The sequence below is a fragment of the Rhodococcus sp. RCBS9 genome (genome assembly GCF_029457415.1).
GTDB classification, from domain to species: Bacteria; Actinomycetota; Actinomycetes; order Mycobacteriales; family Mycobacteriaceae; genus Rhodococcus_F; species Rhodococcus_F qingshengii.
In genome coordinates this window covers 635344-749209 of sequence record NZ_CP120422.1, presented here as the reverse complement: position 1 = coordinate 749209, position 113866 = coordinate 635344, and the positions used below count along the sequence as shown (strand labels likewise).

General features: G+C 63.0%; 111 protein-coding genes and 2 tRNA genes (2 of these 113 running past the window's edge). 71 read left to right on the top strand and 42 right to left on the bottom strand.

What is annotated here, in order from left to right:
• The 6 genes from P0M12_RS03490 to P0M12_RS03465 all read left to right on the top strand — a co-directional run.
• A protein-coding gene (locus tag P0M12_RS03490; protein ID WP_030536268.1) for a lytic murein transglycosylase crosses the window boundary here: on the top strand, positions 1-146 show its 3' end. Its footprint begins 667 nt before the window's first position; 146 of the gene's 813 nt are visible here — the last part of the coding sequence; its start codon lies off the left edge, out of view; the stop codon is at positions 144-146.
• Positions 147-360: 214 nt separating this feature from the next.
• Positions 361-1647: a phosphopyruvate hydratase gene (eno, locus tag P0M12_RS03485; RefSeq protein WP_003946309.1), complete on the top strand. Its 1287-nt coding sequence runs from the start codon at positions 361-363 to the stop codon at positions 1645-1647.
• A gap of 134 nt (positions 1648-1781) precedes the next feature.
• Positions 1782-2393, top strand: a complete 612-nt coding sequence (locus P0M12_RS03480) for a septum formation initiator family protein (RefSeq protein ID WP_003946294.1) — start codon at positions 1782-1784, stop codon at positions 2391-2393.
• A complete protein-coding gene (locus P0M12_RS03475; protein ID WP_277377445.1) occupies positions 2390-2935 on the top strand; it encodes a DUF501 domain-containing protein in 546 nt (181 codons plus the stop codon). The genes P0M12_RS03480 and P0M12_RS03475 overlap by 4 nt, the downstream gene beginning before the upstream one ends.
• Positions 2932-3897, top strand: coding sequence for a Ppx/GppA phosphatase family protein (locus P0M12_RS03470; RefSeq protein ID WP_050654539.1), 966 nt, complete (start codon positions 2932-2934; stop codon positions 3895-3897). Before P0M12_RS03475 ends, P0M12_RS03470 begins: the two co-directional genes overlap by 4 nt.
• Before the next feature lie 34 nt (positions 3898-3931).
• Positions 3932-4008: transfer RNA gene (locus P0M12_RS03465), tRNA-Leu, on the top strand.
• 93 nt (positions 4009-4101) lie between these two features.
• Here the strand turns inward: P0M12_RS03465 and P0M12_RS03460 are convergent.
• The 3 genes from P0M12_RS03460 to P0M12_RS03450 all read right to left on the bottom strand — a co-directional run bounded on the left by P0M12_RS03460 (position 4102) and on the right by P0M12_RS03450 (position 6894).
• A complete protein-coding gene (locus tag P0M12_RS03460) occupies positions 4102-4788 on the bottom strand; it encodes a hypothetical protein (protein ID WP_007728826.1) in 687 nt (228 codons plus the stop codon).
• 944 nt (positions 4789-5732) lie between these two features.
• Entirely contained in the window at positions 5733-5927 is a 195-nt protein-coding gene (locus tag P0M12_RS03455) for a hypothetical protein (protein WP_064444008.1), read from the bottom strand.
• A 289-nt stretch (positions 5928-6216) separates the two neighbouring features.
• The gene (locus P0M12_RS03450; protein WP_007728823.1) at positions 6217-6894 is read right to left on the bottom strand and encodes a tellurium resistance protein TerA; all 678 of its coding nucleotides are present in this window, start codon (positions 6892-6894) and stop codon (positions 6217-6219) included.
• A gap of 296 nt (positions 6895-7190) precedes the next feature.
• On the opposite strand from P0M12_RS03450, the gene P0M12_RS03445 reads away from it, so the two are divergent.
• From P0M12_RS03445 to P0M12_RS03410, 8 genes are all read left to right on the top strand, one after another.
• Positions 7191-9494: an EAL domain-containing protein gene (locus P0M12_RS03445; RefSeq protein ID WP_225320105.1), complete on the top strand. Its 2304-nt coding sequence runs from the start codon at positions 7191-7193 to the stop codon at positions 9492-9494.
• Positions 9487-11877 (top strand): EAL domain-containing protein, encoded by a 2391-nt coding sequence (locus P0M12_RS03440; protein WP_165639610.1) that lies wholly within the window; start codon positions 9487-9489, stop codon positions 11875-11877. The genes P0M12_RS03445 and P0M12_RS03440 overlap by 8 nt, the downstream gene beginning before the upstream one ends.
• A 46-nt stretch (positions 11878-11923) precedes the next feature.
• Positions 11924-12775, top strand: coding sequence for an SDR family oxidoreductase (locus P0M12_RS03435; RefSeq protein WP_277377444.1), 852 nt, complete (start codon positions 11924-11926; stop codon positions 12773-12775).
• Between the two features lie 3 nt (positions 12776-12778).
• On the top strand, positions 12779-13684 hold the full coding sequence (locus P0M12_RS03430; RefSeq protein WP_003943284.1) for a TIGR03619 family F420-dependent LLM class oxidoreductase: 906 nt from the start codon (positions 12779-12781) through the stop codon (positions 13682-13684).
• Between the two features lie 68 nt (positions 13685-13752).
• Complete coding sequence (locus P0M12_RS03425; protein ID WP_042920892.1) at positions 13753-14439, top strand: nitroreductase; 687 nt, start codon at positions 13753-13755, stop codon at positions 14437-14439.
• Positions 14440-14512: 73 nt separating this feature from the next.
• Entirely contained in the window at positions 14513-15649 is a 1137-nt protein-coding gene (locus P0M12_RS03420) for a methyltransferase (RefSeq protein ID WP_007728811.1), read from the top strand.
• Positions 15650-15843: 194 nt separating this feature from the next.
• The gene (locus P0M12_RS03415; RefSeq protein ID WP_020970268.1) at positions 15844-16692 is read left to right on the top strand and encodes a Bax inhibitor-1/YccA family protein; all 849 of its coding nucleotides are present in this window, start codon (positions 15844-15846) and stop codon (positions 16690-16692) included.
• Positions 16693-16812: 120 nt separating this feature from the next.
• Complete coding sequence (locus P0M12_RS03410; RefSeq protein WP_118603606.1) at positions 16813-17568, top strand: enoyl-CoA hydratase-related protein; 756 nt, start codon at positions 16813-16815, stop codon at positions 17566-17568.
• Positions 17569-17649: 81 nt separating this feature from the next.
• On the opposite strand, the gene P0M12_RS03405 is transcribed toward P0M12_RS03410, so the two are convergent.
• Together P0M12_RS03405 and P0M12_RS03400 are read right to left on the bottom strand one after the other, a co-directional pair.
• A complete protein-coding gene (locus tag P0M12_RS03405; RefSeq protein ID WP_277377443.1) occupies positions 17650-18867 on the bottom strand; it encodes an acetyl-CoA C-acetyltransferase in 1218 nt (405 codons plus the stop codon).
• A gap of 122 nt (positions 18868-18989) precedes the next feature.
• Positions 18990-19961: an SGNH/GDSL hydrolase family protein gene (locus tag P0M12_RS03400; protein ID WP_042448870.1), complete on the bottom strand. Its 972-nt coding sequence runs from the start codon at positions 19959-19961 to the stop codon at positions 18990-18992.
• A 71-nt stretch (positions 19962-20032) separates the two neighbouring features.
• Here P0M12_RS03400 and P0M12_RS03395 point away from each other — a divergent pair, with 71 nt between their 5' ends.
• The 3 genes from P0M12_RS03395 to ilvA all read left to right on the top strand — a co-directional run bounded on the left by P0M12_RS03395 (position 20033) and on the right by ilvA (position 23934).
• Positions 20033-21418, top strand: coding sequence for a cystathionine beta-synthase (locus tag P0M12_RS03395; protein ID WP_003943292.1), 1386 nt, complete (start codon positions 20033-20035; stop codon positions 21416-21418).
• A 44-nt stretch (positions 21419-21462) separates the two neighbouring features.
• On the top strand, positions 21463-22635 hold the full coding sequence (locus tag P0M12_RS03390) for a cystathionine gamma-synthase (protein ID WP_007728802.1): 1173 nt from the start codon (positions 21463-21465) through the stop codon (positions 22633-22635).
• 135 nt (positions 22636-22770) lie between these two features.
• Complete coding sequence (gene ilvA / locus P0M12_RS03385) at positions 22771-23934, top strand: threonine ammonia-lyase (RefSeq protein ID WP_223304414.1); 1164 nt, start codon at positions 22771-22773, stop codon at positions 23932-23934.
• A gap of 6 nt (positions 23935-23940) precedes the next feature.
• Here ilvA and P0M12_RS03380 read toward each other — a convergent pair whose 3' ends face one another.
• Complete coding sequence (locus tag P0M12_RS03380; protein WP_003943281.1) at positions 23941-24735, bottom strand: FAD:protein FMN transferase; 795 nt, start codon at positions 24733-24735, stop codon at positions 23941-23943.
• Positions 24732-24977, bottom strand: a complete 246-nt coding sequence (locus tag P0M12_RS03375) for a hypothetical protein (RefSeq protein ID WP_153211881.1) — start codon at positions 24975-24977, stop codon at positions 24732-24734. The genes P0M12_RS03380 and P0M12_RS03375 overlap by 4 nt, the downstream gene beginning before the upstream one ends.
• 205 nt (positions 24978-25182) lie before the next feature.
• Here P0M12_RS03375 and P0M12_RS03370 point away from each other — a divergent pair, with 205 nt between their 5' ends.
• Positions 25183-26283 carry a C40 family peptidase gene (locus P0M12_RS03370; protein ID WP_003943296.1) on the top strand — a complete coding sequence of 367 codons (1101 nt, stop codon included), beginning with the start codon at positions 25183-25185 and terminating at the stop codon, positions 26281-26283.
• A gap of 88 nt (positions 26284-26371) precedes the next feature.
• On the opposite strand, the gene greA is transcribed toward P0M12_RS03370, so the two are convergent.
• Entirely contained in the window at positions 26372-26866 is a 495-nt protein-coding gene (greA, locus tag P0M12_RS03365; protein WP_007726385.1) for a transcription elongation factor GreA, read from the bottom strand.
• A gap of 227 nt (positions 26867-27093) precedes the next feature.
• A complete protein-coding gene (locus tag P0M12_RS03360; RefSeq protein ID WP_007726384.1) occupies positions 27094-27519 on the bottom strand; it encodes a DUF4307 domain-containing protein in 426 nt (141 codons plus the stop codon).
• Between the two features lie 303 nt (positions 27520-27822).
• Between P0M12_RS03360 and mca the strand changes: the two genes are divergently transcribed.
• From mca to P0M12_RS03345, 3 genes are read left to right on the top strand one after another with little or no spacing between them, the layout of a single operon-like run.
• On the top strand, positions 27823-28701 hold the full coding sequence (gene mca / locus P0M12_RS03355; RefSeq protein ID WP_007726383.1) for a mycothiol conjugate amidase Mca: 879 nt from the start codon (positions 27823-27825) through the stop codon (positions 28699-28701).
• Positions 28698-29012, top strand: a complete 315-nt coding sequence (locus P0M12_RS03350; protein WP_003943283.1) for a hypothetical protein — start codon at positions 28698-28700, stop codon at positions 29010-29012. Before mca ends, P0M12_RS03350 begins: the two co-directional genes overlap by 4 nt.
• 19 nt (positions 29013-29031) lie before the next feature.
• Positions 29032-31059: a thioredoxin domain-containing protein gene (locus P0M12_RS03345; protein WP_065351211.1), complete on the top strand. Its 2028-nt coding sequence runs from the start codon at positions 29032-29034 to the stop codon at positions 31057-31059.
• On the opposite strand, the gene P0M12_RS03340 is transcribed toward P0M12_RS03345, so the two are convergent.
• Complete coding sequence (locus P0M12_RS03340) at positions 31026-31694, bottom strand: hemolysin III family protein (protein WP_003945269.1); 669 nt, start codon at positions 31692-31694, stop codon at positions 31026-31028. The two genes, P0M12_RS03345 and P0M12_RS03340, sit on opposite strands and share 34 nt — an antisense overlap.
• A 172-nt stretch (positions 31695-31866) precedes the next feature.
• Between P0M12_RS03340 and P0M12_RS03335 the strand changes: the two genes are divergently transcribed.
• A complete protein-coding gene (locus tag P0M12_RS03335; RefSeq protein WP_003945211.1) occupies positions 31867-32634 on the top strand; it encodes an isoprenyl transferase in 768 nt (255 codons plus the stop codon).
• Positions 32635-32640: 6 nt separating this feature from the next.
• Here P0M12_RS03335 and coaA read toward each other — a convergent pair whose 3' ends face one another.
• Positions 32641-33573 carry a type I pantothenate kinase gene (gene coaA, locus P0M12_RS03330; protein WP_003945270.1) on the bottom strand — a complete coding sequence of 311 codons (933 nt, stop codon included), beginning with the start codon at positions 33571-33573 and terminating at the stop codon, positions 32641-32643.
• 172 nt (positions 33574-33745) lie between these two features.
• On the opposite strand from coaA, the gene P0M12_RS03325 reads away from it, so the two are divergent.
• From P0M12_RS03325 to P0M12_RS03305, 5 genes are all read left to right on the top strand, one after another.
• The gene (locus P0M12_RS03325) at positions 33746-34942 is read left to right on the top strand and encodes a DUF885 domain-containing protein (protein ID WP_116058058.1); all 1197 of its coding nucleotides are present in this window, start codon (positions 33746-33748) and stop codon (positions 34940-34942) included.
• A gap of 76 nt (positions 34943-35018) precedes the next feature.
• The gene (gene glyA / locus P0M12_RS03320; RefSeq protein WP_003945195.1) at positions 35019-36326 is read left to right on the top strand and encodes a serine hydroxymethyltransferase; all 1308 of its coding nucleotides are present in this window, start codon (positions 35019-35021) and stop codon (positions 36324-36326) included.
• Positions 36327-36478: 152 nt separating this feature from the next.
• A complete protein-coding gene (locus P0M12_RS03315) occupies positions 36479-37912 on the top strand; it encodes an amidase family protein (RefSeq protein ID WP_054832061.1) in 1434 nt (477 codons plus the stop codon).
• 26 nt (positions 37913-37938) lie between these two features.
• The gene (locus P0M12_RS03310; RefSeq protein ID WP_030536254.1) at positions 37939-38655 is read left to right on the top strand and encodes a LuxR family transcriptional regulator; all 717 of its coding nucleotides are present in this window, start codon (positions 37939-37941) and stop codon (positions 38653-38655) included.
• A 275-nt stretch (positions 38656-38930) separates the two neighbouring features.
• Positions 38931-40298 carry a PhoH family protein gene (locus tag P0M12_RS03305; protein ID WP_007726365.1) on the top strand — a complete coding sequence of 456 codons (1368 nt, stop codon included), beginning with the start codon at positions 38931-38933 and terminating at the stop codon, positions 40296-40298.
• A gap of 60 nt (positions 40299-40358) precedes the next feature.
• Here P0M12_RS03305 and P0M12_RS03300 read toward each other — a convergent pair whose 3' ends face one another.
• From P0M12_RS03300 to P0M12_RS03280, 5 genes are all read right to left on the bottom strand, one after another.
• Positions 40359-40763, bottom strand: a complete 405-nt coding sequence (locus P0M12_RS03300; protein ID WP_003945227.1) for a carboxymuconolactone decarboxylase family protein — start codon at positions 40761-40763, stop codon at positions 40359-40361.
• Between the two features lie 30 nt (positions 40764-40793).
• Positions 40794-41219 (bottom strand): limonene-1,2-epoxide hydrolase family protein, encoded by a 426-nt coding sequence (locus P0M12_RS03295; protein ID WP_007726363.1) that lies wholly within the window; start codon positions 41217-41219, stop codon positions 40794-40796.
• 17 nt (positions 41220-41236) lie between these two features.
• Positions 41237-42850 (bottom strand): serine hydrolase, encoded by a 1614-nt coding sequence (locus tag P0M12_RS03290; protein WP_050656894.1) that lies wholly within the window; start codon positions 42848-42850, stop codon positions 41237-41239.
• Positions 42851-42947: 97 nt separating this feature from the next.
• Positions 42948-44519, bottom strand: a complete 1572-nt coding sequence (locus P0M12_RS03285; RefSeq protein WP_050656893.1) for an MFS transporter — start codon at positions 44517-44519, stop codon at positions 42948-42950.
• A gap of 97 nt (positions 44520-44616) precedes the next feature.
• On the bottom strand, positions 44617-45183 hold the full coding sequence (locus P0M12_RS03280; protein ID WP_003945239.1) for a TetR/AcrR family transcriptional regulator: 567 nt from the start codon (positions 45181-45183) through the stop codon (positions 44617-44619).
• 340 nt (positions 45184-45523) lie between these two features.
• Between P0M12_RS03280 and P0M12_RS03275 the strand changes: the two genes are divergently transcribed.
• Together P0M12_RS03275 and P0M12_RS03270 are read left to right on the top strand one after the other, a co-directional pair.
• Complete coding sequence (locus P0M12_RS03275) at positions 45524-45979, top strand: nitroreductase family deazaflavin-dependent oxidoreductase (RefSeq protein ID WP_042920867.1); 456 nt, start codon at positions 45524-45526, stop codon at positions 45977-45979.
• Positions 45980-46038: 59 nt separating this feature from the next.
• Positions 46039-46758, top strand: coding sequence for an NAD(P)-binding domain-containing protein (locus P0M12_RS03270; protein ID WP_076948324.1), 720 nt, complete (start codon positions 46039-46041; stop codon positions 46756-46758).
• 49 nt (positions 46759-46807) lie between these two features.
• On the opposite strand, the gene P0M12_RS03265 is transcribed toward P0M12_RS03270, so the two are convergent.
• Both P0M12_RS03265 and glpX read right to left on the bottom strand, forming a co-directional pair.
• A complete protein-coding gene (locus P0M12_RS03265; RefSeq protein WP_003945220.1) occupies positions 46808-48211 on the bottom strand; it encodes a class II fumarate hydratase in 1404 nt (467 codons plus the stop codon).
• Positions 48212-48313: 102 nt separating this feature from the next.
• A complete protein-coding gene (gene glpX, locus P0M12_RS03260; RefSeq protein ID WP_003945202.1) occupies positions 48314-49348 on the bottom strand; it encodes a class II fructose-bisphosphatase in 1035 nt (344 codons plus the stop codon).
• Positions 49349-49528: 180 nt separating this feature from the next.
• Here glpX and P0M12_RS03255 point away from each other — a divergent pair, with 180 nt between their 5' ends.
• A complete protein-coding gene (locus P0M12_RS03255; protein WP_003945206.1) occupies positions 49529-50098 on the top strand; it encodes a DUF4245 domain-containing protein in 570 nt (189 codons plus the stop codon).
• A gap of 21 nt (positions 50099-50119) precedes the next feature.
• Here the strand turns inward: P0M12_RS03255 and P0M12_RS03250 are convergent, their stop codons facing one another.
• The 3 genes from P0M12_RS03250 to P0M12_RS03240 are packed head-to-tail and all read right to left on the bottom strand — an operon-like array spanning position 50120 to position 52196.
• On the bottom strand, positions 50120-50338 hold the full coding sequence (locus P0M12_RS03250; RefSeq protein WP_003945276.1) for an exodeoxyribonuclease VII small subunit: 219 nt from the start codon (positions 50336-50338) through the stop codon (positions 50120-50122).
• The gene (gene xseA, locus P0M12_RS03245) at positions 50335-51600 is read right to left on the bottom strand and encodes an exodeoxyribonuclease VII large subunit (protein WP_007726351.1); all 1266 of its coding nucleotides are present in this window, start codon (positions 51598-51600) and stop codon (positions 50335-50337) included. The genes P0M12_RS03250 and xseA overlap by 4 nt, the downstream gene beginning before the upstream one ends.
• Entirely contained in the window at positions 51597-52196 is a 600-nt protein-coding gene (locus tag P0M12_RS03240) for a lipid droplet-associated protein (RefSeq protein WP_030536251.1), read from the bottom strand. Before P0M12_RS03240 ends, xseA begins: the two co-directional genes overlap by 4 nt.
• A gap of 153 nt (positions 52197-52349) precedes the next feature.
• Here P0M12_RS03240 and P0M12_RS03235 point away from each other — a divergent pair, with 153 nt between their 5' ends.
• Positions 52350-53363 carry a 4-hydroxy-3-methylbut-2-enyl diphosphate reductase gene (locus P0M12_RS03235; protein WP_003945273.1) on the top strand — a complete coding sequence of 338 codons (1014 nt, stop codon included), beginning with the start codon at positions 52350-52352 and terminating at the stop codon, positions 53361-53363.
• 70 nt (positions 53364-53433) lie between these two features.
• On the opposite strand, the gene P0M12_RS03230 is transcribed toward P0M12_RS03235, so the two are convergent.
• Entirely contained in the window at positions 53434-54390 is a 957-nt protein-coding gene (locus P0M12_RS03230; RefSeq protein WP_042448843.1) for a DUF6542 domain-containing protein, read from the bottom strand.
• A 217-nt stretch (positions 54391-54607) separates the two neighbouring features.
• On the opposite strand from P0M12_RS03230, the gene P0M12_RS03225 reads away from it, so the two are divergent.
• A complete protein-coding gene (locus P0M12_RS03225) occupies positions 54608-55783 on the top strand; it encodes an exonuclease SbcCD subunit D (RefSeq protein ID WP_054826655.1) in 1176 nt (391 codons plus the stop codon).
• On the top strand, positions 55780-58758 hold the full coding sequence (locus P0M12_RS03220; protein ID WP_277377442.1) for an SMC family ATPase: 2979 nt from the start codon (positions 55780-55782) through the stop codon (positions 58756-58758). The genes P0M12_RS03225 and P0M12_RS03220 overlap by 4 nt, the downstream gene beginning before the upstream one ends.
• Here P0M12_RS03220 and P0M12_RS03215 read toward each other — a convergent pair whose 3' ends face one another.
• Positions 58759-59952 (bottom strand): AI-2E family transporter, encoded by a 1194-nt coding sequence (locus P0M12_RS03215; RefSeq protein ID WP_003945249.1) that lies wholly within the window; start codon positions 59950-59952, stop codon positions 58759-58761. It lies immediately after the preceding gene.
• Positions 59953-60104: 152 nt separating this feature from the next.
• Here P0M12_RS03215 and P0M12_RS03210 point away from each other — a divergent pair, with 152 nt between their 5' ends.
• The gene (locus P0M12_RS03210) at positions 60105-60509 is read left to right on the top strand and encodes a hypothetical protein (protein WP_003945253.1); all 405 of its coding nucleotides are present in this window, start codon (positions 60105-60107) and stop codon (positions 60507-60509) included.
• A gap of 6 nt (positions 60510-60515) precedes the next feature.
• Here the strand turns inward: P0M12_RS03210 and P0M12_RS03205 are convergent, their stop codons facing one another.
• The 3 genes from P0M12_RS03205 to P0M12_RS03195 all read right to left on the bottom strand — a co-directional run bounded on the left by P0M12_RS03205 (position 60516) and on the right by P0M12_RS03195 (position 64700).
• The gene (locus P0M12_RS03205) at positions 60516-60710 is read right to left on the bottom strand and encodes a YbdD/YjiX family protein (protein ID WP_030536248.1); all 195 of its coding nucleotides are present in this window, start codon (positions 60708-60710) and stop codon (positions 60516-60518) included.
• Positions 60711-60727: 17 nt separating this feature from the next.
• Positions 60728-63010 (bottom strand): carbon starvation CstA family protein, encoded by a 2283-nt coding sequence (locus P0M12_RS03200; RefSeq protein WP_007726338.1) that lies wholly within the window; start codon positions 63008-63010, stop codon positions 60728-60730.
• A gap of 112 nt (positions 63011-63122) precedes the next feature.
• Positions 63123-64700, bottom strand: a complete 1578-nt coding sequence (locus P0M12_RS03195) for an FMN-binding glutamate synthase family protein (RefSeq protein ID WP_277377908.1) — start codon at positions 64698-64700, stop codon at positions 63123-63125.
• Between the two features lie 89 nt (positions 64701-64789).
• Here P0M12_RS03195 and P0M12_RS03190 point away from each other — a divergent pair, with 89 nt between their 5' ends.
• Both P0M12_RS03190 and ychF read left to right on the top strand, forming a co-directional pair.
• Positions 64790-65311, top strand: coding sequence for a CD225/dispanin family protein (locus tag P0M12_RS03190; RefSeq protein ID WP_030244403.1), 522 nt, complete (start codon positions 64790-64792; stop codon positions 65309-65311).
• 70 nt (positions 65312-65381) lie between these two features.
• Positions 65382-66461: a redox-regulated ATPase YchF gene (ychF, locus tag P0M12_RS03185; protein ID WP_003945278.1), complete on the top strand. Its 1080-nt coding sequence runs from the start codon at positions 65382-65384 to the stop codon at positions 66459-66461.
• A gap of 18 nt (positions 66462-66479) precedes the next feature.
• Here ychF and P0M12_RS03180 read toward each other — a convergent pair whose 3' ends face one another.
• On the bottom strand, positions 66480-67442 hold the full coding sequence (locus P0M12_RS03180) for a pseudouridine synthase (RefSeq protein ID WP_047270325.1): 963 nt from the start codon (positions 67440-67442) through the stop codon (positions 66480-66482).
• 188 nt (positions 67443-67630) lie between these two features.
• Between P0M12_RS03180 and P0M12_RS03175 the strand changes: the two genes are divergently transcribed.
• Positions 67631-67706, top strand: a tRNA-His gene (locus tag P0M12_RS03175).
• 296 nt (positions 67707-68002) lie between these two features.
• Here P0M12_RS03175 and P0M12_RS03170 read toward each other — a convergent pair.
• The gene (locus P0M12_RS03170; protein WP_179090764.1) at positions 68003-69100 is read right to left on the bottom strand and encodes a glycerophosphodiester phosphodiesterase family protein; all 1098 of its coding nucleotides are present in this window, start codon (positions 69098-69100) and stop codon (positions 68003-68005) included.
• A 62-nt stretch (positions 69101-69162) separates the two neighbouring features.
• Positions 69163-70005 carry a PE-PPE domain-containing protein gene (locus tag P0M12_RS03165; protein ID WP_047270355.1) on the bottom strand — a complete coding sequence of 281 codons (843 nt, stop codon included), beginning with the start codon at positions 70003-70005 and terminating at the stop codon, positions 69163-69165.
• Between the two features lie 107 nt (positions 70006-70112).
• On the opposite strand from P0M12_RS03165, the gene P0M12_RS03160 reads away from it, so the two are divergent.
• The 7 genes from P0M12_RS03160 to P0M12_RS03130 all read left to right on the top strand — a co-directional run bounded on the left by P0M12_RS03160 (position 70113) and on the right by P0M12_RS03130 (position 74767).
• A complete protein-coding gene (locus P0M12_RS03160) occupies positions 70113-71078 on the top strand; it encodes an L-lactate dehydrogenase (protein ID WP_047270326.1) in 966 nt (321 codons plus the stop codon).
• A gap of 40 nt (positions 71079-71118) precedes the next feature.
• Positions 71119-71505 (top strand): phage holin family protein, encoded by a 387-nt coding sequence (locus P0M12_RS03155; RefSeq protein ID WP_003945275.1) that lies wholly within the window; start codon positions 71119-71121, stop codon positions 71503-71505.
• Positions 71502-71867, top strand: coding sequence for a VOC family protein (locus P0M12_RS03150; protein ID WP_047270327.1), 366 nt, complete (start codon positions 71502-71504; stop codon positions 71865-71867). Before P0M12_RS03155 ends, P0M12_RS03150 begins: the two co-directional genes overlap by 4 nt.
• 75 nt (positions 71868-71942) lie before the next feature.
• A complete protein-coding gene (locus P0M12_RS03145) occupies positions 71943-72419 on the top strand; it encodes an SRPBCC family protein (RefSeq protein WP_007726321.1) in 477 nt (158 codons plus the stop codon).
• 32 nt (positions 72420-72451) lie between these two features.
• Complete coding sequence (locus P0M12_RS03140; protein WP_277377441.1) at positions 72452-73780, top strand: WS/DGAT domain-containing protein; 1329 nt, start codon at positions 72452-72454, stop codon at positions 73778-73780.
• Positions 73781-73800: 20 nt separating this feature from the next.
• Positions 73801-74364, top strand: coding sequence for a mismatch-specific DNA-glycosylase (locus P0M12_RS03135; RefSeq protein WP_064075346.1), 564 nt, complete (start codon positions 73801-73803; stop codon positions 74362-74364).
• A 52-nt stretch (positions 74365-74416) separates the two neighbouring features.
• Positions 74417-74767, top strand: coding sequence for a hypothetical protein (locus tag P0M12_RS03130; protein ID WP_277377440.1), 351 nt, complete (start codon positions 74417-74419; stop codon positions 74765-74767).
• A 60-nt stretch (positions 74768-74827) separates the two neighbouring features.
• Here the strand turns inward: P0M12_RS03130 and P0M12_RS03125 are convergent, their stop codons facing one another.
• Complete coding sequence (locus P0M12_RS03125; protein ID WP_007726313.1) at positions 74828-76525, bottom strand: fumarate hydratase; 1698 nt, start codon at positions 76523-76525, stop codon at positions 74828-74830.
• 114 nt (positions 76526-76639) lie between these two features.
• Entirely contained in the window at positions 76640-77761 is a 1122-nt protein-coding gene (locus P0M12_RS03120) for a winged helix DNA-binding domain-containing protein (protein ID WP_277377439.1), read from the bottom strand.
• Between the two features lie 271 nt (positions 77762-78032).
• On the opposite strand from P0M12_RS03120, the gene P0M12_RS03115 reads away from it, so the two are divergent.
• From P0M12_RS03115 to P0M12_RS03080, 8 genes are all read left to right on the top strand, one after another.
• Positions 78033-78158 (top strand): hypothetical protein, encoded by a 126-nt coding sequence (locus tag P0M12_RS03115; protein WP_019744544.1) that lies wholly within the window; start codon positions 78033-78035, stop codon positions 78156-78158.
• Between the two features lie 315 nt (positions 78159-78473).
• The gene (locus tag P0M12_RS03110; protein ID WP_277377438.1) at positions 78474-79478 is read left to right on the top strand and encodes an alpha/beta hydrolase family protein; all 1005 of its coding nucleotides are present in this window, start codon (positions 78474-78476) and stop codon (positions 79476-79478) included.
• Entirely contained in the window at positions 79475-80461 is a 987-nt protein-coding gene (locus P0M12_RS03105; RefSeq protein ID WP_277377437.1) for an alpha/beta hydrolase family protein, read from the top strand. Before P0M12_RS03110 ends, P0M12_RS03105 begins: the two co-directional genes overlap by 4 nt.
• Positions 80462-80546: 85 nt before the next feature.
• Positions 80547-81026 carry a VOC family protein gene (locus tag P0M12_RS03100; RefSeq protein ID WP_003945229.1) on the top strand — a complete coding sequence of 160 codons (480 nt, stop codon included), beginning with the start codon at positions 80547-80549 and terminating at the stop codon, positions 81024-81026.
• An 88-nt stretch (positions 81027-81114) separates the two neighbouring features.
• Positions 81115-82098 (top strand): iron-siderophore ABC transporter substrate-binding protein, encoded by a 984-nt coding sequence (locus P0M12_RS03095; protein ID WP_346772263.1) that lies wholly within the window; start codon positions 81115-81117, stop codon positions 82096-82098.
• Positions 82099-82266: 168 nt separating this feature from the next.
• On the top strand, positions 82267-82965 hold the full coding sequence (locus P0M12_RS03090; RefSeq protein ID WP_020908494.1) for a CPBP family intramembrane glutamic endopeptidase: 699 nt from the start codon (positions 82267-82269) through the stop codon (positions 82963-82965).
• Positions 82966-83034: 69 nt separating this feature from the next.
• On the top strand, positions 83035-84435 hold the full coding sequence (locus tag P0M12_RS03085) for an amidohydrolase family protein (protein WP_166502500.1): 1401 nt from the start codon (positions 83035-83037) through the stop codon (positions 84433-84435).
• A gap of 1 nt (position 84436) precedes the next feature.
• Positions 84437-85378, top strand: a complete 942-nt coding sequence (locus P0M12_RS03080) for an antibiotic biosynthesis monooxygenase (RefSeq protein ID WP_083059870.1) — start codon at positions 84437-84439, stop codon at positions 85376-85378.
• On the opposite strand, the gene P0M12_RS03075 is transcribed toward P0M12_RS03080, so the two are convergent.
• A complete protein-coding gene (locus P0M12_RS03075; protein WP_054801329.1) occupies positions 85366-85596 on the bottom strand; it encodes a hypothetical protein in 231 nt (76 codons plus the stop codon). The two genes, P0M12_RS03080 and P0M12_RS03075, sit on opposite strands and share 13 nt — an antisense overlap.
• Positions 85597-86472: 876 nt before the next feature.
• Between P0M12_RS03075 and P0M12_RS03070 the strand changes: the two genes are divergently transcribed.
• The gene (locus tag P0M12_RS03070) at positions 86473-87255 is read left to right on the top strand and encodes a DUF1906 domain-containing protein (protein ID WP_030536231.1); all 783 of its coding nucleotides are present in this window, start codon (positions 86473-86475) and stop codon (positions 87253-87255) included.
• Here the strand turns inward: P0M12_RS03070 and P0M12_RS03065 are convergent.
• Both P0M12_RS03065 and P0M12_RS03060 read right to left on the bottom strand, forming a co-directional pair.
• Complete coding sequence (locus tag P0M12_RS03065; RefSeq protein ID WP_007726289.1) at positions 87242-87742, bottom strand: nuclear transport factor 2 family protein; 501 nt, start codon at positions 87740-87742, stop codon at positions 87242-87244. The two genes, P0M12_RS03070 and P0M12_RS03065, sit on opposite strands and share 14 nt — an antisense overlap.
• A 235-nt stretch (positions 87743-87977) precedes the next feature.
• Complete coding sequence (locus P0M12_RS03060; protein ID WP_054188751.1) at positions 87978-89408, bottom strand: MFS transporter; 1431 nt, start codon at positions 89406-89408, stop codon at positions 87978-87980.
• Positions 89409-89493: 85 nt separating this feature from the next.
• On the opposite strand from P0M12_RS03060, the gene P0M12_RS03055 reads away from it, so the two are divergent.
• Entirely contained in the window at positions 89494-89952 is a 459-nt protein-coding gene (locus P0M12_RS03055; RefSeq protein WP_277377435.1) for a MarR family winged helix-turn-helix transcriptional regulator, read from the top strand.
• Here the strand turns inward: P0M12_RS03055 and P0M12_RS03050 are convergent.
• The 3 genes from P0M12_RS03050 to P0M12_RS03040 all read right to left on the bottom strand — a co-directional run bounded on the left by P0M12_RS03050 (position 89943) and on the right by P0M12_RS03040 (position 91737).
• Complete coding sequence (locus P0M12_RS03050; protein WP_042448789.1) at positions 89943-90341, bottom strand: hypothetical protein; 399 nt, start codon at positions 90339-90341, stop codon at positions 89943-89945. The genes P0M12_RS03055 and P0M12_RS03050 overlap by 10 nt on opposite strands.
• A 78-nt stretch (positions 90342-90419) precedes the next feature.
• Entirely contained in the window at positions 90420-91163 is a 744-nt protein-coding gene (locus tag P0M12_RS03045; RefSeq protein WP_003945233.1) for a hypothetical protein, read from the bottom strand.
• A 271-nt stretch (positions 91164-91434) separates the two neighbouring features.
• A complete protein-coding gene (locus P0M12_RS03040; RefSeq protein WP_099697847.1) occupies positions 91435-91737 on the bottom strand; it encodes a 4a-hydroxytetrahydrobiopterin dehydratase in 303 nt (100 codons plus the stop codon).
• Between the two features lie 16 nt (positions 91738-91753).
• On the opposite strand from P0M12_RS03040, the gene P0M12_RS03035 reads away from it, so the two are divergent.
• Positions 91754-92179 carry a (deoxy)nucleoside triphosphate pyrophosphohydrolase gene (locus tag P0M12_RS03035; RefSeq protein ID WP_007726279.1) on the top strand — a complete coding sequence of 142 codons (426 nt, stop codon included), beginning with the start codon at positions 91754-91756 and terminating at the stop codon, positions 92177-92179.
• On the opposite strand, the gene P0M12_RS03030 is transcribed toward P0M12_RS03035, so the two are convergent.
• The gene (locus P0M12_RS03030; protein WP_003945207.1) at positions 92157-92333 is read right to left on the bottom strand and encodes a hypothetical protein; all 177 of its coding nucleotides are present in this window, start codon (positions 92331-92333) and stop codon (positions 92157-92159) included. The two genes, P0M12_RS03035 and P0M12_RS03030, sit on opposite strands and share 23 nt — an antisense overlap.
• Positions 92334-92657: 324 nt before the next feature.
• Between P0M12_RS03030 and typA the strand changes: the two genes are divergently transcribed.
• From typA to P0M12_RS03000, 6 genes are all read left to right on the top strand, one after another.
• Positions 92658-94565, top strand: coding sequence for a translational GTPase TypA (typA, locus tag P0M12_RS03025; protein ID WP_007726276.1), 1908 nt, complete (start codon positions 92658-92660; stop codon positions 94563-94565).
• 152 nt (positions 94566-94717) lie between these two features.
• On the top strand, positions 94718-96502 hold the full coding sequence (locus P0M12_RS03020; RefSeq protein ID WP_007726274.1) for an ABC transporter family substrate-binding protein: 1785 nt from the start codon (positions 94718-94720) through the stop codon (positions 96500-96502).
• Complete coding sequence (mshB, locus tag P0M12_RS03015) at positions 96499-97383, top strand: N-acetyl-1-D-myo-inositol-2-amino-2-deoxy-alpha-D-glucopyranoside deacetylase (RefSeq protein WP_054826209.1); 885 nt, start codon at positions 96499-96501, stop codon at positions 97381-97383. Before P0M12_RS03020 ends, mshB begins: the two co-directional genes overlap by 4 nt.
• Before the next feature lie 107 nt (positions 97384-97490).
• Complete coding sequence (locus tag P0M12_RS03010) at positions 97491-97649, top strand: hypothetical protein (RefSeq protein ID WP_003945210.1); 159 nt, start codon at positions 97491-97493, stop codon at positions 97647-97649.
• A gap of 92 nt (positions 97650-97741) precedes the next feature.
• Positions 97742-98158, top strand: coding sequence for a hypothetical protein (locus P0M12_RS03005; protein ID WP_030536224.1), 417 nt, complete (start codon positions 97742-97744; stop codon positions 98156-98158).
• Between the two features lie 51 nt (positions 98159-98209).
• A complete protein-coding gene (locus P0M12_RS03000) occupies positions 98210-99055 on the top strand; it encodes a uroporphyrinogen-III synthase (RefSeq protein WP_003945251.1) in 846 nt (281 codons plus the stop codon).
• On the opposite strand, the gene P0M12_RS02995 is transcribed toward P0M12_RS03000, so the two are convergent.
• Positions 99015-100586, bottom strand: coding sequence for a PH domain-containing protein (locus tag P0M12_RS02995; protein ID WP_277377434.1), 1572 nt, complete (start codon positions 100584-100586; stop codon positions 99015-99017). The two genes, P0M12_RS03000 and P0M12_RS02995, sit on opposite strands and share 41 nt — an antisense overlap.
• Positions 100583-101086, bottom strand: a complete 504-nt coding sequence (locus P0M12_RS02990; RefSeq protein WP_007726268.1) for a PH domain-containing protein — start codon at positions 101084-101086, stop codon at positions 100583-100585. The genes P0M12_RS02995 and P0M12_RS02990 overlap by 4 nt, the downstream gene beginning before the upstream one ends.
• Before the next feature lie 82 nt (positions 101087-101168).
• Here P0M12_RS02990 and P0M12_RS02985 point away from each other — a divergent pair, with 82 nt between their 5' ends.
• The 8 genes from P0M12_RS02985 to P0M12_RS02950 all read left to right on the top strand — a co-directional run bounded on the left by P0M12_RS02985 (position 101169) and on the right by P0M12_RS02950 (position 110356).
• Positions 101169-101357, top strand: a complete 189-nt coding sequence (locus P0M12_RS02985; RefSeq protein ID WP_003945217.1) for a hypothetical protein — start codon at positions 101169-101171, stop codon at positions 101355-101357.
• A 118-nt stretch (positions 101358-101475) separates the two neighbouring features.
• The gene (locus P0M12_RS02980) at positions 101476-104034 is read left to right on the top strand and encodes a bifunctional FO biosynthesis protein CofGH (protein WP_063316832.1); all 2559 of its coding nucleotides are present in this window, start codon (positions 101476-101478) and stop codon (positions 104032-104034) included.
• Positions 104034-104792 carry a hypothetical protein gene (locus P0M12_RS02975; protein WP_003945247.1) on the top strand — a complete coding sequence of 253 codons (759 nt, stop codon included), beginning with the start codon at positions 104034-104036 and terminating at the stop codon, positions 104790-104792. The genes P0M12_RS02980 and P0M12_RS02975 overlap by 1 nt, the downstream gene beginning before the upstream one ends.
• 146 nt (positions 104793-104938) lie before the next feature.
• A complete protein-coding gene (gene fdxA / locus P0M12_RS02970; RefSeq protein WP_277377433.1) occupies positions 104939-105262 on the top strand; it encodes a ferredoxin in 324 nt (107 codons plus the stop codon).
• Between the two features lie 5 nt (positions 105263-105267).
• Complete coding sequence (gene dapC, locus P0M12_RS02965; RefSeq protein ID WP_277377432.1) at positions 105268-106371, top strand: succinyldiaminopimelate transaminase; 1104 nt, start codon at positions 105268-105270, stop codon at positions 106369-106371.
• Positions 106372-106435: 64 nt separating this feature from the next.
• The gene (locus P0M12_RS02960) at positions 106436-107116 is read left to right on the top strand and encodes a hypothetical protein (RefSeq protein ID WP_007726255.1); all 681 of its coding nucleotides are present in this window, start codon (positions 106436-106438) and stop codon (positions 107114-107116) included.
• Between the two features lie 12 nt (positions 107117-107128).
• Positions 107129-108541: an acyl-CoA synthetase gene (locus P0M12_RS02955; protein ID WP_007726254.1), complete on the top strand. Its 1413-nt coding sequence runs from the start codon at positions 107129-107131 to the stop codon at positions 108539-108541.
• A 213-nt stretch (positions 108542-108754) separates the two neighbouring features.
• The gene (locus P0M12_RS02950; RefSeq protein WP_042926345.1) at positions 108755-110356 is read left to right on the top strand and encodes a substrate-binding and VWA domain-containing protein; all 1602 of its coding nucleotides are present in this window, start codon (positions 108755-108757) and stop codon (positions 110354-110356) included.
• Here the strand turns inward: P0M12_RS02950 and P0M12_RS02945 are convergent.
• Positions 110353-111573, bottom strand: coding sequence for an HNH endonuclease signature motif containing protein (locus P0M12_RS02945; RefSeq protein WP_007726246.1), 1221 nt, complete (start codon positions 111571-111573; stop codon positions 110353-110355). The genes P0M12_RS02950 and P0M12_RS02945 overlap by 4 nt on opposite strands.
• 212 nt (positions 111574-111785) lie before the next feature.
• Between P0M12_RS02945 and P0M12_RS02940 the strand changes: the two genes are divergently transcribed.
• Positions 111786-112760, top strand: a complete 975-nt coding sequence (locus tag P0M12_RS02940) for an ATP-binding cassette domain-containing protein (protein ID WP_210377504.1) — start codon at positions 111786-111788, stop codon at positions 112758-112760.
• On the top strand, positions 112760-113518 hold the full coding sequence (locus P0M12_RS02935; RefSeq protein WP_063316837.1) for an ABC transporter permease: 759 nt from the start codon (positions 112760-112762) through the stop codon (positions 113516-113518). The genes P0M12_RS02940 and P0M12_RS02935 overlap by 1 nt, the downstream gene beginning before the upstream one ends.
• Positions 113519-113527: 9 nt before the next feature.
• On the opposite strand, the gene P0M12_RS02930 is transcribed toward P0M12_RS02935, so the two are convergent.
• Positions 113528-113866: the 3' portion of an amino acid permease gene (locus P0M12_RS02930; protein ID WP_003945184.1), read on the bottom strand. The gene runs 1044 nt beyond the window's last position; 339 of the gene's 1383 nt are visible here — the last part of the coding sequence; its start codon lies beyond the right edge, outside the window; it ends in the stop codon at positions 113528-113530.

The window sequence follows — 113866 nt, the reverse complement described above, 5'->3', positions numbered from 1 at the left end:
CCCGCTACCTGTGTGCACGCGGGGGAGACCTCACTTCCGCTGCCGGATGGCAGCAGGCACTGATGGCGTACAACCTCTCGGGCGACTATCTCGCACTCGTTCGTGATCGTGCGTCGGCGTATTCAGTCGGGGTACGGCCGGACTGACGGTGATCGATCCGCAGGTCGGACCCGTGACCGCGCGTCGATAAAGAAGCCTTCGGCCCGTGCGGTTAGGCTGTGTGCTGGCACTACAGAGGTGCTGGCACTGCAGAGGCCCAGCCGCGATCGTGGTCCTCTTTCGACCGGAGGGGTCGGAGCCCAAGTGTCAAGCACGCAGAGCGTGCCCCAATGCGAAGCCCATTCGAAGGAGAACCACACAGTGGCCAGTATTGAGCAGGTCGGAGCTCGCGAGATCCTTGATTCCCGTGGTAACCCCACGGTTGAGGTCGAGGTTCTGCTCGAAGACGGAAGTTTCGCCAGGGCTGCGGTGCCGTCCGGCGCTTCGACCGGTGAGCACGAAGCCGTCGAACTGCGCGACGGTGGCGCACGCTACGGCGGAAAGGGCGTCGAGAAGGCCGTGGAGGCTGTGCTCGGCGAGATCGCTCCTGCCATCATCGGCATCGACGCAACCGAGCAGCGCACGGTCGACCAGGCGCTGCTCGACGCGGACGGCACCCCGGACAAGTCGCGTCTCGGCGCAAACGCTCTGCTCGGTGCCTCGCTTGCCGTGGCTCGCGCCGCCGCCGAGTCCTCGGGCCTCGAGCTGTTCCGCTACGTCGGTGGCCCCAACGCTCACGTTCTCCCTGTCCCGATGATGAACATCCTCAACGGTGGCGCGCACGCAGACACCGGCGTCGACGTCCAGGAGTTCATGGTTGCTCCCATCGGCGCACCGAGCTTCAAGGAATCGCTGCGCTGGGGCGCCGAGGTCTACCACTCCCTGAAGTCGGTTCTCAAGGAGAAGGGCCTCTCCACCGGTCTCGGCGACGAAGGCGGATTCGCGCCCGACGTCGCAGGCACCAAGGAAGCACTCGACCTCATCACGATCGCCGTGAACAAGACCGGCCTCAAGCTGGGTACCGACGTCGCGCTCGCTCTCGACGTCGCTGCCACCGAGTTCTACACCGACGGCACCGGCTACAAGTTCGAGGGCAAGAACCGCACCGCGGCCGAGATGGCGGCGTTCTACGCCGAGCTCATCGACGCCTACCCGCTCGTTTCCATCGAGGATCCGCTCGACGAAGACGACTGGGACGGCTGGGTCGCACTCACCGATCAGATCGGCAACAAGATCCAGCTCGTCGGCGACGACCTCTTCGTCACCAACCCCGAGCGCCTCGAAGAAGGCATCGTCAAGGGTGCGGCCAACGCACTCCTGGTGAAGGTCAACCAGATCGGCACCCTGACCGAGACCCTCGATGCCGTCGATCTCGCTCACCGCAACGGCTACAAGACGATGATGAGCCACCGTTCCGGCGAGACCGAGGACACCACCATCGCCGACCTCGCGGTTGCCGTCGGCAGCGGCCAGATCAAGACCGGTGCTCCGGCACGCAGCGAGCGCGTTGCCAAGTACAACCAGCTGCTGCGCATCGAGGAGAACCTCGGCGACGCAGCACGTTACGCCGGCGAGGTTGCGTTCCCGCGCTTCGCTTTCGAGGCCTGACGGAAATCTAAGATTCAGTAGTGTCTGCACAGCGCGGTAAGCCACGATCCCCCGGCGGAAGTCCGGGGGGTCGTGGTTCCCGTCGTGGGGACACACCGTCGCGTGCGCGTCGGGACAGTGCCCGACGCGCACGCGTGTCGGAACCTTCGGTAGATCCGGAAGCAGTCGATTCCGCTGTGACAGACCCCGCGCAACCGGGGGTCTCCGCCGAGAAAGCGTCGGCGCGAGGGTCGAAGTCGGCCCGGGGGAAGAGCGGAACCAACAAGTTCTGGTCTCGGCTTCCGAAGTCGGACAACACCATTTTCGGCTTGTCCACCAGTCGGGCAGTTGTGCTCGCGATGGTTGTGCTCATGCTGGCGCTGACACTGGCAGTGCCGCTCCGTACTTACATCAGCCAGCGTTCGGATGCCGCGCAGGTGGCGGCCGAACGTCAGGTACTCGAGGAAGAACTGCGAAAGCTGCAAGGGCAGAACGCGCGCTTCGACGACCCTGCGTACATCGAAGCTCTTGCACGAGAACGCCTTCGGTACGTCAAACCGGGCGAGACCCCGTTCCAGGTTCAGCTTCCCGGTGACTACAAGGAACCCGAGAAGAAGCAGGAAAAGGAAACACCGCTCACAGGTCCGTGGTATCGCGATCTGTGGCAAACGATTTCGGAACCGCCAGTGGTTCCCGAGACGACGACACCGGCCCCGATGCCGTTGGCGCCGATAGAGCCAGAAGAGCAAGGAGTACCCACCGGGTGAGCAACACGTCCGAAAATTCCCCACAGGTTTCACAAGCGGATCTCGACGCCGTTGCCGCTCAATTGGGCCGTGAGCCACGCGGAGTGATCGAGATCGCGTACCGCAGCCCGGACGGTCAGCCGGGCGTGGTCAAGACCGCCCCCAAACTTCCGGACGGAACACCGTTCCCGACGTTGTTCTACCTCACGGACCCGCGACTGACTGCCGAAGCGAGCCGTCAGGAATCCGCCGGCGTCATGCGTGAAATGACCGAACGCCTGACCCAGGATCCGGAACTTGCCGCGGCCTATCGACGGGCATACGAGTCGTACCTTGCCGAGCGTGACGCGATCGAATCTCTGGGAACCGACTTTGCCGGCGGTGGGATGCCGGATCGTGTCAAGTGCCTGCACGTGCTGATGGCACATTCGCTTGCCAAGGGACCCGGCGTCAATCCGCTCGGTGACGAGTCCGTCGCGTTGGCCGGTCACGGAAAGCTGCGCGGCACTGCAATTCCCGCGGACTGGCCTGGCATCGACGATGCCGACAACACCGACCGGTGACTCGCCGTGTCGCCGCAGTCGATTGCGGTACCAACTCCATTCGACTGCTGATCGCCGACGTCGGCGCCGACGGCCGTCTGGTGGATGTCCGGCGCGAGATGCGCGTCGTGCGACTCGGTCAAGGTGTTGATGCGACAGGGACATTCGCGCCCGAGGCCATCGAACGCACCCGGATCGCGCTGGTCGAGTACGCGTCGATGATCGCCGATGCCGGAGCAACCGCCGTTCGCATGGTCGCCACCTCGGCTACTCGCGACGCTGCGAATCGGGAAGAATTCTTCACGATGACGCGGGACGTGCTCGGCGCGGTGATTCCCGGATCCGGAGCAGAGGTCATCACCGGCGACGAAGAGGCGCGCCTCTCGTTCAGCGGTGCTGTGGGAGAACTCGATCCGTCGGAGGGCCCCTTCGTGGTGGTCGATCTCGGCGGCGGATCCACCGAAGTTGTCCTCGGCGAGGCGTCCGGCGTCCAGGCTGCGTACTCCACCGACATCGGCTGTGTGCGCGTCACGGAGCGTTGCTTACCGTCGGATCCGCCTACAGCAGAGCAGGTTTCCGAGGCGACGGCTTTCGCGACCGCGAAACTTGCCGAGGCGTTCGAGGCCGTACCCGTCGAGAAGGCGCACACGTGGGTGGGTGTCGCTGGAACCATGACGACGCTGGCCGCGATCGCGCAGGATCTTCCGGAGTACGACGCCGAGAAGGTGCACCTGTCGAGGATTTCGTTCAATCAACTGTTCGACGTGTGCGAGCGTCTCATTGCTATGCCTCGGGTTGATCGTGCTGCCTTCGGCCCGATGCATCCGGGGCGGGTGGACGTCATCGGCGGCGGAGCGATCATCACCACGGTGCTGGCTCAAGCGTTCGAAGCCAAAGCCGGGATCACCGAACTGGTTGTCAGCGAACACGACATACTCGACGGCATCGCGATGTCGGTAGCTCAGACCGACCCGATAGTCTGATCCCTGCCGCACCCGACCCGTCGGGTGCGGCAAGGCCCCCATAGCCCAATTGGCAGAGGCAACGGACTTAAAATCCGTCAAGTGTCGGTTCGAGTCCGACTGGGGGCACCACGTAGATCCTCCTGCACATTGAATCGAAAAACCCCGCTCGTCCTCTTCGGGCGGGCGGGGCTTTCCGTGGAGCAGCGACTGACCACCAAGTGGCTACTGAGCCCAGACGGTCGTCCCGGCAGGAGCATTCAGCGTGTTGACGAGATCGATGCCGGCTACGACAGCCGCGCCGCCGCCGCCGAGGATCGTTCCGGCGACACCGCCGATTCCGGCGCCTGTTGCGAGGCCACCCAGGCACAGTGCCGCGGCGACGGGGAGTCCGACGATGGTCAAGCCCAGCGGAGCGCCGACAGCGCAACCGATTCCGGCGCCGACGATGGTGCCGAGCAGGCTGCCGACCTGAGTGCCGAGGCCGAGTTGGCTCTGGAAGTGCGCAATCGCCCGATCATTCTCCTCGGGCGAGGCGACGGGCGTCCATTCCTTTGCCGCAGGCGCACTCTCGGGTCGAGGTGTTGCCTTCGCCGAATCGGTGATCGGTGTCAGCGTGAGGGTCTTACCGTCTTCACTGATCGTGCGATCGAAGGGGAACTGTAGATCCCCGAGGTTGTATGCGAGAGGCAGGGAAACAAGGTCGGCTCCCTTGCTGTCCTGCAAGACGACGGACTTGCCGTCGCCGGACACCTTGAACAGCCCGGCGTCGATGGTGGTGACGATCGACTTGTCGACGACCTTCGCTTCGTAATTCACGTCGGTCGACGGATCAGCTGATGCGATCCCTGTTGATGCTCCGACTGCAGCGACCGCTAGAGCAGTCACAGCCGCCTTCTTGAAGAAACCCATAGTTCAACCCCGTGTTCGCCTGCGTGTGCTCGCAGAAACTCGACAACTTCGGACATTGGTAAACCCCCGACAAAGCCTTCGTATTAAAGCAGACCGAAGTGACGGAAGGGATAGTTGCGCTCGGGCCGACCGGAAGCGGCCGGTGTAATCGAATGTGCAGCGTGCAGTATCAAGTTGTCGAACATGTGTGCGAAAATGTGAAGATGCGGTTGACCGAGCAATCCCCGGACTGCTGCCCCAACGGACACCGGCTCACGGCGAACACATGCCTTGTCGGTTGGGAGGTCTGCGGGTGTGCCTCGACGGAGAATGGCGGACACAGGACCCATTACTGCAGGCGATGTGGTGAAACTGTCCGGACGCCGGAGTGTGTCGGCGTGGATCCGCAGAAAAGTCGGTGGAGTTGAAGTGCTGTTACGTTGTGTTTCAAAGAGATTCGCGAGAGCCTCACCCGGCGGATCGGTGCCGGGTGAGGCTTGTGGATCAGGTAGGCGGGGCGACGGGTGCGTCGCTGCTTCCTCCCGAGCTCCCGCTCGACGAGCCGGTGCCGAACAGTAGGCCGAAGAAGCCGGAGATTGCGCCGAAGAAATCGAACATGGGCGAGCCTTTCGCGAGGACGAATGCGGTCACGACAAGTGGCCGACTTGTGGTGGTGTTCAGAGAAGTTCCGTCGACATTGACGGCAAAGGCGTCGGACGAAGGCCGACTGCCGGATGAAATGTACGATTCGTCCCCGTTTGATACAAGTCTTTCCCGAGTAACAGTTACTTGAGGCTTAAATTATCGGGGGTGCCTGCCTGATCTGGGGTGCCCTGCCTGCTTGGGTGGGGCAACCAGGCAGGGCAGTGGTTGGCCGTCCCTCTCAATACCGACCTACGGCGAACCATCGGCGTTGAAACTACCCACAGTTCGTGACGTGCGCCACTTACGTACCGGTACCTTCGTTAGCCGAGGTCGGACGTTGCGGCGAAGGCGGTCGTCGACGTCCCCGCGGGGATGTGGTTCATCGAGAAATCGCGGTCCCGATCAGGGTTGACGACGCTTGCCAACAGGAGCATGGCGGCGACAAAGAGAACTCCTGCGGCGAGGTAGGCGATTCTCACGGGCAGGCGCGGGCGTCGATCTGAATTCGTGGACATTCACGTTCTCCATCGGTGCATGTTGGACGAACGCCTAGTTTAACGATCAACTAATGAAAGGGTGCGAACAGTGACGCAAGATACGAAAAGGCCCTCGATCTCGGGGGAAATCGAGGGCCTTTCCGGTCGAACGTCGGCGTCGCCAAGCACATAGCGTCACCGACCCACTATCGGTGTCGAGCGTGACCCCTCATGTCCGACCCCACTTCTCGACACTATCCAGTAACTTGCGACATTGTGGATGATTCGGACATTGTCATTCGGATGGGGGAGATCCCGTCCGCAGCCCCTACTTTCGTCCGGCAGCCCATTTCATTCCCCAGTTGTAGGCCCGATCGAGATCGGACTGACTGCCGTTGATGTACTGCACTTCGCGCGTCACCGTCACGCCTTGACCTGAACTCTGGATGAGAGCGATCGCGCACAGTCGCTCCTGGTTGCTGGCGGAGTCGAGTCGCACTTCCACCTCCGGCCCGTTGGTGGGATACAAGGTGACGACGCCGTCCACCGCCGCCCAGTTGGGAGCGCCGTCGTAGATCATCGCGAAGATCAGGATTCGCCGGAAAGCGCTTGGGTCACCAAGATTGACGTGCATGTTCTCGCCGCCGGTGTTCGCACCACTGCGGTCGTCGCCGTCGAGGGAGATGTAGGGCGGAGAAGTCAGTGAACCGAAACTGTTACCCAAGGCCTGAACTACTCCCTTGGACCCGTCGGCAAGTTCGTAGAGGCATCCGAGGTCCAGGTCGACCGCACCAGAGCCTGCGCCGGCGAGCTTGGCGAGAAAACCGGTCTTCTTCGGTGGTGCCCCCTGTGACCAGTTGAGGTTCACGCGCATATTGCCTTGTCGTTCACCCGCCTTCGCGAGGTTGACCGTCGGCGCCGATTTTGTGAGCGTGATCTTGCTCAGGCTGACCGGTGCTTGCGACGGAGTGGACTCGCCGGAACGTCGGGTGTAGTCGATTGCCATCGTGATAGTCCTTGTCTGAACTCGAATGAGTCCGATCGTGTTACCCGTCGAGGAATCTCCACCGACGTGATCGGCGATCTCCGGCCATTGTCCCTCATGTCTGATTTCAACCCATGGGCATCAAACTTGCGGCGCCAACTTGCGGCAGACCAGCAGTTTGCTGATTACTGTGTCTGTGGGCAGACGCGACTCCGAAATAGGGTGGACGCACTGGTTGACACGGCAACGTCCAATTACGGAAGAATTGCTGAGTCGGACGTCCGATTCAATTTCGTCGTGGGAGCGGGAGGTAAGTGATGCCAGTCCTGTCGCTTCTGCAACCCCGCCAGAGAGAAAGACTGACGCCCGCCCAACGTGATGACGTAACTCGTGAGCAGATAGCCGTTACCTTCGGCGTGCTGCCCTGGGCCGCTGCCGTCCACCTCGTCGTCACACTCGGGCTGACGTTGTATGTAATTCCCCCGGACGGCGGACCGCTGCCGCGTGTGTGGCCATTGCTGTCCGGCGTGATCGGGTTGGTGGGGATGTGCGTGGGTCTCGCCATTCATTTCAACCTGATCACACCCACGTACCGAATGTCCTACGCGTTTCTCATCGTCGAATTTGCTGTAGTCGGGATCCTGTATTCCTCGCTCGCCCTGGTCCTGTACCCGATCCTGGACGATTCCGGCGATCTGATCCTGATAGCGGTCACCACATCGATCACCGGTGCCGGAGCCGTGGCCACCGCGATGTTGCGAGTGGTGGGGGTCACCTGGGTCCTGTCCAATCTGATAATCCTCGGGGTGGCATTCTGGCTTCAGCCGGGACCCGAGTTCGAACGAATTCTCATTGGAATGATCGCCTATGGCGCGGCTCTGATCGGCGGCACGATAGTGGTCTCGGGCAACCTGGAATCTCGCTATCGAGCTGAATTGAGCGCCGCGTCGGAACGATCGGTCGTGCAGATGCTTCTCGAAGACTTCGAAGGCAACGCCGGGGACTTCGTGTGGGAGACGGACCAGAAAGGCAAGTTCAACCGAATCCCGACGCGGCTCGCGGTCGAAGCGGGGCTGGACTCCACCGAGTTGCAGGGAACGGCGTGGCAGGACCTGTTCATGGAGTTGGGCACCCTACGGATCCCCGGCGGGATCGATGCGCTGATGGAGTTGCAGCAGGCCCGCCACACGAAGACCGCATTCGTCGACGTGCTCGTTCCGGTCCGAGTTCACGGTGAAATTCGGTGGTGGCAGATCTCCGGACGCCCGCGCCCCGGCCGTACACCCGACGAGTTCGTCTGGCGAGGAGTCGGTTCCGACGTCACGGAAGTAAAACTGCAGAGTGACGAGATCGTGCGGATGGGTCGTGTGGACGCACTCACCGGTATGCCGAACCGGCACAGCTTCTGGACCGAGCTCGAGCGACTGCTGCGCGAGCCGTACACAAGCGAAAGTGGTCTCGCGTTGGCCATGCTCGACCTCGACAACTTCAAGTCGGTCAACGACACACTGGGACACACCGTTGGCGACGCGGTTCTGCGAGAGGTCGCGGATCGCCTGTCCGAAGCCGGCGGGGTGTCACAGTTGTTCGCACGTCTGGGGGGAGACGAGTTCGCGGTTCTTTTCACCGATGTGGGTGACAGCTCACAAGTTCGTACTCTGCTCGGCCGCTACATCGAAACTCTGCACGAGCCGATCACAGTGGCCGGTACGCGGTTGGAGATCGGATGCAGCATCGGGTACTACCTCCCCGACGAGCTGCCGTCCTCCGCCGACGAGATGATGGGCGCTGCGGACCTGGCCTTGTTCGCGGCAAAGGAATCCGGGCGCGGGGCCGTACGTGAATATCGAGACTCGATGAAGTCCGTGGCCGATCGGCGGGCCCGCCTGCTCGAAGATCTGGGAAACACTGTCGCGGAGAAGGACCTCGAACTCGAGCTGTTGCCCAGGATCGACGTGGTTTCCCGCGAGATCGTGGCCGTGGAAGTCCGCGTGATCTGGCACAACGCCCGCCTCGGTGCCGTTACGTCCGCCGAATTCATGAGCGTCGCAGACGACACCGGTTTGGCGTACTCACTGGGGACTACCGTCTTCGAGTTGGCCTGCGAGGCGGCGTCCCGCCTTCCTGATCACCTGCGGGTAGCCGTCGCGGTATCGACGCGTCAGCTCGAATCGGATTCCTTTGTCGTCGCGATAGGGGACTCGCTTCGACGATCAGGTGTCAGTGCACATCAGCTCGAGCTCCAACTCAACGAATCATCGGCGATCACCGACGAGTCCAAGTTTGCGTTGCACGCCATCGCGGACATGGGAATCGCGCTGACCGTGGACGAGTTCGGCGCCGGATTCTCCTCGCTCGCATCACTGTCCGGCCTTCCGTTCACCCGAGTCCGGATAGAACGCTCCATTTCGGGTGCAGTGCCTGGTGGACGGTCGATCCTCGAAGCTGTCGTGGATCTGGTCGACGCATTGGGAATGGAGGTCGTCGTCTCGGGAGTCGACGGTGAGGAAGACTTGAAGTCCGTGGCCGCTGCAAGGGTGAGGACTGTTCAGGGATACATCGCCGGCGGAGCCATGTCGGTCGACGCGGTCGCAGCGGCGGTAGCAGGCCGACGTGGATGACCCGGCAGTACTCCGTAGGCGTCGCGTCGGGACGTCGGTGCGCAAACTCGGTCGCAGCGGCACGGAACAACACCTCTCGGATTACGATCGCCGTCGCCTACTCGATCGACGACTGCGGTTCACCGCGCGCGTACTGCCGTGGTCGTTTCTGACCGCGGCGGTTGCCTTGTCAGCGATCGTGGTGCTTCTGCCGGTGGATGCCGGATGGTTCACCTTCGCCTGGTCGAGCGTCATGCTGTTGTCGAGCGCTGGATTCAGTGTGTATTGGCTCCGGCGCTCGCGTCTCGGCGTCTCCGAGTCCCAGACCACCGAACTGGTGGTACTCACAGTCGAAATCATTGTCTGGGGAGTGCTCCTGGCGTGCTTGGCTCTCGTTCTCTTCCCGATGCTCGATCCTCGTGACGAGTTGGTACTGAGCTCGACCTTGATCGGTGGGATCGCGGTCGGCGTGTTTCCCACCATGATGTTTCGCGGAATCACTGTGGTCTGGATCAGCCTGGTGGGAGTCGGGTTGGCCGGGGCGTTCTGGACGGAACCGGGCACATCGCGTTTCGTGCTGATCGGGGTGCTGGTCGTCTTTGTAGGTTCGCTCTACAGCGGAACTTTGCTGTTGGCCAAACTTTTCGAGAGACGGCTACGCGCCGAACTCATAGCCGAGGACGAACGAGATCTCGTCGAGTTGTTGCTCAACGATCTCGAAGACGGAGCACAGGATTGGCTCTGGGAGACCGATTCGCGCGGTATCGCCAGTACCGTGTCGTATCGCTTCGCCGAGCAGGTCGGTTTGCCGGCAGCACAGATTCGGGGCCGCACAATGCACGAGATCCTGATCGGGATCGGCGCGTCCCGAACAGATGTGGGCAGGAAGTCCCTTGATCTCCTCGCCGCGAATTTTCAAGCCGGGACGGCGTTTCGGGACCTCACCATGCAGGTCGTCGTTCGGGGCGATACTCGCTGGTGGTCGATGTCAGGTCACCCGGGCAGTGGCGATGGGGCGACCTACGGGTGGCGCGGTGTCGGATCCGATATCACGCACTCGTATCACCAGCGCCAGAACATCTTGCGATTGGCAGAGATCGATTCGTTGACCGGGCTCAGAAATCGGTACAGCTTCAACGCTCAACTGTCTTCGCGGATTCGGGACGGACACAGGGTGTGGCTGGCAATTCTGGATCTGGACAACTTCAAGTCGATCAACGACCGGTTGGGACACCACATCGGAGACGACGTGCTTCGCGATGTTGCCGGCAGACTGCACAGCGTTCTGCGATCGAACGAGATCTGTGGCCGACTGGGGGGTGACGAGTTCGCCATCGCCTTCGACGACCTAGCCTTCGACGACATCGGGAGTGCAGATGAGGTGGAGAAGAGATTCCAAACGATTCTCGACTCATTCGAACGACCATTTTCACTGGTCGGCAACCAGATTCGCATTCGTGCCAGTCTGGGGTACGGCTCGATGCCCGACGACGCCGACAGCCTCGAAGACCTGGTGATTGTCGCGGACCTCGCGCTTTACCACGCAAAGGAGAGCGGTCGGAACCAGATTCGCGCCTTCGATGCGACTTTGCGGGATCGTGCGACGGGTAGGGCCAGGGCATTGTTGGATCTTCGTCGTGCGTTGATCGACGAAGAGTTCGAGTTGGTTTATCAGCCACAGGTCTCGGCCGCGACGGGAGTTGTTGTCGGGTTCGAGGCTCTGCTGCGGTGGAACCATCCGACTTCAGGTCTCGTCTCGCCGGGAGACTTCATTTCGGTCGCCGAGGAAACCGGCTTGATCGTGCCGATCGGTGCAGGTGTTCTGAGGGCTGCCTGCACGGCGGCGACAACGTGGCCGGAGGACATTCGGGTTGCCGTCAATGTTTCTCAGGTGCAACTGCGTTCGAGTCGATACGTCGACTCGGTACGCCGGACACTGATCGAGGTGAACCTCCACCCCAGCCGACTCGAGATCGAGGTGACCGAATCGTTGGTCATCGACGACGCCGACCGAGATGTGTTGGTACAGCTCTCGGCGCTCGGCATCGCCATTGCGATGGACGACTTCGGCACCGGGTTCTCCTCGGTTGCCAGCTTGGCCCGGCTGCCGCTCGATCGGTTGAAGATCGATCGGGCGTTCGTCGCACCGCTGGACGCGGATCCCTCGAATTCGAGGTTCGCTGTCTTGCGAGCCGTCATCGCGATTGCCAAGTCTCTGGGGCTGGACACCGTCGCCGAGGGCGTGGAGACGGAGAGGCAGCGCGCGATAGTGACCGAGTGCGGATGTGACGTGATCCAGGGGTACCTCGAGGGAATGCCGATACGGGCAGCCGAGATTCCGCACTATTTGAATGGGCGACTCGGCGGTTCGAGCAGGTGGGGTGTCGCGGCTACCACTGAGTGAGAACTTTGCGCCCGTTTTGCCGTTCGATGTGTGACGGTACGCCGAAGTGCTTCACATCGAACTGCAGAAGGGTGTCTTCGTGGTGGTCGGATCGGCGTACTCCCCAGGGCCGATGTTGGTGGGTAAGAAGGCAGTGGTCACAGGCGGTTCCCAGGGAATCGGCGCAGCGATTGTTCGAGCATTTGCATCGCATGGCGCGTCAGTTCTGGATGTCGACGTGGCTCCTCTTGGCGACGTCGAATTCGACTCGGCTGCAGGTGGTTCGATCAACTATCTCGAGTACGACGTGCGGACGCGGGAAGTCCCCGTCGCGTTGACCGAGTTCGCCCCGGACGTCCTTGTGAACAATGTGGGTCATTTCCTGAACCCGCCGACAGAGTTCACCGGTACGGATCCAGGTTTCTGGTCCGAGGCCGGCAGCATCAATTTCGATCACGTCGTGCGTCTGACCCATGCCCTGCTTCCCGGCATGATCGACCGCGGTTTGGGTGGATCGATCGTGAACCTGACGACGGTGGAGGCGCATCGAGCGATCCCGGGCCACACGATGTACTCGGCATACAAGGCCGCGCTGACACAGTTCACCAGAAGCCTTGGTGTGGAGATCGGTCGAACCGGAGTGCGCGTCAACGCCATTGCCCCGGATCTGATCGAGTCGGTACAGGTGCCGTATCGCACGATCGTTCCTGCCGACGACTGGGACAAGTGGCCGGGGTGGGCACCGTTGGGCGGACCGGGCCAGCCGGTCGACATTGCCGGCCCCGCACTGTTCCTGGCTTCCGACCTGGCGAGATACATCACCGGAACCGTGATCCACGTCGACGGCGGCTCGCACGCTGCCGGAGGCTGGTTCCCCACAGAAGAGGGTGGCTGGACCAACCGGCCCCGAAAGGCTTGACACATGACAACTTTCAGTCTGAACGTTCCCAACTTCGGCACCACTCTCGCGGAGGACTCCTACGCGAAACTCGTGCAGGTCTGTCAGAACGCGGAAGCTGCCGGCTTCGACCGGGTCCTCGTCACCGATCACGTGGTGATGGGCTCGGACAACTCGGCGTACACGTGGTCGGCGTTCCCCACCGAGCCCGACGCCAACTGGCTCGAGCCGCTGACCGTCCTGGCTTTTGTTGCCGGACAGACGAAGACAATTCGCTTGGGGACCGGAATCGTCATCGCGGCGCTGCGCGGGGGAGCGGTACTGGCCAAGACGGCCGCGACACTCGATCTGCTCTCCGGGGGCCGACTCGACCTGGGCGTCGGAACCGGTTGGCAGGAACGTGAATACGAGGCGGCAGGTATGGACTTCGGTAAAAGGGGACCACTGCTCGACGACGCTCTCGCAGTGTGCCGGGCCCTGTGGAGTTCGGCGCCGGCGAGCATCGACACCCCTCGTCTGAAGTTCGACGACGTGTACTGCGCGCCCCGTCCGGCCGCTGGAATCCCGATCTGGGTGTCCGGTTCGCTCTCCAAGGCCGTTGTACGACGCGTCGCAACCTGGGGTGACGGGTGGATTCCGATCATGGGTGCCGCGGACGACGACCTACGTGAAGGGATCGACGTCATCGGCAAAGCGATGGCGGATCTCGGACGCGATCCAGCGGAATTGCAGGTCCGTGGGCGACTGACCGTCGTACGCGGGTCCGACGGTTCGATCGACCTCCCGGCGACGATGATCGGCGCCGAGCAGCTGCTCGAATCCGGTGCCACCGATGTGCTGGTTGCGCTGGCAGCAGTAGATCCGGATCCGGATGCGGCGATGGCAGAGTTCGGCGAGCTGGTGGCGGCCTTCGCAAAGGTGACCCGCTGACGATTGCGTCGAGACGGTAGTTCTATCGTGCGAAGTGTTGTAGTGCAGCCTGATCGAGGAGAGAACACATGACCGAGAGCATCGTCGTGGATACGAGCCTGGAAGCGTTGCTCGACGCCCGGATCAGCTGCCGCGCCTACGAGGACCGTCAGGTGCCACGTGAGGTGATCGAGGAGATCCTTCGGCTGGCGCAGAAGACGCCGTCGTGGTGCAACACGCAACCGTGGCAGGTCGCGATCACCGAAGGGGAGGGCACCGAGCGATTCCGCGCCGGCCTCGGTGAGTACGTGATGGCCAACGCCCAGGAGTCGGACTTCGAGTTCCCGCGCGCGTACCAGGGCATCTACAAGTCGCGTCGGTTCGACTGCGCGATGGCGCTGTATTCGAGCGTCGGAATCGAGCACGGTGACCGCGCCGGATCCGCGGCACAGACGATGAAGAATTTCGAGCTCTTCGGCGCTCCCCACGTCGCGATCATCACCACCGACGAGGCATTGGGCACCTACGGCGCAGTCGACTGCGGGTTGTACGTGAACAGCTTCCTGCTCGCGGCCCAGAGTCTGGGGGTCGCCACCATTCCGCAGGCGGCGCTCGCGGGCAGCTCCAAGTTCATTCACGAGCATTTCGGTATCGACGACACTCGCAAGGTTGTCTGCGCGATCTCGTTCGGATACCCCGACGCCGACCACCCGGTGAACGGATTCCGCACCGAACGCGAAATCGTCGACAACGTCGTGCAGTGGATGTCGAACTGACAGGGATGTCGAACTGATCACCTGCTGGTCGGGGGATTGAGTGTTGCGTAGTTCCACCTGAAAGACTGGTGGCATGTCCGACACACCCGAACTGTTCGATCGTCTGCGCCGATTCCCCGATGTCGAGGCACCCAATCTCTTTGCCGTCGATGCGGCTGATCGTCTGATCCTCGACGAGGCCGCCGACGCTCTCGCCGCGGCACCGGCGGGCACCGTCGTCGTGATCGGCGATCATTACGGTGCGCTGACTGCCGGTGTTGCGCTCGTGCACGGAATCGCCGCCGTGCGCGTTCACCAGGATCCGCTCACCGGAGAGCTCGCCCTCGCGAACAATGCGCGCGAACTCGGATTCAGTGACGCCTTCACCTCGCACGGACTGGACGAGGAGTTGCTCAGCGGCGCCCGCGTCGTGCTCATGCAATTGCCGCGTAGCCTCGCCGAACTTGCCGAGATCGCCCAGCTGATCGCGCTTCACGCCGACCCGGCGGTTCGTGTCTTCGCCGGTGGGCGTGACAAGCACATCACCCCAGCGATGAACAAGGTTCTCGGCGAATCGTTTTCCGACGTCAGCGCCTCGCGTGGGCGTCAGAAGTCCCGCGTACTCAAGGCTTCGGAACCGAAGCCCGATGTTGCTATCACGTTCCCGGTGACCGAACGCCTCGACGAATTCGACCTCGACGTCGTTGCTCACGGCGCAGTGTTTGCCGGTGCGAGCCTGGACATCGGCACCCGGTTGCTCCTGGAGAACCTCGGAAAGATTGCGGTCGATCCGCTGAGCGACGTGATCGATCTGGGTTGTGGCAGCGGCATTCTCGCGGCGGCGATCGCGCGGAAGTTCCCGGACGTGCACGTGATCGCAACGGATCAGTCCTCGGCAGCCGTCGCTTCGGCTCTGGCGACCGCGTCCGCAAATGGCGTCGGCGATCGAGTGAGCGGCCTGCGCGACGACGCCGTGAGTTCGTTGCCCAGTGCGAGCGCGGATCTGGTTCTGTTGAACCCGCCGTTCCACGTCGGCGCGGCGGTCCACACCGGCGGAGCACTCAAGATGTTCGAAGCTGCCGGCCGTGTCCTGCGTCCCGGTGGCGAGTTGTGGACTGTTCACAACGCGCATCTGGGGTATCGCGAACCGTTGAAAGCCGCGGTGGGTCCGAGCGAGGCGATGGCGAAGAACGCGAAGTTCATCGTGATGAAGTCGGTCAAACCGTCCTAGTATCGAAAAGGGACGAGTGTCGAAGAGTGTTGATCTTCCGGAAATGCGCCGGGAACTACAACCGAAGCTTCGACGTTGTAAATTACGAGTGCTTTACTTTTAGTCAGGTACACGGACCGTGTCGGAAACTCGGATCCGTCCGGCGAACCCGCGACGCACCCGTCGTAGGCCACCACGATGAAGGGATGATCACGGTGCGCACCACCAGCAACCCGGTGTTCCGCAATCTGCCCAAGCAAGAGGGCAACGGATACGCCTCCTTCGGATCTGCGACGGCGGGCGCCTCGCAGGCAACCCAGCAGTTCGGTCAGCCGCAGTACGCTCCGGCCGAGCCGTACCAGACCGGTCCCACCTCGCGGGCCATGACGATCGACGACGTCGTCACCAAGACGGGCATCACGCTCGGTGTGCTGACGATCTCGGCACTGGTGTCGTACTTCCTGGTCAACAACAACGCCGACCTCGCAGCCCCGCTGGTCATCGGCGGCGGTCTCGTCGGCCTCGTTCTGGTTCTGGTCGCGACGTTCGGTCGCAAAATGGACAACCCGGCAATCGTGTTGGCGTACGCCGCGGCCGAGGGTCTGTTCCTCGGTGCGCTGTCGTTCATGTTCACCTTCCAACTCCAAGGCGCTGACGCGTCGATGCTGATTGCGCAGGCGGTCCTCGGAACCTTCGGCGTGTTCTTCGGCATGTTGGTCGTCTACAAGACCGGTGCGATCCGGGTGACACCTCGTCTGACGCGAATGATCATCGGTGCGTTGATCGGTGTTGTCGTTCTGGCGCTCGGTAACCTCGTCGCGAGCTTCTTCACCGAGGGCGGACTGGGCCTGCGTGACGGTGGAACCGTCGCCATCATCTTCAGCCTCGTCTGCATCGGCATCGCAGCCTTCAGCTTCCTGCTCGACTTCGACGCCGCTGATCAGCTGATCCGCGCACAGGCGCCCGAGAAGGCAGCCTGGGGCGTCGCATTCGGCCTCACCGTCACCTTGGTCTGGCTGTACGTCGAGATCCTGCGTCTGCTGAGCTACTTCAACAACGACTAGTTCTCGAGTCGCTCCGGAACACGAAGAAGGGCCCCGCGAGGGGCCCTTCTTTTGTCGTCTGTGGACGGTTACGGTGCTTGGATAACTAGCAACTGCTTGGTTTGGAAGGAAGGGGAGCGAATGTCGACAAACACCTCTGAACCCATCCTGGTCGCGGATGCCGGAGCAGTGCGAACGCTGACGTTCAATAATCCGAGTCGCCTGAACGCATTTGATGCAGCCGGTTTTCGAGCGTTCACCAAAGCGCTCGACGACGCGGCGTCGGACGATGCCGTGGCCGTGGTGATCGTCGAGGGCGCAGGCAAGGCATTTTCCAGTGGTGTCGACCTACGCGCACTCGCCGAACCAGGCGCAGACAACGCCGACTTCGGCCACGCATTCGCGCCGCTGATCGTCGCGCTGGTGGAGTTCCCGAAGCCATTGATCGCCGCGGTACACGGCGCTGCCGTCGGCATCGGCCTGACCATGCTGCTTTACTGCGACGTCGTCTACGTTGCCGAGGACGCACGTCTGCGGGCACCGTTCACTTCGCTGGGTACCGCTCCCGAAGCTGCCAGTAGTTGGTTGCTGCCCAAGGTGATCGGAACGCAGCGAGCCGCCGAGCTGATCCTGTCGGCCCGGTGGCTCAGCGGCGTCGAAGCTGCCGCCTACGGACTGGCGACAGCCGCCGTGCCGGCCGACCAGGTACAGGCACGCGCCCGCGAGAGTGCCGAGCAGATTGCCGCCAACGTCGGACCGGCAGTCCTTGCCGCCAAACGACTGCTCCGTCACGGATGGGCGGACGAAGCTCGCGCTGCCGTGCAGCGTGAGGACGACGCTGCGCGAGAGTTGATTCGCGAGTTGGGGAGTTTTGCTCGGAAATTCACGACAACATGAAAACCGCGAACCTTGAACACGACCACACGAAAGCGGCCGCCCGGCAGAAGCCGGGCGGCCGCTTTCGACGTGCTCAGGGGATCAGCTGAGGCGCTCGATCACCATTGCCATGCCCTGTCCGCCGCCGACACACATGGTCTCGACGCCGAAGGTCTTGTCCTGCTCCTGCAGGTTGTTGATCAGGGTGTTGGTGATACGGGCACCGGTCATACCGAAGGGGTGACCCAGCGCGATCGCGCCACCGGAGATGTTGAGCTTGTCCTCTTCGATGCCCAGTTCGCGAGCGGATCCGAGGACCTGCACTGCGAATGCTTCGTTGATCTCGAACAGGTCGATGTCGGAGATCGACTTGCCGGCGATCTTCAGGGCGTTCTTGACGGCCTGGATCGGGCCGAGGCCCATGATCTCGGGGGACAGGCCCGAGACGCCGGTGGAGACGATGCGAGCGAGCGGGGTCAGGCCGAGTGCCTTTGCCTTGGTGTCGGACATGATCACCAGTGCGGCTGCGCCGTCGTTGAGCGGGCAGGCATTGCCGGCGGTGACGGTGCCGTCGGGGCGGAAGACGGGCTTGAGGCCGCTGATGCCCTCGTAGGTGGTGCCGGCGCGGGGGCCGTCGTCCTTGGAGACGACGGTGCCGTCGGCGAGCGTGACGGGCGTGATCTCACGCTCGAAGAAGCCGCGAGCGATGGCTTCCTCGGCGCGGTTCTGGCTGCGAACTGCCCAGCGGTCCTGGTCTTCGCGGGTGATTCCGGTGGCGGAAGCGACGTTCTCCGCGGTCTGGCCCATACCCAGGTACACGTCGGGGATCAGGCCCTCTTCGCGAGGATCGGTCCAGGCGACTCCACCTTCGGCGAGCTTGGCGCTACGGGCCTGCGCTGCGTCGAAGAGCGGGTTCTTGGTGTTGGGGAGGCCGTCGGCGTTGCCGGTGATGAAGCTGGAGACGGACTCGACGCCGGCGGAGATGAAGACGTCGCCCTCGCCTGCGCGGATGGCGTGCAGCGCCATGCGGGTGGTCTGCAGCGAGGAGGAACAATAACGGTTGACCGTGACACCGGGGAGGAAGTCGTAGCCGAGCTGGACGGCGACGACGCGGGCGATGTTGAAGCCCGACTGACCGGCGGGCTGGCCGCAACCGAGCATGAGGTCGTCGATCTCGGTGGGGTCGAGCTCGGGGACCTTTGCCAACGCGGCGGCAACCATCTGAGTTGCGAGGTCATCCGGGCGGATGTCCTTGAGCGAACCCTTCATTGCGCGGCCGATGGGCGACCGTACTGCTGAGACGATTACTGCCTCGGGCATGAAAACTCCTTTTGTGTACTGCTCGTGGGGCGGCTTGAAACGCCGTCGAGCAGGGCAAGTTGAATGCAGCTTCGACTTACAATTTACGTTGCTGCTCCCAGATGGTGGTCACGCAGTCTCACTCAGTTGACGTCGGGGCGCTGACCTGCAGGTTTTGTGCGTCTCGCGAAGGCTTTCCACTGGGTTGCCGCCGCCGTCAGTCGGGCCGCGACGGTGCGGGCTTGCGCCGCCTCCGAAACGTGGGGGAGCTCGGGTAGCGGGCCACCCTGCCACTCGCCCAGAGCCGACGCGAGAACCGGGACGATCTGCTTCGCCGCGAGTTCGTATCCGGCCGCGGACGGATGGAAACGGTCGGCCGAGAACATCGTGTCGGGCGAGGCCAGGAATTCCTTGGCCAGCAGGTCGGCCAGTGGAACGGGATGACCCCCGGCGTTTCTGGTCGCGGCCGCCTGGGCGAGTGCGAGGCGATGGCCCCATTCACGCACCACGGAGCGCAGAGGTTGCGGGATCGCCGTGACCACCCCCAGATCCGGGCAGGTGCCGACAACAACGACGGCGCCGCTCTCGCGTAAGCGTCGAACCGCGTCGCCGAGGCGTTTAGCCGACGCGTGAATCGCGTTCTTGGCGGTGACGTCGTTGGCGCCGATCAGGATCACCGCAGCGTCCGGGGGAGGACCGGCGACGAACATGGCGTCGACCTGCCCACTCAACCCGCGGGAGGTGGCGCCCCCGATGGCCTTGGTGCTCAAACGGATTCGCTTCCCGGTTTCACTCGCAAGCAGCTTCGCGACCTGAACACCCGGAACTTCCGAGGCCGTCAGCGCGCCCACGCCGGCCGCAGACGAATCGCCGAAGATCATCAAGTGGAGATCGAAGGGCACGGCCCGCCACCAGAGTTCCGGGTTGTCGGCGCCGGGCGCGTACACCCCGTCCGCCTCGGGTGGCTTGGCGATATTGCGACCGATCACCCCACGGGCTGCCCCCGCCTGCGACATCAGATAGTTGTAGCCCAACCAGGAGAGCGTGCCTGCACTCGATCCGGCCACCACCGTGGCCACCGACGCTTTCAGTCCGGTTCGACTCACACTTGCCAATCTAGCCGGATTGCACCACCTTCGCCCGACGTCCGCGCGCACCGTTTTCTTTCATCTGGGAACATGGACGAATGCGCATCGCGGAACACGTCGTCGACCTCATCGGCAACACCCCACTCGTCAAGCTCACGTCCGTCACGGGCGAAAACTTCGGCACGGTGGCAGCCAAGGTCGAATACCTCAACCCTGGCGGTAGCTCCAAGGACCGCATCGCCGTCAAGATGATCGACGCAGCCGAGGCTTCGGGTGAACTGAAGCCGGGCGGCACCATCGTCGAGCCGACTTCGGGCAACACCGGAATCGGCTTGGCGCTCGTGGCGCAAAAGCGTGGATACAAGTGCGTTTTCGTCTGCCCAGACAAGGTCAGCGAAGACAAGCGCAACGTCCTGCGCGCCTACGGCGCCGAGGTGGTCGTGTGCCCCACGGCCGTCGCGCCGGACAACCCGAACAGCTACTACAGCGTCTCCGACCGTCTCACCCGTGAGATCCCCGGCGCCTGGAAGCCCAACCAGTACTCCAACCCGGGCGGACCGGAGAGCCACTACGAGACCACCGGCCCCGAGATCTGGGCCGACACCGACGGCAAGATCACGCACTTCGTCGCGGGCGTCGGCACCGGCGGCACCATCACCGGCACCGGCCGCTACCTCAAGGAAGTTTCGGGCGGCAAGGTCAAGGTCATCGGCGCAGACCCCGAGGGCTCCGTCTACTCCGGCGGCACCGGTCGTCCGTATCTGGTCGAAGGCGTCGGCGAAGACTTCTGGCCGTCGGCATACGACCCGTCCATCCCGGACGAGATCATCGCCGTCTCGGATGCCGATTCCTTCGAGATGACGCGTCGCCTCGCCCGCGAGGAGGGACTGCTGGTCGGCGGTTCCTGCGGTATGGCCGTCGTCGCTGCCCTCGAAGTAGCCAAGCGTGAGGGTCCTGACGCCCTGATCGTCGTCCTCCTCCCGGACGGTGGCCGCGGCTACCTGTCCAAGATCTTCAACGATCAGTGGATGGCGTCGTACGGATTCCTGCGCACCCCACTCGACGGCAAGACCAACGTCCCCACCGTCGGCGACGTTCTGCGTGGCAAGTCGGGCGAGCTGCCGGACCTCGTTCACACCCACCCGTCGGAGACCCTGCGCGATGCGATCGAGATCCTGCGCGAGTACGGCGTGTCCCAGATGCCCGTCGTGGGTGCGGAACCGCCGGTCATGGCGGGCGAGGTCGCCGGAAGTGTGTCCGAGCGGGATCTGCTGAGCGCGGTCTTCGAAGGCCGTGCGCACCTTGCGGATTCCGTCGAGAAGCACATGAGCAAGCCGTTCCCGCTCATCGGTTCCGGCGAGCCGGTCTCGGCTGCCACGAAGGCGCTCGGGGACACCGACGCACTCATGGTCGTCGACGACGGCAAGCCGGTCGGTGTCATCACGCGCCACGATCTCCTGGGTTTCCTGAGTTCGGATTCCTGAGTTCGGATTCCTGCGCCGGCACCGGCGCCATTAGGCTGGGGACCATGAGTGAGCAACGCAGCAAGGCCGACAACATCAGCTGGCAGGGTTTCTCCACGAAAGCGGTGCATGCGGGTTACGAACCCGATCCGCTGACCGGTGCGGTCAATGTGCCGATCTACGCAAGTTCCACCTTCGCCCAGGACGGCGTCGGTGGAATGCGCAGTGGCTTCGAGTACGCGCGAACGGGCAACCCCACCCGTCGCCCGCTCGAGGCGAACCTTGCCGCGCTCGAATCCGGAACCTACGGCCGAGCGTTCAGTTCGGGAATGGCGGCCACCGACTGCCTGCTCCGTTCGGTACTTCGACCGGGCGATCACCTGGTCATCCCCGACGACGCGTACGGCGGAACCTTCCGTCTCATCGACAAGGTGTTCACGCAGTGGGGGATCGAGTACACCCCGGCTCCGGTGTCCGACGTCGATGCGGTGCGCGCGGCGATGAAGTCCAACACCAAGCTGGTCTGGGTCGAGACGCCCACGAACCCGCTGCTCAATATCGGTGACATCGAGCTTCTTGCCGAGGTCGCCCACGAGGGCAATGCAAAGATCGTGGTGGACAACACCTTCGCGTCGCCGTACCTGCAGCAGCCGCTGCAGCTCGGTGCCGACATCGCGCTGCACTCCACGACCAAGTACATCGGCGGACACTCCGACGTGGTCGGTGGCGCTCTCGTCTGCAACGACGAAGAACTGGACACCGCGTTCGCCTTCCTGCAGAACGGATCCGGCGGCGTTCCCGGCCCGTTCGACGCGTTCCTGACGTTGCGCGGAATCAAGACACTGGCGCTGCGCATGGAGCGTCACAGCGACAACGCGGAGAAAGTCGTCGAATTGCTCGACGGTCACCCCGCGGTTGCCAGCGTCATCTATCCGGGACTGGCTTCGCATCCGTCGCACAAGGTCGCGGCCAAGCAGATGCGACGCTTCGGCGGCATGATCTCCGTCCGCCTCAAGGGCGGCAAGGCGGCAGCTCTCGACCTGTGCTCGCGCACCGAGATCTTCACGCTGGCAGAATCTCTCGGCGGAGTCGAATCCCTCATCGAATTCCCCGGTGCGATGACCCACGCCTCGACGGCCGGTTCCGCTCTCGAGGTTCCCGACGATCTGGTTCGCCTGTCGGTCGGCATCGAAGACGCCTCCGATCTGGTCGGCGACATCGAGCAAGCGCTGTCCTGATCTTCGCTCTACAGTAATTCGACTTCGAATCTGCAGTGCGCCTTCACACCTCACGAGGGTGTGGAGGCGCACTTTCTGGAGGCATGCGTGAATCTCGAACAGATAAAGGCTGCACAGCAACTGCTCGCCCCGGTCATGCGACGCACCCCGGTCGTGGCCTCGCGAGTGTTGTCCGAAACCACCGGCTTCGCCGTGAGTTTGAAATGTGAAAATCTGCAGCGCACCGGCTCTTTCAAACCGCGCGGTGCGTACAACCGCATTGCCAATCTTTCCGCAGAGGAACGGGCAGCGGGCGTGGTGGCGGCCAGTGCCGGTAACCATGCGCAGGGAGTTGCCTGGTCTGCAACAGAATTGGGAATCAAGTCGACCGTCTTCATGCCGACGGGTGCGCCGCTGCCGAAGTTGGTGGCCACCAAGGCATATGGAGCTCAGGTCCACCTGCACGGTTCGACTGTCGACGAAGCGCTCGTGGCCGCTCGCGAATTCGCGGACCGAACCGGAGCAGTTCTGGTCCACCCGTTCGACCACGAGGACGTCGTGGCGGGGCAGGGGACTGTGGGGCTCGAAATCCTCGAGCAACTGCCTGAGGTCGGCACGATCCTCGTTCCCACCGGCGGCGGCGGTTTGATCGCGGGAGTGGCTGCAGCCGTCAAAGCTGTGCGCCCGCAGGTCCGCATCGTCGGAGTGCAAGCCGAGACCGCGGCTGCCTGGCCGGCGTCGTTGGCAGCCGGGAAGCCGACCGCCTTGGCGTCGATGTCCACGATGGCAGACGGTATCGCCGTTGGCTGCCCGGGCGAGGTTCCGTTCGCCGAAGTTGCCGCCCATGTCGACGCCGTGGTGACGGTCAGCGAGGAAGCGCTGTCCAAAGCGCTCCTGCTGTGCCTCGAACGCGCCAAGCTCATCGTCGAACCGGCCGGCGTCGCGGCCGTCGCGGCCTTGATGACCTGTACTCCGGAGGAGCTGGGACTGACAGGGCCGGTGTGCGCCGTGCTTTCCGGCGGCAACATCGATCCGCTACTTCTCACGCACGTCATCTCGCACGGTCTGCGAGCGGCCGGACGGTTCCTCGGAGTTCACATCACCATCGACGATCGGCCGGGCGCACTGGTCTCGTTGCTCGAAGTGGTTCGAGCGAACGGCGCCAGCGTGGTCGATGTCATCCATTCCCGTACCGGTGGCGAACTTGCACTCGACGAAGTGGAAGTCTTCCTCACCGTCGAGACGCGTGGTCCGGACAACAAGGCGGAACTTCTGACGGCCTTCGACCGCGCCGGTTACGCAGTACGACTGCAGAACTGAGGCGAGTTACTCGTCAGGCCAGCCGCCCAGAACCGTCACGCGGTACTCCTGGTCGACCAGCCTGGCGGGTACGTCGAGTTGATGTAGCCAGTCGATGGCCGAACCGCCCATGCCGACCGCAACCCGACTGAATGCGGCGGCCTGGGCGCAGGAGGATGCAATCACCGACACCGTGCGCCACATCGGCGTCGCCGTCGATTCGCGGTGCAGTGGCTTGACGGTGCTGGCCGTGGCGATCCCGCAGTCGGACGGAAGTGCTACCTGGCAGGTCGGGTCGCCGGGCAGGTCTTGCACCTGAATCTGCCAGCCGTCTTCCGGCGCCGGGCCGGCAACCGCGATGTCCCCGCCGAGGCCGACCAGCACGCCACACCCGAGAAGAGTCGCAGTGGACGCGGCACAGTGGTCCGCTGAACTGGCGCGGGCCGTCGCGGACAGATCGAGAACGACGTCGTCCGGGCTGTACACGCGGTTGTTCTCGACGCGAATCTTCCACCAGGAGTGAGGGTCTGCCGACCCGGCCGTCGGCGTGAGTTTGCCGTCGGTCAGTCGTGCGACAGCCAACGCGTCTTCGAGGAAGTGCGCGAACATCGGGGTCACGGCGACGCCGTCGACGTTGCTCGCGGCGCTGACATAGGTACGAATCTCGGAGTCGGCACGATCTCGATTGGTGGCGGCGTCGGCAGCGGTGAGGTACCCGCGAACCAGGCTGGCCGCGGAGGGAAGGACTTCAGGGTCGGTGACGACGACCCGGGCCTGAACCCCCCACGTGAGCCACTCGGAGGCCGAGCGCGGAGTACTCACGAACCGTTGGAGACGGCGTCCGGGGTTCCGAATCCGGCGACCACGACGGGCCGCTTCGCTACGGGATTCTTGGTGTGAGAAGCCGACGTGTCCGGCGCGAGTGCCGTGGCAGTGGGAGAAGAAACGAGTGAAAGTCCGCCGCTTGCGAGTGCTCCCGCCACAGCCGTGGCTGCGAGGGCGAGGCGAACGGGTCGATACACCGTAGTGCGTCCCCGGGCGGGTCGTGGCCGATCGTCGCTCATGGACTCAGCTTGCACGCCGAACCTGAGAAAAGCCTTGGCGTCTGTAGTCATTTGCGTAACGCCCGCCGAGATAAATGAGACATTGGTTACAGGAGTCGCGAGACTGAGCCGTGTCGAATGCATGTTCGAAAGAGTAGATGTTCGCACCGACAAGTTTCGGGTACGACCACGTACATGGATTTTCAGAGGTTTATCGGAGGTTCGGATGGCAGTCGGTGTCCTGGCGATCGCTGTGTCGATCGGCACCGCACTGGGCGTGATGAGTGGAACTCTCGGAGCGCCCGCACAAGTCGAGAAGAACGAGTCTTCGAATGCTGCAGTCTCACTTGCAGCCTGGAACGGACCGGCACGAACTCAGGACACACCTGAGGGAATCGTGCCTTCCGTACCCTCCAACTTTCCGGGAGCGACATTGGCGCCCGTGGGAGCGGTGGCAGTGTTCGCGCCGTGGATCAAAAAGGCCGGTGCTCTGTGCTCGGAGATCACGCCCGCGGTGATCGCCTCGCTGTACTCGGTCGAGAACGGATTCAAGTACGGACCCGATACCGACATCTCACCGGAAGGTGGGCGCGGGCCTGGCCGCTTCACCACCGCAGCGTGGACGGCATACGGCAAGGACGGTGACGGCGACGGAAAGATGGACATCCTGGGCGTTGCCGATCCGGTGATGACAACCGGATACCGGTTGTGCGATCTCGTGAAGCAAGCGCAGTCCTGGCAGAAGTCCGGTGAGGTCGAGGGCGATACCGTCGACCTCGCGCTCGCTGCCTACGACGTCGGGCCGGACGCAGTTCGCGAAGCGGGCGGCGTTCCGGCAGACAAGTCGGGCGAGGTTCCTGCGGAGCAGGCGGTCGCCGCTCCGTTCGTCGCCCAGATCAAATCGTTGCAGGACTCGTTCGCCCTGATGCTTGCGCCCTTCGACTACAACAACCTCGCCGCAGCGGTGGGCGGCGTCGTCGAGGCCGGTCTGAAGTTTCTCGGATTGCCGTACGTGTGGGGTGGCGGAAACATCAACGGGCCGTCGATGGGCGGGTTCGACTGCTCGGGGCTGACGTCGTACGCGATCCACGCGGCCACCGGGGTGACTCTGCCCCGGACCTCGGAGACGCAGTGGGGTGTCGGCGTCGAGATCCCGCTGGATCAGGCGCAGCCCGGTGACCTGTTGTTCGGCAACTGGCAGGCAGGCGGCCCCGGCCACGTGGCGATCTACGTCGGCAACGGTCAGATGCTTCACGCACCCACGTTCGGCGACGTGGTGAAGGTCGGCCCGATCTTCGCCGGCATGAAGGCTCGCCGCGTGGTGTGAGTGGGCAGGAAACAGCGAGCGCCGACAGAGCAAGAAACGCCACCCGACCGAGTCGGGTGGCGCTTCTTTTCAGAGCTGGTACAGCCGATCAGCTGTGGTAAGGCTCCGCGCTCAGCAGCGTGACCTTCATGGTGCTGCCGTTGGGCAGGTTGTACTCACGCGTGTCGCCGACCTTGGCTTCGAGCAGCGCGCCGCCCAGCGGTGAGTTCGGCGAGTAGACCTCGAGCTTGGCGTCACGTGCGCCTTCTTCGCGGGTAGCGATCAGGAACGTCTCGGTGTCACTCTCGTCGCCGTCGTAGTAGACCTTGACTACGGATCCGGGCAGTGCGACACCGGACTGAGTGGGGGCCTCGCCGACCTTTGCGCTGTTCAGCAGCTCCTGGAGCTGGCGAATGCGGGCTTCCTGCTGACCCTGCTCTTCGCGGGCAGCGTGGTAGCCGCCGTTCTCCTTCAGGTCGCCCTCTTCGCGACGCTCGTTGATCTCGGCGGCGATGACCGGGCGATTGGCGATGAGCTGGTCGAGTTCGTTCTTGAGCCTGTCATGTGATTCCTGGGTAAGCCAGGTCACCTGGGTCTCGGTCATCTCGATCACTCCCTAGTAGTCGGAGCCGGGGGCTCCCTCGACGATCGCTGCAACAGCAGCGAACAACGACACAGAAGCACCACCAGGGATGCAACCTTGCCGTCAAACCTTGCGTCAATGCAGCAATACACGGTTCCACCCGGAACCGTGTATCGGGCAATTCTATCACGCATGACTACCCGCCCTGTCCGGCGTCAAACGTCCGGCAGGGTGGGTGCGTCCCGAGGTCAGCTCTTGGTCAGGTACTCCGGAACGTCGAAGCTGCAGCCGTAGACGTCGGCCATGCCTGGCGGCTGGGACGTCTTGACCTCGGTGTTGAACTCGAGGGTCTGATGTTCCGACGACGGGACGTAGACCTCACGTCGACCGGTTTCGGAGCCGTCCTTCGAGCGTGCGCGCACGATGCACATCGCTTCACGCGACGAGTCGTCGCGTGTGACGGTGAAACGGATCTTCACCGTGGAGTCGTTGGCGATGTCGAACGAGATGGTCTCGGTCTCGATTTCCTTGACCGCAAATTTTCCGTACGCGTAGTACGCGATTCCGCCGCCTACGACGATGACGAGAGCGGTCAGAGCCCACACCATCCACTTGCGGGGACTGCCCGTGCGAGTTGTGCTCGGGTACCGATCTTGGGGAAGCGGTTTGCTCATCACTCTGCTCTCGAAGACTCGAGTTCGCGTGTCGTGCAGCAACTGACTGTGTCCCGCCGGATTACCGAAGGGGTCACGGCTGCGCCAGGAACTCTCGGGTGGAACTATAGAGGACGTATCCCGTCGCGCCGTCGGTAGGTTTGTCGGCAGTCGGTACGTTTGACGGCAACGGCCCGGAGTAATCCGAGCGGTGCACAGCGTGTGATTCGAAGACTGCCGGTGACGGCTACAGGTGAACTGCCGGTGACGGCTACAGGTGAACTGCCGGCAACGGCTACAGGTGAAGTTGAGGTGAACGAACACGTGAGCGGATTCCGGCTCATGGCCGTCCATGCCCATCCCGACGACGAGTCGAGCAAGGGTGCGGCCACCACCGCCCGTTATGCAGCCGAAGGCCACGAAGTGATGGTCCTGACGCTCACCGGGGGTGAGCGTGGCGACATTCTCAACCCGGCCATGGACGTTCCCGGTGTCCGCGATCGAATCAGCGAAGTTCGCCAGGAGGAGATGGCCGAGGCCGCTCGCATCCTGGGCGTGAAGCAGCGCTGGCTCGGTTTCGTCGATTCCGGGCTTCCCGAGGGCGACCCTCTTCCGCCGCTGCCCGAAGGGTGCTTCGCCCTCGTTCCGCTCGAAGAGTCGACGCGCGCTCTGGTCAAGGTGATTCGCGAGTTCCGTCCCCACGTCGTCACGACGTACGACGAGAACGGCGGATACCCGCACCCGGATCACATCCGGTGCCACGAGGTGACGATGGCAGCCTACGAAGCCGCCGCCGATCCCGAGTACTTCCCCGAGGACGGTCAGCCGTGGGAAATCAAGAAGGTCTACTACTCGCACGGATTCATCCGTAAGCGCCTCGAACTCTTCCAGGAGGAGTACGAGCGTCGCGGTGAGCCGTTCCCGATGGCGGACTGGCTCAAGAAGTGGAAGACCGAACGCGGCGACATGATGGTCCGGGTGACCACTCAGGTCACGTGCGGCGACTACTTTCCCCAGCGTGACGATGCTCTGCGCGCACACGCGACGCAGATCGATCCCAACGGTTCGTTCTTCGCTGTGCCGCTCGACATTCAGCAGAAGATCTGGCCCACCGAGGAATTCGAGCTCGCCAAGACGCGGGTCACCACGTCCATTCCGGAAACCGACCTGTTCGCAGGTCTCGAAGAGGACGCTCAGAAGTGAATGCTCTGTCCGCCGAGGTAGTTCTCGGCACCACACAATTTCTTGCTCAGACCCCGAGTAATCCATCCGGCCCGGAGTTCGGAAAGTCGTCTCCGGTCGGCCTGCTGGTGATTCTTGCGCTGCTCATCGGTGTGATCCTCCTGGTTCGGTCGATGAACCGCCAGCTCAAGAAGCTGCCGGAGACGTTCGAACCGGATCATCCCGAACTCGATCAGCAGGCAGACGAAGGCACCGACCGGGGAGCTATCACTGCTCCGAGCCCGGCGGACCCCAACGTCTCTACCGAGAAGAAGCCCAAGCAAGAATCCTGAGACGAACGAGGTAGCGGCGATGGACCCACGGATGCGGAACAACCTGGGTGGGTCCTCGAGCCCTTACCTGCGTCAGCACGCCGACAATCCGGTCCACTGGCAACAGTGGGGCGAAGAAGCGATGGAGTGGGCGCGCGAGCGCAACGTGCCGATTCTCCTCTCGATCGGATACTCGGCGTGCCACTGGTGCCACGTCATGGCGCACGAGTCGTTCGAGAACGACGAGATCGCGGCCGTCATGAACGCGAACTTCGTCTGTGTGAAGGTGGACCGAGAAGAACGTCCCGACATCGACGCCGTCTACATGAATGCGACGGTTGCGATGACCGGCCAGGGCGGCTGGCCCATGACCTGTTTCCTGACTCCCGACGGTTCACCGTTCTACTGCGGCACGTACTACCCGCCGACGCCTCGCGGCGGAATGCCTTCGTTCACACAGCTTCTCGAAGCGATAGTCGACACCTTCACGAATCGGCGCGACGAGGTCGACAACGCGGCGCAGTCGATCGTCACGGAACTTCAGCGCGCGTCGGGCGGGATTCCGTACGGCGGAGCACCCATCGACGCCGAGCTGCTGAACGCGGCGGGCCGGTCGATCCTCGGCGACGAGGACGTCCCGCGCGGGGGATTCGGTGGGGCACCGAAGTTTCCACCGTCGGCACTACTGGAGGGGCTGCTCCGACAGTACGAGCGAACAGGTTCGGGCGAGATCCTCGGCGGCATCGAGCGCACCGCCGAAGCAATGGCACGTGGCGGGATCTACGACCAGTTGGGTGGCGGTTTCTCGCGGTACTCGGTCGATGCCGAGTGGGTGGTTCCGCACTTCGAGAAGATGCTCTACGACAATGCGCTGCTCCTGCGGTTCTACGCGCACTGGGCGCGGCGCACCGGATCGGACCTCGCCACTCGCGTCACCGAGGAGACCGCAAGGTTCCTGCTCTCCGATCTGCTGACCGAGAACGGTTGCTTCGCTTCGGCTCTCGATGCCGACACCGACGGCGTCGAAGGCCTCACGTACGTATGGACGCCGACGCAGCTGGTCGAGATTCTCGGCGCGGAGGACGGGCAGTGGGCGTCGGAGTTGTTCCGGGTCACCGATACCGGAACCTTCGAAGAGGGTGCGTCGGTACTGCAGTTGCTCCGTGACCCCGACGACTGGTCGCGCTGGCAGACGGTCTCCGACGCTCTCCGTGCCGCCCGGGCTCAGCGTCCACAGCCCGGCCGCGACGACAAGGTGGTGACGGCCTGGAACGGGTTGACCGTCACGGCCTTGACGGAAGCCGGACTTGCCCTGGACCGACCCGACTGGATCACCGCGGCGGCCGAGTGCGCAGGCGCTCTTCTCGACCTTCACCTGGTGGACGGTCACTTGCGTCGCGCTTCCCTCGGCGGGGCTGTCGGCGCCCCGACGGGCGTGCTCGAGGATTACGCAATGTTGGCCACCGGCCTCCTGGCTCTATACCAGGCAACGGGATTGGCGCGGTGGCTCGATGCGGCGCAGCAGTTGCTCGACGTCACTGTCGACCACTTCGCTGATCCGGCCGAGCCGGGAAGCTGGTTCGACACGGCCGATTTCGCGGAGTCGCTCGTGACTCGGCCCCGAGACCCGTTGGACGGCGCGACGCCGTCCGGTGCGTCGAGCGTCGCGGAGGCTCTGTTGACCGCAGCGGCGTTGACCGATGCCGAGCGTTCTTCTCGTTACGCCCAGGCCGCGGCGGACGCGCTGGCGAGGGCCACGCTGCCGCTCGAGCGTGCGCCTCGGTCGGCGGGGCACTGGCTCGCGGTGGCGGAAGCGTCGTTGCGTGGTCCGATACAGGTGGCCGTCGTCGGGGAAGGTTCGCTGTTGGCCGATGCCCGGCGGCTTGCCCCGGGTGGTGCAGTGGTTGTCGGCGGAGCGCCGGATTCTTCACCGCTGCTTGCAGATCGACCCCTCGTCGACGGAGGTGAAGCCGCGTACATCTGTCGGGGATTCGTGTGTGATCGGCCGGTGACGACGGTGGTGGAACTGGCGAGTCAGTTGAACACGACGAGCCATACCGCGATGTAGTGGCAGATCGCTGCGACGACCGTCGCGGCGTGGAAGAACTCGTGATGCCCGAACGTCGTGGGCCACGGGTTTGGCCATTTCGTCGCGTACAGAATTGCGCCGACGCTGTAGAAGATTCCGCCGACGAGCAGCAGCACCATAGGCGCCACACCGACCTGGTGCGTCAGTTCACCGACCACGGGAACGATCGCCCAACCGAGGAGCAGGTAGAGCGGGACTCCCACCCATTTCGGGGCGGTGGGCCAGAGCATCTTGAGTGCGACGCCGGCGAGCGCGCCTGCCCACACGATCGCGAGGATGATCTTGCCGGTGTGAGTCGGGAGGCCGAGCATGGCGAACGGTGTGTAGCTGCCGGCGATGAAGAGAAAGATCATCGAATGGTCCGCACGCTTCATCCACGTACGGCCCTTGACCGTCTGCCACTGGATGCGGTGATACGTCGCACTGATGCCGAAGAGGCCGCAGATCGTGACGCTGTAGATCGCGGTTGCCCAAGCCGCTTTGGCGCCGACCTGAGCGCCGGCTACGGAGACGAGAACGATGCCCGCGACGACGGAGACACCGAGCGCCCACAGATGGATCCAACCGCGCATGCGTGGTTTGACCGGAAGCTCGTCGAGCCCGAATGCCGTCATGTGCAACCCCTCTCGTTCCGTACTGTTGCAAACCGCGTAACCTACGGTACCGTAGGTTACGCATCAGTAGCATAACCTACCTGCGGGTTTTCGACGCGTACAAAAAGCGTGACGGCGCTCGCATGTGGCTGTCACTGCCGGGCGTAGTCTTTGACACCATGGTGATGTCACGGTGAATCTGCGCGGACTGCTGTACAGCATCTACGAGCGACGACTCCTCAGTCATCTCGACGGTCTCGCGCACCCACGGCACGTAGCCGTGATGTGTGACGGAAATCGGCGATGGGCTCGCGAGAACGGCTTCACCGATGTCAGTCACGGGCACCGCATGGGCGCGCTCAAAATTGCCGAATTGCTCGAGTGGTGCGACGCCGCCGGAATCGAGATGGCAACCATCTACCTGCTCTCGACCGAGAACCTGCGCCGCGAGCCGGAAGAGCTCGACACCCTCCTCGAAATCATCACCGACGTCGTCGAAGAGATCTCCGGACCCGGCAAGAACTGGAGTGTGCAGATCGTCGGTGCTCTCGATCTTCTGCCTCCCGAGCAGTCCAGGCGCTTGCGGGAAGCGGCGGCGGGGACGAGCGGCCGAACCGGGACACATGTCAACGTCGCGATCGGATACGGCGGGCGTCAGGAGATCGCCGACGCCGTCCAATCGCTCCTGCGCGACAAGATCGGTGCGGGCCTGAGCGGAGACGAACTGATCCAGGCCGTCACGGTCGACGGCATCGACGGGCATCTGTACACGTCGGGACAGCCCGATCCGGATCTGGTGATCCGCACCTCCGGCGAGCAGCGGCTCTCCGGATTCCTGTTGTGGCAGAGCGCCTATTCGGAGATCTGGTTCACCGAGGCGTACTGGCCCGAGTTCCGTCGAGTCGACTTTCTTCGAGCCTTGCGTGATTACGCGGCGCGCCACCGCCGGTTCGGCGCCTGAGCCGTCTCAGAGCTTGCGCAGTCGCAGCCGGTTGATCGTGTGATCGGCGTCCTTGCGCAGCACCAGGGTTGCGCGGGGGCGGGTGGGGAGAATGTTCTCCACCAGGTTCGGGTGGTTGATCGAGTTCCAGATCTCCTTCGCCGCGATGGTCGCGTCACGGTCGGAGAGGCCGGAGTAGTGGTGAAAGTGAGCGTTCGGATCGGCGAACGACGTGTTGCGTAGCGCGAGGAACCGCTGGATGTACCAGGCTTCGATGTCCTCGATGCGGGCGTCGACGTAGATCGAGAAGTCGAACAGATCGGAGACCATCAGACGCGGGCCGGTCTGCAGGACGTTGAGGCCCTCGATGATGAGGATGTCGGGCTGGCGGATCAGGTGGTACTGGCCCGGGATGATGTCGTACGACGTGTGCGAATAGACCGGCGCCGCTACCTCTTCCGCCCCGGACTTGACTTCGGTGACGAAGCGCAACAGCTTGCGGCGATCGTAGCTTTCGGGAAAACCCTTGCGGTGCATGATGCCCCGACGCTGGAGTTCCCTGGTCGGATAGAGGAATCCGTCCGTGGTGACGAGGTCGACGCGCGGATGGTGATCCCAGCGGGCCAGGAGAGCTTGCAGCACACGAGCAGTCGTGGATTTTCCGACCGCGACCGAACCGGCGACACCGATGACGAAGGGCACCTGACGATCGGGATGCTTCTCGCCGAGGAAGGTCGCGGTGGCCGCGAACAGTCGTTGGCGTGCCGCCACCTGCAGGTGGATCAGACGTGCGAGGGGGAGATAAACCTCGGCAACTTCTTCGAGATCGATCTGCTCGCCGAGACCACGCAGGCCGTACAACTCGTCCTCGGTCAACACCAGTGGCGTCGACTTACGCAGTGTCCGCCACTGCTTGCGGTCGAACTCGACGTAGGGACTCGATTCGTTGGTGCGCGCCATCAGCCCAGCTCACCGGCACGTAGTGAACCCGGGGCCCGGCGGACGAAACAGCTATGCGAGCAAGCCAGGCGCGTGTGCGCACGATCCGAGTGCATAGTCGGATTGTGCTCGGTGCCACGTCCGGGACTTTCGCCGGGTGGCATTCCGGAGCGAGCGACTAGGCTCGGTGGTTATGGATCCAGACACACTTGTTCGCCAATACCTGCTGCTCGGACTGGGTTTCGACCGTCTCGAAGACGGGTTCGTCGACGCGTTCACCGGTGACCCGGTGCTGCGTAAGCAGATCGAGAGCGCCCCGAAGCCCGATCCGCGTGAACTTGCCCGCACGGCACGTGAATTGCGGGGCGAGTTGGCCGGAAGTGGTCTGAATGCCGAACGCTCCCACTTCGTCGACGTACACCTTCGCGCTCTGGAATGCTCCGGGCGCAAGTTCGCGGGTGAGGACATCGGCTTCGTGGACGAGGTCGAGGCGTACTTCGACGTCCGAATCGAGAAGGGAAACGAGGACGCCTACAGCGACGCTCACCGGTTGATGGGTGAAGTTCTGCCCGGTCCGGGACCGCTGGCGCAGCGGGTGCAGGCCCATCGCAAGGCCGACGAGATCCCCGCGGCGAAACTGAACGAATGCGTCGAGGCAATGTCGAGTGCGCTGCGCGATCTGGTCCGCGGCACGTTCGGGCTTCCCGCGTCGGAAACCGTCGAATACGAAGTGGTGGGGGACAAGCCGTGGTCCGGCTTCAACTACTACCTCGGTGACTACCGCTCCAAGGTTGCGATCAATTCGGATCTGCCGCAGTTCATGGCCAACCTGCCGCGGCTGATCGCGCACGAGTCCTACCCCGGCCATCACACCGAGCATTGCCGTAAGGAAGCCGGTCTGGTCGGTTCGGGCCAGCTCGAGCAGACACTGTTCCTGGTCAACACGCCGCAGTGCATCATGGCCGAAGGCCTCGCGGATTTGGCGCTGGAAGCGATTGTCGGCCCGGACTGGGGTTTGTGGGCGCAGGACATCTACGCCGACCTCGGCTTGTCTTTCGACGGGGAAAAGGCGCAACGGCTCTCCGCCGCGTCGGGGCAACTGCTGAGTGTCCGGCAGGATGCGGCGCTGATGTTGCACGACGAGGGGCGCAGCCTCGACGACGTGGCGCTGTTCCTCGAACGGTGGTCGCTGTCGACGCCGGAACGCGCTCGCCAATCGCTCAAGTTCCTGTCTTCGCCGCTGTGGCGGGCATACACCAGCACGTATGTCGAGGGATACCGGCTGCTCGGGGGCTGGCTGGACGAGGTGCCGGTGGGCGCGGAGCGCACCGAACGCTTCCGCAGGCTGCTCGACGAGCCGCTGGTCCCCAGCTCTCTGCGTGCTGCCTAGTGCCGGGTGGAGACGGCGGGAGCGAACTTCGTAGACTGGACGCATTCGTTTCCGCATCCAGCTTGGAGATTCCTCGATGACCGCTGTGCCCGGCTCCGACGTCAACTCTGCATCACTCGCCGAACTCGACCCCGAAGTCGCCGAGGCGATGGCTGGTGAATTGGCTCGTCAGCGCGACACGCTCGAGATGATCGCGTCGGAAAACTTCGTTCCCCGCTCGGTCCTGCAGGCTCAGGGCAGCGTCCTGACCAACAAGTACGCCGAGGGCTACCCGGGACGTCGTTACTACGGCGGTTGCGAGCACGTCGACGTCATCGAGGATCTGGCGCGCAACCGTGCGAAGGAACTCTTCGGTGCAGAGTTCGCGAACGTTCAGCCGCACTCGGGCGCACAGGCCAACGCTGCTGTTCTGATGGCACTGATGAACCCGGGTGAGAAGCTGCTCGGCCTCGACCTTGCACACGGCGGTCACCTCACGCACGGCATGAAGCTCAACTTCTCCGGCAAGTTGTACGACGTCGCGTCCTACGGCGTCAGCAAGGAAGATCACCGCATCGACATGGACGAGGTGCGCTCGATCGCCCTCGCCGAGAAGCCGAAGGTCATCGTTGCCGGCTGGTCCGCGTACCCGCGTCAGCAGGACTTCGCGGCGTTCCGCGCGATCGCCGACGAGGTCGGGGCGTACCTGTGGGTGGACATGGCTCACTTCGCCGGACTGGTTGCGGCAGGACTGCACCCGTCGCCCGTCCCGTACGCAGACGTCGTCTCCTCGACCGTCCACAAGACCCTCGGTGGTCCGCGTTCGGGCCTGATCCTGGCGAAGAAAGAGTGGGCCAAGAAGCTCAACTCCGCTGTCTTCCCCGGTCAGCAGGGTGGACCGCTCATGCACGCCATCGCGGCCAAGGCAGTCACCTTCAAGATCGCTGCCGGTGAAGAGTTCAAGGATCGTCAGGCACGCACCCTTTCCGGTGCGCGCATCCTTGCCGAGCGTCTGGGCAACAAGGACGTCGCAGACCAGGGCATCAGCGTCCTGACCGGCGGCACTGACGTCCACCTCGTGCTCGTGGACCTGCGTAACTCGCAGCTCGACGGCCAGCAGGGTGAGGACCTTCTGCACGAAATCGGCATCACGGTCAACCGCAACGCTGTTCCGTTCGATCCCCGCCCGCCGATGACCACCTCCGGTCTGCGTATCGGTACCGCAGCGTTGGCCACTCGCGGATTCGGCGATGCCGAGTTCACCGAGGTCGCCGACATCATCGGTACCGCTCTGGCCGGCAACGCGGATCTGCCGGCGCTGCGTGCGCGCGTCGCCAAGCTCGCCCTCGACCTTCCGCTGTACGACGGTCTCGAGAACTGGGGCCTGCTCAGCAAGAACGTCTAGGAACTCCTTCACCGACGGCCCGGTCCCTTTCGAGGGGCCGGGCCGCTGGTTTTTTGCCAGTCGCGGATTGTGGCATCGGTCACATGACCGATGGTGGCCGAGTTCGGCGCTTCCTAGCCTGAGAGCATCACCCCTCCGGCGAAGGAAACCCCATGACCGAACAGAATCTGCATTGGCTCTCCGCTACCGAGATGGCGGCGTCGGTCGCGTCGAACAGTCTCTCGCCCAACGAGATTGCCGAAGCGATGATCCAGCGCGTCGACGCCGTCAATCCGTCGATCAACGCGATAGTCCAGTTCGATCGCGAGCAGGTGACGCGCGATGCGGCCGAACTCTCACGGCAACAGGAAGCGGGCGAGAAACTCGGCCCGCTGCACGGCGTTCCGTTCACGATCAAAGATCTGACGGCAGTCGACGGGCTGCCGACCACGTTCGGGATGAAGCCGATGGCCGACAACATCGCGACGGGAAATGCCGTCGTCGTGGACAGGCTGCGTGGCGCCGGCGGACTGTTCCTGGGAAAGACGAACACTCCCGAAAGTGGTTACTACGGTGGCACGGACAACCACCTGTACGGGCCGACGCACAACCCGTGGAAGCTCGGCAACAGCGCGGGCGGGTCCAGTGGCGGTGCGTCGGCTGCCGTGGCTGCAGGCCTCGGGCCACTCGCCGAGGGCAGTGACGGCGCGGGATCGGTGCGTATCCCGTCGGCGCTCTGCGGGGTCGTCGGGTTGAAGCCGACCACCGGCGTCATCCCGCAGACCATCCTGGCCGGGCGCTTCTACAACTGGGCGTATCACGGTCCGATCACCCGGACTGTTGCCGACAACGCGCTGATGCTCGACATCATGGCCGGGCCGGACAATGCGGACCCGCTCTCGATCGAGCGTGCCGAGACCTCGTACGTCGAAGCCTCGAAGGGCGACGTGAAGGGCCTTCGCGTGGCGTGGTCGCCGAATCTCGGTCTCGGCCATGTTGATCCGGAGGTGCTGGCGGTGTGTCTCGACGCGTTGTCGGCATTCGAGGAATTGGGTGCCCGGATCACCGAGGCGACCCCGCAGTGGGGAAATCCGTCGGAGTCGATGTGGAACGGCATCTGGGTTCCCGGTTTCGCTTCCGAATACGACTTGCTCGACTGGGAGAACCAGCGCGGCGAGGTCGACGACAACCTGATCGAGATCATGCACGAGGCCGAGCGGCTCACCGGTGTCGACGTCGGGCGGGCCGACGCATTCCGCGGCGTCATGTGGGACACGTGGACGACGTTCATGAACGACTACGACGTGTTGGTCTCGCCGACCCTGGCTTCGGCCACGTTCCCGCTCAGTCAGTTCGCGCCGTCGTGGCTCGAGGGTGCGTCGCTGCGTGAGCAGTTGCTCGATTGGCTCTTCACCTACCCGTACAACATGCTCAACAATCCGGCGATCACCGTGCCCGCCGGATTCACCGCCGACGGTCGACCGGTGGGGCTGCAGATCGCCGCACGTCACCGCCGGGACGCACTGGTCTTGCGGACTGCCGCGAACTTCGAAGCGGTGCGTCCGTGGGCGGACAAGAAGCCGGCCGATTCACTGGTCGTGGCCTAGCTCACACGATTGGCTAGATTGGTGTGATGACGTCTGTACTGCCTGATCGCGGCGCTGGACCTGACATGTTCGCGCCGCGATCGCCGGCGGCCGGGGCGTACGGCATTCTCGGCCTGTGCGCCGAAGAACTCCGCGCACGTGGACTCGCGTACTCGGCTGCGGCGGTCACGTACCGGGACCCGTCGAGCGGAAGGCATCGGGCTCTGGCGAGTTCCGGATACGACGCCAGGGTGCTCGAGTTCCTGCTCGAGGACTTCGTCGCCGATCGCAATCTCTTCGGCATCATTCGCGAGGCTTCGGGCGTGCCCGTGTTCTGGCAGGACGTGCCACGATTCGAGCAGGTCGAGATGGTCACCGATGTTCTGCGGCCGTCCGGGTACGCCGAGGGTGCCTCGGTCGCATTGGGGTTCTCCGGCCGTGAGGTGACCGGATTGCTGCACATGAGCTTCGCGGATTCCGGCGTCGTCGATCGCGTACGGGAGGTGGTGGCGGCGTCCAGCGCAGCCTGCTCGCGCGTCGTGGGGGACCAGGTGGCGCTCGATCGTGTCCATCTGAGCCCACGGGAGATTCAAGTACTGCAATTGGTGGCCAGGGGCGCGGGCAATGTCGAGATCGCCGAGGAGTTGTTCGTCAGCCGTCGCACCGTCGCCACCCATCTCGAGAACATCTTCGTCAAGACCGGAACCAATTCGCGGGTTCAGGCAGCGGTGCGCGCCGCCAAGTGGGGTCTGATCGAGTCCTGAGTGACGCCGAATCACACGAGTGGCATTTTGTTACCTGGCGTTCACCAGATGTGCGGCTCGTTCCGTGGCGCGAGTGTCCGATCCGCAGTACCGTCGGCAGTAACGAGTAACCAGAAGTTACTTGTGCGGGAGGTTCTGATCGTGACTGAAACACTCAGTACGAGAGGGCCGGCGCCCGGCCCTTGTTTCAGCTGACACAGCGTCACCTGACACCAGAGCCGTCCGGCCCAGCGAGCTGAGTTTGCGCGGGTGCCGCGCAGACCTAGGAGCCCAACGTGACTGCATCACGCTCCGTCTCTGCCCACTCGGCCCGGGCTGATCAATCAGCCGGGAATCATTCGGGAGATGCACTTCGCACGTACGTCTTGGATACCTCGGTACTACTGTCCGATCCATGGGCTGTCACTCGATTCGCCGAACACCACGTGGTACTCCCACTGGTCGTGATCAGTGAACTCGAAGGCAAACGGCACCACCACGAACTGGGATGGTTCGCCCGAGAATCGCTCCGCATGCTCGACGATCTCCGGATCGAATACAGCCGCCTCGACCGTCCGGTGCCGATCGGCACCGAGAACGGGACACTGCAGGTCGAACTCAATCACACCGACCCTGCGGTCCTGCCCGTCGGATTCCGCACGGACAGTAACGATTCGAGGATTCTGGCGTGTGCGCTGAATCTTGCTGCGGAGGGCAAGGATGTAGTCCTCGTCAGCAAGGACATTCCGCTTCGTGTGAAGGCAGGCGCGGTGGGACTACCTGCCGACGAGTACCACGCTCACGACGTCGTGCCCTCCGGATGGACGGGCATGACCGAGCTGGACGTCGCCTCGACGGACATCGACGAGCTGTTCAACGAGGGTTTCCTGGACCTCGACGAAGCGCGAGATCTGCCGTGTCACACGGGTCTTCGCCTGCTCGGTGGTTCGTCGAGCGCCCTCGGTCGGGTGACTCCCGACAAGCGCATCCAGTTGGTGCGCGGTGAGCGCGAGGCGTTCGGGTTGCACGGCCGCTCCGCCGAGCAGCGCATTGCGCTCGATCTCCTCATGGACGAGAGCATCGGCATCATCTCTCTCGGTGGTAAGGCGGGCACCGGTAAGTCGGCCTTGGCTCTGACGGCAGGTCTTGAAGCGGTTCTCGAGCGCCGCACTCAGCGCAAGGTTGTCGTCTTCCGTCCGTTGTATGCCGTTGGCGGACAAGAACTCGGCTACCTTCCCGGTAGTGAGAGCGAGAAGATGGGCCCGTGGGCTCAGGCCGTTTTCGACACTCTCGACGGGTTGGCCTCGCCAGAGGTTCTCGAGGAGGTTCTCGCCCGCGGAATGCTGGAAGTGTTGCCGCTGACGCATATTCGCGGTCGGTCGCTGCACGATTCGTTCGTGATCGTCGACGAAGCGCAGTCGCTCGAACGAAATGTTCTGCTGACAGTGCTTTCTCGTCTGGGAACCGGCTCGCGAGTGGTCCTCACGCACGACGTCGCGCAGCGTGACAACCTGCGAGTGGGCAGGCACGACGGAGTTGCGGCCGTCATCGAGAAGCTCAAGGGGCACCCGCTTTTTGCGCACATCACACTCACGCGCAGTGAGCGTTCGCCGATCGCCGAGTTGGTGACCGACATGCTCGAGGAGTTCGGCCCCACTTCCTGAGAAGTGATCTCCCCGTGCGGACTTCGGTCTGCACGGGGAGATGCCTGGGTTTGAAGTTGTTCAGTTTTGCAGCGGTCCCAGTTCGTTGTCGAGAACTTCCTGCACCACACGCATCGCCGCCAGTCCGGCCGGAGCGCCGCAATACGCGCTCGCGTGGATCACGGTTTCGACGATCTCGGTGCGCGTCAAGCCGTTTCGCAATGCCCCACGTACGTGGCCTTTGAGTTCGTTCTCGGCGCGCAGCGCGATCAGCATCCCCAGATTGATCAGACTGCGACTGCGGCGATCGAGTCCGGGACGCGTCCATACCGAACCCCAGACGTTGGCCGTCACGAAGTTCTGCAGTTCTTCGCTGTCCGTTCCCCGGGTGCGCTCGAAGGCGGCGTCGACGAAATCGGCCCCCATGACTTCGGTGCGCACAGCCAATCCGGCGTCGAAGGAGTCAGGCGTGGTGTTTTCGGACATGGCAGGTTCGCTCGCTTTCGGCAGGTGATTTCAGGCCGGAGCAAGCCTACTTCGTGTCCCGGTCCCGACGACTGCGCGGCCGACCGCGGTCACCACGCCCCACGCGACGTCTCGCAGACTGAAGTAGTCCCGCCAGACGCAGACCTTGCCGTCGCGCAGTTCGAAAGTTCCGCATACCCAGAACTCGATGCGCAGCGGTCCGACGGTGAGGATGTCGGTGCGTTCGGTGAGCACCGTGGACTCGTCGCCGACGATGTGGTGCATCTCCGCCTCGAATTTCAGTGAAGGCTTGGTGACCAGACGTAGCGCTCGCACGACGGTCTTCTTGCCTCGCAGGGTGGGGAGCGAGACGTTCTGCCAGACGATGTCGTCTGTCATCAATTCGGCTGCGGCGTCCACGTCGAAATCGGTGAGGGCCGCGAACATTGCGTTCACCGTGGCTGTCGAACTACTCATGGGGTGTCCTTGGCTGATTATTCGGCCGGTGTTGCCCGGATGAAGGTACCGAGATGATCGTGATCGAAGTACTCCAAGGTTAGCGAGTTTCCGTCGAAGGTGGCCTTCGAGACCGTCCCGGCCGGTGCGTTCTCGCCGCTGAGCGGGAACGTGAAGGTGTTTCCGTCCCAGTGGGTCAGAGGGTACGTCGCGGCCGCGGGACCCATGGTCAAGGTCAGCGCACCGTTCTGCTGCGTCACGAGCGCGGGACCCCAGTACGGATTGCCGTAGTCGCCGGTCAATTGGTCTGTCGGTGGCGCGGGAGCGGGGGAGGCCGGCGGCGTCTTCCCGGCAAGTTCGCCCTCAGGGTCGGCCTGTGAGGCAAAGGACGCTTCGTACAGCGGGCGCCACTCGCGGGTGATCTTCCCGAACTGCACCAGATCGGCGAATTCGGCGGTCAAGGTCTCTGCGACGCCGGTGGGCGTGCCGTTGGTCAGAACGACTATGCCGACGTCAGCGGAGGGAATCGTCACGAAATTGGTCCCGGCACCGAGCAGGAAGGCGCCGGAGTGGCTGGCGGTCACACGGCCTGCCGCGCTGTCGGAAACGTTGAACCCGTAGCCGTAGAAGCCGGAGCGTTCCCCGATTTCCTGCGCATGGCGCGAGACGATTTCCGGGTTGACTGCGGGCACGAGCGCATCCGTCTGAACGACCTGCTGCCCCTGATACCGACCGCCAGACAGCACCATGTCCAACCACTTGGCCATGTCGTTCACCGAGGAGCTGACTCCACCGGCGGGGGATTGGGCGTCGGCGTCCCGAACCGGCCCTACCTTGTACTTTCCGTCTTCGAGGATATGGCCGACTGTTCGATTTTCTCGGGCTTGGTAATCGGCAAACCGCGAAGACGTCGAAGTCATACCGAGCGGACCGTAGATCGTGTTCTGCGACAGCGTTTCCCAATCGGTGCCCGCCGCGGCTGCAACGGCCTCCGCACCGGCTGTGACGCCGAAGTTCGTGTACTCGTATGTGATTCGGAATGGATTGAGCGGTAGTTGGCGAAGTTTTTCGAGTACCTGGGCCCGGTTGTAGCCCAGGTCCTCCAGCCCGTCGCCGGCGTGGTCCGGTAACCCCGACCGATGCGTGTAGAGATCGGAGATCGTGAGGTGGTCGGTCACCCACGGATCGGCAAGCGCAAACCCCGGCAGTTTCGATATCACCGGAGTGTCCCAGTCGACGGTCCCGATTCCGACTTCGTGGGCGACCACCGTGGCCCCGACCGATTTCGACACCGATGCCAGTTGGAACACGGTGTCGGCATCGACGGTGGCGCTCTTACCCAACTCGCGAACCCCGAATCCCTTTGCGTACACAGTCTTACCTCCGTGCACCACGGCCACCGCCATGCCGGGAACACCGGAACTTGCCATGAGATCGTTCGCGAGGTCGTCGAGCTTCCCGACCGCGTCGTCGATTTGCCCGTCCGGGATCGGCACCCCGGCGTCGAGACCCGGGCTGGCGTCGCTGACGACCGGCCCGGGCGCCGAGGTGGTGTCTGAATCGGACGAGCATCCGGCGAGCAGGGCGACCGTCAGTACTACCGGAACCGCCGCTGCCGACAGTCGCGAGCTGTTTCTACTGGTGATGGACACGAGATTCTCCCTAGCAGGGTTGTCGTCGGTACCACTCGGTCAATCCAGTATCGGGGAACGGCGGGCTGATATTGGGACAAATCGGGAAACCTTGTAGCTACTTCGGGGTCTTGGTTGTCAGACTGCCGAGAATGGAGCCTTCCGTGACCGGCTTCCAAGGGAGCAACAACGCGACCAGCAGAGCGGTGATCAATGCTGCTCCGACCGTGAAGTACGACGCGATGGCGAAGCCTTCCAGGCATGCGGTCTTCATCGTGTAGATCAGACTGTCCTTCTGCTGCTCGAAGAGCGGACTGATGTCGCGGGAGCGGATTTCGATGACGCTGAGCACGGACTCACGAGCGAAGCCTTTCTCCTGCGCCGACATCACGGCGTCGGGAATGGCGTCGACGATCGGAGCCACCTTGGACGTGTAGTACGAGGCGACGATCGAACCGATGACGGCGACGCCCAGGGTCCCGCCGAGCTCACGCGTCGTGTCGTTGACTGCCGAACCTGCCCCCGCTTCGTCGAGGGGCACCGAGGACATGATGGAGTCGGTCGCCGGTCCCTGGACAATTGCGAGGCCCAGACCCATGAGGACCATCGAGATCACGACGGGTCCGAGGTAGGGCGTCTCGACGGTCGTCCGACCCGCCAGGTACATCCCGCCGCTGAGTACCAGGAGGCCGAACACCATCACTGCAGTCGTGCCGAGTTTCTGTGCCGCCAAGGTGGCGACTGGGGCGCCCACGGCGACAGCTGCAGCGAAAGGCAAAGAGTGGATGCCGAATTCGAGCGGCGAGTACTCCCGAACGCCCTGGAAGTACTGCGTGATCAGGAACAAGAATCCGAACATGCTGAAGTAGCTGACAGCAATAGCCAAGGCGGGGAAAGAAAACCGCCGGATTCGGAAGAGATTCATGTTCAGGATCGGCGCGTCGGTGCGCAGTTCCCATGCGACGAATGCGGCCAACAACACTGTCGCAGAGAGGTATCCCGTGATGCTGAATGTCGACACCCATCCGCGATGTGGTGCGTCGATGATGGTCCACACCAGAATGACGATGCCCAGTAGCGACAAGATTGTTCCGACGAAATCGAATCGGCCGACGTGGAGCGCCTTCGATTCCGGAACAACCAGCAGCACACCCACGATGACCAACAATGCTGCCGGAACGTTCATCCAGAACACCGAGTGCCAGGAGAAGTGCTCGAGAAGCCAGCCGCCCGCAGTCGGGCCGATGGCAATCGCGAAGCCGGCCATTGCGGTCCAGGCCGCGATGGCGATGGCTCGTTCTCTGGCGTCGGTGAAGATGTTGGTGATCATGGCCAATGTAGCCGGAAAGACCGCTGCGGCAAAGACACCCATGGCGGCTCGCGCCATGATCACCTGTTCGAGGTTGGAAGCCAAGGCGCCGACGAGCGACATCGCACCGACGCCGATCAAGCCGATGATCATCACTCGGCGGCGTCCGAAGCGGTCACCCAGGTGGCCGAAAGTGAGTAGGAACCCGGCGAAGGTCAACGTGTACGCGTCGACGATCCACTGCAGGTCGCTGACGCTGGCGAACAAGTCGACGCTCATCGTCGGCAGTGCGACGTTGACCACTGTGTTGTCCAGCACGACAAGGAGTTCGGCGAGGCAGATGAAGATCAGCGCAGTGAATCGACGTGACTTGGTCATCATGGGCGCCGAGGGCGCCGGTGCAAGTGTGTGAGACATGTTTGTACGCCATCTCTGCTCCTGCGCGGACGGCAGCAGCGGTTGGAAGAAAGAGGGTTGGTCAGCTCGGGGCCGAGACCAGAGCCTTGAGGTGAGCGCCGATGCGATCGAGAGGCGCCGTGGTGTGCTGAGCTTTTGCCATCAGCGTCGCGCCTTCGATTGACGCGATCACGACGGTTGCCCACTGTGCTGCAGTCTCGGACGGCTGTCCCTGCTGCCAGAAGAACGATGTGAGAAGCGATTCCCACGAGGTGAAGGATTCGCCCGCAGCAGTTAATGCCGCCGGCGTCGACGCGCCCTCCACTGCCGCGGCTGCGACCGGACAGGAGGAGGTGAAATCGCTCTCTACCAAGCTGTTTCGAAATATCGTGACAACCGCGTCGATGATCTCCGGTGGGGAAGACTGAGCGATCATCGAACTGATGGCGGCACTGACGCCCCGGCCGAAGTAGGCAACTGCTTCGCCGGCCAGCTGTCCTTTGCCCTCGGGAAAGTAGTGGTACACCGACCCGCGGGGAGCTCCCGAGCGTTCGACGATCTCGGTGAGCGAGGTCGTCGCGATCCCGTGTTCACGGAAGGCATTGATGGCGCCGACCAGCATCAGAGTGCGGGAATCGGAGTCGGCCATCCCGCCATCGTATGCAATCGCAGTGCTGTTCGAATCATCTGGTGCCGCTGATTCTCTTGGTACTCCCCACTTGCGACGCGCTGCGGCGATCGGACAACGCGTCTGCGGGCCGGTCATGGCAACGAGGCGTCTCGAGGTGTGTTCATCACTGCCTCCCAGTATGTCGATCGGTATAGGAACGAATCTGAGACTAGATGTAACTGACAGACACAGTCAAGTGTTGTGTGCAGGTGGTGGGTATCGACGGAGATTCTTGGTGGCAAAACTCCCCGAACAGTGGTTATATCGTGCGGTATAGAGCTGTTGCTTCGAGCACCAGCTTCGGAGGAGAGGAAACGACATGCCGGTACCGACGTCAGTTGCACGAAAACGAAGAATCGAAGTCGCAGTCGGGAAGTATTTCGCCAATCCGCTGGTCACCGGATTGAATCGGATCGGTTTGATGCCGTCGTTGATGACCGAGATCGAGACGGTTGGACGCCGAACCGGTCTGACCCGCCGAGTGCCCGTTGCGATCACCTACGACGGTGACGAGGCGTGGGTCATTGCGCAGCATGGCACCGGCACGGGGTGGGGTGCCAATATCTCTGCGACGCCGAAGGTTCGGATCCGTCGCCGCGGCGAGTGGGTGGACGGACAGGCCCAGATCATGCCGGACGACGACGTGCCGGCGCGGGTGAAGACATTTGCGTCGGGGAAGATCAGATCGGCGCTGACGGCCTCTGCCTTTCGCGGATTGCAGACCGACCCGGTCAGTGTTCGCATCAAACTCGCACTCGATTCGTCAACCGATTGAATCAACGGGAGTTGAAATGGCCGGTGCGGAATGACCCGGTGCGTTCTCGTCGTTGACGAATGCAGCGGTGGCGCGATCGGCACTGCACACGACGAAGGAGCAGGGTCATGCGCATCGGAATCATCGGAGCCGGTCAGATCGGTGGCACGCTCACACGTAGGCTCGCTGCGCTCGGTCACGACGTGCGCGTCTCGAACTCGCGGACACCGGACACGCTTGCAGAACTGGAAGCCGAGACGGGTGCGAAGGCAGTCCGCAGCACCGAGGCCGCCGAGGGTGCCGAGCTGGTCATCGTGAGCATTCCGCAGAAGAACGTGGTTGATCTACCGGCGGGGATTCTCAGCGGTGCGGTCGCCGGTGCCCCGGTCATCGAGACCAACAACTACTACCCGCAACAGCGTGACGGTCTGATCGCCGCCATCGAGGACGGACAGACCGAAAGCGGATGGGTGCAGGAACACCTGGGTGTACCGGTGTTCAAGGCGTTCAACGGAATCTGGTGGAAGCATCTCCTAGAGAAGGGCCTTCCCGAAGGTGCAGAGGGGCGCATTGCGCTACCCGTCGCCGGCGACGACGACGCGAACAAGCAGGTCGTCTTCGATCTGATCAATCAGTTGGGCTTCGATCCCGTCGATGCGGGAACGATCGACGATTCCTGGCGTCAGCAGCCGGGAACTCCCGTGTACGGCAAGGATTTCGATCGCGAAGCGACGCTGAAAGCATTGGCCGAGGCGAGCCCCGATCGCACCGACGAGTGGCGGGCAACCACTACGGTGTAGGGAAAAGAGTGGCGGTTTCCGAAGTGGAAACCGCCACTCTGTTGTTTGTTCAGTCCTTGACCTTCGCCATCGCCAGAACGTCGAGACGCTTGTCGAGTTCTTCCTCGCTCAGCTTGTCCGGGACGAGTCCGCGCTCGATGACGACCTGACGGATCGTCTTCTTCTCCTTGAGTGCCTGCTTCGCGACGGCTGCGGCTTCCTCGTAACCGATTGCCGAGTTGAGGGGCGTCACGATCGACGGCGACGATTCGGCGAGTGTCTTGAGGTGCTCCTCGTGCGCGACCAGTCCGCTCACGCACTTGTCGGCGAACAGTCGAGAGACGTTGGCCAGTAAGGTGAACGACTCCAGCAGGTTGCGAGCCATGACCGGGATGTAGACGTTGAGTTCGAAAGCTCCGGCTGCGCCACCCCACGCGATGGCGGCGTCGTTTCCGATCACCTGAGCCGCAACCTGAGTAGTTGCCTCGGGCAGGACCGGGTTCACCTTTCCGGGCATGATCGAGCTACCCGGCTGCAGATCGGGGAGTGCGATCTCGCCGAGCCCGGTCAGCGGACCCGATCCCATCCACCGAATGTCGTTGGCAATCTTCGTCAGTGAGACGGCGATGGTCCGCAGCGCGCCCGATGCCTCGACCAGTCCGTCACGCGCGGCCTGCGCTTCGAAGCTGTTCTTCGCCGGAGTCAGCGCGTCGACACCGGTCGACTTGACCAGTTCGGCAACAACTTTGGGGCCGAATCCATCCGGAGCATTGAGACCGGTGCCGACTGCTGTTCCGCCGATCGGCAGCTCGCCGAGGCGGGGGAGTGTTGCGTTGACGCGCTCGATGCCGGCCTCGATCTGACGTGCGTAGCCGCCGAACTCCTGACCGAGCGTGACCGGCACAGCGTCCATCAGATGGGTGCGTCCGGATTTGACGACGGTCTTCCACTCGGTCGCCTTCGTGGCAAGCGCAGCATGCAGATGTTCCAGTGCCGGAACAAGATCGGTGACCGCTGCTTCGGTAGCTGCGACATGCGTGGCGGTGGGGAAGGTGTCGTTGGAGGACTGCGACATGTTGACGTGATCATTGGGATGTACGTCCACACCGGCGGCCTTCGCGATGGATGCGATGACCTCGTTGGCGTTCATGTTCGAACTGGTTCCCGAGCCGGTCTGGAAGACGTCGATGGGGAACTGATCGTCGTGCTTGCCTTCGGCGATCTCGTTCGCGGCGGCGATGATTGCGTCGGCCTTGTCCGCGTCGAGGAGTCCGAGGTCCTTGTTGACCTGCGCACACGCTGCTTTCAGCAAGCCCATCGCGCGGATCTGGGTGCGCTCGAGCGGGCGCCCGCTGATCGGGAAGTTCTCGACTGCACGCTGGGTCTGTGCTCGCCACAGTGCGTCGATGGGCACCCGAACTTCGCCCATGGTGTCGTGTTCGATTCGGAACTGTTGATCGTTGCTCTCCGTCATGGCTCCACATTGCCACTTTTCGAGAGCGGGTAGGGGACTACGTCCCCCCGTGAGCGGTTAAGGAGCGCAGGGACTCCCTAACCGCTCACGGGGCGGAGCCCATCAGAACGTCGGGGGAACCGCGCCCTCTTCGCCGTCGAAATCGACGGAGCTGTACTCGCGCAGCTTCTCGAGACGGTGGTACGCGTCGATCATGCGAACGGTGCCGGACTTGCTACGCATCACGATGGACTGCGTGCTGGCGCCGCCGCCGTAGTAGCGGACGCCGCGCAGGAGGTCACCGTCGGTGACGCCGGTGGCGCAGAAGAAGACGTTCTCGCCCGAGACGAGATCTTCGGTGGACAGGATCCGATCGAGATCGTGACCGGCGTCGATGGCCTTCTGACGCTCTTCGTCGTCGGTGGGGGCCAGCTTGCCCTGCAGCGATCCACCCATGCAGCGCATGGCTGCTGCGGCGATGATGCCCTCTGGCGTTCCGCCGATGCCCACGAGCATGTCGGTGCCGGACTCCGGACGCGCTGCGGCGATCGCGCCGGCAACGTCACCGTCGGAGATCAGACGGATACGAGCGCCGGTGTCGCGAACGTCCTGGATCAGCTGGTTGTGACGCGGGCGGTCCAGGATGCAGATCGTGATGTCGGAGACCGACGCCTTCTTGACCTTGGCCACGCGCTTGATGTTCTCGGCGATCGGTGCGCTGATGTCGATGACATCTGCGGCATCCGGCCCGACAGCGATCTTCTCCATGTAGAACACGGCCGACGGATCGAACATCGCGCCGCGCTCGGCAACAGCCAGAACAGAGATCGCGTTGGGCATGCCCTTGGACATCAAGGTGGTGCCGTCGACCGGGTCGACGGCGAAGTCACAGTCGGGGCCGTCGCCGTTTCCGACCTCTTCGCCGTTGAACAGCATCGGCGCTTCGTCCTTCTCGCCTTCACCGATGACGACGATGCCGCGCATCGAGACTGAGGAGACGAGCTGACGCATGGCGTCGACGGCTGCTCCGTCGCCGCCTTCCTTGTCGCCGCGGCCTACCCAGCGGCCGGCAGCCATAGCACCGGCTTCGGTGACTCGGACCAATTCGAGTGCGAGGTTACGGTCCGGGGTCTCACGATGAGTGCTGCTGGCCGTCATGTGCGGTGCCTCCTGGCGCGGTCGCGGTCGACGGGGTGTGTCGACGCAGTGGTTTCTTCAGGCGTCATTGTCCCAGATGGGAGCGGCTACGTGCGCTGTCGGGTCGCCGCAGAGACGTTTTGTCTCGCTCGAGGGGGACCGGGAATCGTATCTACTGCGGAGTACCTGGATACTGGGGGTGTGGCATCGAAGAAACCCCGCATTCTCGAAGACAACAAAGACATGGTCTGGTCTCTCGTACCGTTGGTGCTGTTCTGCATCATCATTGCGGGCATCGCCAGCCAGTGCACGTTCAGTCCTGGCGGCCCGACACAGGGGCCTATCCCGAGCGTCGACGTGGACGCAGCTCTGAACTACGACGCGAAGGAACTCGGATTTCCCATCCGTAATCCCGGTGTTCCGGACGGGTGGACTCCGAACTCCGGCAGTCGCAAGATCATCTCCGGCGACGGCGGCGGAGATTCGAGCACTGTGGGATTCATCACGACCAGTGGTCGCTACATCCAGCTGACACAGAGCAACGCCGAGGAATTCCCGTTGGTGTCACATGTTGCCGGTGGACAGCGATTCGCGACCGGAGTCGAGACCGTCGGTGCCGATACGTGGAACGTCTTCGGCGGCGAAGGTGTCGAGTCGATCTGGGTCACGGACGTCGGGGATGTTCGCCTGTTGCTCACGGGCGCGGCGACGCCGGAAGAGTTCCGGATTCTTGCCGAGAAGGTCGGCGCAGCGCAGCCGATCACGCCATAGGATTTGCGGTCGGAGCGGACGCTACTCGTCCGCTTCGGCCAGAGCCTTTTCGACGCGGGCCCTCGCGCCGGCCAAGTGCTCTTCACAGCGCTTGGCCAACGCTTCGCCTCGCTCCCACAGTGAGAGTGACGCGTCGAGGTCCAGACCGCCCTGTTCGAGAATCTTCACGACGCTCACCAGTTCGTCCCGGGCTGCTTCGTAGCCGAGTTCGTTGATGTCGGTGTCGGTGGCGTTGCTCATTTTTCTCTTCCCATCACTGCGGCGCGAACGGCGCCGTCTGCAAGTCGAACTCGAATCTGGGTACCGGGTGGCGCGTCCTCGACCGAGCGCAGAACCTCCGGATCGCCATCGGCGACAACACGTTGCACGACTGCGTACCCGCGGGCCAGCGTCGCGGCGGGGCCCAGCGTGGTGAGCCGGGCGCGCAGATGCTCGATCGTTCGGGACTCGGTGTCGATCAACCGAGTCACATCGCGTCGCCCGGCGGCTTGGAGCCTTTCGACCTCCTCGGCGCGACGGTCCACCGCGAGCAGCGGCGATGCCATGACCGGTCGAGTGCGCAACTGTTCGATCAGATGAGACTCACGCTTGACCCAGCTGCGCAGTGCCGCAGCGCTGCGGTCACGCAGATCCGCAACCAGGGCAGCTTCCGCAACCGCGTCGGGTACGACGCGCTTGGCCGCGTCCGTGGGTGTGGCTGCGCGCAGGTCGGCGACGTGGTCACTGAGCGGGCTGTCCGGCTCGTGTCCGATGGCACTGACGATGGGCGTCGTGCAGGCCACGATGGCGCGGCACAGCGCTTCGTCGGAGAACGGCAGGAGATCCTCGACGCTTCCGCCGCCGCGAGCGAGGATGATGACGTCGACTACCGGGTTGGCGTCGAGTTCCTTCAGCGCTTCGATGATCTGGGGAACAGCAGTCGGACCCTGAACCGCGGTGTTACGCACTGCGATGGCAACTGCTGGCCAACGACGATGGGCGACTGAGACGACATCCTTCTCGGCCGCACTGGCTCGGCCCGTGATCAGGCCGATCGTGCCGGGCAGAAACGGAAGCGGCCGTTTGAGCCGCGGATCGAACAAGCCCTCGGCGGCGAGCAAGGCGCGCAGTCTCTCGATGCGGGCAAGCAGCTCACCGATACCCACGGCGCGAATCTCGGTGACACGCAACGACACCGTTCCGCGTCCGGTGTAGAACGAGAGCTTGCCGAACATCACGACTCGCGAGCCCTCGGTCAACGGCACCGGGGAGTTGTGCAACAACTGCGGTGAGCACGTGATCGACAGCGACATGTCTGCCGACGGATCACGCAGGACGAGAAAGGCCGTTCGGGTGCCGGGTCGTGCATTGATCTGGGTGATCTGACCTTCGACCCAGATACTGCCGAGCCGATCGATCCAGCCGGCGACCTTGGCGGAAACCGTGCGGACCGGCCACGGCTGCTCAGCGCTACTGGCGCCGGACGATCGCTGCGATGAAGCGGGGGGCGTTGCGGAAGTCACTTTGCCTTGGCTGTGGTGATGCGGTTGGTGAGCATGGTCTGGAACGGTGCGCGAGCGAGCGTCGCATTCTCGTAGTCCAGGACTGCGGTCAGCTCGTCGATGCTGAGCGTCCGGATGCGCGCACGGAGCTGTGCGAGTGTGAGGTTGGGGTAGTCGAGTTCGGTGACGATCTCGGGCTCTTCGGCAGGTCCGTCCGTCGTAGCTGCCGTGGATTCGGACTCGGCGACGGGTGCGGGTTCCTCGATGGGGGCAGTCGGCTCGAGCGAGTAGAGCGCGAAGCGACCGGCGTTGGTCGGGGTGTCAGCGGTGGTCGATCCGGTGGAAGGCGTCGGGTCAGCAGGCGCATCGACGTCTTCGTCGAAGACCGCCCACTCGGGCTGTTCGTCCTCGGAAGACCAGTTGATCAGTGCAAATGCCTGATCGCCCTTGATGGCCAGCGAGGTGATCGACTGCTGCACGCGCATGCTTGTCTGCAGCATCTGGCTCACGGCGGTCATCGGCAGGGCGACGGCGGTGGTGGGCAACTTCTTTGCCTCTTCCATCGCGGTGACGGCGAGTCCCGCGGCAACGCGCGCCACGAACGGTGGTCGGATCATTCCCACAGCTTGCCGCAAAGCTCCGACAATCGGTAGCCGACTTGCCTGTGACGGCTGTACTCGTTTACTTCGGAACCTTCGATCGGAGCCCGAAACCGAGGTGTTCACGTTTGCCGGAGTGTCTCACGTTCGAGGTGCCAGTAGGCTGGTCACATGTCTTCGGCTGTTCCTCTCAATCTCGGTATCGCGCACTCGGCTGATTCGCCGTCCACCCGCAAGGGCAGCGCCAAGCGCGTGCTCCTCGCCGAGCCTCGCGGCTACTGCGCCGGCGTCGACCGCGCGGTCGAGACCGTCGAGAAGGCCCTCGAGAAGCACGGCGCACCCATCTACGTGCGTAAGGAGATCGTCCACAATCGCCACGTCGTCGAGACGCTCGAAGATCAGGGCGTGATCTTCGTCGACGAAACCGACGAGGTTCCCGAGGGATCGTTGCTCGTGTTCTCGGCGCACGGTGTGTCGCCGGCCGTCCACGACTCGGCTGCCGAGCGGAACCTGCGAACGATCGACGCGACGTGCCCCCTGGTCACGAAGGTGCACCAGGAAGCGAAGCGATTCGCCCGCGACGATTACGACATTCTGCTCATCGGCCACGAAGGCCACGAGGAGGTCGAGGGCACCGCAGGTGAGGCTCCCGATCACGTCACCATCGTCGACGGCCCGGATTCGGTCGACGCGGTCACGGTTCGTGACGAGTCGAAGGTCATCTGGCTTTCCCAGACCACACTGAGCGTCGACGAGACGATGCAGACCGTCGCGCGCCTGCGTGAGCGCTTCCCCAATCTGCAGGACCCGCCGTCCGACGACATCTGCTACGCCACGCAGAACCGTCAGGTCGCGGTCAAGGCGATGGCTCCCGAGTGCGATCTCGTGATCGTGGTGGGTTCGCGGAACTCGTCCAACTCGGTTCGCCTGGTCGAGGTCGCGCTCGGGGCGGGCGCTGCCGCGTCGTACCTGGTCGACTACGCCCGTGAGGTCGATCTCGCGTGGCTCGAGGGTGTCCAGACAGTCGGCATCACGTCAGGCGCATCGGTACCCGAGGTGCTCGTGCGCGGCGTGATCGAACTTCTTGCCGAGCACGGATACAACGACGTTCAACCCGTCACCACTGCCAACGAGACTCTGGTGTTCGCCCTTCCCCGTGAATTGCGAGCAGCGCGCACGTCCTGAATCAAGAAAATGCGGGGCACCTTCCATCTGGAAGGTGCCCCGCATTTTTTGTGCTACCGGGCGCGTCTGTTCAGGGCTCTTCGCGATCGCGGTACCGAACTCGCGGCGGCGGATACGCGGGAAGATCGACTCCGGGTGGGCGGCGGCGAGGGGGCAGCGGCGGCGATACGTCGTCACCCGAAGCGAAGAAGGGCTCCATCCGCTCCTCACGTCTGGGCGACGGAGTGGGCTCGGGCGCCCGGCGGCGACCGTACGACGGGTAGTCGTCGTCTGCCACGGGCCGACTGTCGGGCTGGGGGCGACGCGTAGGCGGTTGGTGCGTGCGATCGACCCTGGGTGGCTGAGGGCTTCTCCGAGGCGGCAGCGGACGCTCGTCCTGGATCGGCTCGCGCCTGGGGGTGCTTCGGTAGGCGGGCTGCTCGTCCACCTCGGGGGCGCGGCGACGCGGGGGCCCGGGGACGGGCGCGTCCGAGACTCTGCGTCGACGCCCGGTCTCGGGTGCGGGTTGTTCTCGCGTGGCAGCCGCAGAGGAGTCACGAGTGGTGGCCGCCGAGCGGCGGGAGCGGGTCGAGCGCGCGGGCCCGGTGGGGCGCTGATTGAGCAGGAAGTACCGGAAGCCACCGATGATCAGCACGACCACGGTTGCGGCCAACATGATCGGAAAGCGGTTGACCAACGGGTACGCGATGTTGATCGCGATATCGCGCAGCGCGGTGCTGTTGTCCTTGCCGATGAGCGTGTGCCCGATCGGCACCGCAGCGAAGAGCAGCAACGGCGGTTGGGCCATCGCGGTGAAGAGGGCCTTGTTCGAAGCGGCAACCACAGCGAAGAGACAGCCCAGGAAGTAGAACGTCGAGAACACCGCGGTGAGCTCTCCGCCGCCTCCGGTGGCATCGATCAGTACGCCGACGGCGGTCACACCGGCAGCAAGCAGGATCACTCCCCACCAGGGCAGGCCGGGGACGGTCACGATGAGCGATCGCTTGTCCAGCGGTACCCCGGAGCGAGCACGTTGGGTTGCAGACACATAACGACATTAGCGGTTCTTGCGTTGTCGGCCGTGTTTGTGCGGGTCGTGGCTGGCGCATTTATCGACGCGATGGCGCGATGGTTTCGGGTTCTTCGTCAAACGAACCGGACGGATTGTGTGCAGGGTCACCGGACGCTCGTGGGTTGGGGCACACCGACGAAGCCGTCAGCGTGGGAGATCGGCGGTGTCGGTGGGCTGCTCTACCGTCGGATTCATGAAGATTCTGCACACCTCCGATTGGCATATAGGTCGCACCTTTCACGGCGTCGATCTGTTGGCCGATCAGGCGAGTGTGCTCGGTTCCATCGCAGATTCCGTCCGTGAACACGGCGTCGACGTCGTGGTCGTGCCGGGCGACATCTACGACCGCTCGATTCCCAGTTCCGACGCGGTCACCGTGTGCAATCGAGGCTTCGAGGCAATCCGGGCGGCGGGGGCGGTCATCGTCGCGACGTCCGGCAATCACGATTCCGCGGTGCGGCTCGGAGCCGGGGCATCCTTTGCCGCTGCCGGCGGCCTGCACTTGATCACTCGCGTCGGCCAGATCGGTACTCCGGTGATGCTGAGCGATCAGTTCGGGCCCGTCGCCTTTTACGGGATTCCGTACCTCGAGCCGGAGATCACGCGCGTCGAGTTGGACGTGCCCCGGGCTCGTACTCATTCCGACATCCTCGGAGCGGCCATGTCGCGTGTTCGGCGAGATCTCGCCGAACGAACGGCTGCCGACCCCGCGACTCGATCGGTATTGCTCGCCCATGCCTTCGTCGTGGGCGGTGAGGCCTCTGAATCGGAACGCTCCATCTCGGTCGGCGGAGTGGAGACCGTCGCAGTGGGCGAGTTCGACGGCGTCGACTACGTCGCCCTCGGACACCTGCATTCTCCGCAGATGCTCTCGGAGAGTGTGCGGTACTCGGGTTCACCGTTGCCGTATTCGTTCGGTGAACGCAGCCACCGTAAGGCGGCGCTGCTGATAGAACTCGACGCAGCCGGCCTGTCGTCGGTGCAGCGCCTGGATCTCCCGGTCATTCGGGGGCTGAGCCAGGTGACGGGAACTCTCGAGGAACTACTCGGTGAGTCGAAGTACACCGATTCCGAGCAGTGCTACCTCTCCGCATTGCTCACTGATCCGGTTCGTCCCGTCGATGCCATGAGGCAACTTCAGGCGCGTTTTCCCTTTGCCGTTCATCTCGAATGGCAAAGGCCGGAAGGGCAATCGGATCTCAAGTACCGTGACGCGGTACGGGGTCGATCCGACATGGAGATCGCCCGCGGCTTTGTCTCGGCAGTGCGTAGTGACCCGTCCGAGCGTGAGGTCACGCTGATGGCCGAAGCGCTCAGCGCTGCCGCGCGCGCCGAGGAGTCCACGGTAGAACTGAGTGAAACCGCGTGAGGCTGCACAAACTCGAAGTCAGCTCTTTCGGGCCCTTCGCCGACACGGTCGAAGTCGACTTCGACCGTTTGGGTGCAGACGGGCTGTTCCTTCTGCACGGCGACACCGGTGCAGGCAAGACCACGATCCTCGACGCGGTTGCGTTTGCCCTGTACGGGCGGGTGCCGGGTGCGCGCAACGAGGGCAAGCGATTGTTGTCCGATCACGCGCCCGCCGGTTCGGTGCCGCGCGTGGAACTCGAAGCGACCATCAGTGGTCGCAGAATCAAACTTGTTCGTAGTCCAGAGTATTCGCGTCCGAAGAAGCGCGGGACCGGTTCGATCACAGAGAATGCAAAGGCCACACTGACGTGGTTGGACGGCCGCGGCGAGAATCTTTCGCGCATCCCTGACATCGGTGACGAGATCAACCGCCTCATGGGCATGAGCGCTGATCAGTTCTTCCAGGTGGTGCTCTTGCCGCAGGGTGAGTTCGCCAAATTCCTGCGTGCCGAGAGTGACGAGCGAGGCAAACTGCTCGAGCGTCTGTTCGACACCAAGCGTTTTGTCTCCGTCGAGGCATGGTTCGACGCCAAGCGAAAGGCAAGTGCGACCGCGCTCGCGGCAAGGGAGCAATCCGTGCGGCTGCTGCTCGCGAAGGTCGAGACAGCTGCGGGACTCGAGGTAGGCGCCGAGGCACACCCACTGGAATGGTCGCGCAAACTCCTCGCCGAGGCTCAGGACACCCGCGATACAAGTCTTGCGGAGCTGGTGACCGCGAAAGATGCAGCAGCCGAGGCTAATCGGGTGCTCACCGTTGCGCAGCGAACCGCAGATCTGGTCGCTCGCCGTAATCGTGCGACCGCTGAACTCGCAGTATTCAATACGGGCGCCGCCCAAAGAGCTGTGATCGGCGCTGAACTCGAGACAGCCAAGCGCGCACTGCCGGTGGCCGCTGTCGCCGGCGATGTGGACGCTGCCGGCTTGCACCTCGCTGCCGCAGTCGAATCGATGACCGCAGCGATGTCGACCTACTCCGCAACGGGCGGTCCGGAGATTTTCGTGCCGGAGGTGTGGCCACCCACCGACGACGAGCGTCAACGCGTCGTAGCTCGGATCCGGACCTGGCGTGACGAGATCGTTCGCCTGGACGCAATGGCGGAGGATGCCCGCAGAGCCGATGCGGCAGAAGCCGAGATCGAGAAACTCGGAGTTCGGCGAGACGCTCTGTCCGAGCGCATCGATGCCATCGCGGTTGAACGCACTCAACTGCCAGAAATGGTGCGCTCGGCCGGCCAACGACTGGAGGATGCGCAACGCGCGCACGCGGCTCTGCCCGGCCTCGAAGCTGCACTGGCCAAAGCATCGGATGCTGCGGCAGCGGCTCATGAATTCGTCTCTCTGCGTGCGCAAGCCGAGAAGATTCGTGTGCAGGTGTTGGATGCGCGCGACGCCCATCAGAGTGCTCGCGGGCGCTGGCTCGACCTCGTGCAGAAGCGTATCGAGGGCATGGCTGCGGAGTTGGCGAGTTCACTCGCGCCCGGTGACCCATGCCAGGTGTGTGGTTCGCGTGAACACCCTGCGCCGGCGCAGTCTGATGTCGTGACGGTCACCGAGCCCGATCTGGAAGTCGCGTCCGCAGCCGAGCGTGCGGCCGAGAAAGCCCTGAGCAAGGTAGTCGACCGCCAGGTAACCGTCGACCGTGACATCGACCGGGTGATCGCCCGCGGCGGGGACGGCGACGTCGCAGAACTCGACAGGCTCCGCGCCGCGGCACGGAACGCCGTTGACGAGGCGACCCACTCTGCCGGTCAGGTTGGAGGGTTGGCCGACAAGCTCGGGCATCTCAACGAGCGTGACGGCGAGCTGCAACAGGAATCCGCTTCTCTGACGGCCGAATTGGCGGCACTGACCGAGCGTACGACGACTCTGTCGGCCACGGTCGAGCAGATTCGAGCGGCGATCGTCGCTGCGGTGGGAGAAGATTCGACCATCGCTGCTCAGCGCTCGCGGTTCGAAAGGCTTGCCTCCGCTGCCTCGGCGGCGTCTGAGATGCGTGACGACGCCGTTCGTGCGCAGGCGCGATCGGCGGAACTGTCGACCAAACTGGCCGCTGCGGCGGCCGCTGCTGGATTCGATTCGGTCGAGGCTGCGATCGAAGGGGTGAGATCGCCGGCCCGAATCGCAGCGATCGAAACGGAACTCGCCAAAGCACGCGACCTCGAGGTGGCCGCTCGGACGGTCCTCGACGACCCCGAGGTCGTTGCGGTGAGCGAAGTCGAGACAGTCGACGTCGACGGTCCTCGCGAGCGTGCTCTTCAGTGCGCCGAGGTGGTGAACTCGGCTGTTGCAGCTGCTTCCCTGGCCGAGAACCGTGTGTCGGATCTCGAACGGTTCAGCGGACAACTCGAGAAGGCATACGAAGCGGTTGCACCTGAGCGTGAACTGCACGACGAACTCGCGGCGCTTGCCGACGTGATCGCCGGCAAAGGTCAGAACAGTCGCAAGATGTCGCTGCGAGCGTATGTGCTCGCGTCGCGGTTGGAAGAGATCGCCGTGTCGGCATCGGTTCGGCTGCAGCGGATGTCCGGGGGCAGATACGAGTTCGTGCACAGTGACGAGGCAGGTTCTCGGGGTCGCCGCGGCGGTCTGGGGCTCGACATCCGGGACGACTTCACGGGTGTCGTTCGCTCGGCGAAGACGCTCTCGGGCGGTGAATCATTCTTGGCGTCGTTGTCTTTGGCTCTCGGACTTGCCGATGTGGTTGCGGCGGAGTCCGGCGGAATCGTTCTCGACACGATGTTCATCGACGAAGGATTCGGCACTCTCGACGCCGACACCCTCGACTCGGTGATGGCTGTGTTGGACGAGCTTCGCGACGGTGGACGAGTGGTGGGCATCGTCAGTCACGTGGACGAGATGAGGCAGCGAATCCCGAGTCGCCTGCACGTCATTCGCGGACGTGCAGGCTCCTCGGTGAAGGTGATCGCGGGCTGATCAGGCCTTTTTGTTCTCTACCTCTGACTCGGCGTCGTCGTCTTGATCCTCGAGGATGTCCGACGCATCGCCGGCGGGCATCGGCTCGTTGTCGCTTGCGCGTTCGTCGATCTGCTCGCCGATGTACCGGATGACAACTGCTGCCACAGCGGCGACGGGCACTGCGAGGAAGGCGCCGACGATGCCGTACAGCGAGCTACCGGCGGCCACGGCAAGCAGCACGATGACGGCGTGGAGTTTCATCGACTTGCTCTGCAGCACAGGCTGAAGGACGTTTCCTTCGATCTGCTGAACGGCCAGGATGATGATCAACACGATGATGGCGGTGGTGAGACCGTTGGCCACCAGCGCAACCAACACGGCCAGGGCGCCGGCGACAAAGGCACCGACGATCGGGATGAAGCCACCGATGAACGTGAGAATTGCCAGCACCGGTGCCAGCGGGACCCCGAGTATCAGCAATCCGGCGCCGATGAAGACCGCGTCGATCAGACTCACCAGTGCTTGTGTCCTGATGAATCCGCCGAGCGTGTCCCACATGCGGGTGAGGACCTCTTCGAGATGCCGACCGGCACGGCCGCCGCCGACAGCGTGGAGCCAGGGGATGAACCTCGGTCCGTCCTTGATGAAGAAGAAAGCGAGAATCAGGACCAAACCGAGCGTGACCAACAACGAGCTCGCTGTGCTCACGCCGCTGAAAACGCCTGAAGCGATGGCGGTTCCACTTTCCTGCACCTTGGTGATGACGGCATGGACGGCGTTGTCGATCTGGTCGTCCTTCAGGTTCAGCGGCGGACCCTGGAGCCAGTCCTGAACCTGGTTGATGCCCTCGGTGGTCTTGTTCGCGAGCTCGGGGGCCTGGCTGACCACTGACGGAACGATGCCGGCGATCACACCGGCCAGGATTCCGATCGAGAGCACCAGGGTGATGCCGGCCGCCGCGGCCGGTGGCATCCCGCGCTTGATCATGCCGCGGGTCGGCGGCCACATGACTGTCGCAACAACGATAGCCAGAGCCACCGGCAGGATGATGACCCAGAGCTTTTCGATCAGCCAGCCGAAAATCCAGGCGCCCAGCGAAATCGACGCCAACACCAACGACCATTTTGCGAGCCACATACCCCCTTGCCCGATGATCTCGCCGCGGTCGCGCTTGCGCACCCCTGCGGACGTCCCCTTGTCTTGCTCGCTCACTGATCGTCCTTTCCGTCGGCGCAGGGATCTCCTCGCCGATGTGCGAATCCGGTGATCTAGCTGAGCTGATCGTAACGACTGCATGCGATAACTCGTGTGTTGCGCTGCAATACTGTGTTTTGAAGCATGCTGATCGGACTAACATTTCCGTCATGAGAATCGCAGCAGCAGTCGGGGCAGCAGCAATCGTCGTTCTCGGGCTCACCGCGTGTAGCACCGAGGATCAGGACAACGCGCAGAACAAGATCAGCGAGGCAGTCACGAGCGGGCAACAGGCGCTCGAGACGGCGAAACAGTCAGCGGGCAACGCCATCGATCAGGGCAAGACGGCGCTGTTCGTCGCCACGTTCCGTGGGGCTTACGCACCGTTGGCGGAGAACCGCGACGACGCAGACATCGAGGAGATCTTGACGACCACGTGTACCGAGGTCGCCAACGGCACTGACGAGGCGGAGGTCAAGACCAAGATCACCGACCTGGCCGAGAACAACGGCAACAAGCCCACCGACGAGCAGGCCGGCCACATTTACGAACTCGCGAAGGCCACCTGCCCCTGACCGGATTCAGCAGCAGCGGGCGCCTGGGTTGGCGTCGGCTGCTGCGTGACGGCGGCGCCAGAACTCTCGTTCGCTGATCACCGGTGAGTCGGCGTGGTGGCGTCGGGTGTGCTCGACGTAGCGCTGATAGTCGAGATCACCCATCACCGAGCGAACCCACCACAGCGTTCCGCGGAACGCTGTGGTGAGTTTTGCCGTCATGGTCGCCGTCGTCATGGTCAGTGCCCACCTCCGTGTGCGGCGCCGGGCGCCCGGACTTTCCCGGCTTTGATCAGCTCGTCCCATTCTTTCTGGATTTCCTTCTCCGCGGGCGTCGGAATGAAGCTGGCGGGTCCGAAGATTTTCGACGGTTCTTCCGGGGACTCGGTGGTCGGCAGCCCGCCCGCTCGGATTGCCTTGGCACATACGATGATCCCGGCGATGACCACGACGATCACCAGTGACGCGAAGATGATCGACAACGTGCCCTGGATGAAGGTGTTGCGAATGACGGCATCGATGGCCTCCGGAGTCTTCGCGGAACCGTGCGCCGTCTCGCCGGCAGCCTTCGCGTCCTTGAACACGTTGTGCTGAGCCCAGTACCCGATCGCGGGGTTGTCGGAGAAGATCTTCTGGTACGACGCGGTCATGGTTACGACCAGGTCCCACACCAGCGGCACGCCGGGAATCCAGGCCCATTTGAACAGGCCCTTCTTCATGACGATCGTCATGACCACCGTCAGTGCGATCGCGGCGAGTAGCTGGTTGGCGATGCCGAAGAGCGGGAAGAGTGTGTTGATTCCGCCCAGCGGATCGGTGACACCCATGAGCAGAATCGCGCCCCAGGCAGCGACGACGATCAGCGAGCACAGCCACGCGCCGATGCGCCACGACGGGTCCTTGAACTTCTTCGCCGGACCGCCGAAGTTGCCGAGCGAGTCGGAGAGCATGAATCGAGCGACGCGGGTGCCGGCATCGATCGTGGTGAGGATGAAGAGCGCCTCGAACATGATCGCGAAGTGGTACCAGAACGATTTCAGCGAGTCGCCGCCGAAGACGTCGCTGAGCACTTCGGACATTCCGAACGCGAGCGTCGGGGCGCCGCCGGTTCGCGAGATGATCGATTCTTCGCCGACGGCCTCGGCTGCCTGAGTCAGCACGTCCGGTGTGATGGGGGCAGTGCCGAGGGGCAGATTGTTGACGTATTCGGCTGCGGTTTCCGGTGTTCCACCGGTCAGTGCCGCGGGAGCGTTGAGTGCGAAGTACAGGTGCTGATCGAGGATGCAGGCGGTGACCAGAGCCATGATCGCGACAAACGATTCGGTCAGCATGCCGCCGTACCCGATCATCTTGGTCTGGCTTTCCTTCTCGAGCAGCTTTGGCGTCGTACCTGACGCGATCAGTGCGTGGAAGCCCGAGAGCGCGCCACAGGCAATGGTGATGAACAGGAACGGGAACAGTGAACCGGCAAAGGCCGGGCCTTCGCCGTTGGAGGCGAACGGCGTCACTGCCGGCATGTTCAGCGCGGGTCGTGCGACCAGAATTCCGATGGCCAGCAGCGCGATGGTGCCGACCTTCATGAACGTCGACAGGTAGTCGCGCGGTGCCAGGAGCAGCCAGACCGGCAGCACCGATGCGGCGAATCCGTACGCGATCATCAGCCACGCGATGGTGACCTTCGAGAGTGTGAACCAGTCTGCGCCCCAACCGGTATCGGCAACCCATCCGCCGGAGACGATGGCAAGGAGAAGCAGGACGACGCCGATCAGGGAGACCTCGGAAACCTTGCCCGGCCGCAGATACCGCAGGTACACGCCCATGAACAGCGCGATGGGGATGGTCATCGCGATCGAGAACACTCCCCACGGGGACTCGGCGAGCGCATTGACGACCACAAGTCCGAGCACCGCGATGAGGATGATCATGATGACGAACACGCCGATCAGTGCGGCGACGCCGCCGACAAGGCCGAGTTCTTCGCGGGCCATCTGACCGAGGCTGCGCCCGCGGCGCTTCGACGAGATCCACAGGACCATGAAGTCCTGCACCGCCCCGGCGAACACGACGCCGACGATGATCCAGATCGTTCCCGGAAGATATCCCATCTGCGCGGCCAACACGGGTCCGACCAGGGGACCGGCACCGGCGATTGCCGCGAAGTGGTGACCGAACAGCACCCGACGGTCGGTCGGCATGTAGTCGGCGCCGTTCTCCATGATCTCGGCGGGAGTGGCGACGTCGTCGCGGGGTTTGACGATCTTGCGTTCGATCAACCGCGCATAGAAGCGGTAGGCAATCAGATAAGTGCAAATTGCGGCCAACACGAACCAGACGGCACTGATGTGTTCACCGCGGACGATCGCAATCATGTACCAGGCGCCCGCGCCGACCAGTCCGAGAACAAGGAAGACGACGCGCGCAGTCGTGGAGATGGGTGTTTTGTCGATGACGCCGACAGGTGGCAGGTCAGGATCGGTTTTCAGGTACTCGACATTTGGTTCCGGCGCAGTCGTCAAGCTCATCGTCGAACTCCGTCCACTAGTGCACGTGTGGCCGCCGTCACAGCGGGCCATCTGTCACTGTAGGACCAGAAGGGTGAATCCGCGCGATCTGAAACGCGGGAGTCGACCGACGTCAGAATCGGTGAGCGTCGGCGTCGATCCAATCGGTGAGCCAGCTCTGCGGCGGGGAGTCGAGCAGTTCGCCCGGCATCAGCCAGTCGAACAGGTCGGCATAGGTGCGAGTGGTGAGACCGTCGACGCGGCGGTTGAGCATTCCCGGTTGCAGTTGGTCGAAGGAATCGATGCCCATCGACGCGATCATCTGTTGTGCGCTGGCGACGGTTGCCTTCTGGAATCGGTAGACGCGCTCGCTCTTGTCGGGGATGTCGAGTGCGCGGGTGCGTGCCGGATCCTGAGTGGCAACGCCGACCGGGCAGCGGTTGGTGTGGCACATCTGGGCCTGAATACAGCCCACTGCGAACATCATTGCGCGGGCCGCCATCGTGAAGTCTGCGCCCTGGATGATGCGTTTGACGATGTCGGAACCGCTCGCCACCTTTCCGGAAGCGCCGACTTTCACGAGAGCGCGCAGACCGGTTCCCACCAAGGCGTTGTGCACGAGCATCAGGCCTTCGGTCAACGGCATGCCCATGTGGTCCTCGAATTCCACCGGACCAGCGCCGGTGCCGCCTTCGGAACCGTCGACGATGATGAAGTCGGGCGTGATGCCGCGTTCGATCATCGCCTTGCAGATTCCGAGGAATTCACGACGCGAGCCGACGCACAGTTTCATCCCGACCGGCTTGCCGCCCGACAGTTTTCGCAGGGTCGCGATGAAATCGACCAGTTCGACCGGAGTGCTGAACGCGGTGTGCGCGGGTGGCGAAATCACGGTCTGGCCGACGGGTACCCCGCGGGTTTCGGCGATTTCGGGGGAGACCTTGACTCCGGGAAGCACGCCACCCAACCCGGGTTTCGCACCTTGCGAGAGCTTGATCGAAATGGCCTTCACCTGGTCGGAGCCTGCGCGCTCGGCAAAACGGTCAGGATCGAATCGGCCGTCCTCGGTTCGGCACCCGAAGTACCCCGAAGCGATTTCCCAGATCAGATCGCCGCCGTGTTTGCGGTGATACGGACTGATCGCGCCTTCGCCCGTGTCGTGAGCGAAGCCGCCTTTGGCTGCGCCGGCGTTGAGGGCCTCGATTGCGTTGGCGGACAACGACCCGAAGCTCATCGCGGAGACGTTCAGGAGAGCGATGTCGTACGGCTTCGTGCAATCGCGTCCGCCGAGGCGAACTCGCGGAACGGTGTCGGGGGCGGTCCGTGCGCGAATCGAATGCGTCATGAACTCGTAGCCGATCGCATTGACGTCGCGCTCGGTCCCGAAGGGCTCTTCCGCCAGTGTTCCCTTTGCCCGCTCGTAAACCAGATCTCGCGTTTCGCGATCGAATGGCATTCCATCGGTGGATGATTCGACGAAGTACTGCTGGATCTCCGGTCGAATCTTCTCGAGGAGGAATCGCGCGTGCCCCAGGACCGGATAGTTACGGAGGATGCTGTGGGACTTCTGAGTGAGGTCGTAGGTGCCCATGGCCGCCAGCGCGAGTGTGACGACAGCGATCACCCACCATCCGGGCGAGGCGACAATTGCGAGCGCGGCGGTGCCGAGACCCACTATCCATATCAAGAGCACGATCAGCATCCGAGTCACCTCGAGAGCGTAGGCGCTCACTGTGACACGGCAGCGGTAAGTCTCCACTAGGTTCTGCGATAGAGAACCGAATCCGACTCTTTGGGGGAATGATGACCGAACCGCAATATCCGACCGACCCGCAGGATCCGAAGGAGCAGCAGTATCCGAAGGAACAGCAGTATCCGGCGGGCCAGCAGTATTCAGCCGGTCAGCAATATTCAGCAGGCCAGGAGTATCCGACGGGCCAGCAGTACCCGACCGACCCGCAGTACTCAGCCGGACAGCAGTATCCGACCGGTCAGCAGTACAGCGCGACCCAGCAGTACAGTGCCGCTCCCACGTACGCGGCGCCGCAGTACGGTCCGCCGAAGTCCAACGCGGGATGGGCCGTCGCGTCGATCATCTTCTTCTGGCCTATCGCGTTCGCCGCGTTCAACCATCTCCACGACATCTACCCGAAGTGGGCGATGGGCGATCACCAGGGCGCGCAGTACGCGTCCGAGCGGGTGAAGAAGCTCGGGCAGATTTCGCTCCTGATAGCCGTCATCTGCTGGGTGCTGTTCATCGCGTTCTACGTGATCTTCCTGGTTGCGATCGTGTCGTCCGTCGATTCGTATACCTACAACTGATCACCTGCCGCGACGTGACGGTGGGGCGAGTACCCGTCACGTCGCCGCGAGGCCGTAGAATCCACAGACCGTGAGCCTTACCCTCGGAATCGTCGGACTGCCCAACGTCGGCAAGTCCACCCTTTTCAATGCACTGACCAACAACGACGTGTTGGCAGCGAACTACCCGTTCGCGACCATCGAACCCAACGTCGGTCTGGTCGAGCTGCCCGATCCGCGGCTGCAGAAGCTCGCCGAGATCTTCGGCTCCGAGCGCATCCTCCCCGCGACCGTGTCGTTCGTCGACATCGCCGGCATCGTCAAGGGAGCGTCCGAGGGCGCAGGTCTGGGCAACAAGTTCCTGGCCAACATTCGTGAAGCGGACGCCATCTGCCAGGTAGTTCGCGTCTTCGCCGACGACGACGTCATCCACGTCGACGGCAAGGTCGACCCGGCCTCGGACATCGAGGTCATCGAGACCGAGCTCGTGATCGCCGACATGCAGACCTTGGAGAAGGCTCTCCCGCGTCTGGACAAGGAAGCTCGCAAGAACAAGGAGCTCAAGCCAGCCCACGACGAGGCGCTCAAGGCTCAGGCCTTCCTCAACGAGGGCACGACGCTCTTCAGCGTCAAGGACAAGCTCGATTTCTCGTTGCTGCGTGAGCTGAGCCTGCTCACCACCAAGCCCTTCCTGTACGTCTTCAACGCCGACGAGTCTGTGCTCACCGACGCAGCGAAGATTGCGGAATTGCGCGCATCCGTCGCACCGGCCGACGCTGTGTTCCTCGACGCGAAGGTCGAGCAGGAACTGCTCGAGCTGGACGAGGAAGATCGCCAGGAAATGCTCGACTCGATCGGTCAGACCGAGCCCGGCCTGCACGCGCTTGCACGCACCGGCTTCCACACCCTCGGACTGCAGACTTACCTGACGGCTGGTCCGAAGGAAGCTCGCGCCTGGACCATCCACAAGGGTGACACCGCTCCCCAGGCTGCCGGCGTCATTCACACCGACTTCGAGCGCGGCTTCATCAAGGCTGAAATCGTGTCCTTCGACGACCTCGTCGAGGCGGGTTCCATGGCCGCAGCCAAGGCTGCCGGCAAGGTCCGCATGGAGGGCAAGGAATACGTCATGGCCGACGGCGATGTGGTGGAGTTCCGCTTCAACGTCTAAATCAACGGCTCCTGGTCGTCACCCCACGGGCATCTCGCTGAGCGTCCGACGGGTGACGAACCGCCGCGCTCTCCCCGACAACGGATCGGTGAATTCGAGTTCCCTCGCGAGCAATTGGAGTGGGAGACAATGATCGTCTGGGGCGTCGGGCAACAGGTCGGGGTATCGCCGGTCGCCCAGAATCCCGGCGCCGAGGGCCGCCAGATGCACCCGCAACTGGTGCATCCGTCCGGAGCGCGGACGTAGAACCGTGTGCAGCACAGCACGTCCGGAGGCACTCACACCCATCCCTCGCGCCTCGATCATGGTCTCGGAGTTGGGTTCACGGCTGTCGTCGACGACGACTCGCAACTCGCCGCGTCGAGCTTCGATGTGGTTGCGGTAAACGAGAGGGACGTCGAGCGCTGGTGCATCCCGGCCCCGCCGGGTCGGTCGCGCCGACACCGCCTCGTAGACCTTCGTGACCTGACGCTTCTCGAACAGTGACTGGTACGCGCCGCGCGTCGCGGGGCGGGCCGAGAACATCACCACCCCTGCGGTGCCGCGGTCGAGTCGATGGATCGGGGTCAGATCTGGGTTGTCGAGACGAACCCGCAGGCGGACGAGCGCCGACTCACGCAGGTATCGCCCGCTCGGAGTGGTCGGGAGAAAATGTGGCTTGTCGATGACGACGAGATCGTCGTCGGTGTGCAGGATCTCCTCGTGGAACGGCACCGGGTCCTCCGCCGGCAACTCACGGTAGTACCAGACGAACCGGTGCGCGCTGAGTTCTGTGTTCAGGCAGATCGAGTGGCCGTCGGTATCCACGAACTCGCCGTCGTCGAACCGCCGATACAGGTTCTCGGCGTCCAGATGGTCGAACTTGGCTACGACGTACTCGGCGATCGTCGCCCACGGCCCCGAGAGCGGGATGCGTAGGCGCGTCGGGCCAACCCCGTTCTTGACGGGCAGCGGTGGGGACATGGACACGCAGGTCATCATCCCATCGACTACTGGTCAGCGGTGATTCGGTGTGGCCTCGACGGGGACGTCCCCGCGGGGACGCGGAAACCGAACTCACAGCGGTGGTCGGTGTAGATCGTCTACTCGAAAATCAGTGGCGCGGAAGAGATGCGGGCCCGTATGGTTCGGCAGAGAAAGATCGCAGTCGAAAAGCACTGCGGGCCATACCTTCTGTAGCTCAATTGGTGAGAGCACCCGACTGTGACTCGGGCGACGGCGGATCGTAACCGCCCAGAGGGACCAGCTCAGATACGGTTGAGGTCGGGCCTCTAGGCGCAGAGGCCGGCGGCCCTTTGCCTGCACAGTTGTCGAACGAGCCTGAGCCGGTATTCCCTGAATCGCCGGACCGCATTCCAGTCACCCGCCATTTCCGCGTCGGCAAGTAGGTATTCGCAGTTGTCCAACTGATCCTTCAAAGACATCATCAGAATTCACCTCCGATCACCCGAGCAAGTACCTGTCCAGGATGCGGCCGACGGGACCCCGGGGACATCGGCCGTAGTACCTGTTCAGGTACCTGCTTCGGTGCGCGGTGGAGGCTACTTCTTGACCGCAGGTGCAGGTAGTGGCATGCCTCGCTCGGCCAGAACGGCTCGGAGACGATCGGGGTAGTCGGTGATGATCCCGTCGACACCGAGGTCGATCAGGGCGTGCATGGTGGCGGGATCATCGACGGTCCACGGGATGACCTTCATGCCACGCGCATGTGCGCTCGCGATCATGTCGGCTGTCGGATAGAGGGTGAAACCGGGATCCCCGACCTTTCCGCCCTGCGGAGTTCCTTGGACGGGGGAGTAGGCGGAGGCACCAAAGGTTGCTACCGCCGCGATGCCGTCGCCACCGAAATCATCGATGTCCAGACCGCCGAGCCACGGTGACGCTCCGTCCTTGCCTACCTGGAGAAAGTCGCCGTTTGTGAGCGCAACGACGGGGACACTCGGCGCGAGTTGACGGGTGAGCATGAGCGAGCCCCAGTCGAAGCTCTGAATGGTGACGCTGTCCAACAATCCGGCTGCCCGGATCGTATCGAGGACTACAGAGACGAACTGCTCACGCGGGGCGGTCTCGTGAGGCGCTCCCGCTTCCACCTTGGTCTCGATGTTGAGCTTGATTCCGGGTGCGTTGTACGACTTCACCAGGGCAAGCACTTCTTCGAGCGTCTGCATTTTCGCTCCCGGAACATTCTGCTGTTCAGGGTATCCGGCAAGGGGGAGAGTGCCGCAGTCCATGGTCTTGATCTGCTGCAGGCTCAGCGTGTTGACGAATTTGCCGACGTACGGGAACTCCGGGTCACCCGCAGTTGCGGGCTCGGTGTCGAGGCATTTCTTGTTCGAGATCTTACGATCGTGCGTGACGACAGCGATCCCGTCCTCGGTGATCTGGGTATCGAGTTCCAGTGTGCTGACGCCCATTTCGAGGGCATTCGCGAACGCGGCCAGGCTGCTTTCCGTGTACAGGCCGAGCCCGCCGCGGTGGGCTTGGACGTCGAACGTCGAAACCGGCTGGGGCGCTGAACTACCGAACGAACCGGACCAGTCGAGACTGCCGGTTGGCGATGCGGCGGCCGGGGCCGCCAGGGCGGTGAGGGGGAGTGCGACGGTCACGGCGGCGCACGACAATATTCTGCTCAGTTGCATGAAAGGAACGTAGAGGCGTCGAATGGCTCGCCGGGGTTCGCTAGGTAAACTAACGGTAAAGGTCAGGCCGCGTGAATGCGCTGCCCGACGCCGCTCGCGTGGACCTTCATCCACGACGCCAGAAGCTCACACCCGGTCAGTCCGCTCTCGTCGAGAGGTTCGATCGCGTAGCTGATGTGTCTACCGCCGCGAGGGTTCTTGAGCTGAAATCGGTTCAGGTTCAACTTCGTCGGCAGGTAACCAAGTACTTCGAGGAACGCGGTGCGAATGCGTCGTAGATCGGTACGCCACTGTTTGGGACTGAAACGAGTCTTCTGCGCATTCTGGAAAGCATTGCTACGAAGTAGTTCCCAAACCTTTCCTGCCCACACGCGTGCCTGCGAGAAGGACATCCAGCGCGTCAAGTCTGCGATGTCGCGAATGTAGCTGTCGTCGCTGGCATTACAGATCATGTCCTGCGGGTGCCCGATCCACTTGACCGGAATCCACGGCTGGATATCGGGTCCGTCGCCGGCAACTCCGTGTCCCTCACAACCTTCGATCACGCCTGCCGGTTGTTGAGGATCGGAGATCAGTCCGACTCCGATGATGTTGGCGCGGTTCAGCGTCGGAAGAGCCGAGCGGATCACGGTGCATCCCTGTGAGTAACCGATCAGCATGACCGGGCCGTCTGTCTGTGCGATTTCGGCGGTGAGGGCCTTCACACCCATCGCGGTGCTGTGCCGAAAGCTCAGGCCACCGTCGGCGACCGGACCGTACGACGCGGGATAAGCGACCCAGCGAGAATCGAATCGACTGTCGAGTTCGTCGGTGACGGCACTGAGGAGTCCGCGCACACGGGCGCCGTGGTCGCCGACGTGGGATTCGCCGGTGCCGCCAACTGCAAGAACGGTTACCTCAGCCATGTCAGCGATCATCCACGTCGATTCTGAGAGGTCTGCATCCAAACCCTGAGAAGAGACTGGCAATCCGTTGTACTGCGAAATCGTTATCGAGCGAGCACCATTTACCCATGACGACGCCGAATCGTTCATCCAGACGAAAAGTGTCCGTTGTCGGTGCGGGAAGTGTCGGCACCGCAATTGCGTATGCGTGCCTGATACGCGGATCGGCCGACGCGCTCGCCCTCTACGACACCAACAGCGCAAAGGTCCGGGCCGAAGTTCTCGATCTCAACCACGGCACCCAGTTCACACCGCCGTGCACTGTCGACGGAGGCGATGACATCTCGGTCACCGCGGGATCCGACTTGGTCGTCGTCACCGCGGGCGCCAAACAGCATCCCGGTCAGTCGCGGCTCGAACTTGCCGCGGTGAACGTCAAGATCGCGCAGACACTGACCGAACAACTGTTGGCGGTGTCACCGGACGCGGTCCTTCTCTTCGTCACCAACCCGGTCGACGTGGCGACCTACGCAGCGATCCAGGCTGCGGGACCGTCGTACCGCGGCCGAATTTTCGGATCTGGGACCGTGCTGGACACGGCCCGATTGCGATTCCTGCTGGCTACCGAACTCGGAGTCGCGGTGGAGAACGTTCATGCCTTCATAGTGGGCGAGCATGGGGATTCCGAGATTCCGCTCTGGTCGAGCGCAACCATCGGCGGAGTGCCGGCAACCTCGTTCGTGGGACCGTCGGGTGGCGTCCTCGGCCCCGACCTACGCGCGAAAGTAGCGAAGTCTGTAGTCGAGAGTGCTTACGAGATCATCGAGGGTAAGGGTGCGACCAACCTCGCCATCGGATTGTCGAGCGCATTCATCGCGGAAGTCGTGTTGCGGGACGAACAACGGGTTCTGCCGGTGTCGACTTTGCAGAGCGGCGTCCACGGACTCGAGCACGTTTGCCTGTCCCTTCCCACGATGGTTGGTCGTGCTGGTGCCGGCCGAGTCCTCGAAGTGCCGCTATCGAAAATGGAGGCTTCGGGGCTCCGATCTTCTGCCCGGACATTGCGAGAGGTGCAGGAATCCCTGGGATTGTGAATATCTGTTCTCCTTGATATCCGACATATAGGATCAACAAATGATCAGCTTCCTGATTCGCGCCGCGATCTTCCTGGGTTCTGCCGCTGTCGGGCTTCTAGTTGCGTCGTTGATTCTTTCGGGCTTCTCGGCGCCCACATCCGGATTCATCGTTGCGGTCGTGATCTTTGCGATTGCGCAGTCGGTCCTGGCGCCGTTCATCGCCACGGTGGCAAAGCGCCATGCACCGGCATTTCTCGGCGGAATCGGATTGGTGTCGACATTTGTCGCGCTGTTGGTGGCGTCGCTCTTCTCCAATCTGTCGATCTCCGGTGTCTCGACGTGGATTCTGGGAACCGTCGTCGTGTGGCTTGTAACCGCCGTTGCGACGTTGGTTCTTCCGTTGTTGTTCGTGCGTAAGAAAGTTCAGGAGAAGAAGGCACAGTGACGCGCCCGAACATCGGCATGGACTACACAGTCCTGGACTGCCCGGATCCGGCTGCATTGGCCAACTTCTACGTCCAGGTCCTCGAGTGGAAAAGTGTTCGCGACGAGGATGATTGGCACGTGATCGAAGGGCCCGGCGGGGGGCGGCTCGCATTTCAGCTCGCTCCGGATTTCGTTCCGGTGGACTGGCCGACCTCCGGTGTCGGGATCCATCTGGATCTGTTCGTGGATTCTCTCGACCCCGCCGAGGCTTGGGTGATCAGCCTGGGTGCGCAGCGGGTGACCGACATTCCGGAGCATCAGACTTTCCGCGTGTACCGCGACCCGGTCGGTCACTATTTCTGCCTGTGCCTGCGGGACTGAGTGTCGACTCGCTCCGATCTCGTCGACCGTGGATAATTCCGAACACTTGTCACGCCCGAGAATTGGAGATCGACGATGGCTTCGCAGAATTCCAACGAATTCCTGGTAGAACGTACGACGATCGTCAAGGCAGAAGCACCGGTCGTCTTCGCGTTGATCAACGATTTCCATCAGTGGACTCAGTGGTCGCCGTGGGAAGGTCTCGACCCGGCGATGCAGCGGACGTACGCGGGGCCTGACGCGGGCGTCGGGGCTTCGTACGCCTGGGCGGGAAACAAGAAGGCGGGCTCCGGTTCGATGGTGATCACCGAATCCGTCCCGAATGAACGAGTAGTTTTGGACCTGGCCTTCCTCAAGCCGTTCAAGGCGCAGAACGTCACCACGTTTCTCATCTCGCCGAATTCCGGTGAAGTTCAGGTGACGTGGAAGATGACCGGAAAGAAGAATCTGTTCTTCAAGATCTTCGGTTTCATCTTCAGCATGGACAAGCTTGTCGGAAAGGATTTCGAGAAGGGCCTGTCCCAGCTGAAAGCTGCTGCAGAAAAGAGCTGACAAGCCGGTGGTACCGTCTCCCGGTGTTACGGATGACGCCCACCGATGCCCAAACCTTCTGGATTTCGGAGAAGATCCCGAACGATCAGCTGCTGCTCTACTGTTTCGACGGGCAGAGCCAGCACATGGACGAGCTACGACGCTCGGCGGTGGAAAGAGCGTCGCTCATTCCGGATCTCAATGTTCGGATTCGTGAATCGCCGTGGCACCTCGACTATCCAGTGTGGGAGCCCATGCCGGTCGACGCCTCCTTGGTGAGAGTGCATGAGCTGCCCGAAAACTCGTGGCTCTCGTGCATTCACGGAATCGAGAAACTACTCGAGAACCACATCGACCCGCGCGAGTCCCCGTGGACGCTGCACCTGTTTCACGGCGTCACCGGCGTGCCGCGCTGCAGTGGCCCGGCGCTGATCGCAGTTCTGCAGGTCGCTCATTCTCTGGCGGACGGCAAACGCGCGTCGGCGATTGCTCGCCAACTGTTCTCGCCGCAACCGCCCGCGAAGCAGAAGACGGACGTGCGGCGTAGCGGATCAGCCGAGATTCTGGGCCGCGCCGCCCTGCGCCTTCCGGGCCAACTCGTTTCGCTGTTCCGCGACGGCCGGGCGGGGCACCGCGCGCAGTTACAGCTGCAGGCGGACACCGAATCGGGAGTTGTTGCGCCGCAGGCGGCGAGCCGTCCGAAGGTGCGCTCGAACATCCCTCCCGGACCGCACCGACTGGTGCGCATGGTCGTGCGGGACAGCGCCGATTTCCGTGGCGACGGCGTATCCGTCACAGTCGGAGCGATGACAGCCATCTCGGTAGCGATGGCGAACTACCTCACCGAGCGAGACGGCTCGGTACCGCCCGAATTGGGAGCTGAGGTGACCATCGCCAAGGCAGGTACACCCACGGCGCGCAATCACTTCCGCAATGCAGGTGTCGGTCTGTTCCCGGAAGTCGATGATCTTCGTGAGCGAGCCCAACTGATCAAGGAGTCGATGGACGAGCGTCGCGCACGTGCGTCCCATCCATCCAGCGCAGCGTCGGATCTCGCGCTGAACGCGGTTCCCGGCCCGCTGGTCCGTTGGGGCGTGCAGCAATACGATTTCACGGCAGTACCCGACGATGTCACTGGAAACACCGTGGTGTCGAGTGTCGCGCGCGGTGACGCGGATCTGGTGCTCGGAGGCGGCGTCGTTCGGTTCACAGCGGGCGTCCCGAGTTTGTCGCCGGTCATGTCGTTGACCCACGGCGTACACGGGATCGGGGACACTGTGACGATCAGCATCACCAGCAGTCCGGCCTCGATTCCGGACATCGATGTGTACGAGCAGATGATGCACGACGCGATCGACGAGGTGCGCGAAGCGCTGTCGTGACGGCCTGATGTACTGGCTGCATGGGATTCACGCGCGCCGAACTGGAATCGTTCCGAGACGCCGAGATCGAGGATCTGATCGGGCCGGATTGCCGGCTGTTGTTCGTCGGTATCAACCCGGGACTGTGGACGGCGGCGACCGGCGCGCATTTCGCCAGACCGGGTAATCGGTTCTATCCGGCACTGCTGCGGGCAGGCATAATCGAGCATGCGATCGATCCTTCCGCGGGTATGTCGGACGCTGACACACAGCATCTGATCGATCGGGGAGTGGGCATCACCAATTTGGCGGTGCGGGCAACTGCGCGCGCCGATGAATTGACGTCGGAGGAACTCGCAACTGGCGGAGTTCGGGTCCGAAACATCGTGCGCGCAACCAATCCAGTAGTCGTTGCCTTCGCCGGAATCACCGCCTATCGAACAGCTTTCGGTGACAAGAAGGCGAAGGCTGGGCGTCAGGACCGTGATTTCGAGGGGACAAAACTCTGGATCGTGCCCAATCCCAGCGGCCTCAACGCACACGAGACGGTGGACACCTTGGCAGCGAAGTATCGTTCCGCCGCATCCGAAGCCGGAATTCTCTGAGAGAAGTCGCAGTTCCGTTCGGCCAGAACAAGGTACAAGTTAAAGTGCTTGTATGTCTGTTCTATACAACGTCTTTGTAGTGATTCACCTACTCGGCATGGCTGCCCTGGTCGGTAGCTACTTCTCCGTCCTCAAGGCTCCTTCGATCACCGAGGTCATGGTGTGGGGTGCCAGGATGCAGTTCGTGTCCGGCCTGATCATCGTCGGGTTGGGCGAAGGCGCCCTGGACAAGAACTACATTCACGCGAAGATCGCTGTGAAGCTGGTGCTTTCGCTGGTCATCGTGGCGCTTGCCGAGATCACCCGGGCGAAGCAGAAGAAGGGCGAGCCCAATCCGAATCTGGTACACGTCGTCGGCGGTTTGTCGATCGTGACCGTCTTCGTGGCCGCGCTCTGGACCTGACAAAGACACAAAAGAGCCCCGGCGATCGAAACTCGCCGGGGCTCTTTGCTGTTGACGTGTCTACAGACCCGGACGCTTGCCGATCGTCAGGGTCACTTCACCGGTGTGCGCAAAGAAGTCGTTGCCCTTGTCGTCGACGACGATGAAGGCGGGGAAGTCCTCGACGTCGATCTTCCAGACGGCTTCCATTCCCAGTTCGGCGTACTCGAGGATGTCGACCTTCTTGATGCAGTCGAGCGCCAGGCGAGCGGCCGGTCCACCGATCGACCCGAGGTAGAAACCGCCGTGCGAGTTGCAGGCGTCGGTGACCTGCTTGGAGCGGTTTCCCTTGGCCAGCATGATCATCGAGCCACCGGCGGCCTGGAACTGCTCGACGTACGAGTCCATACGGCCGGCCGTGGTCGGGCCGAACGAACCGGACGCCATGCCGTCGGGCGTCTTGGCGGGGCCGGCGTAGTACACCGGGTGATCCTTGAGATACTGCGGCATCTCTTCGCCTGCGTCGAGGCGTTCCTTGATCTTGGCGTGCGCGATGTCGCGTGCCACGACGAGCGGACCGGTCAATGAGAGACGAGTCTTCACCGGGTGCTTGGAGAGCTCGGCCAGGATCTCCGACATCGGCTTGGTCAGATCGATCTTGACCGCAGCGCCCTTGCCGGTACCCGAAATGCCATCCGTCTCTTCGTCGAGCTGAGCGTCCGTGACCTCGGGCAGGAAACGGCCCGGGTTGAATTCGAGCTGTTCCAGGAACACGCCCTCCGGGGTGATCTTGGCCTTCGCCTGTCGATCTGCCGAGCAGGACACCGCAATGGCGACGGGCAACGAAGCGCCGTGGCGGGGGAGTCGAACGACGCGGACGTCGTGGCAGAAGTACTTACCGCCGAACTGTGCGCCGATGCCGATCTTCTGCGTGAGCTCGAAGACCTTCTTCTCGAGTTCGTGATCGCGGAAGCCGCGGCCCGTGATGGCGCCTTCGGTGGGCAATTCGTCGAGGTAGTGCGCGGACGCGTACTTGGCCGTCTTCATCGCGAACTCGGCCGAGGTACCGCCGACGACGATCGCGAGGTGGTACGGCGGGCAGGCCGCGGTGCCGAGTGAGCGGATCTTCGCCTCGAGGAACTGCATCATCGAGTCGGGGTTCAGGATCGCTTTGGTTTCCTGGTACAGGTAGGACTTGTTGGCGCTTCCGCCGCCCTTGGCCATGAAGAGGAACTTGTACGAGTTCTCATGTCCGGCAGCAGTATCGGCGTACAGCTCGATCTGCGCGGGCAAGTTGTTGCCAGTGTTCTTCTCGTCCCACATCGTGATGGGGGCGTTCTGCGAGTAGCGCAGGTTCAGACGCGTGTAGGCGTCGTAGACACCGCGGGCAATGGACTTCTCGTCGTCGCCGGGGGTGAGCACATGCTGTCCACGCTTGCCCATGACGATGGCGGTTCCGGTGTCCTGGCACATCGGCAGAACGCCGGCAGCGGCGATATTGGCGTTCTTGAGCAGATCGAGCGCGACGAACTTGTCGTTGTTCGACGCTTCGGGATCGTCGAGGATGCTCGCGAGCTGCGTCAGGTGATCCGTGCGCAGGTAATGAGAGATGTCGTGCAGCGCCGTTTCGGTCAGCAAGCGCATCGCTTCCGGCTCGACCTGCAGGAAGGTGCGGCCGTCCGGTCCCTCGACTGTCGACACCCCTTCGGTGGTGAGCAATCGGTACTCGGTGGTGTCATCACCGATCGGCAACAGGTCCTCATAGAGGAAGTCGGCCATCATCTCTCCTGAACAAGGGTGCGTGCGAAGGTCGCATTCAGGTTATCGTTGGGGGTTTCCTTCTCCGAATCGGGGCGGGGGTGAGCTGGAATTATCCGGATGCCACTGGCTCGATCAAGATACTTCGACCAGTTCGGAGAGCTCGACGCCGCGAAATTCGGCAAGTATTTCGGCCTGCTGGGCCACTGCTGCGCGGGCCGATCGTGACCACGTTCCCCACGGGGTGATCGCGACCTTCAGCTTCTTTCCGGATGCTCGTGGTCGCCACAATCCGGTGATCGTGCCACCGACCACCACCGTGCCCGGTCGCCCGAGGGTCGGCCACACCGTCTTCTGGGCGGTCGGATCGGGAACCAGGGTCTCCCGATCCTTGAGCTGTACATACGGATCGAAAGGCCCGAGCAAGCGCGTTCTCGAATCGGTGGGGGAGCCGAACAAGTCTTCGCGGTCCTGTTCGAGAATCCACCGCTTCTCGCCGTTCACCTCGATCTCCTCGGCATCGACTGGCCAGTGGGCTTTGACGTCCCTGACCGGAGCATCGAGAAACGACGCGACGTGAGCAGGAGTCGCGGGGCCGTAGAACCGCAGATAACCCCGGATCACGTCGAAGCGGGAATCTGCGTCTGCGCCCGTGGCGCTGAATGGGCGTCGGCGCCAACCCGGAATGCGTTCGAGCACTGGGGGAGATGTGTCCGGCTGTAGCTCGAGGCCTGCCTGCAGTGCCGCGAGCCGGAACGGCATCTCGTACAGGTGAGTGGCGTTGCACGGGCGGCAGAATCTCAGATAGGGCTCGGTCACTCGGTTGGTCAACTGCGCGGACATCTCGCCCTTGACGGTTGGTTTCGAGACGATGTCCCGCATCGCAGCAGCAACTGTTTGCAGGGCAGTCAGCGTCGGGATGCCGGCGGCCTTCAGGGGCCGATTCGCGTCGTAAATGCGCTTGGCTGCATCGGCTTCGCTGAACGGCGACGTGGCGGCGGCGACGGCAGGCAGGTCGCCCCGACGGTAATAGTGGGGGGCTCCGCGCAACGTCCAGGCAAGAGCGAGCTCAGTGGCGTCGACGCGGACGCCGCGGATCCGCAGGGCCCAGGCGGCTCCGTCAGGTCCGGTGTTCTGAATCCCGAGATCGAGAATGCTGCAATCGCTGTGATCGGCGTCACCGACAACCGCTCGGTCGAGTTGATGGCGGTGCCACCGGAAATTAGCTACCTGCGTGAGTGAGGTTGCGCTAGACATGATTTCAGTTTACTGGTGGGTAACCGCAGGATTTGGGGCGGTTGATCAATGCGGCGACAGAATTGGTCAAATTCGACCGATTGGCCGGAATTTTTTCAGTAGCAGACCTTATTAGTCGAAATAATGACCCCATTGTCGGAATCCTTTGCCAACTGGTCGTTCGTATGATTACTGTTACCCACGTCACGGATACATTACAGATGTGACGCAGCTGTCACAGCACTGTCGGGTGCTTTTGGCAGCTGTCCTCTGACCTCTCAAGGAGATTCACATGGGTTCAATGGAAGGAATTCTCGGCGCTGTTGTTCAGGGCCTGGGATCACTGTTCAGCGCTGACGGTCTGCTCAAGACCTTCATGGGATCGGTAGAGACCATCTCCAAGGACCCCACCCCCTAATTCAGCGCGACATTGCCACGCCCGCTCCGGGTGTAGTTACTTCAATTTCGACAAACTGCAGGAGGAAACTCATGGGATCTCTCGGTGAAGCCATCGGAAGCGTCAACAACCTCGGTCAGCGTCTCGTCGACGCACTGACCACGCTCAGCGGCGGCACGGTTACGCCCAAGTAAGCGTCGTCTGACGAGAAAGGCTCACGCACTCGGTGCGTGAGCCTTTCCGTGTCGACCGGATCGAGTATTTCCGATCACGTCGGGTTTGCCTGTTTCAGGCGGTACCGTTCGAAAGGTTCCGCTGCCGAAGAGAGTGACCCGGATGATCGAGACTCGTGCGTTACGAACGGTTTTCCGTGTCTTCGTGGCGTTGGCCACGGCAGTGTGTGGGCTCCAGCTCCTCACCGCACCGGGTCACGCTCAGTCGGCGGACAGCAGGCTGGTCGACATCTCGGTGTACTCACAGTCGATGGGGCGCGACATTCCGTTGCAGGTCTTGCGGCCGGCTGATACTTCGACGCCTGCTCCGACGCTCTACCTACTCAACGGAGTAGACGGAGGAAAAGACGACGCGACGTGGTCGGTGCGGACCGACGCACCGAAGTTCTTCGCGGACAAGCACGTCAACGTGGTCACCCCTCTCGGTGGAGCATTCAGCTATTACACCGATTGGGAGCGGCCGGACCCCGGCCTCGCGAAATCCGGCAACAACAACGGGGTCAACATGTGGACCACGTTCCTGACGGAAGAACTACCGCCAGTCATTGATTCGACATTCGGGACGACCGGCGAGAACGCACTGGCAGGCCTGTCGATGGCAGGCACGTCGGTACTGGATCTGGCTATGGCGGCGCCCGCGCTGTACAACAGTGTCGGGTCCTTCAGCGGGTGCGCGATGACGAGTCCGGGCATCGGGCAGGACTTCGTGAAACTCGTGGTCGCCGTCGGTGGGGGTGACGCGGAAAACATGTGGGGTCCGTACGATGGTCCGGGTTGGCCGGCTCACGATCCGGTTGTCAACGCGGACAAGCTACCTCGAATCCCGATGTACATCACAACCGCAACCGGACTTCCGGGTCCGTACGACACACTTGCCGATCCGCGGATCGGCAACGACGTCACAGATTTGGCGTTGCAGCTTGTTCTCGGTGGCGGAATCGAGGCGGCAACTCACTACTGCACCACCCAGCTTGCGGACAAGACGAACGCATTGGGTATGAACAACATTCGCTACAACTTCAAGCCGGCAGGAACGCATTCATGGGGATACTGGGAAGACGACTTACACGACTCGTGGCCGATGATCGCCGCGTCGCTCGGCCTGTGAGTTCCCGTCGAGCGAGCCTTCGAAGCGTTGTTCTCGTCGGCGCGCTCGCCCTGACTTCACTTCTTGCGCTGCCGTCGACCGCACTCGCCGACGAGACTCCGCAGATAACGAGTGTCACCGAACTGTCTTCGCGCTTGGTGCTTCTCGACGTCGCGAGTCCCGCCATGGGGCGCACCATGGTGGTGAAAGTGCTGCTTCCTGCCGACCGCTCGGAACCGCGCGGGACGCTGTATCTCCTGGACGGCAATTCCGGGCAGATCGAAGAGAACAACTGGTTGGCCCCGGCTAACGGCGATATCGTCCCGTTCTTTGCCGACAAGAATGTGAACGTCGTACTCCCCATCGGTGGAACCGGCACCATGTACACCGATTGGCAGGAAGACCACCCGAAATTCGGTCGTCTGAAGTGGGAGACATTCCTGACGAAAGAGCTTCCCCCACTGATCGACACGAGGTTCGCCACCAACGGGCACAACGCAATCGGCGGGATCTCGATGGGTGCAGAAGCCGCGCTGATCCTGGCCCAACGCTCGGCCGGGTTGTACGACGCGGTCGCGGGCTACAGCGGCTGCTACACAACTGTCGGGGGATTCGGCAAGGCGTTGACCGATCTTGTGGTGATCAACGGAAATGCCCGTTCGGAGCAGATGTGGGGTCCGGCCGGCAGTGAGGCTTGGCAAGAGCACGACATCTTCGCCAATGCCGACAAGCTGCGCGGCACCAAGGTGTATCTCGCCTCGGGATCGGGACTACCAGGTCCGCACGAAACTCTCGATACTCCTGCCCTGGGCCGGGTATTGGTCGTTGGCGGGGTCATGGAACTGGGATCGAACCTGTGCACCGACCAGATCACGCAGGTGTTGCGCGATCGCGGAGTCGATGTCACCCGCAGCGCTCAACCGGTGGGGACGCACGGTTGGCCGTACTGGCGCGACGAACTCGTTCGTTCCTGGCCGATGCTCGACTCTGCGTTGTCGGCTTGAGTAATTCCTTGCGATGAGTTTCCGCTTCGGGCCGGGTCTATAACCCTGTACACCTGTTTCGTAACCTCGTCGACAAGGACAGAACATGCCTTCCATCACTCCCTGTTTGTGGTTCGACAACCAAGCAGAAGAAGCAGCGAACTTCTACATCTCGGTGTTCGGTTCCGGGCAGATCCTGGGAATCGAAAGGTACGTCGAGGGATCGCCTTCCGGAATGCCGGCGGGATCGGTGATGACCGTCAGCTTCGAGCTCGACGGTCAGCGATTCACCGGATTGAACGGCGGGCCGATGTTCACGTTCTCGGAAGCAGTGTCTTTCGAGATTCCGTGCGTCGATCAGGCTGAGGTCGATCATTACTGGTCCAGGCTGACCGAGGGTGGGGAAGAGGGCCCGTGCGGATGGGCCAAGGACAAGTTCGGATTGTCCTGGCAGGTAGTCCCGAATCGCCTTCTCGAACTGATGAAGGATCCGGATCGGGCCAAGGCGCAACGCGCCACGGACGCGATGATGAAGATGAAGAAGATCGATATCGCGGAGCTCGAACGGGCCGCAGACGCGTCCTGAACACGATCTGGCCGATGGGCGACAGCCTTCGTTAGCTGATGCTAGCCTTCCCTAATTCTCGCTGAGCGTTGGAGGAGTGCTGGTAACCATGCGAATCAAAGTCTCTCGAATGAAGATTGCAGTCACCGCCTTGGCGGCCTCGCTCGCCGTCGCCGGACTTGCCGGTTGCAGTAGCGACAGTGCTGACGCACCGGCAGAGGCGGGCGCAACCATTTCGACGATGTTCGGCGACGTCGAAGTCCCGGCCGACCCGCAGCGCGTCGTGGCGCTCGGTTGGTCGGATGCCGAGACGGCACTCGCTCTGGGCACTCAACCAGTGGGCGTCGCGGACTGGATGGCGTTCGGCGGCAAGGGCGTCGGACCGTGGATTGCGGACGAGTTCACCACGGACCCGAAGATCCTCGGAACGATGGACTTGAGCGTCGAAGACGTCATCGCGCTCGAACCGGACCTCATTCTGTGGACGCGAAGCGACAACACGCAGGCCACCTACGACACGCTCAGTGCCATCGCACCGACGGTCGGGCCGCCGCCGGGTCTCGCCACGGCCTACGGGACGACGGTCGAGCAGCAGACCGAACTCGTCGCCAAGGCACTCGGCAAAGAATCGGAAGGCAAGGCGCTACTCGACGGCCTCGACGCCAAGTTCGAGGCCGCGATTGCCGCCAATCCGAACTTCGCGGGCAAGACCGCGGCGGTCGGCGCCTACAGTTCCGACGGCTACGGCGCCTACGTACCCGGCGACGCACGCGCAGACTTCATGACCCGCCTCGGCTTCACGATCCCGACGGCGATCACCGAAAAAGCCACCGGAAACTTCTACATCCCGGTCGCCAACGAGAACCTGAACTTGTTCGACGCGGATCTCACGGTTCTGTTTCCGATCTTCCTCGACAGCAGTGCGTTTGCGAACGATCCGCTGCTGCGCGCAATCCCGTCGGCCCAGGAGGGACATCTGTTGATCCTCGATGACCCGGCACTCGTCAATGCGTTCTCGAGTGGCTCGGTACCGGGGTTGACCTACGCGATCGACAACGCCGTTCCGAAGTTTGCGAGCACGCTCGGCGCCTGATCAGAGGTGCTTCGGGACCTGCCCGTCACTGTGAGCGTGTTCGCAAACAGTGGCGGGCAGTTCTCGTGCGTCAGTACACTGGAAAAAGTGAACTTTCAGCTAACGAGCGGCGGCCCAGTGGAGATCGGTCCAGTGGAGATCGAAGCGACCGCTCCTCGTTTTCCGCGGATGCATGCATACGTGGATATCGCTGTTGTGATCGTGGTGCTGGTGGGAACCAATCTGATCGCGCATTTCACCACCGCCTGGGCAAGCATCGCGACGGTACCCATCTCTGCTCTCGTCCTGTTGGCGCTCACCAAGCGCCGGGGAATGGGTTGGGCGGAATTGGGGCTGTCCCCTCGTGACCTGCGGCGAGGTTCGAAGTACGCGCTTGCTGCCGTCGGCCTGGTCCTGACCGTTGTCGCCGTCGGCGCTCTGCTTCCGCTCACACGTCCTTTCTTCATGGCGGATCGCTACGCCACTATTTCCGGCGCGATCATCGCGTCGATGATCGTGATCCCGCTGCAGACCGTCATTCCCGAAGAGTTGGCTTTCCGTGGCGTCCTGCACGGCACGTTGAACCGGGTCAGTGGATTCCGCGGCGTCGCCGCTGCCGGTTCTCTGATGTTCGGACTGTGGCACATCGCGTCGTCGATGGGTTTGACCAGCGGTAACGAAGGGCTGTCCGGCTTTCTCGGTACCGGAGTCGTCGGCCAGGTCGCCGGCATCCTCGGAGCTGTTCTCGCCACCGCTGCGGCCGGTCTCGTATTCACCTGGCTTCGTCATCGCAGCGGCAGCCTCATTGCGCCGATTGCTCTGCATTGGTCGTTGAACGGTGCAGGTGCGCTGGCTGCGGCTCTTGTTTGGCATGCAACTCTTGCTTGATCCCAATATCTGACTAAAAGGACAGCATTCGCCGCGCGGCGCCGGGTAGTTTTGTGCTTTGCTCAGTAAGTGACGCACCTTCATCGAGGCCATGTCTTCCACATCTCCGGTCGTCCGACGGTAGAGGATGCGGCGCAGTCGCTCGTCTCGATCCCTGACGGCGTCTTGGCGATCGACGATGCCGGAACGATCGTCTACTGCGGAGAATTCGAATCACTCCCGAGCGGTCTCGAAGGCGCTGAAACCCACGACCACCGACCGGGTTTCCTGCTGCCCGGATTCGTCGATGCACACATTCATTTCCCGCAGACCTACGCCGGCGACGCCTACGGCGGCGGCCAACTCCTCGAGTGGCTCGACCTGTGCGTCTTTCCCTCCGAATCGAGATTCGCTGATCCGGAATTCGCCCAGCACGCTGCCGAGGCCTTCTGCGCTCGCCGAGTCGCCACGGGAACCACGGCCGCGATGGTGTTCGGATCGGCCTTCCCGCACGCGCAGGACGCCCTGTTCTCGGAAACTCTGAAACGCGGCCTTCGAGTGGTCAGCGGACGTGGGATTCAGACCACCGGCCCGGCCTCCGCTGCCGCGCTGATCACCTCGGAAGAGGACGCGATCAGACTCACCCGCGAGGAGATCGACAAGTGGCACGCGGCCGACACCGGCGACGTGAACACTGCGCTCATTCACGTCGCAGTGGTTCCCCGCTTCTCTCTCGCGGTGACAACACGGACGCTGAAGGACTTGGGGGAGTTGTACGACTCCGTCCGTGACCGGGGCGTCTACTTCCACAGTCATCTCAACGAGAACAATCGGCCCGGAACCGGCGAGGTGGCGACCACACTCGCCGAGTACGAGGTCGAGACCTATCTCGACACGTACGACGGCAAGTTCCTCCCCGGCTCACAGGTCGGCGGAAAGAGCTTCCTGGGTCCACGCGCGATACTCGCGCACTCGGTGCACTGCCAGGACTCCGAACTCGCACGAATGGCCGAGACCGGAACCTCGATCGCACATTGCCCTACTTCCCAGCAGTTTCTCGGCTCCGGCACCATGCCGTGGAAACGAACCGTTGCGTCAGGGGTCAACATCGCGATCGGATCGGACTTCGGTGGCGGCGACGAGTGCCTGCTCACCCGAGTCCTCGGCGACGCCTTCAAGGTTCACATCTCCGAAGCCGGCGACGACGGAGTGTCGATGCACCCTGCCGAACTGCTGTTCACCGGAACACTCGCCGGTGCTCGCGCGCTGGACATGGAGAACCGGATCGGCAACTTCGACGAGGGCAAAGAGGCCGACTTCCTGGTGATCGATCCGTCCGGGTGGCCGCCGCTCGCCGGGCTCGTCAACTACGGAACGCGTTCGGATGATCCGATACTCGCCCGCGACCAGACGCTCTTCGGGCTCCTGATGGCGATGCGCGAGCCCGCGATTGCGCACGTGTACGTGCAAGGGCGCCGGATATCGGGCTGACGTGTCCGCAACTGCCATCACCGGGTACCACCGAACGAGTTCGGGATTCCGGGCGTGGGTCGAGCGTGCGGCCGAGACCGCCGGTCGATTCGACGGCTACCTGAGCTGTGGCATCAGTGATCAACCGGAACCGGTGTCGCACGGCGTGTCCGTCACGTTCGACAGTGCCGACGATCTTCATCGTTGGCTGGAGTCGACTGATCGCCGCGATCTCGAAAGATCAGCTGCTGCAACGGGAATTCTGGCGCAGACGAGTGATCTCGTTCTGATCGACGGCGTGCTGCCGCCGCCCGGTATCGGTGTGTACGACCACGCCGTCGTCGTGGGTAAGGAGAACGAGTTTCTGCGAACGCAACGACACCTCATCGATCTCAGTTCGCGATTCTCCGGCTACGAGTCGGTGATGTTGATGCGGTCGGTCACCGACTCCACCCAGTGGAAGTCCGTCCTTCGGTTTCGGACAGAGCAGCAGTTGGCGGTGTGGATGGCGTCGCCCGAGAGGGCCGCAGCACTACCGAAACTGCGGGCCGAGTTGGCCGAGGACTTCACCGAGACCACGCGGTCGACACCGTTCGGCACCATTCTGCGTACGGAGAACGGGCAGACTCGCGCGACGCCGAATTGGAAGACGGCGATGATCATCCTGCTCGTCCTCTATCCGACGGTGATGACGCTGTCGAGGTTTCTCGGGCCGTTGCTCGACGGGATCGGAGCGCCGCCGTGGCTGTCGATGTGGTTGAGCCAGATAGTCAGCGTCGGCGCCATGACGTGGTTCCTGATGCCGACGGTCACGAGATGGTTCCGTCATTGGCTGGACCCGGTCGACGGCGCCGTTCCCCGCACCAACTGGCGCGGCGTCGCGGCGGTAATTGCGGTGTACGCAGTGACTCTGACGCTCTTCGCGTCGGTGAAGTGGCTGCAGTTCTGGGACTACTTCGACTGAATCCGGCCTCGGCGGAAGTAGGTGAGTGGCCCGAAGAAGTTGACGAAGATGATCGCCGCCCACTTCTTCTTGCTGCCGTTGACCGTATCGGCAGGGCGTCGCGCCAGGTCTGTCCACGCGGCGATCGCCAACAGGGACTGAATCGTTGCGAGCACGGCGACGACGCGGCGTTGCGCGGGTGACAGCTCACTCCAGGACTTCTTCTTTGTGAGGTTCATGAACTCCACTGTGCCCTCGAACGTCCAATCGGTGTCGAGATCCGGTTGTTATCGGTGCCGGGAGTTCCTCAAATCAGTGTGAATAGCGTCACCATGATGACCGATAGGTATGGTCCCGCGGGCCGTCGGGCCGGTCGTTTTCGGCGTAAAGATCTCGCTAACTCGAACTGTGGCTGAATGTTTGCGCCCGCACTAAGCTCGCGTGGCTACATTGCCGCGGGGGATTTGGCCAATCTGCTGGTACGCCCTCTATCGGGAGCAACACCCATCCTGTTAAGTAAGGCTTGCCAATCTTGTGGTCGGCCTACAGGTTTGATGCTGCTCGGTAGCTGCTATCGGGAATGATGTTCGGAATACGTCAATAAATCGTCCTTAGGTGACAGTTTGATCACTGCCGGTGGGTGTTACCTGTGTGTATGTCCGCGCCCCGAAGGGGTCGAAATGTAACGTCCCGGACACATTTGGTGTCGCGGAAGTAACGGAAGGCCTCTACTCTTATCGCCAGCAGCCACTCACGTGGCGGCAATCCTCTGGACCGTATCTTCGACAGGAGCACATCGCATGAGCAGCGCAGAATTCTCGGATGCCTTCACCTTCCTCAACGACTTCTTCAGCAACGCGTCTGATCTCTTCAGCGCTCTGAGCTTCTTCACCTCGCTCAGCTGATAGCTTCCGGCCGCTAGGCCGACTCAGTGGCCCCCGAAGGCGATGCCTTCGGGGGCCACTGTTGTCTGTCAGGCGTCCAATTTGGTGACAATGTGAGCATTGTTGACCAAGTGCATGGCGGGGTTGATGTGACTGTGGTGGAATGCGAGCGAAAGAAGATAGCTTGCCTGCCCGCCACTTCGAGCGGGACACGCCGATGATCGGAGCTTTGTGCACGTCTCGCGAAGAAACCTCTTCAAGTACGCAGCGGCTGGATCGGCGGCTGCCGGACTCGCTGCATTGAGCGGTACGACGTCGGTGGCCAATGCCGGTTCGCTCGGGACCCTGCTCGATTACGCCGCCGGTGTGCCGTCCGCTCAGGCGATAAAGGCCGCCGGGTATGCGGGCGCCATTCGATACGTCTCGGACAGGCGCCCGGGCGCCGATTGGATGGTCGGCAAGCCCGTACTGGCGCGGGAAACCGACGCGTTGACCGCGGCCGGACTTCAAGTCGTTTCTTGCTATCAATTCGGCAAGGGCGGAACGGCGGACTGGCGCGGGGCCCGCGAAGCGGGCAAGCGTCATGCTGCCCGTGGCCTCGAACTACATGCGGCGGCTGGTGGGCCGTCCGGTCGGCCGATCTACGCGTCGATCGACGACAACCCGACCACTACTGAAATCACTACGCTGATCACGCCGTACCTCGAGGGGTGGGCCTCGGTTGTCGGCAACGGAGCGCTCGGCGTCTACGGAAACACTCGCGTGATCGACGCAATGATCAGTGCCGGCGTCGGAACCTGGTTCTGGCAGCACAACTGGGGCTCGCCCGCAGGGTATGTGCACCCGCGGGCAAACCTGCATCAGTTCGAGATCGACAAGCGCAAGGTCGACGGCGTCGGCGTGGATCTGAACTCGATCCTCACTCGGGACTACGGGCAGTGGTCGTTGGCCGGTGCGGTCGGTCCGGCCCAGCCGGTCGGATCCTCGTTGCCGACAGGATCTATCGCACCATAGCGCCGAATTTGGCGAGCCAGGCCTTGGCGTCGTCGGGGAGGGTGCCCGCCGCTTCCGCGGCGAGGCACCATGCTTTTGCCATCGACAGGAAGTTCATCGGGTTGTAGGCGTCTTCTTCGCGAGACCACAGTCCGTTGCCGGCGTAGTGCAGGATCGTGATGTTGGCGGCTCCGTGCTTGGATCCGTCACCCGGATCCTCCATCGGGTTGTCGATCTCGCACACGATCCATCCGCGCTGCTCGTCGACCACGAACCAGTTGGCCGGGAATTCGGTCATGCGGTGCCCCGGGAACTCCGTCATCGTGCGAGTAACCCACTTGCGTACGGCCTCTCGGCCATTGAGGGTGCCGAAAGCGTGTTCCACGTAGACGACGTCCTCGGTGAACATGTCCGCGAAGGCGTTCCAATCGCCGGAACGAGTGCACTCGACAACGGTGTTCTGGTAACCCGCGAAGGCGTCTTCGAGTTCGGTGCGTGTCCAGGTCATGAAAGGCTCCTCGGGTAGTCGTCGCCTCAAATTAGAACACGTTGCAGAATTGATTGTCGGCGATTCGATGGAGAAGAGTTCTGCGGTACCGTCGTTGTCGGGTCGGGGACCCGTTATGTGAGAGGGCACCACGTGGATATCATCATCAATTTCATCTACACACTTCTGTCGAAGTTGCAGACGGGCAGCATCGAAGGCTCTTCGGAGAAGTGAGTCCTCCGCCGGGTTGATTCCCTTACGAGACTTTCTGTTTGGGAATCAACCCGGCGAACACCATCGTCACGACGGCGGCGGCGATGGAGATCAGGAACGTGGCACGAAACGCCTCGAACGAGGGGATCACTGCGGTGCCGACGGTGATGGTCATTCCGGCCAGGACGACGCTCACGATCGCGGCAGACGTCGACGTGCCGATCGATCGCATCAGTGAGTTCAGTCCGTTCGCGGCTGCAGATTCCGTGATGGGGACTGCGCCCATGATCAAGGCCGGCATGGCCGAGTACGAGAGCCCGACGCCCGCTCCGATGAACATTCCGGCCACGGCGACCTGCCAGACGCTCGACACCGTGAAATATGCGAAGGCGTAACCCAATCCGATGACGAGGGCGCCGAGCATCAACGTGATTCGCGGGCCGCGCCAAGCCGAAATTCGAGCGGAGACGGGCGAGAGCGCCATCATGACGAGTCCGCCGGGGGCCAGTGCGAGCCCCGCTGCAACCATGGACAGTCCGAGTCCGTAACCGGTGGACGTCGGTGCCATGAGCAGTTGGGGGAGCGTCAGGGAATTGCCGTACATGGCAAAACCGACGGCGATCGACGCGAAGTTGGTGAAGAGAACTTGCGGCCGGGCCGATACGCGGAGGTCCACCAGCGGTGCGTTGCGTCGAAGTTCCCACCATCCCCACACCAGGAAGCTGAGCGCGGAAACCGCAAGGAGCCCCAGGGTTTTCGCGTCGCCCCATCCCCAGGTTCCGCCCTTGGTGATGGGGAGTAACAGGGTGATCAGACCAACGGTGAGGCCGAGCGCACCGACGAAGTCGAAACGTCCCGGGCGTCGTACGGTCGATTCGGGAATGACGAACGCAACCAGTGCGATGCAGATCAGCCCGAACGCTGCCGATGTGACGAAGAGGAAGTGCCAGTTGGCATTCTGGGCGATCACCGCGGCGATCGGCAGTCCGATCGCACCGCCGACGCCGAGGGTGGCGCTCATGACCGCCATCGCGCCGGCCACTTTCTTCGGTGGAAGAACGTCACGAATGATGGCTATGCCCAATGGAATTGCCCCGACCGATGCTCCTTGAAGTGCACGGCCGACAACGAGCACGATCAGTGAAGGTGCGATCGCGCAGATGGCCGAGCCCAGAACGACCATCGCGAGACTGACCAGCAGCATTCGTTTCTTGCCGAACATGTCGCCGAGGCGCCCGCTGATCGGCGTGATCACCGCGGCGGCGAGGAGTGTTGCGGTGACCGCCCACGAGGTGTCGGCGGGAGTGGAGTTCAACAGGTGCGGCAATTGCGGAATGATGGGGACTACCAGCGTCTGCATCAAGGCGACGACGATTCCGCACAGTCCTAGAACGGTGAGCACTGGACCCGAGGATGCGTAGTTCGTGTCGGGGATTTTCTCGTCGACATTGGACGACCCTGCGTGAACGGACATGCGGCTCCCGCCATGGCGTGTTCTGATTGGTGCGTTCGCCCCAGTGTGCACGCTACACATCGTGTGTAGTCTGCACAATATGAGGATGGACCGGGACCCTGATCTGGTGAATATCGAGTACGAGTTGACTCTGCTCTCGCGTTACCACGCGCTCGCACAACGGGCCGAACTTCGTCTGGACCGGTCGGCGTATCTACTGCTCGGTCGACTGGAATTGCAACATCCCATGAGCCTCAAGGAACTCTCCTGCGCTTTCTCGCTCGACATCTCCACCATCAACCGGCAGATCGGCGCGCTGAGGCGTCAGGGCTTGGTGGAGCGAGTGGAGGATCCGGACGGAGGGCTCGCGCGAAAGGTCCGGCCGACGGCGCAGGGGCTGTCGAAACTTCGTGCTGATCGCGAACATTCGACAGCCGGTGTCGAAAAGGTCCTCCGCGAGTGGACGCCGGAGCAGCGTCTCGCGCTCGGTGACCTACTGCGGCAATTCAATACCTCGGTCGAAGCGCTGGAAGGCCGCGAATGGCCGCGACCGAATCAGGTCTGAGAGTGCGAGACGGATCGTAGTGAGCGGTCCGGATCGCTCGAATCCGATTCCGGCGCAATGACAACAAGTTTCGGGTGCTCTTCGGGGGCTGCATGATTTCCACGCCAGGAGAGCAGTGACCAACGTGAGAGACCGGACAGCGCGGACCCGAGACTGGCGAACGAGCCCGAACTCAGGACCGACGCCGTAGACCCGATGCTTCCGATCGAAAGAAAAGAGCCGACGCTACCGATCGACAGGATCGAGTACGCCGATCCGATCGAGAGAATGGACCCCTCGGATCGGATGGACAGTATCGATCGCGTCGACTTGTGTGACCGTATCGACTGGTCTGGGCCGGATTTCTTCTCTGGACGACCGTGCGTGATGTCCACTCGTAGATGTCCCATCTATCGGGTCTATCACGGTGATCGGAGATGCAAAAGGGACCCACCGAAATTCGGTGGGTCCCTTTCACAAGACTTCGATCAAGCTACCGCGAACATGCCCACGGTCGGAAGGAAGCTGCAGGTGATGCGATCTGCGCCTTCCGGCTGGGTGGTCAGCGAACCGCTGATCACCGAGAGAACGCGTCCGGGGCCGGTATCGGCGATAGCCGACAGAGTGGCTGGGCCGTCCGGGTTGATGCGTGCGGCGTTGGTCAAGTTCTGGGTGGCGCTGCGCTGGTTGTCGATGTTGACCCAGGTGACGGTCATCGGCACCGGCTGGTCGTCGACGGCGGGAGCCGTACCGAGAGCGGTGAAGACGAATCCGGCCTGACCGGCAGCGGGACCGGGAGGAGGCAGGTGAGCCGGGCCGGGAACGGCAAGTGCGGTTCCGACCGAATCGGCGGTGGCCGAGATGCAGCCCTTGCCAAGCGTCGGGTAGAGGAACTGCGCGATGACGGGGGCGTTCTCGTCCGGGATCGCCGGTCCGCCGCCGCCGCTGCCGTCGAGGAAGGTGATGACCTTCTCGAGGGTGGCCTTGATCTCGGGCGGAATGCCGGGGGAGTTCAGGATCGCGCGAGCCTGGTCGAGCAACGCTTGCTGCGGTCCGCCTGCAACATCGGCCGGACCTGCGGCGGCGCCGATGATGGCGGGCGCAAACGATGCGAGGAACTCGATCGGCACACTTTCGGGTGCGGGCGGTGCTGCCGGATCGGCCATTGCCTGTGCCGGCAATGCCAGTCCTGCTACTGCGGCAATAGCGACGGCGGTGAACGCCTTTCGCATACCTCGGGTTCGAAGCACTGTTTCCCCATCCTTAGTCATACCGCGCGGGCGCCTAGGCGAGCTCCGCGTTTGACGGCTCGAGGGGTCACTCTATGTACAGAGCCCCCGGGTTGTACAGCTGTTCAGTTGCTGAGCAGCTACGCACCGGGGGGAGTCTATGGCATGACCGGCCTCGATCGTGATTTACGGCGACCATACCTGTGACTGAAGTGATCTATGTGAAAGTTGATGCAACTGTTACGTCAGATTGCGAGGTTTGTTCACTCGAAGATCAGTCGAAACGGACCGAATCGTCGACGAGTACGTCAATTCGACGGGCAAGGTCGAAGTCCAGTTCCGTGAGACCGCCCGCCGAGTGTGTCGAAAGCGTGTACGTGACCTTTCGCCAGCGAACGTCGATGTCGGGATGATGATCCGCGGCCTCGGCGACTGCCGCGATGCGTTGAAGAAGCGCGATGGCGTCCGGGAATGTCGTGGAGTCGACCGTGCGAGTGATCGACCCTGGCGACAGTTGCCAGGCGGGCAGTTCGTCGAGAGCGTTTTGGATCGCGGAGTCGGACAACAAAGTGGCCATACTCCATCATGGTGCGATGAGTGATGCACCTGCAAGGGATCGGGAAGTTGTCGCCGGTGCGATCTTCCGCGAGGGAAGGCTGCTCCTCGCGCAGCGGACGAGTCCGCCGGCTTTGGCCGGTCGTTGGGAGCTGCCGGGCGGGAAGGTCGAAGAATTCGAATCGCCACAGAACGCGTTGGCGCGGGAGCTGCTCGAGGAACTGGCGGTCGAGGTGAGATGCGGCGCCAGAATCGGTGTCGACGTGCCACTGTCGCCTGGGTTGGTCCTGCGGGCCTACCGGGCGGAGTTGGTGTCGGGAGAACCGGTCGCGCTCGACCATGCTCAATTGACATGGGTCGACGCCGAAGAACTGTTGTCGATGGATCTGGTGGACAACGATCGAGCCTGGATTCCCGAGTTACTCGCGGAATTGAGCGCGCTTACGCCGCACGAGCCTTCTTGAGACCCGCTTTCAGTTCCTTCTTGGATGCGCCCTCGTTCTCGAGCTTCTTCATCCGCATGATGACGACGGGACACTTGATGCACCGCGTCTTCTTGCGGCAGCACTTCTTCTTCGGCTTGAGCTGCGAGACCTTGCTTGCCTTGACTTTTCCCATGTGACGCTGCGGCTTTCCTGTTTCACTACGGCGGAGAGCCCGCTCTTGGAACGAGGTTAGCGTACCCTTAAATGACCTGTTTCTCCAGGTCGTAATCCTACGCGCATCGGCGTGGTGCAGATCACTATTCGCTGGTGGGGGCGGTGATAGAGGCCGCACAATGCAGGAGTATCAGCCCGGAGCGAGTAGTATTTACTAGGCCGCGGTGCCTTCTCAGGCGATTCGTGCCCTGATTCGGATCACACACTCGTGCAGCGGCCACCAGAAGAGCCGTGCGACTTGACTTTCGCGTGGCCGAATCAACTCAGCCAGGAGAGCCATCGCGTGACCATCACCAGCTTCCGTAACGTTGCCATCGTCGCACACGTCGACCACGGCAAGACCACCCTCGTCGACGCCATGCTTCGTCAGTCCGGCGCGTTCGAGGAGCGCGCCGAGCTGGTCGATCGCGTTATGGACTCCGGCGACCTCGAACGCGAGAAGGGCATCACCATTCTCGCGAAGAACACCGCAGTACATAAGGTCAACGAAGACGGTTCCATCACCGTCATCAACGTCATCGACACCCCCGGCCACGCCGACTTCGGTGGCGAGGTCGAGCGCGGCCTGTCCATGGTCGACGGCGTCGTCCTGCTCGTCGATGCTTCCGAGGGACCCCTGCCGCAGACGCGTTTCGTGCTGCGCAAGGCACTCGCCGCTTCGCTGCCCGTCATCCTGGTCGTCAACAAGACGGACCGCCCCGACGCCCGCATCGAAGAGGTTGTCACCGAGGCTCAGGACCTGCTCCTCGACCTCGCATCGGACCTGTCCGACGAGGCCGCCGAAGCCGCTGAGCTCGCACTCGAACTTCCCGTCCTCTACGCGTCCGGTCGCGAAGGCAAGGCATCGACCGTGCAGCCCGAGAACGGCAAGGCTCCCGACGCCGAGGACCTCACCGCACTCTTCCAGGTGCTGATGGAGTACGTCCCCGCGCCGAAGGGCTCGGTCGACGCACCGCTGCAGGCTCACGTCACCAACCTCGACGCATCCGCATTCCTCGGTCGCCTCGCACTCGTTCGCATCCACAACGGCGAGCTGCGCAAGGGCCAGACCGTGTCCTGGTGCCGCGAGGTCGACGGCGAGCCCGTCGTCACGAAGACCAAGATCACCGAACTCCTCACGACCATCGGTGTCGAGCGCGTTCCCGGTGAGGTCGCCGTCGCCGGTGACATCTGCGCCGTCGCAGGATTCCCGGACATCATGATCGGCGACACCCTCGCTGATCTGGAGAACCCGGTCGCACTGCCCCGCATCACCGTCGACCAGCCGGCAATCTCGGTCACGATCGGCACCAACACGTCACCGCTCGTCGGTCGCGTCAAGGGTCACAAGCTGACTGCACGCATGGTCAAGTCCCGCCTGGACCAGGAGCTCGTCGGTAACGTCTCGCTCAAGGTCCTCGACATCGGTCGCCCCGATGCGTGGGAGGTCCAGGGTCGTGGAGAGCTCGCACTCGCCATCCTCGTCGAACAGATGCGTCGTGAAGGCTTCGAACTCACCGTCGGTAAGCCGCAGGTTGTCACGCAGCTCGTCGACGGCAAGGTTCACGAGCCTTTCGAAGAGCTGACCATCGACAGCCCCGAGGAGTACCTCGGCGCCATCACGCAGCTCCTGGCCAACCGCAAGGGCAAGATGGTCCAGATGTCGAACCACGGCGCAGGCTGGGTTCGCATGGAGTTCATCGTTCCTTCGCGTGGCCTCATCGGCTTCCGCACGGACTTCCTCACGGAAACCCGCGGAACCGGTATCGCCAACGCCGTGTTCGACGGATACGGCCCGTGGGCCGGCGAGATCCGTGCGCGCCACACCGGCTCGCTCGTCTCGGACCGCTCCGGCACGGTGACGCCGTTCGCCATGATCCAGTTGGCCGACCGCGGAACCTTCTTCGTCGAGCCCGGCGCAGACACCTACGAGGGACACGTCGTCGGTATCAACCCGCGTCAGGAAGACCTCGACATCAACGTCACCCGCGAGAAGAAGCTGACCAACATGCGTCAGTCGTCCGCAGACGTGATGGAGACCCTCGCAAAGCCGATCAAGCTCGAACTCGAAGCAGCGATGGAGTTCTGCTCCAGCGACGAGTGCGTCGAGGTCACCCCGGAGGACGTTCGCGTCCGCAAGGTGCACCTCAACGCAACCGAGCGCGCTCGCGAGCGTTCACGTAGTAAGGCACGCGACAAGGCTGCTCTGTAGTCTTTCGTCGGTTACAACCTGACAGGCGGATGTGCCTTTCAGCCGAGTTTTCGGCGGAAAGGTACATTCGCCTTCATGGTTTCCAGGCGAAAGATCTGCCAGGGAATCGAGTTGCAAAGGGGCGACGCGGCCCCGTACGGAAGGAATTGTCTGTGGCCTCAGGACGTCGCTACCTGGCGTTGGCAGTGGCAGTGACGGCGTTGTCACTGACTGCATGTACAGCCGATCCGCCGCCTCCGGTCGAGAGCACCGAAACCGTCAAGCCCACACCGACTCCGGTCGTTCCGGCGATGAAGCAGGTCACTGTGGCAATCGACGAGGTGGGAGGCGGATTCAACCCGCACCTGCTCGCGGATCAGTCGCCGGTCAACTCCGCAGTCGGCAACCTCGTACTGCCCAGTGCGTTTCGCCCGATCAATTCGCCCACACAACCTGGCGCGACGGAGTGGGCGATCGACGATTCTTTCCTCGTTTCCGCTGAAGTGACGTCGGAGGCCCCGTTCACGATTCGCTACCAACTGCGCAACGAAGCCCAATGGTCGGACGGCGCTCCCATTGCGGCAGAAGACTTTCGCTACCTGTGGCAGCAGATGATCTCGGTTCCCGGTGTGGTCAATCCCGCGGGCTATCAGATGATCGACGACGTGAACTCGTCCGGCGGCGGCAAAACGGTCAACGTCGTGATGCGTGCGCCGTATCCGGCATGGCGAGAGTTGTTCACCGATATTCTTCCGTCCCACCTGATCAAGGACACTCCCGGCGGTTTCAGCACCGGCCTGAGTGAGGGGATTCCGGTGTCGGGAGCCCACTTTCACGTGCGCTCGGTCGACCGCGGCCGGGACGAAATCGTGCTCGAACGCAACGACCGATTCTGGGGCAAGCCTTCAGACCCGGATCAGATAGTTCTGCGACGCGGAGGAACGGCTGCGCAGTTGGCGGATGCGCTGCGTACCGACGATGCCCAAGTGGCGCAGGTTCATTCGGGTAGTGCCACGGATATTCAGCTGTCTGCAATCCCGGGTGTCAGGACGGCATTCTCCTACGTTCCGCGCACTCTCGACATCAACGTGAACGGGCGAAGCAAGAACTTCGCGGATGTTCGGGTGCGTAAAGGTGTTCTGGGACTGCTCGATCCGGACCTGCTCGCCGTGGTGGCGGCAGGGAGTGAATCGGCGTCGGCCCCGGTGAAAGCTCAGATCCTCGCTCCGTCGGATCCGGGATATGCGCCCACCGCGCCGCCGAAACCGACCAGGGAGCAAGCACTGGGCGAGCTGACTGCAGCCGGCTACCTGACGGCACCGCCCACCGGAATCGTCACGGGCACTGGAACGGTCGGATCGATCGTCCGTGACGGCGCCCAGTTGACACTGCTGATCGGCGCTCCCGAAAACGACGACATCGCGATCGCCGTGGCAAACACCGCTGCCGACGAATTGCGTGACGTGGGAATCCTGGCGACCGTCGAATCGGTGGCGCCGGAGGAACTCTACGGCGAGGACCTGACGACAGGACGCGTCGACATGATCGTCGGTTGGAGCCGGGCAGGCGCCGACACGGCCACTTCGCTGGCCTCGCGGTTCAGTTGCCCGAGCGCACCTTCCACTCCGGCAACAAGTTCGGCAGTGCCCGCACCGACGCCGTCGCAGACACCGGAGCCCATCCGAACGACAAGCGTCGAGGCTCCGAGCAACCTGTCCGGGCTGTGTGATCCGGCGTTGCAAGGTCGGATCGACGAAGCGCTCAGTGGCATCGGGGATCTGGGGTCGTTGATCGCCGATGCGGAACCCAGGCTGTGGGATCTTGCGGCGGTTTTGCCGATCGTGCAGAGCCGAGCGCTGGTCGCGGTCGGGACCGGAGTCGAGGGCGTGGTCCTCGACGGGCCGGTGCAGGTGGGGATATTCGGAAACGCTACGGACTGGGTGAGGGTGGAAAAGTGACCGCGTCGGCGAAGCGACTTCTGTTGGTACACGCACATCCGGACGACGAAACGATCACCACCGGTGGCACCATCGCGCGATACGCGTCCGAAGGCGTCGAGGTCACAGTCCTCACCTGCACGTTGGGGGAGGAAGGCGAAGTGATCGGTGATGCGTGGGCCGGGCTCGTGGCTTCCGAGGCCGATCAACTCGGTGGCTACCGGATCGCGGAACTGAGCGCTGCTTTGTCGGCTTTGGGCAGTGCCGCTCCTCGCTTCCTCGCCGGTGCCGGTCGGTATCGCGACTCCGGAATGATCGGCACACCTTCGGCCGCCAATCCCCGTGCTTTTGTCAATGCTCGACTCGACGAAGCAGTTGGCGCGGTGGTCGCCGTCATTCGTGAGATTCGGCCGCACGTCGTGATCACGTACGACCCCAACGGCGGCTACGGGCACCCGGATCACATCCAGGCGCACGCGATCACGACAGCGGCGGTCGAAGCTGCAGGAACGACCGCGTATCCCGAGACCGGCGAGCCGTGGTCGACTCCGAAGTTCTACTGGACCGTGACCGAGCGCAGCGGACTCGAACGCGGCATCGCGGCGATTTCCGAGTTCCCGGAGAACTGGCGTCTGCCCGAGCCCGGGGAATTGCCGAGTGTCGAGGACGCAGACGTGACGACGGCAATCGACGTTCGAGGCGTCATCGATGCGAAGGCGAGGGCATTGAGCGCCCACGCCACTCAGGTGACGGTAGCCCCGAGCCGAGCCGAGTTCGCATTGTCGAACAACGTGGTCCAACCGATCCTGACGGTCGAGCATTTCGTATTGGCCGCCGGCGCGCTCGGTCCGGTGGGTGAGGACGGCCGCGAGCGCGATCTGTTCGGCGGGCTGCACAGCTGACCTGGGCGTCGGCTCTCAGGCATTGCGATCGACGCCGTAGTGGTGTGTGATGCGTGTCACCGGATGGGTGGTCCTTTCGGTAACAGCAAAGCCTGGGGGCTGAAGAAATGTACAACTGGGACCTGCAGAACCAGATCGTCGCCTTCGTCGATTCGTTGCGTCCGATGGCTGGTTATTACCACGACTTGTATTACGGGTCGCTCTACGCATTCGCAGATCAGCAGAGTCATTTGCTGACCCTGCTCGGGTTCCCGCCGGTTCCCTGATCAGCTTCGTGCTTTTCGGGCGCGAGCCGGGGTGCTTGTCGGGAGGGACCCCGCGCTCGCGCGATGACGACCGATAGACCACTATCAAAACCATGACGACCGTCGAGAACAACACGGACGCCTCGACAGGAACGTCGCTGTCGTGGCTCGACCCTGTCATCCTCGGCGTCCTGATTTTCGACGGATTTCTGTGCGCGGTGTTGTCCGTCCTGTTCTTGCCGACTCATCTCGGTACGACGGCATTTCCCATCAGCATTCTCGTAGCCGCGACCGCGAACCTCGTATTGGTGATCGCCGCCCGCACGGTTACGACGCCGGGTAGGGCCGCATTGCCGCTCGCCGGTTGGATCGTCGGGTTCTTGGTGTGCATGGTGGGCGGCCCCGGCGGCGACGTACTCGTGCTTTCGTCCCCTCTGACCTTCCTGCTGCTGGTCGGTGCGATCGCTCCGGCCGCCGTTTTCCTCTTCAAAGTGGCGATCAACAGACTCGCCACCCTCAGCTCGCAATAGTTCTCGGCGCGCGCGTAGGAAACTGACCCGTGCATAAGGGACACTCAGCCTGTGGCTGAACATGATTTGGCGGGTGCGACTATCGCCTTGACCGCAGAACGGCGTGTCGAAGAATTTGCGACGCTCCTCGAACGTCGAGGCGCGGAGATCGTGCGGACACCGGTGATCCATGTGCTGCCGTTGGTGGACGATCGAGACCTGAGGACTCAGACGTCCGCTTTGATTGCCGATCCTCCGGAATTGGTCGTGATCAGTACCGGGATCGGCTTCAGGGGTTGGCTCGACGCCGTCGCCTCGTGGGGTTTGACCGAGGAGTTCCTCGGGGCTCTCGCCCACACGCGCATCATCGCCCGCGGCCCCAAGGCGACGGGCGCCATCCGAGGCGCCGGACTGCGCGAGGAATGGTCGCCTTCGGGTGAGTCGTCCGAGGAAGTTCTGGCACATCTCGGAAGCGAGGGAGTGGCAGGCTTGCGCATCGCAGTCCAGTTGCACGGCACCATCACCGAATGGGAGCCGTTGACGGACCTGAGCGCCTCCCTCGCCGACATCGGCGCGGTTGTCACTCCGGTATCGGTCTATCGGTGGATCCGGCCGCCGGATCAGTCGCCGGTCCGCGCGTTGGTCGCTGCAGTTCGTTCCGGTGCGATCGACGCCCTGACCTTCACCAGTGCCCCCGCGGTCTCCTCGATGCTCAGCACGGCAAAAGAAATGGGCGAGCTGGAGCGGTTCGTCGCAGCTATGCGCGGACCGGTACCGACCTACTGCGTCGGACCGGTGACGGCCGCTCCGCTGGAACTCCTCGGTGTTCCGACCATCCAGCCGGAGCGATCGCGTCTCGGTTCGCTGGCGCGGCTCATCATCGACGACCTGCCCACACGTCGCCACCGCCCGGAGTGACGGCTTCGATCAATTCCCACGCGTTCTCGGCGGGGAGATCGATCACCTCGTAGCTTCCGGTGCCGGCGGGCGTCGCGGCGACGACGGTTGCCACTCCCGCGCGCCTCTGGAAGAACGTCTCGCGCACCGTCCATCCGATGACACCTTCGGATTCGAGACTGTGACGCTGGCGATCGAGCGAGCCGTTTCGGGTGATCAACCAGCCGGGTAGTACTGCGTGGCCGAGGCCGTTGTATCGGTCGTAGGCGAGGGCGGTGCCACCGATGGCGAGTACGGCGACCCCGAACCACGCGTAGATCGGTACATCGAGTCCAGAAGCCGCGCACGCCACACAGACCAGGAACGCCACCGCGGCGAGGAACAGTGCTCGGGTGTACCGGCGACGCCGCGCGGCCGGGCCGTGCGGGATCAGCGGGGCGGACGCCTGGCGTGAGTCACCGATCACGGTGGCCATCACTCGCTCGGCTTCCCTGCGCGGTCCCTGCGGGAGCAGTAGCGAAGATTCCTTCTTCTCGGCGCTGACCCCGGTCATGATGGCGTCGAGCCGCGCGCCGCGGGCCAATCGCAGCAGGAGCGGTTCCTTGAGCGTCGTGCCGCGGAGGCGGGCGCGGTCGAGTGTGGTTTGCCGAGTCTTCAACAGGCCGTGACTGACATGCAGGATGCGGCCGTTGTCGGTGAGTTTCATGTTGCCGAACGCGATCAGGTACTGGACGCAGGCGAGTGCACTCGACAGCACCAGCAGCACGACGAGTGCGATGACGACCATCAGTGCGATGCCGAGGCTCTCGAGTGAGTCGAAGCTGTCGCTCACTGCCGAGGATTTCGCGACGGCAGTGCCGATGCCGTATTGGAACGAGATGCCGATGATGGCTGCGATGATGGCGATTCCGGTGAACGAAAAGGGGGCGTAGCGAACCCAACTCGGTTCCCAGTGACCGATTTCGGTGTCGACCGGTTCGGTGATGCTTTCGACCGGCGTGCCCGGGGTTTCCAGTCGCCGTGCTTGCTGGGCGCCGGCCAACAGTGCGGCGCGTAGGTCCGGAACCAGGGCGGTCGACAGGGCGTTGAGCTCGAACTTGTTCGAATCGTGGCCGCTCCCGGCGCGTTGGCCGGTACCGATGCGCACGATCGACAGTCCGAGCAACCGGTGCATGACCCCGGCCTCGACGTCGACGGATCGGATGCGGCTACGCGGGACGGAGAGCAGCTTTTTCTGGAAGACCCCGGTGCGCAGTTGAACGTGGACGGGTCCGATTCGGTACGTGGTGGTGAAATACCGCAACAAACCGAAGATGACGAGCAGAGTGACGACGCCGAGTCCCCACCAGTGGTTTCCGGATTGGCTGCCGAGAACTACGGAGACGAGTAGGACCGGGAGCAGTTTGACGACTTCGTTGACGGGGTGGACCAGAAGCATGCGTCGGTCGAGGCGGAGCCAGGGCTGTTCCTCTTCCGCTGCCTCGGCAGCTGCCGTTTCCGCCTCTGCCGGGATCTCGATCGCGGTCGGGTCGCCCAACTGTTTCTCGTTCACGTCGCGTCTCCCACGTTGGTACCCGCGATCTCCGTCAGTTGAGCCACCGTGCGGTCGGCGACTTCCTGGTCGAGTGCGGAGATCTTCACTGCCCCGGCCGACGACGCTGTCGTGACCGTGACGGTTGCCAGACCCAACATGCGGTCGATCGGTCCGCGCTCGGTGTCCACGGTCTGCACGCGCGAGATCGGTGCGATGCGTCGCTCCTGGGTGAACCAGCCGGTGCGGGTGTATACCGCGGTGTCACTGATCTCCCATCGGTGGACGCGATACCGCCACGCCGGGACCATCAGAATGTAGGTGGCAGCGAAGAGCACGGTGACTGCGAATACGGTGCCGACCACCCAGGACGGGATTCCGGGTATCAAGACGGCACAGACGATTTCGGCGACGATGACGGGTACCCAGAACAGTGAGGCAGTGATTGCCCACAGCCTCGGGGCTTTGGTGCTGGGTCGCCATAACGGGTCGGCCATGGTCAGCGGTTGTGGCGCAGTCATGGGCACTACTTTGGTCGAGTGAGGGGCGATCTGTCGACATCGGCCCTATCGTGGAGTGTGGCGACCGCGAAGGGAGCACGTGATGACCGAACAAGATGCGACATTCGACCCGGAGGCTCCGGAATCAGATGCGCTCGAACAATCGACACCCGTAGATCCGAACGCCCCCGAAGAACCCGATCTGACCGACATTCCGCTCGACGCGCCAGTGGCTGACGTCGTGGATCAACGAGTCGAGGTTGCGGTCGACGACGACTACCGGCCGTCGTGATCGAGGCGGTGTCGGGGCGGTGAGGCCTCCTACTTCTGGCACCGGGTGGCACTAGTCGTCCCACATGGCGCATGATCGCTAGGTGAACCGAACTGGTGATGACTCCGGCAAACCCACCATGCTTCCGATGCCAGGTATTTCCGCGTCCGCCTCGTCCAGTCCGTCGCCCGGCCCGTCAGCGTCGGCGATGCGGCGAGTTCTCCGTCGTGCACGCGACGGAGCGACCCTGAACGTCGACGAGGCGGCAACGCTGCTGCAGGCACGGGGAACCGATCTGACCGATCTGTGTTCTTCGGCGGCCAAGGTTCGCGATGCCGGTCTGCTGGCAGCGGGTCGGCCGAACACCGTGACGTATTCGCGGAAAGTTTTCATTCCGCTGACCCGTCTGTGCCAGGACAAGTGCCACTACTGCACATTCGTCACGGTGCCAGGGAAGCTGCGTGCCGCTGGGCACGGCATGTTCCTGGAACCGGACGAGGTTTTGGACATTGCCAGGGCAGGCGCCGAATTGGGCTGCAAGGAAGCGTTGTTCACGCTGGGGGATCGCCCCGAGGCTCGCTGGCCGGAAGCCAAGCAATGGCTGGACGAACGCGGCTACGACTCCACCCTCGACTACGTGCGTGCGATGTCGATCCGGGTACTCGAGGAGACAGGCCTGCTCCCACACCTCAATCCCGGTGTGATGAGCTGGCAGGAACTCTCGCGGCTCAAGCCCGTTGCGCCGTCGATGGGCATGATGCTCGAGACGACCGCAACCCGCCTGTTCACCGACAAGGGTGAATGCCACTACGGCAGCCCGGACAAGGACCCGGCGGTTCGGCTGCGCACCCTGACCGACGCAGGCCGACTGAACATCCCGTTCACCACGGGAATTCTTGTGGGCATCGGGGAGAACTTCCTCGAGCGTGCCGAGTCGATCATGGCGATACGCAAGTCGCAGAAGGCGTTCGGCCACATCCAGGAAGTGATCATTCAGAACTTCCTGGCCAAGCCTGATACCGCGATGCGCAATACGCCTGATGCGGGACTCGACGAGTTTCTCGCGGCCATCGCCGTCGCACGCCTGTTGCTCGGGCCGACGATGCGGATTCAGAGTCCGCCGAATCTCGTCTCGAACAGCGAGTGCCTCGCGCTGCTCGGCGCAGGCGTCGACGACTGGGGCGGGGTATCACCGTTGACCCCCGATCACGTCAACCCCGAGCGTCCGTGGCCGAACCTCGAGACCTTGGCCGAGATCAGCGCCGAGGGCGGCTTCATCCTGACCGAACGCACCGCAGCTCAGCCGGCGTATGTCTTGGCGGGGGCTCCGTGGATCGATCCGCGCATCGCAGGCCACGTTCAGGCGCTCGCGGACCCCAAGACCGGCCTCGCCTTGCCAGACACCAAGCCGGTGGGTCGGCCGTGGCAGGAACCGGACGAGTCGTGGGAATCGAGCGGACGCGTCGATCTCAATACCGAGATCGACACGGACGGGCGCAACACCGAGACCCGCAGTGACCTGGGCAGTGCGTTCGGCGACTGGGAGACCGTGCGCGAACAGGTTCTCGAGCTCAGTGCTCCGATTCGCGTCGACACCGATCTGCTGGCTGCGCTCCGCAGTGCCGAACGCGACCCGGCCGGATGTTCCGACGACGAGTACCTGGCCCTCGCCACGGCGGAGGGCCCGGGCCTGGAAGCCGTTGTGGCACTGGCGGATGCGCTGCGCAAGGATGCCGTCGGCGAGGACGTCACCTACGTGGTGAACCGGAACATCAACTTCACCAACATCTGCTACACGGGCTGCCGATTCTGTGCGTTCGCGCAGCGCAAGGGTGACGCCGACGCGTTCACGCTGTCGGCAGAGCAGGTCGCCGACCGTGCGTGGGAAGCGCACGTCGCCGGCGCAACCGAGGTGTGCATGCAGGGCGGTATCGATCCGGAACTTCCCGTCACCGGTTACGCCGACCTGGTCCGGGCCGTCAAGAAGCGCGTGCCGTCGATGCACGTCCACGCGTTCTCTCCGATGGAGATCGTGAACGGTGCATCGCGCAGTGGTGAGAGCATCAGGGATTGGCTGACGGCCCTTCGTGAGGCGGGCCTGGACACCATTCCCGGTACGGCAGCGGAGATCCTCGACGACGAGGTGCGCTGGATCCTCACCAAGGGCAAACTGCCGACGGCGGAATGGATCGAAGTGGTCACCACGGCGCACGAGGTGGGGCTGCGGTCGAGTTCGACGATGATGTACGGGCATGTCGATCAGCCGCACCATTGGGTCGGGCACCTGAACGTTCTTCGCGGAATCCAGGACCGTACAGGCGGATTCACGGAGTTCGTGCTGCTGCCGTTCGTTCACCAGAGCGCGCCCCTGTACCTGGCGGGCGCTTCCCGGCCAGGGCCGACCAATCGGGACAACCGCGCTGCACACGCGTTGGCACGCATCATGCTGCACGGCCGCATACCCAATATCCAGACCAGCTGGGTCAAACTTGGCATCACCGGAACGCAGATGATGCTCAACGGCGGCGCCAACGACCTCGGCGGAACGCTGATGGAAGAGACGATCTCGCGGATGGCCGGCTCCGAACACGGTTCCGAGAAGACCGTCGCAGAACTGCGCGCCATCGCCGAGGGAATCGGACGTCCGGCACGCGAACGAACCACCACACATGCACGACGCGAAGGAGCGATTGCCTGATGGCTGACGTACTGGGGGACCGCAAGGTCGTCGAGGTTCTCGATCGAGCGGTGTGGGGGATCAACCCGGTTCTCGACCTCGCCTACAGCGATCCGCTCGGTATCAAGCGTCGGACGTTCGAGCCGACCGATCCCGAGCGAAACGCTGCTGCGATGGTGTTGGACGCGGCCGCTTGGGTCCTCGACGTCGTCAAGTTCCCCGGGACGGCGGCGTGGTCGGTGATGACCGACGAGCAGCGCTCGAAGTGGTGGACGACCCGGTTGGGTGCACTCAACACCGTTGCCGTGGCGTTCCCCGGCATCTTCGGCGTCCTCCTCAATCGGTTGCCGATCCAGGACCTGCTGGCCTTCGCGAATCAGGCCGTTGTGCTCGTTGCGGTTGCTCGTGAACACGGAGTGACCGAACGGGATCAGCAGGTGGACCTCCTGGCGTCGGTGCTGTGCCGGCGTGAGACGAAGTCTCGAGAGCTTCTCACCGGAGAGGACTTCGCCGAGAAATCAGCCGGCGGCGCCGACGAGACCTGGCGCCCGTTCGCGCTCATCGGAACGTTGTGGCGCACGTCCAAGACTTTTCGTGCCATCACGGATGAGTTGCACAAGCGGCCGTCTCGGACAAAACCGTACGAGATCATCGGCAAAATTCCGGTGGTCGGCGTCGTGGCGGATTACCTCGGTGAGCGGGGCGCACTGGTACGCGCGGCCGCTCTGGGGGAGAAGTGGATCGCGATTCGGTCGAGGAACATCACCGCAGTAGGCTGAAATGTGTTACCCCCGCCTGCTCAGAGTCGGTCGGCAGGGGGATAATAGGCTGTTCCCGCGGTACGTGAGAGTCGTATCGGATTTTCGGCCCCTTGCAACTGCGTGTTGCGGCGGCGATGCACGACAGGAAGGCAGGGAGATCGGCAGTGACCTACACGATTGCTGAACCGTGTGTAGATGTGATGGACAAGGCGTGCATCGAAGAATGCCCTGTCGACTGCATCTACGAGGGTGGACGCATGCTTTACATCCACCCCGACGAGTGTGTCGACTGCGGCGCGTGTGAGCCTGTCTGTCCCGTCGAAGCCATCTTCTACGAAGACGACGTCCCGGACCAGTGGACCGCGTACATCAGCACCAACGTCGATTTCTTCGACGATCTCGGCTCACCGGGTGGAGCGGCCAAGCTCGGCAAGGTCGACTACGACACGCCGTTCATCAAGGCGCTGCCTCCCATGGGTGAGGAATAGAGATCTTGTCTCGTACTCCGGTGGCCGCTGGGCTCCCTGATTTTCCGTGGGATTCGCTCGCCGACGTCACGGCGAAGGCACACTCTCATCCCGACGGCATCGTGAACCTGTCCGTGGGGACGCCGGTGGATCTGGTGGACCCGGTGATTCAGGAGGCTCTGGCCTCTGTTGCCGAGGTGCCCGGATATCCGACGACTCACGGCACGCTCGCGCTTCGCGAGGCCGTGGCGGAGTCACTGGATCGCCGCTACAACATTCCCGACGTCGATCCGGCAGCGGTGCTGCCGGCCATCGGTACCAAGGAAATGATCGCGTGGCTGCCGAAATTGCTCGGTCTCGGAGCCGGCGATCTGGTGGTCATTCCGGAGTTGGCGTACCCGACGTACGAGGTCGCAGCGAAACTGGCAGGTGCTCGTGTCCTGCGCGCCGACGGCTTGAACAAGCTCGGTCCCGAGTCGGCGGCGATGATCTTCGTGAACTCGCCCTCGAATCCCACCGGCAAGGTGCTCGGCCTCGAGCACTTGCAGAAGGTCGTGGCCTGGGCGCGCGAGCGCGGCGCCATCGTCGTCTCCGACGAGTGCTACCTCGGATTGACGTGGGAAGCCGATGCGCTCTCCATTCTCGATCCTCGTGTCAACGACGGTGATCTGACCGGTTTGCTTGCGGTCCACTCACTTTCGAAGACGTCCAATCTCGCGAGCTATCGCGCCGGGTTCGTCACCGGTGATCCGGCTCTGGTGTCGGAACTGCTCGAGGTGCGCAAGCATGCGGGCATGATCCTGCCGCTACCGATCCAGGCGGCGATGACCGCAGCCTTGGGCGACGACCAACACGAGAACATCCAGCGCGAGCGGTACCGCGAGCGTCGTAGTGTGTTGATCGAAGCTGTTCGAGGCGCCGGATTCACCGTCGACAATTCCGAGGCAGGTCTGTACCTCTGGGCGACGCGCGGCGAGGAATGTCGAGCGACGGTCAGTTGGTTCGCCGATCGTGGGATCCTCGTTGCCCCCGGTGAGTTCTACGGACCGAGCGGGAGCAAGCACGTGCGGATCGCGCTCACTGCAACAGACGAACGAATCGCCGCGGCAGCAAAGCGCCTCTCCGCCTGAATCGTGTGCTTTCCCAGGTGTCAGGTTCCCTGATGTCGGTATCGGTCCGATGTAAGGTCGCGCTGTGACCACCTCAGGGACCGGCGGCTTGGACGCGGTACTGATTTTTGCTGTCGTTGCTGCCTCGGTTGCACTGATGCTCGTGTGGTTGAAAAGTCGTCGAGTTTTCGGAGAATTCCCACTCTCGGCAGCTCTCCTCTGGCTGATGGTTGCAGTGCCTTCCATCTTGCAGGCGGCGATGCCGGGACTGCTCGAGATGTTTCGTCGTGATCCCGCGTTGATTCGTGACGGGCAATGGTGGCGCATTCTGACCTCCGTGCTCGTTCAGGACGGAGGGGCCGCAGGAACTGTCACCAATCTCGCGACGCTGGCCGTGGTTGCACCGCTTGCGTTTCGGCTCTGGGGCGCCGCACGTGGCTGGGCTCTCTTCCTGCTCGGTCAACTGTTGTTCGGTTTGCTCACCACCGCAGTCTTCCCGTCGACCGGCGCAGGCAACTCCGGTGCCACGCTTGCTCTGGCAGCGGCGGCCGCGGGGATCGGCGTTCTGGTGCGCCCGCGAATGCCTGAGATTGTTCTGACGGTCGTGATTGTCGTCGGCGGCGCAACATTGGTGACGGTCGACGACGCACACGGATTCGCGGTGCTTTCCGGGGCGCTCTTGGGGGCTGCGCTGGTGACGCTGTTCCCTCCGCACTCGATGGACGCGCGTCGGGCAGGAGAAAGTTTGCGACCATCCGCGCTGTGAGATGCTGTCGTGGTGCTGCTGAGATCCTTGAACCCCCTTGCTGTTGCCCGCGGTGACGACCTCGACGACGCCGTGACGATCGGTGACACGGTTCTCTCGCGGAGTGCCATTCTCGGTGCCGCGACCTCGGTCGCGGAGCGAGTGGCGCAGGCCGATCGGGTTGCCGTATTGGCAACTCCCACAGCAAAAACGATTCTCGCCGTCGTCGGGGCGTTGATTGCCGGCGTCACCGTGGTGCCGGTCCCGCCGGACTCGGGGAAGGCTGAGCGAGAGCACATTCTGCGTGACTCCGGTGCCCAGGCGTGGCTCGGCGAAACGGACGACCACTGCGAAGGTCTGCCCGTGGTTCCCGTCCGATTGCACGCTCGCTCGTGGCACAGCTATCCCGAACCGGCACCGCAGTCCACAGCATTCGTCCTGTACACGTCCGGAACTACCGGCCCACCGAAGGGCGTTCTGCTCAGTCGCTCGGCTATCGCAGCTGGGCTCGACGCGCTCGCCGAGGCCTGGGACTGGACGTGGCGAGACACCCTCGTACACGGGCTTCCGCTCTTCCACGTGCACGGACTGATTCTCGGGATCCTCGGCCCCCTCCGGATCGGCAGCCGGGTGATCCACACCGTCAAGCCGACGCCGGAAAACTACGCAAGGGCCAAAGGCTCCCTCTACTTCGGTGTCCCCACCGTCTGGTCGCGTATCGCCGAAGACGAAGAAGCTGCCCGCGCGTTGTCCGGTGCCCGACTTCTGGTCTCCGGTAGTGCGCCGCTTCCCGTGCCGGTCTTCGAAAAGCTGCGGGAGCGAACAGGATTGACGCCCATCGAGCGTTACGGCATGAGTGAGACGATGCTGACCCTCAGCACGCGTTTCGACGGCGAGCGACGCCCGGGGTGGGTCGGCGTGCCGCTGCGCGGAGTCGAGACTCGTCTTCGTGACGAGAAGGGCAACGATGTGCCGCACGACGGCGAGAGTATCGGCGGCCTACAGGTACGTGGGCCGATGCTTTTCGACGGCTACTTGAACCGTCCGGACGCAACCGCCGAGTCCTGGACGGAGGACGGCTACTTCAAGACCGGTGACGTCGCCGTCATCGACGAGGGTGGGTTCCACCGAATCGTTGGCCGCGAATCCATCGACTTGATCAAATCCGGTGGATTCAGAGTCGGCGCCGGCGAGATCGAGACCGCCATCCTCGGGCACCCTTCGGTGTCCGAAGTTGCGGTGATCGGTGTCCCCGACGCCGATCTGGGGCAGCGGATCATCGCCGTCGTAGTCCGTAAGCCCGGGACTCCCGAGGTCACCGAAGCCGAATTGGTCGAGTTGGTCGGGGCGGAGTTGTCGGCGCACAAGCGTCCCCGTGAGGTTCGATTTGCCGAGACTCTGCCACGTAACGCGATGGGCAAGGTTCAGAAGCGTGAGCTGCTCTAGGCAGGTCAGTTTGCTGAAAAGTCGCTGCGACGCTTGAAGGTTCGTGAATTCGGCCGGCCTGTCCCGAAATGTGGGCTCGCCGGTTCTCCGACGATTCAGCGCTAGTTGGAATTTCTGTGTTCTTGGCTACACTACCGCCCGGTAGGGACAGTTCCAGTCGCGCGCATACCGTCGGTATGCCTGAGTGCGAGTGGCCTCGGAAGGGCAGATTTCATGGCGGGCGGACGGCATTCGAGTCCTGACAGCGGGCGGTCGATCGGGTTCTACGCAGTGGGTGGGTTGGTTGCCGTCGCGGTAATCGCCACCGGGGTGGTGGTCTTCAAGGCAACACAGTCCGATTCCTGCGAGAGCGTCGACGAGTACTCGCTGGCAGCGGATCCTGCGATCGCGCCGGCAGTCACGGAGATCCTCGCAGAATCGTCGCCGGAGCAGACAGGCTGTTCGCGGATCACGGTTACCTCTGCGCTGCCCGGGGACGTTGCGGGAACCCTGGGTAAGGGCGTGGACGCGCCGGACATGTGGATACCGGATTCGACAGCGTGGGTCGGCAAAGCTGCATTGACGGCCAAGGGGCCGGTCGCTGCCGCGGGAGGTTCGATCGCCACCTCGCCTGTCGTTCTCGCCTCCGGCGGTGGCGAACAGTTTGCCAGTTGGCTCGCGGCGCTACAGGTTCCCGATCTGGCGTTGGGCAATCCGTTGTTCACAGGGGTTGCGTCGGCGCCCATTCTCGGAGCTCTCGCGGAAACCGGGGCCACCTCCGAATCCGTTCGAGCGGCACTCGTACCCCATGCGCAAGCGGAGAGTGTTCGTACCGAAGATCAGCCGGTAGGACAGAAGATGCTCACCGAATTGGTCAGCTCCGGAAAGGTCGGTGTTTCGACCGAGCAACAGGTCGTCGAGTTCACGAAGGCCGAGTCGAAGATTTCCGCGACAGTACCGGCGACGGGAACCATGATCATGGATTACCCCCTGGTGGTCAGTGCTTCGGCACCGGACCGGCACTACGCCGCAGCCAAGAAGAGTGACGCCATCGCCGAGCTGTTGCACAGTGAATCTGCTCAGGAAGTGCTGACGCGCAGCGGGTTCCGTACTTCCGGCGGTGGAGCCGTCGAAGGTGGAGTCGGTGACGTCACGGCACTGACCGTGTCCGAACAGTCGGTGGCCGATCAGACACTGGGCGCTTGGGCTCTGATGGCCAAGCCGATCCGGACACTCGTTGCGATCGACGTGTCTGCGTCGATGGACTACCCTGCGGCAGGCGGCAAGACGCGCATGCAGTTGACCACTGCTGCTGCTCTGGCCGGCAATCAGGTCTTCCCAGACAGCGTCGCTGCCGGTCTCTGGGCGTTTTCCCAAGGTATGAACGGAACCCAGGACTTCCAGGAATTGGTGCCGATCAGGCGCTACGACACGATCGTCGACGGTGTGACTCAACGAAAGTTGATGGCAGATCAGGCGAACCGGCTCACCGAACTCAAACGTGGCGCCACAGGTTTGTACGACACGACGCTGGCCGCATTCCGTAAGGTTCAGGAATCGTACGATCCGCGAGCAGTCAACAGTGTCATCATCTTGACCGACGGCGCAAACGAAGATCCTGACAGCATCAGCCGTGAACAGTTGCTCGATGTTCTTGCACGCGAGCAGGATCCGGCGCGTCCGGTCATCATCGTCACCATCGGCATCACCGATGACGCAGATGCGGCGGCGCTCGCCGATATCTCCCGCGTGACGGGCGGTTCGACGTACATCGCTCGTGACCCCTCGGAGATTTCCGAGGTGTTCGTGAACGCATTGGCTCACCGAGGAACTTAGGCCGCATCCGGACTGGTCCAGGGTGCCGGAAGTGGCGGAGCCTCAGACGAATACCGGTGCCCGGTAGGTGTCGTTGTGGTGAAGGTGTGCCGGTTACCTGGTACAGGTTCGGCAGTCCAGTCCGAGCCCTGTTTCGCGTAATTGCATGCCGCGCACAACCCGGCACCGTTGGCTGCGCTGGTGAGGCCACCCCTCGAGTGATCGCGAATGTGGTCGCGGTGGCGAACCGGCGCGTCGCACCACGGAGTACGGCAGCTTCGATCACGGAGTTCGATCAATCGCGCCAACCCCTTCGGGAAGGTTCTCGCCGTGGATTCCATTGCGGTCAGCGCGCCCGTATCGGGGCGTGCGTAGAGCTTTCGGAGCGTTGCCACCGTTTCGGAGTCTTCGCTGGCCTTGGTGATCCATTCGCGTGCAATAGCGGCTGGTACAGGTCCGTACCCGTGGACGTACGCCGGGTCGGAATTTTCGCCCAACAATGACTGGTCGGAGACAACCAGATTCACGGTGACGGGTGTCGGTGTGGCGCGGCCGATTCCGGTAACTCGCTCGACCAGGAGATCAGCCATGATTTGCGCTCGGGTGCGCTTGTCCCCGCCGGCAAGTACGGAATCTGCGTCGCGCCTGAGCGTGGCGTGCACGGCGATACCTTCGGCCACGGGAAGGAACACATTGAGCCAGCACATCGTGTCGGGCGCAGGCCGTGACGTCACTCGTCTGTCTCCCACGGCTTTGCGTGCTCGTCTGGCAATACTATCGGAGTCTATTTCGGCAGTGCGTGCGCGGATTCTTTGTGTCAGTTGATGGTTGCCGCATCCGTCCAAGATTGCAGCGTCGCAGCAGAACTCGCGATCCAATGTAGCGCGATCCTGGGCGGTGAGACATGAAGTCTCGCGCATGAGGATCGTCGCTTGATGCTCACTGATGGAGCCGTCGACGAGTAGTCGAAGTGTGTGAGGCATCTCGTCGTTCAGTGCGCGGGCCAGGTTCAGATGCTGAGTTCCGAACCAAGCCGACTCTCGCCGTGCGAGGGCAATCTGCGCGTTGATTCCACGGCCTTGGTATGCGCGCGGCACTCCCCGTTCGCCGCGGTCGTTGCGGGTGAACGCGTCGAGATCGGCAGCCAGCAATGCCTGGGCACCAGCGCAACTGGCCTTCAACTCTTCCAAAGCGCGCAGAAGATCCACGCGTGCTGCGTTGTCGATGGATCGATCCATGCTGACGAGTGATGCTCGGAATTGTCCGATGGTCTCTTCGGATATCGCCTGTTTGGATATGGCCTGTTCAGATACTTGCGTCGTCACTTTTACCCCCCCGGTAGTGTCGAACATACATTCGATACTAGCCTCGACAGCGAACGGACGCAACGCCTTTCTCCGTTGGCGTCTGAAAGTTCCGACAGTTCGGTTTTCATGGTTGACTGGTCCTCATGATCGAGCTGAGGGGATTGACCAAGGTTTACGGACCGACGAAAGCGGTGGACGATTTGTCGTTCACGGTCAAGCCGGGCATCGTGACGGGCTTCCTGGGCCCGAACGGTGCCGGTAAGTCGACGACGATGCGGATGATCCTGGGTTTGGATCAGCCGACGTCGGGTGCGGCGTTGATCGAGGGCAAGCCGTACCGCGAGCTCAAGACGCCGTTGCGGACGGTCGGTGCGTTGCTGGATGCGAAGTGGGTGCACCCCAATCGCAGTGCGCGGGCGCATCTGCAGTGGATGGCTGCTTCGAACGGGATCCCGAAGTCCCGCGTCGACGAGGTGCTCGGGTTGGTCGGATTGTCCGAGGTGGCGGGTAAGAAGGCCGGCGGGTTCTCGTTGGGTATGTCGCAGCGTCTGGGGTTGGCGGGTGCGTTGTTGGGGGATCCGAAGGTGTTGTTGTTCGACGAGCCGGTCAACGGTCTCGATCCGGAGGGCATCGTCTGGATTCGTAAGTTCATGCAGCGGTTGGCGGCCGAGGGCCGCACGGTGCTGGTGTCGAGTCACCTCCTGTCGGAGATGGCGCTCACGGCGGAGCAGTTGGTGGTGATCGGTCGGGGTCGGTTGATTTCGGATTCGACGGTGGCGGAGTTCGTGGATCGTTCGTCGGAGTCGACGGTGCGGGTGCGTAGTCCTCAGCTCGATGCGTTGCGCAGTGTGTTGCTCTCGCAGGGGTTGACGGTGCGTGAGGACGGTTCCGGTGTTGCCCCGGCATTGGTGGTGGTGGATTCGACCACCGATGTGATCGGTGGTTTGGCTGGTTCGCAGGGAATCGTGTTGTACGAGTTGGCTTCTGTGCAGGGATCGCTCGAGGATGCGTTCATGAAGTTGACCGGGGACGATGTCCAGTACCACGCATCCGGTATCGATCCGGGTGCCGGAGCCCACCACGCAAATACACAGCAGGCTATGGGAGGTGCACTGTAATGGCTGTTCTCAGTGCTGAACGTATCAAGATCACCACGACCAAGTCGCCGCTGTGGTGCACGATCATCATCATCGTGCTCGGGTTGGGACTCGCTACCGTTTTCGGACTGAGCGCCAAGTCGTCGCTCAGCAACCCCAACGGTGCAATGATGCCGACAGTGTCGGGGGCACTCAGTGGAGTGACCGGCTTCGGTGTGTTGGTTCTGATGATCATGGCGGCCCTCGCGATCACCAGCGAATATCGTTTCGGGACAATCCGAACCACATTCCAGGCAGTTCCGAACCGCGCCTCGGTGCTCATCGCCAAAGCGGGCCTCATCGGTGGGTTCGGAGCGGTGCTGACTCTCGTGTTGTCGTTCGGCGCCTTCGCCCTCACGAAGGCCACGGCAGGTGACGCCGGAAGATTCTTGACTCTGTCCGGCGACGAGAACTGGCGGGTCGTCTACGGAACACCGATCTACGCGTTCTTCTGCGTAGTTCTAGCCGTAGGAGTGGGCGCGTTGCTCCGGCAGTCTGCAGGTGCGATCGCGCTTCTGCTGTTGTGGCCCTTGCTGATCGAGAATCTTTTCAACCTGTTCGGAAGTATCGGCGAGAAGATCATGCCGTTCCTGCCGTTCATGAACGCCAACAATTTTCTCGGTTCCAGCGGTGGCGTCGATTTCCACTGGGGACCATGGGGCAGCCTGATCTACTTCGCCCTCTTCGTGCTCGTCGTATTCGGTCTCAGCATCGTCGTCGTGAACAGGCGGGATGCATAGGCACACGGATCAGACGGGCTGATTCTGCTTACGCCAACGGGCGTTCAGGAAACCTAATGCCGCGATCACGAGGAACAACACGGTGGTCGAGATCAACTGTGCACGGGCATCGGCGTCGAAGAGCATGAGGACGACGAACACACCGAGCATCGCGAGTGTCGCGTAGCTCAGATACGGGAACAGCCACATCCGAACCGTCAGCTTGCCCGACGCTTCGAGTTGTTTACGCAGTCGCAGATGCGAGACGACGATGAAGATCCAGATGACCAGCAGCGCAGCGCCGACTGCGTTGAGCAGGATGCCGAGCAGGTCGTCGGGGAGCAGCCAGTTGAGCAGGACGCTGACGAA

What these genes read in the sequence shown, in the direction of transcription:
- P0M12_RS03460 (WP_007728826.1), bottom strand. Translation starts at nt 4,788, where the DNA reads ATGGGTTTCTTCAAGAAGGCGGCTGTGACTGCTCTAGCGGTCGCTGCA.
- P0M12_RS03455 (WP_064444008.1), bottom strand. Translation starts at nt 5,927, where the DNA reads ATGTCCACGAATTCAGATCGACGCCCGCGCCTGCCCGTGAGAATCGCC.
- P0M12_RS03450 (WP_007728823.1), bottom strand. Translation starts at nt 6,894, where the DNA reads ATGGCAATCGACTACACCCGACGTTCCGGCGAGTCCACTCCGTCGCAA.
- P0M12_RS03445 (WP_225320105.1), top strand. Translation starts at nt 7,191, where the DNA reads ATGCCAGTCCTGTCGCTTCTGCAACCCCGCCAGAGAGAAAGACTGACG.
- P0M12_RS03430 (WP_003943284.1), top strand. Translation starts at nt 12,779, where the DNA reads ATGACAACTTTCAGTCTGAACGTTCCCAACTTCGGCACCACTCTCGCG.
- P0M12_RS03425 (WP_042920892.1), top strand. Translation starts at nt 13,753, where the DNA reads ATGACCGAGAGCATCGTCGTGGATACGAGCCTGGAAGCGTTGCTCGAC.
- P0M12_RS03420 (WP_007728811.1), top strand. Translation starts at nt 14,513, where the DNA reads ATGTCCGACACACCCGAACTGTTCGATCGTCTGCGCCGATTCCCCGAT.
- P0M12_RS03410 (WP_118603606.1), top strand. Translation starts at nt 16,813, where the DNA reads ATGTCGACAAACACCTCTGAACCCATCCTGGTCGCGGATGCCGGAGCA.
- P0M12_RS03405 (WP_277377443.1), bottom strand. Translation starts at nt 18,867, where the DNA reads ATGCCCGAGGCAGTAATCGTCTCAGCAGTACGGTCGCCCATCGGCCGC.
- P0M12_RS03395 (WP_003943292.1), top strand. Translation starts at nt 20,033, where the DNA reads ATGCGCATCGCGGAACACGTCGTCGACCTCATCGGCAACACCCCACTC.
- P0M12_RS03390 (WP_007728802.1), top strand. Translation starts at nt 21,463, where the DNA reads ATGAGTGAGCAACGCAGCAAGGCCGACAACATCAGCTGGCAGGGTTTC.
- ilvA (WP_223304414.1), top strand. Translation starts at nt 22,771, where the DNA reads ATGCGACGCACCCCGGTCGTGGCCTCGCGAGTGTTGTCCGAAACCACC.
- P0M12_RS03375 (WP_153211881.1), bottom strand. Translation starts at nt 24,977, where the DNA reads ATGAGCGACGATCGGCCACGACCCGCCCGGGGACGCACTACGGTGTAT.
- P0M12_RS03370 (WP_003943296.1), top strand. Translation starts at nt 25,183, where the DNA reads ATGGCAGTCGGTGTCCTGGCGATCGCTGTGTCGATCGGCACCGCACTG.
- greA (WP_007726385.1), bottom strand. Translation starts at nt 26,866, where the DNA reads ATGACCGAGACCCAGGTGACCTGGCTTACCCAGGAATCACATGACAGG.
- P0M12_RS03360 (WP_007726384.1), bottom strand. Translation starts at nt 27,519, where the DNA reads ATGAGCAAACCGCTTCCCCAAGATCGGTACCCGAGCACAACTCGCACG.
- P0M12_RS03345 (WP_065351211.1), top strand. Translation starts at nt 29,032, where the DNA reads ATGGACCCACGGATGCGGAACAACCTGGGTGGGTCCTCGAGCCCTTAC.
- P0M12_RS03340 (WP_003945269.1), bottom strand. Translation starts at nt 31,694, where the DNA reads ATGACGGCATTCGGGCTCGACGAGCTTCCGGTCAAACCACGCATGCGC.
- coaA (WP_003945270.1), bottom strand. Translation starts at nt 33,573, where the DNA reads ATGGCGCGCACCAACGAATCGAGTCCCTACGTCGAGTTCGACCGCAAG.
- P0M12_RS03325 (WP_116058058.1), top strand. Translation starts at nt 33,746, where the DNA reads ATGGATCCAGACACACTTGTTCGCCAATACCTGCTGCTCGGACTGGGT.
- glyA (WP_003945195.1), top strand. Translation starts at nt 35,019, where the DNA reads ATGACCGCTGTGCCCGGCTCCGACGTCAACTCTGCATCACTCGCCGAA.
- P0M12_RS03315 (WP_054832061.1), top strand. Translation starts at nt 36,479, where the DNA reads ATGACCGAACAGAATCTGCATTGGCTCTCCGCTACCGAGATGGCGGCG.
- P0M12_RS03310 (WP_030536254.1), top strand. Translation starts at nt 37,939, where the DNA reads ATGACGTCTGTACTGCCTGATCGCGGCGCTGGACCTGACATGTTCGCG.
- P0M12_RS03300 (WP_003945227.1), bottom strand. Translation starts at nt 40,763, where the DNA reads ATGTCCGAAAACACCACGCCTGACTCCTTCGACGCCGGATTGGCTGTG.
- P0M12_RS03295 (WP_007726363.1), bottom strand. Translation starts at nt 41,219, where the DNA reads ATGAGTAGTTCGACAGCCACGGTGAACGCAATGTTCGCGGCCCTCACC.
- P0M12_RS03285 (WP_050656893.1), bottom strand. Translation starts at nt 44,519, where the DNA reads ATGATGACCAAGTCACGTCGATTCACTGCGCTGATCTTCATCTGCCTC.
- P0M12_RS03280 (WP_003945239.1), bottom strand. Translation starts at nt 45,183, where the DNA reads ATGGCCGACTCCGATTCCCGCACTCTGATGCTGGTCGGCGCCATCAAT.
- P0M12_RS03275 (WP_042920867.1), top strand. Translation starts at nt 45,524, where the DNA reads ATGCCGGTACCGACGTCAGTTGCACGAAAACGAAGAATCGAAGTCGCA.
- P0M12_RS03270 (WP_076948324.1), top strand. Translation starts at nt 46,039, where the DNA reads ATGCAGCGGTGGCGCGATCGGCACTGCACACGACGAAGGAGCAGGGTC.
- P0M12_RS03265 (WP_003945220.1), bottom strand. Translation starts at nt 48,211, where the DNA reads ATGACGGAGAGCAACGATCAACAGTTCCGAATCGAACACGACACCATG.
- glpX (WP_003945202.1), bottom strand. Translation starts at nt 49,348, where the DNA reads ATGACGGCCAGCAGCACTCATCGTGAGACCCCGGACCGTAACCTCGCA.
- P0M12_RS03250 (WP_003945276.1), bottom strand. Translation starts at nt 50,338, where the DNA reads ATGAGCAACGCCACCGACACCGACATCAACGAACTCGGCTACGAAGCA.
- P0M12_RS03240 (WP_030536251.1), bottom strand. Translation starts at nt 52,196, where the DNA reads ATGATCCGACCACCGTTCGTGGCGCGCGTTGCCGCGGGACTCGCCGTC.
- P0M12_RS03235 (WP_003945273.1), top strand. Translation starts at nt 52,350, where the DNA reads ATGTCTTCGGCTGTTCCTCTCAATCTCGGTATCGCGCACTCGGCTGAT.
- P0M12_RS03225 (WP_054826655.1), top strand. Translation starts at nt 54,608, where the DNA reads ATGAAGATTCTGCACACCTCCGATTGGCATATAGGTCGCACCTTTCAC.
- P0M12_RS03210 (WP_003945253.1), top strand. Translation starts at nt 60,105, where the DNA reads ATGAGAATCGCAGCAGCAGTCGGGGCAGCAGCAATCGTCGTTCTCGGG.
- P0M12_RS03205 (WP_030536248.1), bottom strand. Translation starts at nt 60,710, where the DNA reads ATGACGGCAAAACTCACCACAGCGTTCCGCGGAACGCTGTGGTGGGTT.
- P0M12_RS03200 (WP_007726338.1), bottom strand. Translation starts at nt 63,010, where the DNA reads ATGAGCTTGACGACTGCGCCGGAACCAAATGTCGAGTACCTGAAAACC.
- P0M12_RS03190 (WP_030244403.1), top strand. Translation starts at nt 64,790, where the DNA reads ATGATGACCGAACCGCAATATCCGACCGACCCGCAGGATCCGAAGGAG.
- P0M12_RS03180 (WP_047270325.1), bottom strand. Translation starts at nt 67,442, where the DNA reads ATGATGACCTGCGTGTCCATGTCCCCACCGCTGCCCGTCAAGAACGGG.
- P0M12_RS03170 (WP_179090764.1), bottom strand. Translation starts at nt 69,100, where the DNA reads ATGCAACTGAGCAGAATATTGTCGTGCGCCGCCGTGACCGTCGCACTC.
- P0M12_RS03165 (WP_047270355.1), bottom strand. Translation starts at nt 70,005, where the DNA reads ATGGCTGAGGTAACCGTTCTTGCAGTTGGCGGCACCGGCGAATCCCAC.
- P0M12_RS03160 (WP_047270326.1), top strand. Translation starts at nt 70,113, where the DNA reads ATGACGACGCCGAATCGTTCATCCAGACGAAAAGTGTCCGTTGTCGGT.
- P0M12_RS03155 (WP_003945275.1), top strand. Translation starts at nt 71,119, where the DNA reads ATGATCAGCTTCCTGATTCGCGCCGCGATCTTCCTGGGTTCTGCCGCT.
- P0M12_RS03145 (WP_007726321.1), top strand. Translation starts at nt 71,943, where the DNA reads ATGGCTTCGCAGAATTCCAACGAATTCCTGGTAGAACGTACGACGATC.
- P0M12_RS03140 (WP_277377441.1), top strand. Translation starts at nt 72,452, where the DNA reads ATGACGCCCACCGATGCCCAAACCTTCTGGATTTCGGAGAAGATCCCG.
- P0M12_RS03135 (WP_064075346.1), top strand. Translation starts at nt 73,801, where the DNA reads ATGGGATTCACGCGCGCCGAACTGGAATCGTTCCGAGACGCCGAGATC.
- P0M12_RS03130 (WP_277377440.1), top strand. Translation starts at nt 74,417, where the DNA reads ATGTCTGTTCTATACAACGTCTTTGTAGTGATTCACCTACTCGGCATG.
- P0M12_RS03125 (WP_007726313.1), bottom strand. Translation starts at nt 76,525, where the DNA reads ATGGCCGACTTCCTCTATGAGGACCTGTTGCCGATCGGTGATGACACC.
- P0M12_RS03120 (WP_277377439.1), bottom strand. Translation starts at nt 77,761, where the DNA reads ATGTCTAGCGCAACCTCACTCACGCAGGTAGCTAATTTCCGGTGGCAC.
- P0M12_RS03115 (WP_019744544.1), top strand. Translation starts at nt 78,033, where the DNA reads ATGGGTTCAATGGAAGGAATTCTCGGCGCTGTTGTTCAGGGCCTGGGA.
- P0M12_RS03110 (WP_277377438.1), top strand. Translation starts at nt 78,474, where the DNA reads ATGATCGAGACTCGTGCGTTACGAACGGTTTTCCGTGTCTTCGTGGCG.
- P0M12_RS03100 (WP_003945229.1), top strand. Translation starts at nt 80,547, where the DNA reads ATGCCTTCCATCACTCCCTGTTTGTGGTTCGACAACCAAGCAGAAGAA.
- P0M12_RS03095 (WP_346772263.1), top strand. Translation starts at nt 81,115, where the DNA reads ATGCGAATCAAAGTCTCTCGAATGAAGATTGCAGTCACCGCCTTGGCG.
- P0M12_RS03090 (WP_020908494.1), top strand. Translation starts at nt 82,267, where the DNA reads ATGCATGCATACGTGGATATCGCTGTTGTGATCGTGGTGCTGGTGGGA.
- P0M12_RS03075 (WP_054801329.1), bottom strand. Translation starts at nt 85,596, where the DNA reads ATGAACCTCACAAAGAAGAAGTCCTGGAGTGAGCTGTCACCCGCGCAA.
- P0M12_RS03065 (WP_007726289.1), bottom strand. Translation starts at nt 87,742, where the DNA reads ATGACCTGGACACGCACCGAACTCGAAGACGCCTTCGCGGGTTACCAG.
- P0M12_RS03060 (WP_054188751.1), bottom strand. Translation starts at nt 89,408, where the DNA reads ATGTCCGTTCACGCAGGGTCGTCCAATGTCGACGAGAAAATCCCCGAC.
- P0M12_RS03055 (WP_277377435.1), top strand. Translation starts at nt 89,494, where the DNA reads ATGGACCGGGACCCTGATCTGGTGAATATCGAGTACGAGTTGACTCTG.
- P0M12_RS03050 (WP_042448789.1), bottom strand. Translation starts at nt 90,341, where the DNA reads ATGGGACATCTACGAGTGGACATCACGCACGGTCGTCCAGAGAAGAAA.
- P0M12_RS03045 (WP_003945233.1), bottom strand. Translation starts at nt 91,163, where the DNA reads ATGCGAAAGGCGTTCACCGCCGTCGCTATTGCCGCAGTAGCAGGACTG.
- P0M12_RS03040 (WP_099697847.1), bottom strand. Translation starts at nt 91,737, where the DNA reads ATGGCCACTTTGTTGTCCGACTCCGCGATCCAAAACGCTCTCGACGAA.
- P0M12_RS03035 (WP_007726279.1), top strand. Translation starts at nt 91,754, where the DNA reads ATGAGTGATGCACCTGCAAGGGATCGGGAAGTTGTCGCCGGTGCGATC.
- P0M12_RS03030 (WP_003945207.1), bottom strand. Translation starts at nt 92,333, where the DNA reads ATGGGAAAAGTCAAGGCAAGCAAGGTCTCGCAGCTCAAGCCGAAGAAG.
- P0M12_RS03010 (WP_003945210.1), top strand. Translation starts at nt 97,491, where the DNA reads ATGTACAACTGGGACCTGCAGAACCAGATCGTCGCCTTCGTCGATTCG.
- P0M12_RS03005 (WP_030536224.1), top strand. Translation starts at nt 97,742, where the DNA reads ATGACGACCGTCGAGAACAACACGGACGCCTCGACAGGAACGTCGCTG.
- P0M12_RS02990 (WP_007726268.1), bottom strand. Translation starts at nt 101,086, where the DNA reads ATGACTGCGCCACAACCGCTGACCATGGCCGACCCGTTATGGCGACCC.
- P0M12_RS02985 (WP_003945217.1), top strand. Translation starts at nt 101,169, where the DNA reads ATGACCGAACAAGATGCGACATTCGACCCGGAGGCTCCGGAATCAGAT.
- P0M12_RS02980 (WP_063316832.1), top strand. Translation starts at nt 101,476, where the DNA reads ATGCTTCCGATGCCAGGTATTTCCGCGTCCGCCTCGTCCAGTCCGTCG.
- P0M12_RS02975 (WP_003945247.1), top strand. Translation starts at nt 104,034, where the DNA reads ATGGCTGACGTACTGGGGGACCGCAAGGTCGTCGAGGTTCTCGATCGA.
- P0M12_RS02950 (WP_042926345.1), top strand. Translation starts at nt 108,755, where the DNA reads ATGGCGGGCGGACGGCATTCGAGTCCTGACAGCGGGCGGTCGATCGGG.
- P0M12_RS02945 (WP_007726246.1), bottom strand. Translation starts at nt 111,573, where the DNA reads ATGGATCGATCCATCGACAACGCAGCACGCGTGGATCTTCTGCGCGCT.
- P0M12_RS02940 (WP_210377504.1), top strand. Translation starts at nt 111,786, where the DNA reads ATGATCGAGCTGAGGGGATTGACCAAGGTTTACGGACCGACGAAAGCG.
- P0M12_RS02935 (WP_063316837.1), top strand. Translation starts at nt 112,760, where the DNA reads ATGGCTGTTCTCAGTGCTGAACGTATCAAGATCACCACGACCAAGTCG.